Origin of the sequence: Tsuneonella sp. CC-YZS046 (genome assembly GCF_035581365.1) — a bacterium.
Classification (GTDB): domain Bacteria; phylum Pseudomonadota; class Alphaproteobacteria; order Sphingomonadales; family Sphingomonadaceae; genus JAWKXU01.
Genome location: NZ_CP141590.1, coordinates 620,666 through 736,008, shown reverse-complemented (window position 1 = coordinate 736,008; position 115,343 = coordinate 620,666). Strand labels below are relative to the sequence as shown.

The 115,343-nt window shown below is 60.9% G+C and carries 105 protein-coding genes, 1 tRNA gene and 1 pseudogene (2 of these 107 running past the window's edge); 32 read left to right on the top strand and 75 right to left on the bottom strand.

The window, feature by feature from the left end; all coding sequences use genetic code 11:
- From U8326_RS03670 to U8326_RS03655, 4 genes are all read right to left on the bottom strand, one after another.
- On the bottom strand, window positions 1–903 hold the 5' portion of the coding sequence (locus tag U8326_RS03670; RefSeq protein ID WP_324742425.1) for an aldehyde dehydrogenase. The gene continues 582 nt to the left of window position 1, outside the view; only the first 903 of its 1,485 coding nucleotides appear in the window; its start codon is at window positions 901–903; its stop codon lies beyond the left edge, outside the window.
- A 107-nt stretch (window positions 904–1,010) separates the two neighbouring features.
- Complete coding sequence (locus tag U8326_RS03665) at window positions 1,011–1,154, bottom strand: DUF2474 domain-containing protein (protein ID WP_324742423.1); 144 nt, start codon at window positions 1,152–1,154, stop codon at window positions 1,011–1,013.
- Between the two features lie 3 nt (window positions 1,155–1,157).
- Window positions 1,158–2,156 (bottom strand): cytochrome d ubiquinol oxidase subunit II, encoded by a 999-nt coding sequence (gene cydB / locus U8326_RS03660; RefSeq protein WP_324742421.1) that lies wholly within the window; start codon window positions 2,154–2,156, stop codon window positions 1,158–1,160.
- Window positions 2,153–3,595, bottom strand: a complete 1,443-nt coding sequence (locus tag U8326_RS03655; protein WP_324742420.1) for a cytochrome ubiquinol oxidase subunit I — start codon at window positions 3,593–3,595, stop codon at window positions 2,153–2,155. The genes cydB and U8326_RS03655 overlap by 4 nt, the downstream gene beginning before the upstream one ends.
- 199 nt (window positions 3,596–3,794) lie before the next feature.
- Here U8326_RS03655 and leuS point away from each other — a divergent pair, with 199 nt between their 5' ends.
- A complete protein-coding gene (leuS, locus tag U8326_RS03650) occupies window positions 3,795–6,275 on the top strand; it encodes a leucine--tRNA ligase (RefSeq protein ID WP_324742419.1) in 2,481 nt (826 codons plus the stop codon).
- 4 nt (window positions 6,276–6,279) lie between these two features.
- Here leuS and U8326_RS03645 read toward each other — a convergent pair whose 3' ends face one another.
- Window positions 6,280–7,683: a helix-turn-helix domain-containing protein gene (locus U8326_RS03645; RefSeq protein WP_324742418.1), complete on the bottom strand. Its 1,404-nt coding sequence runs from the start codon at window positions 7,681–7,683 to the stop codon at window positions 6,280–6,282.
- 152 nt (window positions 7,684–7,835) lie between these two features.
- Here U8326_RS03645 and U8326_RS03640 point away from each other — a divergent pair, with 152 nt between their 5' ends.
- Both U8326_RS03640 and U8326_RS03635 read left to right on the top strand, forming a co-directional pair.
- Window positions 7,836–9,428, top strand: a complete 1,593-nt coding sequence (locus tag U8326_RS03640) for an isocitrate lyase (protein WP_324742417.1) — start codon at window positions 7,836–7,838, stop codon at window positions 9,426–9,428.
- Window positions 9,429–9,458: 30 nt separating this feature from the next.
- Window positions 9,459–9,611 carry a hypothetical protein gene (locus tag U8326_RS03635; protein ID WP_324742416.1) on the top strand — a complete coding sequence of 51 codons (153 nt, stop codon included), beginning with the start codon at window positions 9,459–9,461 and terminating at the stop codon, window positions 9,609–9,611.
- 140 nt (window positions 9,612–9,751) lie between these two features.
- Here the strand turns inward: U8326_RS03635 and U8326_RS03630 are convergent, their stop codons facing one another.
- Genes U8326_RS03630 through U8326_RS03620 form a run of 3 tightly spaced genes read right to left on the bottom strand, consistent with a single transcriptional unit; the run spans window position 9,752 to window position 11,674 of the window.
- On the bottom strand, window positions 9,752–10,297 hold the full coding sequence (locus U8326_RS03630; RefSeq protein WP_324742415.1) for a glutathione peroxidase: 546 nt from the start codon (window positions 10,295–10,297) through the stop codon (window positions 9,752–9,754).
- A gap of 10 nt (window positions 10,298–10,307) precedes the next feature.
- On the bottom strand, window positions 10,308–10,967 hold the full coding sequence (locus U8326_RS03625; protein WP_324742414.1) for a CoA transferase subunit B: 660 nt from the start codon (window positions 10,965–10,967) through the stop codon (window positions 10,308–10,310).
- Window positions 10,967–11,674, bottom strand: coding sequence for a CoA transferase subunit A (locus tag U8326_RS03620; RefSeq protein WP_324742413.1), 708 nt, complete (start codon window positions 11,672–11,674; stop codon window positions 10,967–10,969). Before U8326_RS03620 ends, U8326_RS03625 begins: the two co-directional genes overlap by 1 nt.
- 271 nt (window positions 11,675–11,945) lie before the next feature.
- Here U8326_RS03620 and U8326_RS03615 point away from each other — a divergent pair, with 271 nt between their 5' ends.
- Entirely contained in the window at window positions 11,946–13,088 is a 1,143-nt protein-coding gene (locus U8326_RS03615; RefSeq protein WP_324742412.1) for an acyl-CoA dehydrogenase family protein, read from the top strand.
- A 40-nt stretch (window positions 13,089–13,128) separates the two neighbouring features.
- On the opposite strand, the gene U8326_RS03610 is transcribed toward U8326_RS03615, so the two are convergent.
- The 7 genes from U8326_RS03610 to U8326_RS03580 all read right to left on the bottom strand — a co-directional run bounded on the left by U8326_RS03610 (window position 13,129) and on the right by U8326_RS03580 (window position 19,320).
- Window positions 13,129–13,308 carry a rubredoxin gene (locus U8326_RS03610; RefSeq protein ID WP_324742410.1) on the bottom strand — a complete coding sequence of 60 codons (180 nt, stop codon included), beginning with the start codon at window positions 13,306–13,308 and terminating at the stop codon, window positions 13,129–13,131.
- A complete protein-coding gene (locus U8326_RS03605) occupies window positions 13,301–14,542 on the bottom strand; it encodes a cytochrome P450 (RefSeq protein ID WP_324742408.1) in 1,242 nt (413 codons plus the stop codon). The genes U8326_RS03610 and U8326_RS03605 overlap by 8 nt, the downstream gene beginning before the upstream one ends.
- Window positions 14,543–14,659: 117 nt before the next feature.
- Entirely contained in the window at window positions 14,660–15,874 is a 1,215-nt protein-coding gene (locus U8326_RS03600; protein ID WP_324742407.1) for a cytochrome P450, read from the bottom strand.
- A gap of 39 nt (window positions 15,875–15,913) precedes the next feature.
- Window positions 15,914–16,573 carry a class II aldolase/adducin family protein gene (locus U8326_RS03595; RefSeq protein ID WP_324742406.1) on the bottom strand — a complete coding sequence of 220 codons (660 nt, stop codon included), beginning with the start codon at window positions 16,571–16,573 and terminating at the stop codon, window positions 15,914–15,916.
- A complete protein-coding gene (dmpG, locus tag U8326_RS03590) occupies window positions 16,566–17,597 on the bottom strand; it encodes a 4-hydroxy-2-oxovalerate aldolase (RefSeq protein WP_324742405.1) in 1,032 nt (343 codons plus the stop codon). The genes U8326_RS03595 and dmpG overlap by 8 nt, the downstream gene beginning before the upstream one ends.
- The gene (locus U8326_RS03585; RefSeq protein WP_324742404.1) at window positions 17,594–18,535 is read right to left on the bottom strand and encodes an acetaldehyde dehydrogenase (acetylating); all 942 of its coding nucleotides are present in this window, start codon (window positions 18,533–18,535) and stop codon (window positions 17,594–17,596) included. Before U8326_RS03585 ends, dmpG begins: the two co-directional genes overlap by 4 nt.
- On the bottom strand, window positions 18,532–19,320 hold the full coding sequence (locus U8326_RS03580; RefSeq protein WP_324742403.1) for a 2-keto-4-pentenoate hydratase: 789 nt from the start codon (window positions 19,318–19,320) through the stop codon (window positions 18,532–18,534). The genes U8326_RS03585 and U8326_RS03580 overlap by 4 nt, the downstream gene beginning before the upstream one ends.
- Window positions 19,321–19,510: 190 nt before the next feature.
- On the opposite strand from U8326_RS03580, the gene U8326_RS03575 reads away from it, so the two are divergent.
- Genes U8326_RS03575 through U8326_RS03550 form a run of 6 tightly spaced genes read left to right on the top strand, consistent with a single transcriptional unit; the run spans window position 19,511 to window position 25,464 of the window.
- Window positions 19,511–20,773 carry an aromatic ring-hydroxylating oxygenase subunit alpha gene (locus U8326_RS03575; RefSeq protein ID WP_324742402.1) on the top strand — a complete coding sequence of 421 codons (1,263 nt, stop codon included), beginning with the start codon at window positions 19,511–19,513 and terminating at the stop codon, window positions 20,771–20,773.
- Window positions 20,770–21,285, top strand: a complete 516-nt coding sequence (locus tag U8326_RS03570; RefSeq protein ID WP_324742401.1) for an aromatic-ring-hydroxylating dioxygenase subunit beta — start codon at window positions 20,770–20,772, stop codon at window positions 21,283–21,285. Before U8326_RS03575 ends, U8326_RS03570 begins: the two co-directional genes overlap by 4 nt.
- Window positions 21,286–21,299: 14 nt before the next feature.
- Window positions 21,300–22,214: a VOC family protein gene (locus U8326_RS03565; RefSeq protein ID WP_324742400.1), complete on the top strand. Its 915-nt coding sequence runs from the start codon at window positions 21,300–21,302 to the stop codon at window positions 22,212–22,214.
- 28 nt (window positions 22,215–22,242) lie between these two features.
- Window positions 22,243–22,962 carry an SDR family NAD(P)-dependent oxidoreductase gene (locus U8326_RS03560; protein ID WP_324742399.1) on the top strand — a complete coding sequence of 240 codons (720 nt, stop codon included), beginning with the start codon at window positions 22,243–22,245 and terminating at the stop codon, window positions 22,960–22,962.
- A gap of 33 nt (window positions 22,963–22,995) precedes the next feature.
- A complete protein-coding gene (locus tag U8326_RS03555; RefSeq protein WP_324742398.1) occupies window positions 22,996–23,832 on the top strand; it encodes an alpha/beta hydrolase in 837 nt (278 codons plus the stop codon).
- 12 nt (window positions 23,833–23,844) lie between these two features.
- Entirely contained in the window at window positions 23,845–25,464 is a 1,620-nt protein-coding gene (locus tag U8326_RS03550) for a long-chain fatty acid--CoA ligase (protein WP_324742397.1), read from the top strand.
- 29 nt (window positions 25,465–25,493) lie between these two features.
- Here U8326_RS03550 and U8326_RS03545 read toward each other — a convergent pair whose 3' ends face one another.
- The 7 genes from U8326_RS03545 to U8326_RS03515 all read right to left on the bottom strand — a co-directional run bounded on the left by U8326_RS03545 (window position 25,494) and on the right by U8326_RS03515 (window position 34,180).
- Window positions 25,494–26,510: a phosphotransferase family protein gene (locus tag U8326_RS03545; RefSeq protein WP_324742396.1), complete on the bottom strand. Its 1,017-nt coding sequence runs from the start codon at window positions 26,508–26,510 to the stop codon at window positions 25,494–25,496.
- Window positions 26,507–27,424 carry a DUF7064 domain-containing protein gene (locus U8326_RS03540; protein WP_324742395.1) on the bottom strand — a complete coding sequence of 306 codons (918 nt, stop codon included), beginning with the start codon at window positions 27,422–27,424 and terminating at the stop codon, window positions 26,507–26,509. Before U8326_RS03540 ends, U8326_RS03545 begins: the two co-directional genes overlap by 4 nt.
- A gap of 66 nt (window positions 27,425–27,490) precedes the next feature.
- Entirely contained in the window at window positions 27,491–28,228 is a 738-nt protein-coding gene (locus U8326_RS03535; RefSeq protein ID WP_324742394.1) for a FadR/GntR family transcriptional regulator, read from the bottom strand.
- A 46-nt stretch (window positions 28,229–28,274) separates the two neighbouring features.
- Window positions 28,275–29,432 (bottom strand): hypothetical protein, encoded by a 1,158-nt coding sequence (locus U8326_RS03530; RefSeq protein ID WP_324742392.1) that lies wholly within the window; start codon window positions 29,430–29,432, stop codon window positions 28,275–28,277.
- On the bottom strand, window positions 29,429–31,075 hold the full coding sequence (locus tag U8326_RS03525) for an AMP-binding protein (protein WP_324742391.1): 1,647 nt from the start codon (window positions 31,073–31,075) through the stop codon (window positions 29,429–29,431). Before U8326_RS03525 ends, U8326_RS03530 begins: the two co-directional genes overlap by 4 nt.
- The gene (locus tag U8326_RS03520; RefSeq protein ID WP_324742389.1) at window positions 31,068–31,874 is read right to left on the bottom strand and encodes an enoyl-CoA hydratase/isomerase family protein; all 807 of its coding nucleotides are present in this window, start codon (window positions 31,872–31,874) and stop codon (window positions 31,068–31,070) included. The genes U8326_RS03525 and U8326_RS03520 overlap by 8 nt, the downstream gene beginning before the upstream one ends.
- Before the next feature lie 50 nt (window positions 31,875–31,924).
- On the bottom strand, window positions 31,925–34,180 hold the full coding sequence (locus U8326_RS03515) for a TonB-dependent receptor (protein WP_324742388.1): 2,256 nt from the start codon (window positions 34,178–34,180) through the stop codon (window positions 31,925–31,927).
- A gap of 378 nt (window positions 34,181–34,558) precedes the next feature.
- Between U8326_RS03515 and U8326_RS03510 the strand changes: the two genes are divergently transcribed.
- Window positions 34,559–35,215 carry a TetR/AcrR family transcriptional regulator gene (locus U8326_RS03510; protein ID WP_324742387.1) on the top strand — a complete coding sequence of 219 codons (657 nt, stop codon included), beginning with the start codon at window positions 34,559–34,561 and terminating at the stop codon, window positions 35,213–35,215.
- A 112-nt stretch (window positions 35,216–35,327) separates the two neighbouring features.
- Here U8326_RS03510 and U8326_RS03505 read toward each other — a convergent pair whose 3' ends face one another.
- The gene (locus tag U8326_RS03505; protein WP_324742386.1) at window positions 35,328–36,023 is read right to left on the bottom strand and encodes a MerR family transcriptional regulator; all 696 of its coding nucleotides are present in this window, start codon (window positions 36,021–36,023) and stop codon (window positions 35,328–35,330) included.
- Window positions 36,024–36,149: 126 nt separating this feature from the next.
- On the opposite strand from U8326_RS03505, the gene U8326_RS03500 reads away from it, so the two are divergent.
- Window positions 36,150–37,271, top strand: coding sequence for an alkane 1-monooxygenase (locus tag U8326_RS03500; RefSeq protein ID WP_324742384.1), 1,122 nt, complete (start codon window positions 36,150–36,152; stop codon window positions 37,269–37,271).
- A 248-nt stretch (window positions 37,272–37,519) separates the two neighbouring features.
- Here U8326_RS03500 and U8326_RS03495 read toward each other — a convergent pair whose 3' ends face one another.
- The 8 genes and pseudogenes from U8326_RS03495 to U8326_RS03460 form a co-directional block, all read right to left on the bottom strand.
- A complete protein-coding gene (locus U8326_RS03495) occupies window positions 37,520–38,959 on the bottom strand; it encodes an aldehyde dehydrogenase (RefSeq protein ID WP_324742383.1) in 1,440 nt (479 codons plus the stop codon).
- 24 nt (window positions 38,960–38,983) lie between these two features.
- Window positions 38,984–39,991, bottom strand: a complete 1,008-nt coding sequence (locus U8326_RS03490; RefSeq protein ID WP_324742382.1) for a 2Fe-2S iron-sulfur cluster binding domain-containing protein — start codon at window positions 39,989–39,991, stop codon at window positions 38,984–38,986.
- A 450-nt stretch (window positions 39,992–40,441) separates the two neighbouring features.
- A complete protein-coding gene (locus tag U8326_RS03485; RefSeq protein WP_324741103.1) occupies window positions 40,442–40,576 on the bottom strand; it encodes a hypothetical protein in 135 nt (44 codons plus the stop codon).
- Window positions 40,573–41,073 carry a type II toxin-antitoxin system VapC family toxin gene (locus U8326_RS03480; RefSeq protein WP_324741101.1) on the bottom strand — a complete coding sequence of 167 codons (501 nt, stop codon included), beginning with the start codon at window positions 41,071–41,073 and terminating at the stop codon, window positions 40,573–40,575. Before U8326_RS03480 ends, U8326_RS03485 begins: the two co-directional genes overlap by 4 nt.
- A complete protein-coding gene (locus tag U8326_RS03475; protein WP_324741099.1) occupies window positions 41,066–41,920 on the bottom strand; it encodes a hypothetical protein in 855 nt (284 codons plus the stop codon). Before U8326_RS03475 ends, U8326_RS03480 begins: the two co-directional genes overlap by 8 nt.
- A gap of 117 nt (window positions 41,921–42,037) precedes the next feature.
- The gene (locus U8326_RS03470) at window positions 42,038–43,018 is read right to left on the bottom strand and encodes an IS1595 family transposase (protein WP_324741097.1); all 981 of its coding nucleotides are present in this window, start codon (window positions 43,016–43,018) and stop codon (window positions 42,038–42,040) included.
- A gap of 231 nt (window positions 43,019–43,249) precedes the next feature.
- A pseudogene (locus U8326_RS03465) lies at window positions 43,250–44,454 on the bottom strand (thiolase family protein).
- On the bottom strand, window positions 44,447–45,385 hold the full coding sequence (locus U8326_RS03460) for an alpha/beta fold hydrolase (protein ID WP_416385525.1): 939 nt from the start codon (window positions 45,383–45,385) through the stop codon (window positions 44,447–44,449). The pseudogene U8326_RS03465 and the gene U8326_RS03460 overlap by 8 nt, the downstream one beginning before the upstream one ends.
- A gap of 234 nt (window positions 45,386–45,619) precedes the next feature.
- Here U8326_RS03460 and U8326_RS03455 point away from each other — a divergent pair, with 234 nt between their 5' ends.
- On the top strand, window positions 45,620–46,621 hold the full coding sequence (locus U8326_RS03455) for a LysR family transcriptional regulator (RefSeq protein ID WP_324742380.1): 1,002 nt from the start codon (window positions 45,620–45,622) through the stop codon (window positions 46,619–46,621).
- Window positions 46,622–46,651: 30 nt separating this feature from the next.
- Here the strand turns inward: U8326_RS03455 and U8326_RS03450 are convergent, their stop codons facing one another.
- The 9 genes from U8326_RS03450 to U8326_RS03410 all read right to left on the bottom strand — a co-directional run bounded on the left by U8326_RS03450 (window position 46,652) and on the right by U8326_RS03410 (window position 57,640).
- Window positions 46,652–47,701, bottom strand: coding sequence for an alcohol dehydrogenase (locus U8326_RS03450; protein ID WP_324742379.1), 1,050 nt, complete (start codon window positions 47,699–47,701; stop codon window positions 46,652–46,654).
- A gap of 1 nt (window position 47,702) precedes the next feature.
- Entirely contained in the window at window positions 47,703–48,656 is a 954-nt protein-coding gene (locus U8326_RS03445) for an alpha/beta hydrolase (RefSeq protein ID WP_324742377.1), read from the bottom strand.
- Entirely contained in the window at window positions 48,649–50,298 is a 1,650-nt protein-coding gene (locus U8326_RS03440; RefSeq protein ID WP_324742375.1) for an NAD(P)/FAD-dependent oxidoreductase, read from the bottom strand. Before U8326_RS03440 ends, U8326_RS03445 begins: the two co-directional genes overlap by 8 nt.
- A gap of 10 nt (window positions 50,299–50,308) precedes the next feature.
- On the bottom strand, window positions 50,309–51,787 hold the full coding sequence (locus tag U8326_RS03435) for an aldehyde dehydrogenase family protein (RefSeq protein WP_324742373.1): 1,479 nt from the start codon (window positions 51,785–51,787) through the stop codon (window positions 50,309–50,311).
- Between the two features lie 81 nt (window positions 51,788–51,868).
- Window positions 51,869–53,053, bottom strand: a complete 1,185-nt coding sequence (locus U8326_RS03430; RefSeq protein ID WP_324742371.1) for an LLM class flavin-dependent oxidoreductase — start codon at window positions 53,051–53,053, stop codon at window positions 51,869–51,871.
- 108 nt (window positions 53,054–53,161) lie between these two features.
- The gene (locus U8326_RS03425; RefSeq protein ID WP_324742369.1) at window positions 53,162–54,349 is read right to left on the bottom strand and encodes a CoA transferase; all 1,188 of its coding nucleotides are present in this window, start codon (window positions 54,347–54,349) and stop codon (window positions 53,162–53,164) included.
- 203 nt (window positions 54,350–54,552) lie between these two features.
- A complete protein-coding gene (locus tag U8326_RS03420; RefSeq protein ID WP_324742368.1) occupies window positions 54,553–55,554 on the bottom strand; it encodes an inorganic phosphate transporter in 1,002 nt (333 codons plus the stop codon).
- A gap of 13 nt (window positions 55,555–55,567) precedes the next feature.
- Complete coding sequence (locus U8326_RS03415; protein WP_324742367.1) at window positions 55,568–56,698, bottom strand: DUF47 family protein; 1,131 nt, start codon at window positions 56,696–56,698, stop codon at window positions 55,568–55,570.
- Between the two features lie 159 nt (window positions 56,699–56,857).
- On the bottom strand, window positions 56,858–57,640 hold the full coding sequence (locus tag U8326_RS03410; protein WP_324742366.1) for a hypothetical protein: 783 nt from the start codon (window positions 57,638–57,640) through the stop codon (window positions 56,858–56,860).
- A gap of 252 nt (window positions 57,641–57,892) precedes the next feature.
- Here U8326_RS03410 and U8326_RS03405 point away from each other — a divergent pair, with 252 nt between their 5' ends.
- Window positions 57,893–58,357 carry an MgtC/SapB family protein gene (locus U8326_RS03405; RefSeq protein ID WP_324742365.1) on the top strand — a complete coding sequence of 155 codons (465 nt, stop codon included), beginning with the start codon at window positions 57,893–57,895 and terminating at the stop codon, window positions 58,355–58,357.
- Window positions 58,358–58,439: 82 nt separating this feature from the next.
- Here the strand turns inward: U8326_RS03405 and U8326_RS03400 are convergent, their stop codons facing one another.
- Complete coding sequence (locus tag U8326_RS03400) at window positions 58,440–59,432, bottom strand: LysR family transcriptional regulator (RefSeq protein WP_324742364.1); 993 nt, start codon at window positions 59,430–59,432, stop codon at window positions 58,440–58,442.
- Window positions 59,433–59,662: 230 nt separating this feature from the next.
- Between U8326_RS03400 and U8326_RS03395 the strand changes: the two genes are divergently transcribed.
- Window positions 59,663–60,343 (top strand): glutathione binding-like protein, encoded by a 681-nt coding sequence (locus U8326_RS03395; RefSeq protein ID WP_324742363.1) that lies wholly within the window; start codon window positions 59,663–59,665, stop codon window positions 60,341–60,343.
- Between the two features lie 5 nt (window positions 60,344–60,348).
- Window positions 60,349–61,143 (top strand): hypothetical protein, encoded by a 795-nt coding sequence (locus U8326_RS03390; RefSeq protein WP_324742362.1) that lies wholly within the window; start codon window positions 60,349–60,351, stop codon window positions 61,141–61,143.
- A gap of 152 nt (window positions 61,144–61,295) precedes the next feature.
- Here U8326_RS03390 and U8326_RS03385 read toward each other — a convergent pair whose 3' ends face one another.
- From U8326_RS03385 to U8326_RS03375, 3 genes are all read right to left on the bottom strand, one after another.
- Entirely contained in the window at window positions 61,296–63,734 is a 2,439-nt protein-coding gene (locus U8326_RS03385; protein ID WP_324742361.1) for a TonB-dependent receptor, read from the bottom strand.
- A 173-nt stretch (window positions 63,735–63,907) separates the two neighbouring features.
- The gene (locus tag U8326_RS03380; RefSeq protein ID WP_324742359.1) at window positions 63,908–64,816 is read right to left on the bottom strand and encodes a VOC family protein; all 909 of its coding nucleotides are present in this window, start codon (window positions 64,814–64,816) and stop codon (window positions 63,908–63,910) included.
- A gap of 132 nt (window positions 64,817–64,948) precedes the next feature.
- Complete coding sequence (locus U8326_RS03375; protein ID WP_324742358.1) at window positions 64,949–65,482, bottom strand: VOC family protein; 534 nt, start codon at window positions 65,480–65,482, stop codon at window positions 64,949–64,951.
- A 163-nt stretch (window positions 65,483–65,645) separates the two neighbouring features.
- Between U8326_RS03375 and U8326_RS03370 the strand changes: the two genes are divergently transcribed.
- Window positions 65,646–66,185 carry a VOC family protein gene (locus tag U8326_RS03370; protein WP_324742357.1) on the top strand — a complete coding sequence of 180 codons (540 nt, stop codon included), beginning with the start codon at window positions 65,646–65,648 and terminating at the stop codon, window positions 66,183–66,185.
- A 26-nt stretch (window positions 66,186–66,211) separates the two neighbouring features.
- Here U8326_RS03370 and U8326_RS03365 read toward each other — a convergent pair whose 3' ends face one another.
- From U8326_RS03365 to U8326_RS03350, 4 genes are all read right to left on the bottom strand, one after another.
- On the bottom strand, window positions 66,212–67,189 hold the full coding sequence (locus U8326_RS03365; protein ID WP_324743510.1) for a Gfo/Idh/MocA family oxidoreductase: 978 nt from the start codon (window positions 67,187–67,189) through the stop codon (window positions 66,212–66,214).
- 83 nt (window positions 67,190–67,272) lie between these two features.
- Window positions 67,273–67,875, bottom strand: a complete 603-nt coding sequence (locus U8326_RS03360) for a TetR/AcrR family transcriptional regulator (protein ID WP_324742356.1) — start codon at window positions 67,873–67,875, stop codon at window positions 67,273–67,275.
- A 259-nt stretch (window positions 67,876–68,134) separates the two neighbouring features.
- Complete coding sequence (locus tag U8326_RS03355; RefSeq protein WP_324742355.1) at window positions 68,135–69,916, bottom strand: DEAD/DEAH box helicase; 1,782 nt, start codon at window positions 69,914–69,916, stop codon at window positions 68,135–68,137.
- A 215-nt stretch (window positions 69,917–70,131) separates the two neighbouring features.
- The gene (locus U8326_RS03350; protein ID WP_324742354.1) at window positions 70,132–70,917 is read right to left on the bottom strand and encodes a TetR/AcrR family transcriptional regulator; all 786 of its coding nucleotides are present in this window, start codon (window positions 70,915–70,917) and stop codon (window positions 70,132–70,134) included.
- An 82-nt stretch (window positions 70,918–70,999) separates the two neighbouring features.
- Here U8326_RS03350 and U8326_RS03345 point away from each other — a divergent pair, with 82 nt between their 5' ends.
- The 6 genes from U8326_RS03345 (at window position 71,000) to U8326_RS03320 (ending at window position 79,364) form a co-directional block, all read left to right on the top strand.
- Window positions 71,000–72,652 (top strand): bifunctional 3-(3-hydroxy-phenyl)propionate/3-hydroxycinnamic acid hydroxylase, encoded by a 1,653-nt coding sequence (locus tag U8326_RS03345; RefSeq protein WP_324742353.1) that lies wholly within the window; start codon window positions 71,000–71,002, stop codon window positions 72,650–72,652.
- Window positions 72,643–73,566: a VOC family protein gene (locus U8326_RS03340; RefSeq protein ID WP_324742352.1), complete on the top strand. Its 924-nt coding sequence runs from the start codon at window positions 72,643–72,645 to the stop codon at window positions 73,564–73,566. The genes U8326_RS03345 and U8326_RS03340 overlap by 10 nt, the downstream gene beginning before the upstream one ends.
- Window positions 73,567–73,631: 65 nt before the next feature.
- A complete protein-coding gene (locus tag U8326_RS03335; protein WP_324742351.1) occupies window positions 73,632–75,557 on the top strand; it encodes a PQQ-binding-like beta-propeller repeat protein in 1,926 nt (641 codons plus the stop codon).
- Between the two features lie 32 nt (window positions 75,558–75,589).
- Window positions 75,590–76,048 carry a nuclear transport factor 2 family protein gene (locus tag U8326_RS03330; RefSeq protein ID WP_324742350.1) on the top strand — a complete coding sequence of 153 codons (459 nt, stop codon included), beginning with the start codon at window positions 75,590–75,592 and terminating at the stop codon, window positions 76,046–76,048.
- Window positions 76,049–76,139: 91 nt separating this feature from the next.
- Window positions 76,140–77,096 carry an SDR family NAD(P)-dependent oxidoreductase gene (locus U8326_RS03325; protein ID WP_324742349.1) on the top strand — a complete coding sequence of 319 codons (957 nt, stop codon included), beginning with the start codon at window positions 76,140–76,142 and terminating at the stop codon, window positions 77,094–77,096.
- 174 nt (window positions 77,097–77,270) lie between these two features.
- A complete protein-coding gene (locus U8326_RS03320; protein WP_324742346.1) occupies window positions 77,271–79,364 on the top strand; it encodes a bifunctional (p)ppGpp synthetase/guanosine-3',5'-bis(diphosphate) 3'-pyrophosphohydrolase in 2,094 nt (697 codons plus the stop codon).
- 11 nt (window positions 79,365–79,375) lie between these two features.
- Here U8326_RS03320 and U8326_RS03315 read toward each other — a convergent pair whose 3' ends face one another.
- Window positions 79,376–79,693 carry a DUF1905 domain-containing protein gene (locus U8326_RS03315; protein ID WP_324742345.1) on the bottom strand — a complete coding sequence of 106 codons (318 nt, stop codon included), beginning with the start codon at window positions 79,691–79,693 and terminating at the stop codon, window positions 79,376–79,378.
- 118 nt (window positions 79,694–79,811) lie between these two features.
- Between U8326_RS03315 and U8326_RS03310 the strand changes: the two genes are divergently transcribed.
- Window positions 79,812–79,902 (top strand) — tRNA-Ser (locus U8326_RS03310).
- Between the two features lie 151 nt (window positions 79,903–80,053).
- Window positions 80,054–81,373, top strand: coding sequence for a tyrosine-type recombinase/integrase (locus U8326_RS03305; RefSeq protein WP_324742344.1), 1,320 nt, complete (start codon window positions 80,054–80,056; stop codon window positions 81,371–81,373).
- On the opposite strand, the gene U8326_RS03300 is transcribed toward U8326_RS03305, so the two are convergent.
- The 5 genes from U8326_RS03300 to U8326_RS03280 form a co-directional block, all read right to left on the bottom strand.
- The gene (locus tag U8326_RS03300) at window positions 81,370–81,558 is read right to left on the bottom strand and encodes a helix-turn-helix transcriptional regulator (RefSeq protein WP_324742343.1); all 189 of its coding nucleotides are present in this window, start codon (window positions 81,556–81,558) and stop codon (window positions 81,370–81,372) included. The genes U8326_RS03305 and U8326_RS03300 overlap by 4 nt on opposite strands.
- 671 nt (window positions 81,559–82,229) lie before the next feature.
- On the bottom strand, window positions 82,230–82,829 hold the full coding sequence (locus tag U8326_RS03295; RefSeq protein WP_324742342.1) for a TetR/AcrR family transcriptional regulator: 600 nt from the start codon (window positions 82,827–82,829) through the stop codon (window positions 82,230–82,232).
- A gap of 161 nt (window positions 82,830–82,990) precedes the next feature.
- Window positions 82,991–84,151, bottom strand: coding sequence for a CoA transferase (locus U8326_RS03290; RefSeq protein ID WP_324742341.1), 1,161 nt, complete (start codon window positions 84,149–84,151; stop codon window positions 82,991–82,993).
- A complete protein-coding gene (locus U8326_RS03285; RefSeq protein ID WP_324742339.1) occupies window positions 84,148–84,921 on the bottom strand; it encodes an SDR family NAD(P)-dependent oxidoreductase in 774 nt (257 codons plus the stop codon). The genes U8326_RS03290 and U8326_RS03285 overlap by 4 nt, the downstream gene beginning before the upstream one ends.
- A 186-nt stretch (window positions 84,922–85,107) precedes the next feature.
- A complete protein-coding gene (locus U8326_RS03280; RefSeq protein ID WP_324742338.1) occupies window positions 85,108–86,556 on the bottom strand; it encodes an aldehyde dehydrogenase family protein in 1,449 nt (482 codons plus the stop codon).
- A gap of 121 nt (window positions 86,557–86,677) precedes the next feature.
- Between U8326_RS03280 and U8326_RS03275 the strand changes: the two genes are divergently transcribed.
- Both U8326_RS03275 and U8326_RS03270 read left to right on the top strand, forming a co-directional pair.
- A complete protein-coding gene (locus U8326_RS03275) occupies window positions 86,678–87,847 on the top strand; it encodes an acyl-CoA dehydrogenase family protein (protein WP_324742337.1) in 1,170 nt (389 codons plus the stop codon).
- 10 nt (window positions 87,848–87,857) lie between these two features.
- Window positions 87,858–88,640, top strand: a complete 783-nt coding sequence (locus U8326_RS03270; RefSeq protein ID WP_324742336.1) for an SDR family NAD(P)-dependent oxidoreductase — start codon at window positions 87,858–87,860, stop codon at window positions 88,638–88,640.
- Between the two features lie 28 nt (window positions 88,641–88,668).
- On the opposite strand, the gene U8326_RS03265 is transcribed toward U8326_RS03270, so the two are convergent.
- The 10 genes from U8326_RS03265 to U8326_RS03220 form a co-directional block, all read right to left on the bottom strand.
- Window positions 88,669–90,309: an NAD(P)/FAD-dependent oxidoreductase gene (locus U8326_RS03265; RefSeq protein WP_324742335.1), complete on the bottom strand. Its 1,641-nt coding sequence runs from the start codon at window positions 90,307–90,309 to the stop codon at window positions 88,669–88,671.
- A 152-nt stretch (window positions 90,310–90,461) separates the two neighbouring features.
- Window positions 90,462–92,861, bottom strand: coding sequence for a TonB-dependent receptor (locus U8326_RS03260; RefSeq protein ID WP_324742333.1), 2,400 nt, complete (start codon window positions 92,859–92,861; stop codon window positions 90,462–90,464).
- A 168-nt stretch (window positions 92,862–93,029) separates the two neighbouring features.
- Window positions 93,030–94,277 carry a cytochrome P450 gene (locus U8326_RS03255; RefSeq protein WP_324742331.1) on the bottom strand — a complete coding sequence of 416 codons (1,248 nt, stop codon included), beginning with the start codon at window positions 94,275–94,277 and terminating at the stop codon, window positions 93,030–93,032.
- A 55-nt stretch (window positions 94,278–94,332) separates the two neighbouring features.
- The gene (locus U8326_RS03250) at window positions 94,333–95,415 is read right to left on the bottom strand and encodes a zinc-binding dehydrogenase (RefSeq protein ID WP_324742329.1); all 1,083 of its coding nucleotides are present in this window, start codon (window positions 95,413–95,415) and stop codon (window positions 94,333–94,335) included.
- Between the two features lie 143 nt (window positions 95,416–95,558).
- Window positions 95,559–96,071: a nuclear transport factor 2 family protein gene (locus U8326_RS03245; RefSeq protein WP_324742328.1), complete on the bottom strand. Its 513-nt coding sequence runs from the start codon at window positions 96,069–96,071 to the stop codon at window positions 95,559–95,561.
- Between the two features lie 16 nt (window positions 96,072–96,087).
- A complete protein-coding gene (locus U8326_RS03240) occupies window positions 96,088–97,032 on the bottom strand; it encodes an SMP-30/gluconolactonase/LRE family protein (RefSeq protein ID WP_324742326.1) in 945 nt (314 codons plus the stop codon).
- Window positions 97,029–97,445, bottom strand: coding sequence for a Zn-ribbon domain-containing OB-fold protein (locus U8326_RS03235; protein WP_324742324.1), 417 nt, complete (start codon window positions 97,443–97,445; stop codon window positions 97,029–97,031). Before U8326_RS03235 ends, U8326_RS03240 begins: the two co-directional genes overlap by 4 nt.
- Window positions 97,445–98,620 carry a thiolase C-terminal domain-containing protein gene (locus tag U8326_RS03230; RefSeq protein WP_324742322.1) on the bottom strand — a complete coding sequence of 392 codons (1,176 nt, stop codon included), beginning with the start codon at window positions 98,618–98,620 and terminating at the stop codon, window positions 97,445–97,447. The genes U8326_RS03235 and U8326_RS03230 overlap by 1 nt, the downstream gene beginning before the upstream one ends.
- Window positions 98,620–100,218 (bottom strand): AMP-binding protein, encoded by a 1,599-nt coding sequence (locus tag U8326_RS03225; protein WP_324742321.1) that lies wholly within the window; start codon window positions 100,216–100,218, stop codon window positions 98,620–98,622. Before U8326_RS03225 ends, U8326_RS03230 begins: the two co-directional genes overlap by 1 nt.
- Window positions 100,219–100,278: 60 nt before the next feature.
- Window positions 100,279–101,370, bottom strand: coding sequence for an LLM class flavin-dependent oxidoreductase (locus U8326_RS03220; RefSeq protein ID WP_324742320.1), 1,092 nt, complete (start codon window positions 101,368–101,370; stop codon window positions 100,279–100,281).
- A gap of 547 nt (window positions 101,371–101,917) precedes the next feature.
- On the opposite strand from U8326_RS03220, the gene U8326_RS03215 reads away from it, so the two are divergent.
- From U8326_RS03215 to U8326_RS03205, 3 genes are all read left to right on the top strand, one after another.
- Window positions 101,918–102,415, top strand: a complete 498-nt coding sequence (locus U8326_RS03215) for a tyrosine-type recombinase/integrase (protein ID WP_324742319.1) — start codon at window positions 101,918–101,920, stop codon at window positions 102,413–102,415.
- A gap of 100 nt (window positions 102,416–102,515) precedes the next feature.
- Entirely contained in the window at window positions 102,516–103,046 is a 531-nt protein-coding gene (locus tag U8326_RS03210) for a hypothetical protein (RefSeq protein WP_324742317.1), read from the top strand.
- Between the two features lie 42 nt (window positions 103,047–103,088).
- Window positions 103,089–103,847 carry a glucose 1-dehydrogenase gene (locus U8326_RS03205; RefSeq protein ID WP_324742316.1) on the top strand — a complete coding sequence of 253 codons (759 nt, stop codon included), beginning with the start codon at window positions 103,089–103,091 and terminating at the stop codon, window positions 103,845–103,847.
- A gap of 117 nt (window positions 103,848–103,964) precedes the next feature.
- On the opposite strand, the gene U8326_RS03200 is transcribed toward U8326_RS03205, so the two are convergent.
- Window positions 103,965–104,930: a LysR family transcriptional regulator gene (locus U8326_RS03200; protein WP_324742314.1), complete on the bottom strand. Its 966-nt coding sequence runs from the start codon at window positions 104,928–104,930 to the stop codon at window positions 103,965–103,967.
- Between the two features lie 166 nt (window positions 104,931–105,096).
- Between U8326_RS03200 and U8326_RS03195 the strand changes: the two genes are divergently transcribed.
- Window positions 105,097–106,257: an acyl-CoA dehydrogenase family protein gene (locus U8326_RS03195; RefSeq protein ID WP_324742312.1), complete on the top strand. Its 1,161-nt coding sequence runs from the start codon at window positions 105,097–105,099 to the stop codon at window positions 106,255–106,257.
- Window positions 106,258–106,269: 12 nt separating this feature from the next.
- Here the strand turns inward: U8326_RS03195 and U8326_RS03190 are convergent, their stop codons facing one another.
- Genes U8326_RS03190 through ccoN form a run of 9 tightly spaced genes read right to left on the bottom strand, consistent with a single transcriptional unit; the run spans window position 106,270 to window position 114,193 of the window.
- The gene (locus U8326_RS03190) at window positions 106,270–106,515 is read right to left on the bottom strand and encodes a hypothetical protein (RefSeq protein ID WP_324742311.1); all 246 of its coding nucleotides are present in this window, start codon (window positions 106,513–106,515) and stop codon (window positions 106,270–106,272) included.
- The gene (gene ccoS, locus U8326_RS03185) at window positions 106,512–106,661 is read right to left on the bottom strand and encodes a cbb3-type cytochrome oxidase assembly protein CcoS (protein WP_324742309.1); all 150 of its coding nucleotides are present in this window, start codon (window positions 106,659–106,661) and stop codon (window positions 106,512–106,514) included. The genes U8326_RS03190 and ccoS overlap by 4 nt, the downstream gene beginning before the upstream one ends.
- The gene (locus U8326_RS03180) at window positions 106,658–108,778 is read right to left on the bottom strand and encodes a heavy metal translocating P-type ATPase (protein WP_324742307.1); all 2,121 of its coding nucleotides are present in this window, start codon (window positions 108,776–108,778) and stop codon (window positions 106,658–106,660) included. Before U8326_RS03180 ends, ccoS begins: the two co-directional genes overlap by 4 nt.
- A complete protein-coding gene (locus tag U8326_RS03175; RefSeq protein ID WP_324742305.1) occupies window positions 108,775–109,224 on the bottom strand; it encodes a FixH family protein in 450 nt (149 codons plus the stop codon). The genes U8326_RS03180 and U8326_RS03175 overlap by 4 nt, the downstream gene beginning before the upstream one ends.
- Window positions 109,221–110,690 carry a cytochrome c oxidase accessory protein CcoG gene (ccoG, locus tag U8326_RS03170; RefSeq protein ID WP_324742303.1) on the bottom strand — a complete coding sequence of 490 codons (1,470 nt, stop codon included), beginning with the start codon at window positions 110,688–110,690 and terminating at the stop codon, window positions 109,221–109,223. Before ccoG ends, U8326_RS03175 begins: the two co-directional genes overlap by 4 nt.
- On the bottom strand, window positions 110,677–111,618 hold the full coding sequence (gene ccoP / locus U8326_RS03165; protein ID WP_324742301.1) for a cytochrome-c oxidase, cbb3-type subunit III: 942 nt from the start codon (window positions 111,616–111,618) through the stop codon (window positions 110,677–110,679). Before ccoP ends, ccoG begins: the two co-directional genes overlap by 14 nt.
- Window positions 111,608–111,781 carry a cbb3-type cytochrome c oxidase subunit 3 gene (locus tag U8326_RS03160; protein ID WP_324742300.1) on the bottom strand — a complete coding sequence of 58 codons (174 nt, stop codon included), beginning with the start codon at window positions 111,779–111,781 and terminating at the stop codon, window positions 111,608–111,610. The genes ccoP and U8326_RS03160 overlap by 11 nt, the downstream gene beginning before the upstream one ends.
- Entirely contained in the window at window positions 111,778–112,524 is a 747-nt protein-coding gene (ccoO, locus tag U8326_RS03155) for a cytochrome-c oxidase, cbb3-type subunit II (protein ID WP_324742298.1), read from the bottom strand. The genes U8326_RS03160 and ccoO overlap by 4 nt, the downstream gene beginning before the upstream one ends.
- A gap of 13 nt (window positions 112,525–112,537) precedes the next feature.
- Window positions 112,538–114,193 carry a cytochrome-c oxidase, cbb3-type subunit I gene (gene ccoN / locus U8326_RS03150; RefSeq protein WP_324742296.1) on the bottom strand — a complete coding sequence of 552 codons (1,656 nt, stop codon included), beginning with the start codon at window positions 114,191–114,193 and terminating at the stop codon, window positions 112,538–112,540.
- 192 nt (window positions 114,194–114,385) lie between these two features.
- On the opposite strand from ccoN, the gene U8326_RS03145 reads away from it, so the two are divergent.
- Window positions 114,386–115,075 (top strand): OmpW/AlkL family protein, encoded by a 690-nt coding sequence (locus tag U8326_RS03145; RefSeq protein ID WP_324742294.1) that lies wholly within the window; start codon window positions 114,386–114,388, stop codon window positions 115,073–115,075.
- A 91-nt stretch (window positions 115,076–115,166) separates the two neighbouring features.
- Here U8326_RS03145 and hemF read toward each other — a convergent pair whose 3' ends face one another.
- Window positions 115,167–115,343, bottom strand: the 3' end of a protein-coding gene (gene hemF / locus U8326_RS03140; RefSeq protein ID WP_324743509.1) for an oxygen-dependent coproporphyrinogen oxidase. The gene runs 681 nt beyond the window's last position; 177 of the gene's 858 nt are visible here — the last part of the coding sequence; the start codon falls outside the window, past its right edge; its stop codon occupies window positions 115,167–115,169.

Below are 115,343 nucleotides of genomic sequence, written 5' to 3'. Positions count from 1 at the left end.
CGGCACGACCAGGCGGGTAAGCGCGGCGCAGACCTGCCCGGTCATGAAGGAGGCGTTCTGGGCCATCGCCTGGGCCACGGTTGCCGCGTCGATGTCCTCGAGCACGACCGCCGCCGACTTTCCGCCGAGTTCCAGGGTGCAACGCGCGATCCGCTCCCCGCAGATCGAGGCGACCCGCTTGCCCGCGGCGCTGGAGCCGGTGAAGGTGATCTTGTCCACGCCCGGATGCCGCACCAGCGCTTCCGATACTTCCCGGTCCGCCGTGATGACGTTCAGCACGCCCGGCGGCAGCCCGATCTTCTCCGCGATCTCGGCCACGGCATAGGCCGCGCTCGGCGCTTCGGGCGATGCCTTGAGCACCACGGTGCATCCGGCCAGCAACGCCGGGGCGATCTTCCATGCGATCAGGATCGGCGGGCCGTTCCAGGGGATGATCGCGCCCACCACGCCCACCGGCTCGCGCACCAGCAGCGCCACTTCCGCACTTTTGGCCGGATGGCGCTCCTCCCATTCGAAGGTGTCGGCAAGGCCGGCATAGAAGCGGTAGGTGTCGGCGACGCTGCCCATCATCAATTCGGCGAAAGGCGCGACGATGCCCATTTCGCTGGCCCAGGCGCGCGCCATGCCCGGCGCGCCGTCCTGAATGTGATCGGCGAACCTGGCGATATAGGATGCCCGCTCGGCATGGCTCATGCGCGGCCACGGCCCCTTGTCGAACGCATGACGGGCCGCGGCGACCGCCTTGTCCACATCGGCGGTCTGCGCTTCCGCGACCGAGACGAACAGCTCCTCCGTCGAAGGCGTTATCACGTCGAATTTGGTGCTGCCGCTGGGCTCGACCCATTCGCCGCCAATGTAGAAGCGGTCCGGATGGGCAATATGCCCGGGCGTCATGTCGTTCATCTCGGGGTCCTCTCGTCTGTTGATGCCGCATCCGGATCAGGATGCGCCGTACGATGATGCTTCAATACCGCCTTTCCGGGAGGAGAGCCATCCTGTCCCGCACCCGTTCAGCCGTGCAGGGCAAGCCGGATCAGCCACGCTACCGATCCCAATACTACGACCCCCGCCACCCAGTATAGCCCCAGCCAGCCAAGGCGCCTTGCCAGAGAGGCAGGCTTTTCCGGCAGGTCGAGGCGGGGCTCAAAGCGCATGAATCAATGATACCCCTCGCTCACCTTGCCGCGAAACACCCAATAGGCCCATCCGGTGTAGCCCAGGATCACCGGCATGATGATCGCCACGCCGACCAGCATGAATATCTGGCTCCTCTCCGGAGCAGCCGCATCCCAGATGGTGAGGGCTTCGGGCACGGCATAGGGCCACATAGATATTCCGAGGCCGATCATGCCCAGCAGGAATATCCCCAGCGCCGCGAGGAAGCCCCGCCCCGCGCGCCGCCTGGCCAGCGCATGGAACAATATCGCAAAGAGTATGGCGCACAGCAGCGGCACCTGGCTGGCAAATGCGATTTCCGGCCAGTCGAACCAGCGATCACGATATTGCACCGCGAGGAACGGCGTCGCCGCGCTGACCGCCAGCAGCAGCACCATGGTCGCGGCGGCCGCCCGCTTCGCCAGGCGATAGGCGTGGTCCTCGGCCGTTCCCTCGACCTTGATCGCCAGCCACAGCGCGCCGAGCAGCGCATAGCCCGCCGTCACGCCCAGCCCCGTGAGCAGTGTGTAAGGCGTCAGCCAGTCGAACCAGCTTCCGGCATAGGCGCGATCCCGGACCTCGATGCCCTGCAGGATCGCGCCCAGTATCATGCCCTGCGTCAGCGCAGCCAGCAGCGAGCCGCCCGAGAATGCCGCGTCCCACCATTTGCGATGCCCGGGATCGCGCCAGCGGAACTCGAAGGCCACCCCCCGGAATATCAGGCCCAGCAGCATCGCGATGACCAGAGGATAGGTGGCCGGCAATATCACTGCATAGGCAAGCGGGAATGCCGCGAACAAGCCGCCGCCGCCGAGCACCAGCCAGGTCTCGTTGCCGTCCCACACCGGGGCGATGGAATTCATGGCCTGATCGCGCTCTTCCCCCACCGCAAAGGACGGAAACAGAATGCCGATGCCGAGGTCGAAGCCATCCATCACGACATACATGAATACGGCGAAGGCGATGACGACGGCCCATACCATGGTCAGATCCAGGCTCATGATTCGCGCTCCCGCCCGGAAACTTCCGGCATGCCGCCACCCATCATTCCAGGCGGAAGGCCGGGAGTGATGCCCGCGCTGCGGATAGGAGGCTCCGCCGCGTCCAGCGCTCGCTCATCGGAATGCGGCCCTTCGCGCATCAGGCGCAGAATATACCAGATGCCCACGCCGAACACGATTGTGTAAACCGCGATGAAGGCCAGCAGGGATGCCCCCACCGCAGGCGCATTCAGCGGGCTGGCGCTTTCCGATGTCCGCAGCAATCCATAGACCGTCCAGGGCTGGCGGCCCACTTCCGTCACCACCCAGCCTGCGATCACGGCAACGAAGCCGGACGGGCCCATCACGATCGCGGCGCGATGCAGCAAGGGCCAGTCGTAGAGCTTGCCGCGCCAGCGCGCGAGCAGGCTCCACAAACCGAGCGCGAACATCGCCAGGCCCAGTCCGACCATGATCCGGAAGGCCCAGAACACAATGGCGACGGGGGGCTGGTTCGCGCGCGGCACCGTATCCAGCCCAGCCAGCGGGGCATTCGGATCGTGCTTGAGGATCAGGGACGAAGCCTTTGGAATAGCTACGGGAAACCTGATTTCCTGAGCATCCTGATCGGGAAGGCCGACGATGTAGAAAGGCGCGCCCTCGGGATGGCTTTGGAAGTGCCCTTCCATCGCCATCACCTTGGCCGGCTGGTGCTCCAGCGTATTGAGGCCGTGCAGGTCGCCCGCGAAGATCTGCACCGGGGCGACCAGCGCCGCCATCCACATCGCCATCGAAAACATCTTGCGCCCATGCGCATTGGCGCGATCCCGCAGCAGATGCCAGGCTCCCACCGCGCCCACCGCCAGCGCGGTGGTCAGATAGGCGGCGATCACCGTATGAACGAGGCGGTAGGGAAAGCTCGGATTGAAGATGATGGCCAGCCAGCTTTCGCCGGGGAGGAATTGCCCCTGCGGCCCGATCTCGTAACCCGTCGGCGTCTGCATCCAGCTGTTCACCGACAGAATCCAGAAAGCGGAAATGAAGGTGCCCACGGCGACCATCAGCGTGGCCGCGAAATGCAGCCCCCTGCCCACCTTGTTCATCCCGAACAGCATGACGCCGAGGAATCCGGCTTCCAGAAAGAAGGCGGTCAGCACCTCATAGGCCATCAGCGGGCCGATCACGCCCCCGGCCTTGTCGGAAAACACCGACCAGTTGGTGCCGAACTGATAGGACATCACGATGCCGGAGACGACGCCCATGGCGAAGGCGATCGCGAAGATCTTCAGCCAATAGCGGAACAGGTCCAGGTAAAGCGCCTTGCCGGTCTTGAGCCACAATCCCTCCAGCACGGCGAGATAGCTGGCGAGGCCTATGGAGAAGGCGGGAAAGATGAAGTGGAAGCTGACGGTGAATGCAAATTGCATCCGCGCCAGGAGGAGAGCGAGGTCGTCAGTCATGGCTTCCGGCCGGTCCCATTGCCCGCTTGCGAAATAGCCCGAACTGCCCTCGGCGATTGGGACGTCTTTCGAAATACCGATTTCCGCACCCTTCGCACAGCCACGCCGCCTATGCAATCGCGGCGCGGTGCAAAGCCCGGTTGCCCTGTCGGGACGATCCGCATAGAGGGCACTGCCTTGTCTTAGCCGGATGGAATTGATGTCAGACAGCGTGTTGTCGCAGCCCTACAGGTCCGCATTCGCGGAGATCGAGGAAACGGCGCGGTCCCACTGGGCCGCGGAGAATGTCGATCGCTGCGATCTCGACAGCGGAAATCCCAAGCGCCGCTATGTGCTGGGCATGTTCCCCTACCCGTCCGGCAATGCGCATATGGGCCATGTCCGGGTCTATACGATCTCCGACGTGATCGCGCGGCTTTCGCGCCTGCGCGGCTATAATGTGCTGCATCCGCTGGGCTGGGACGCATTCGGCCTGCCCGCCGAAAACGCCGCGATCCAGAACAATGTCGACCCCGCGCTGTGGACCGCGGAGAACATCCGCAAAATGAAGGACGAGCAGCTCAACCGGGTCGGCTTCTCCTTCGATCTCACCCATGAGATCAATTCCGCCTCGCCGGAATATTACAAATGGACCCAGTGGCTGTTCCAGGAGCTTTACGATCACGATCTGGTCTATCGCGCCGAAGGCTGGGTGAACTGGGACCCGGTCGACGAAACCGTGCTGGCGAACGAGCAGGTGATCGACGGGCGCGGCTGGCGCTCCGGCGCGGTGATCGAGCGCCGCCTGCTGCCGCAATGGTATATCCGCATCACCAAATACGCCCAGGCGCTGTGGGATGGGCTGGAAAGCTTGCGCGGCCACTGGTCGGACGAGGCGATCGCCGTCCAGAAGGGCTGGATCGGCCGCAGCGAGGGCGTGGAGATCGACTTCCCGGTGGAAGGCGGCGATGCCGCCATCACCGTCTACACCACCCGCGCCGATACGCTGTTCGGCGTGACCTCGGTCACGCTGGCGCCGGAGCATCCGCTGGCGCTGGAACTGGCCAGCCCGGAACAGAAGGACGCCGTGGCGAACTATGCCGAATGGGCGAGCGGGCGTGGCGAGGTGGAACGCGAAAGCGCGGAGCGCACCGGCGTCGCGCTGGGCCGGTCCTGCCGCAATCCGCTGACCGGCGAGATCGTGCCGATCTATGTCAGCGAATATGTGCTGGGTGGCTATGGTTCCGGGGCGATCATGAACGTGCCCGCGCATGACGCGCGCGACTTCTCCTTCGCGGTGTCGGAAGGCCTGCCGATCAAGCAGGTGATCCTGCCCAAGGCTGGCGTGGAACCGGCTGAACTGCCCGAAGCCTATACCGACCCCGGCTTCATGCATGATTCCGGCCCCTTCACCGGCCTGCGCAGCGAGGAAGCGAAGCAGAAGATCATAGACTACGTGGCGGAACAGGGCCTTGGCCGCCGCAAGGTCAACTTCCGCCTGCGCGACTGGCTGATCTCCCGCCAGCGCTTCTGGGGGGCACCGATCCCGATGATCCATTCGGAGGAGCATGGCTGGGCCAAGGCGCCGGAACTGCCCGTCCTGCTCCCCAGCAACCCGGATTTCAGCAAGGGCTCCGGCGCGGCGATGGCCAGCGCGCCCGGCTTCGTCGAAACCACCTGGCCCGGCACAGGCGAGCCGGCCCGGCGTGAAACCGACACGATGGACACTTTCATGTGTTCGTCCTGGTACGCTTGGCGCTTCCTCGACGCGAAAAATGCCAATGCGCCGTGGACCAAGGAACATGCGGATGAGTGGATGCCGATCGACTATTATGTCGGCGGGCTGGAGCATGCCTCGCAGCACCTGATCTATTTCCGCTTCATCAGCCGCTTCCTGCACGACATCGGCCGCACGCCGGAACCGGAGCCGGTCCGCAATTTCCTGGACAACGGCATGGTCCGCCTGGGCGGCTCCAAGATGTCGAAGTCCAAGGGCAATGTCGTGGTGCCGACCGAGACCATCGACAGATACGGCGCCGATGCGCTGCGGCTCTACATCCTGGCGGACACCCCGCTGCGCCGCGATATCGACTGGAACGACTCCGGGATCGAAGGCAAACAGCGTTTCCTCGCCCAGATCTGGGACCTGTGCGGCAAGCTGGCGGGCGATACCCCGCCCACTCTGCCGGAGATCGTCACGGGCCGCGAGCGCAAGGCGATGGGCGAGCTGGCCAGGCTGGCGCTGGAAGTGGCCGCCGACATCGAGGAACGGCGTGGCTTCCACAACGCCGTGGCGCGCCTGCACGGCTTCATAGGCGAGCTGCGCCCGCTGGTGAACGAGGCGGAGGCAGGGGAACTGCCGGTCATGCGCTATGTCATGGCCGAATTCGCCAAGGTGCTGGGCTCGTTCGCGCCGCATATGGCCGAATTGCTGTGGCGCAATGCCTTCGGCGGCGCGCGCAGCATCTTCTTCGAAAGCTGGCCCGAGCCGGATCCGGCCTTCTTGGTGAAGGACGAGATCACCTATTCGATCCAGGTGAACGGCAAGCTGCGCGGCACCATCGACATCGCCGCCGACGCCGGGGAAGCCGACGTGGTCGCCACGGCCCGCGCGGAGGACAAGGTCGCACCCTATCTCGAGGGCAAGACCGAGCGGCGCGTGATCTTCGTGCCCAAGCGGCTGGTGAATTTCGTGGTCTGACCGCCTAATCGCCGGCGAAGGCGAAGGGCAAGCCCGTGTCGCGGAAATCGTCCGGCCGCATCTCCCGCCCGATCGGCGGCGCGGCGCGCGCGATGCAGCGCGGGCGATGGCACAGATGGCACGCCACACCGATCGGGGTCGGTTCGTCTTCCTGCCGCCCGTCCGCATAGACCAGCAGCGGAGCATGTTCCGCCGCGCAGGCCAGAGCGACCGTGCGCCGCGCGACCGGGGCATTGTAAGCGCCCCCGCCCGCGGAGACGGTCCGGGCAACGGAAAAGAAGCGCTGGCCGTCCGGCAATTCCAGCCATTGCGTCACGATCCGGCCCGGCGTTTCGCAGGCGGTGTGGACATTCCACAGCGGGCAGGCTCCGCCATGGCGGGCGAAGGGAAACCCCGCCCCATCGAGCCGCTTGGACACATTGCCCGCGCGGTCGATCCGCAGGAAGAAGAACGGCACGCCTTCCTCGCCCGGCTTTTGCAGGGTGGTCAGCCGGTGAGCCACCTGCTCGAAGCTCGCGCCGAACTCACGCGACAGCGATTCTATGTCGTGGCGATATTGCCGGGCCGCCTTGGCGAAAGGGCGATAGGGCATCAGCAAGGCGGCCGCCCAGTAGTTCAGCAGCGCCCTGCGCGTGAGGCGGCGAGCATTGTCGCTGCCGAAGCGGCCTTCCGCCAATTGCCGGTCCACCACCCCGCGCGCTTCCAGCAGGGCGAGCTGCAAGGCCAGCTGGAACTTGCGCGCCGCATGATCCAGCAGGCGGCTGACGAACACCTGTTCCCGGTGGCTGTCGTGCCAGCGCAGCGAGCCGAGCATGATTTCCGGATCGACGAAACGCACCCGCAAGCCGTGCTTCTCCTTGAGCCGGGCCGCCAGCGCATCCAGCCCCGATGCCTCTTCCGCGACGGCCTGCGCATTCTCATCCAGGGCCGGGAAGCAATTGCGCCGGGCCGCCAGGAAATTGCGCGCCTCCGCCACTGGGTCGGACATGGCAGCGGCATCGCCCGGCCCGCTGGTCAGCTCGCGGTTCTGCGCCAGCGCCAGCTGCTCTTCCCCATAGGCGGTATGAAGCCGCAGCAGCGCTTCGGCGAAGCCGGGATAGCTGGTGGCGATGTCGGCGACATCCAGCGCGGGCAGGTCGATATCCGCGAAGATCGGCTCGCGCAGCACCGCCTGCAGCCGCCCTGCCAGCTCTTCCCCGCCATCGTCGGCCAGCGCAGCGATGTCGATGCGATAGGTCTTGGCGAGCTTGAGCAGCAGTTCCGCCGTGATCGGCCGCTGGTTGCGCTCCATCAGCGCGACATAGGACGGCGAGATTTCCAGATCGGCGGCCATGTTGGACTGGGTCAGCGCCAGGTCCCGGCGCAGGCGCTTGAGGCGCGGTCCCATATAGATTGCATTGCGGGCCATGGTTTTTCCGAATCCGTAACAGCGGTGACACTCTTTACAATATTACAGAATATTTTTGTAAAGTTTTACATATCGACACCGCGCCTGCTTTCGCAGTGCAAAAAACCCGGCCAAAGGCGCCCCATCGCCAATCCAATCATGGGAATCGATCAATGACCTATCAGGCTGAAATCGAACAGCTTGCTTCCAGCATCTCCGCCCAGGGCGCTCCCTGGAGCGGCATCGACGCAGAATCCATCACCCGGATGCGCTTGCAGAACCGCTTCAAGACCGGCGTGGACATCGCGCGCTACACCGCGAAGATCATGCGGGAAGACATGGCCGCCTATGATGCGGACCCGGCGAACTACACCCAGTCGCTCGGCTGCTGGCACGGCTTCGTCGCCCAGCAGAAGCTGATCTCGATCAAGAAGCATTTCGGCACCACCAAGCGCCGCTACATCTATCTGTCCGGCTGGATGGTCGCCGCGCTGCGCAGCGATTTCGGCCCCCTGCCCGACCAGTCGATGCACGAGAAGACCACCGTTCCCGCGCTGATCGAGGAAATCTACACCTTCCTCAAGCAGGCTGACGCCCGCGAGCTTGGCCTCCTGTTCCGCGAACTCGACGCAGCCCGTGAAGCTGGCGACGAAGTCAAGGCTAAGCAGGTCCAGCATCAGATCGACAATTACGAAACCCATGTCGTTCCGATCATCGCGGACATCGACGCCGGTTTCGGCAATGCCGAAGCGACCTACCTGCTCGCCAAGAAGATGATCGAAGCCGGCGCCTGCGCCCTGCAGATCGAAAACCAGGTTTCCGACGAAAAGCAGTGCGGCCACCAGGACGGCAAGGTCACCGTTCCGCATGAGGACTTCCTCGCGAAGATCCGCGCGCTGCGTTACGCCTTCATGGAAATGGGCGTCGAGGACGGCATCATCGTCGCCCGCACCGACTCGCTCGGCGCTGGCCTGACCAAGCAGATCGCCTTCACCCGCGAGCCGGGCGACATCGGCGACCAGTACAACAGCTTCCTCGATTGCGAGGAAGTCGAAGGCGCCGGCAACCCGGGCGATGTCCTCATCAACCGCGGCGGCAAGCTGCTGCGTCCCAAGCGCCTGCCTTCCAACCTCTTCCAGTTCCGCCCGGGCACCGGCGAAGACCGCTGCGTGCTGGACTGCATCACCTCGCTGCAGAACGGCGCGGACCTGCTGTGGATCGAAACCGAGAAGCCGCATATCGAACAGATCGCGGGCATGGTCGACCGCATTCGCGAAGTCATCCCGAATGCCAAGCTGGCCTACAACAACTCGCCGTCGTTCAACTGGACGCTCAACTTCCGCCAGCAGGTGTTCGATGCCTGGGAGAAGGAAGGCAAGGACGTGTCGGCCTATGACCGCGCCAAGCTGATGAGCGCCGAATACGACGAATCCGAGCTTTCGGCCGCCGCCGACGACAGAATCCGCACCTTCCAGAAGGACGCTGCGGCCCGCGCCGGCATCTTCCACCACCTGATCACCCTGCCGACCTATCACACTGCGGCGCTGTCGACCGACAACCTCGCCAAGGAATATTTCGGCGAACAGGGCATGCTCGGTTATGTTGCCGGCGTGCAGCGCAAGGAGATTCGCCAGGGCATCGCGTGCGTGAAGCACCAGAACATGTCCGGTTCCGATATCGGCGACGACCACAAGGAATACTTTGCTGGCGAAGCCGCTCTCAAGGCCGCCGGCAAGGACAACACGATGAACCAGTTCGCCGCCTGAGGCAGCGAATCGGCTCAAGGAGCAAGAGCAATGTCAGAACCGCAACGTTCCCGCGCAGTTTTTTCGAGCGAAGACTTCCGGCTTATCCGCAACGCCATCGCTTACTATGTGCGCGAGGTGCAGGACGATCCGGAAGCGTCGAAATACGCCAACCTCTACCACCGCCTCGGGCGGGTAGGCTGAGGACCGGCAACGCAAGGCATTGAAAGGGCGGGAGGCGTTCAAACGCTTCCCGCCATTCTCTTGAAGCCCGAAATGAAAAGGGGTGGGGCCATCGCGGACCCGCCCCTTGTTCTTGTGCGAAAGAGAAACGCCTGAGGCGCTTATTTCGCCAGTTCGGCTTCCAGCGCGCCGACCAGTTCCGGATCGTCCGGGGTCGTGGCGGGAGCGAAGCGGGCCGCAACCCTGCCGTCCCGGCCGATGATGAATTTCTCGAAATTCCACAGCACTTCAGGGTCTTCGGTCGGGGTCATGCCATATCCGCGCAGCTTCTCGCGGAAGCTCTCCGCCTCGCCCTTCTTTTCCGGCGCGGCGGAGGTAAGCGCGGCATAAAGCGGTTGCTTGTCCGGCCCGGTCACATCCGCCTTGGCGAACAGGGGGAAGGACACGCTGTAATTGACCGAGCAGAACTCCGCGATCTCCTCATGGGTGCCCGGCTCCTGCGCCCCGAAATCATTGGCGGGGAAGCCCAGCACCTCGAAACCGCGATCGCGATATTGCCGATACAGCTTTTCCAGCCCTTCATATTGGGGCGTCAGGCCGCATTTCGACGCGACATTGACCACCAGCAGGACCTTGCCGGCATGATTGGCCAGCCTGTCCTCACTGCCATCGATCCGCTTGAGCGGAATATCCGCAAGCTCGGCCATTGCCTTCTCCTCAGCTGACGTAATGGGCCGTGGTCTTCGCGGCCACTTCCTCGGCGGTAACGCCGGGGGCCAGCTCGATCAGCTTAAACGGGCTGTCGTGGTCGGGGCGCTGGAACACGCACAGGTCGGTCACGATCATGTCGACCACGTTCTTGCCGGTGAGCGGCAGGGTGCAGGCCGGGATGAACTTGGGATCGCCGTTCTTGCTGGTGTGCTCCATCACCACGATGATCTTCTTCACGCCGGCAACAAGATCCATCGCGCCGCCCATGCCCTTGATCATCTTGCCCGGGATCATCCAGTTGGCGATGTCGCCGTTCTCGGCCACTTCCATGGCGCCCAGCACGGTCAGGTCGATATGGCCGCCGCGGATCATCGCGAAGCTGGCGGCGCTGTCGAAATAGGCCGACTGCGGCAGCTCGCTGATGGTCTGCTTGCCGGCGTTGATGAGGTCGGGATCGACTTCATCGTCATAGGGGAACGGCCCGATGCCGAGCATCCCGTTCTCGGACTGGAGCGTAACCGTGATCCCGGCCGGAATATGATTCGCCACCAGGGTGGGAATGCCGATGCCGAGATTGACGTAGAAGCCGTCCTGCAATTCCTTGGCGGCGCGAGCGGCCATCTGGTCGCGGGTCCAGCCCTTGGCGATGGTTTCTTGCGTGCTCATCAGGCGGCCTCCCTTTCACGGACGGTACGAAATTCAATCTTCTTGTCATAGGGCGCGCCCAGGATCACGCGCTGGACATAGACGCCTGGCAGGTGGATGCTGTCCGGGTCGAGCGATCCGGTCGGGACGATCTCCTCCACTTCCACCACGCAGACCTTGCCGCAGGTGGCAGCGGGCACGTTGAAATTGCGGGCCGTCTTGCGGAACACGAGGTTGCCGGTTTCGTCGGCCTTCCAGGCCTTCACGATCGACAGGTCAGCAAAAATGCCGCGTTCCAGAATGTAATCCTGGCCATAGAAATTCTTCACTTCCTTGCCTTCGGCCACCTGCGTGCCGACGCCGGTCTTGGTGAAGAAGCCGGGGATGCCCGCGCCACCGGCGCGCATGCGCTCAGCCAGCGTGCCCTGGGGGCAGAATTCCACCTCCAGTTCGCCGGCAAGATACTGACGCTCGAATTCCTTGTTCTCGCCGACATAGGAAGAGATCATCTTCTTCACCTGCTTCGTGCGCAGCAGCTTGCCGATGCCTTCATTGTCGATACCGGCATTGTTGCTGGCGAAGGTGAGATCCTTCACGCCGCTGTCGCGAATGGCGTCGAGCAGCCTTTCGGGAATGCCGCACAGGCCGAAACCGCCCGCAGCGATAAGAATACCGTCGCGAAGAACCCCATCGAGGGCGGCGGCGGCGTTGGGATAGAGCTTCTTCATCAGGTCCCCATTTCCAGTACACACAAACGACAATCTCGACCCGGCGCATAGAGCCTTCGGGACCCGCTGTCATCATTGCAACCCTATCGCCAGGGACAGGGCCTGCCAAGCCGACTCCGCACGGGTTTTTTGGCTGGCTGCGGCAGGGTGACGTTCCCACGCCACGGACGAAGCCGAATAGAAATTGGCTTTGGTAAACCTGCTTACGTTTTTTGTTGTTTGCCCCACCTCACCTTGCCATAAGCGCCTGCATAAGGGAGCCTGACGGACTATGCTGCAGCGTGACGATTCCAGCCTGTATAATGAAGACCATCGCGCCTTCCGCGAGACTGTGCGCCAGTTCGCCGCGCGCGAACTGACCCCGCATATCGAAGAATATGAGGAAGCCGGCCAGCTCCCCCGCGAATTCTGGCTGAAGGCCGGCGAGGCGGGCCTGCTCTGCCCCAACATGCCGGAAGAATATGGCGGCCTGGGCCTGGACTTCACGTTCAACGCCATCGTCAATGAAGAGCTGACCTATGCCTCGCTGGCGGATTCCTTCACCCTGCATAACGACGTCACCCAGCCCTATCTGCTGCATTATGCCAGCGAGGAGCTAAAGCAGCGCTGGCTGCCGAAGATGGTGACGGGCGAGGCGATCACCGCCATCGCCATGACCGAACCGGGCGCCGGTTCCGATCTGCAGGGCGTGCGCACCACCGCCCGCCGCGATGGCGACGATTACATCATCAACGGTTCCAAGACCTACATCACCAACGGCCAGAACGCCGACATCGTCCTCACCGTCTGCAAGACGGAGCCGGAACTGGGGGCCAAGGGCACGTCGCTGATCCTGATCGAGGCGGATCGCGAAGGCTTCGCGCGCGGGCGCAATCTGGACAAGGTGGGCCAATGGATGGCCGACACGTCGGAGCTGTTCTTCAACGATGTGCGTGTGCCCGCCAGCAATGTGATCGGCGAAGTCAATCGCGGCTTCATCTATCTGGTCAGCGAACTGGCGCAGGAACGGCTGTCCATCGCCCTCAGCTCGCAGGCGGCCGCCCAGCGCGCCTATGACGAAGCCATCGGCTTCACCAAGGACCGCAACGCATTCGGCAAGAAGGTGTTCGATTTCCAGAACACCCGCTTCACCCTGGCCGATCTCAAGGCGAAGCTCCAGGTGGGCTGGTCGCATCTCGACTGGGCGATTGCCCGCCACATCAGGGGCGAACTGTCCATCGAGGAAGCGGCCTGCGCCAAATACTGGCACACCGAGATGCAATGGGAAGCCTGCGACGCGGCCCTGCAATTGCATGGCGGCGCGGGCTATATGAACGAATATCCCATCGCCCGCGTCTGGCGCGATGCGCGCATACGCCGGATTTATGGCGGCACGTCCGAAATCATGAAGGAACTGATTGGCCGTTCGCTCTGATAGGATGAGGAGGGGCCGGCCCGCGTAGCCAGCCCTTCCCTCATTCCCAGTCGATCATGTCGAAATCGCGCTTCTCGGAGCCGCATTCGGGGCAGATCCAGTCCTCGGATACGTCTTCCCAGCGCGTGCCCGCCGGAATGCCATCTTCGGGCCAGCCTTCCGCCTCGTCATAGACATAGCCGCAATTGAGGCATTTGTAGCGGCGGAACGGTTCAGCCATCGCCGCGGCTCACCGTGACCGGGAGATGCTCGAAGCCATTGGTGAAGCAGGACGGCAGCCGTTCCGGCTCGCCCACGATTTTCACCTCCATGTCCCGCCTGGCCATTTCCTCGACCAGCGTCGCGACCTGCAATTCCGCTAGGCGCGCGCCCAGGCAGCGATGGATGCCGTAGCCGAACGACAGATGCCGCCGGGAATTTTCCCGCGCCGGGTTCCAGCGATCCGCATCGGGAAACACGGCTTCGTCGCGATTGCCGGAATTATACCACAGCACGAGCTTGTCGCCCTTGCTGACCTGCTTCCCCTGAAATTCAACGTCGCGAGTCGCAGTGCGGCGCATATGCGCGATCGGCGTCTGCAGGCGGATCGTCTCGGTCGCCGCGCCCGACGCCAGCCTGGCGGGATCGGATTTCACTTGCGCCCAGGCATCGGGGAACTTGTTGATCTGATCGATCAGGCCGGACATCGAATTGCGGGTGGTGTCGTTGCCGCCCACCAGCAGCAGCGCGATCGCGCCGATGAAGCGCTGCTCGTCCATATCGCCATAGGAATCGGAATGCGCCATCATGGAAAGCAGGTCCGCCTTGGGCGGAGCGGCCCGGCGCTCCTCGTAGATTTCCCTGAAGCGCGCCGCCATTTCGAACACATGGCGCTCCCGCTCCGCATTCAGCACGGGATCGGGGCCAATGTCGATCTTGGCCGCCCAGTCCGACCATTCCGGCAGCTTGTCGCGCTCTTCCCATGGGAAATCGAACAGGGTGGCGATCATCGCGGTCGTCAGCGGGATCGAGACATTATGGACCCAGTCGAACGGCTCCCCGACCGGCAATCCATCGAGAATATCCTCGGTCCGCTGGCGCAACGCGCCGGTAAGCTTGGCGATCTCGGAAGGGGTGACGGCCGGGGCGACCGCCTTGCGCTTCTCGGCATGTTCCGGATCATCCATGGCAATGAACATGCGAAGCTGGACGCCCGTGTCCTGCATGTCGAAAATGACAATGCCACCATGTTCCCAGGACGAGGAGAATGTCGCCGGGTCCGACTCCACGGCGACGATGTCGTCATAACGGGTGATCGACCAATACGGGCCGAAGAAACTTTCAGGGCAATAGCTTACCGGATCTTCCGCCCTGAGCCGCGTGAAAAGCGGCCGCCATGCATTGGCCTGCCACAGTTCCGCGCGCGATACGTCGAGCGACTCAAGAGCCTCTCGATCAAGATCGATTGTGGTCATTTTTCAATCCTCTATCCCGATTATTGAATAAGCCTTCTTGTGCTTATCCCAATCGAGATACCAGATTTTGCGTTTATATGATACGTATTTTCATCGAGCACGCCCGCTCACAGCGGGTCAATCGAGCTTGCGAGCGATCTCCACCGGCATTCGCTCAAACCCGTTGATGAAGCAGGACGGCAGCCGTTCCGGCTCGCCCACGATCCTCACTTCCATGTTCCGCCTGGCCATTTCCTCGACCAGCCTGGCGACCTGCAATTCCGCCAGACGCGCGCCCAGGCAGCGATGGACGCCATGGCCGAACGACAGGTGCCGACGGGAGTTCTCCCGCGCCGGGTCCCAGCGATCCGCATCGGGAAACACCGCTTCGTCGCGATTGCCGGAATTATACCACAGCACCACCTTGTCGCCCTTGCGGATCGACTTGCCGTGCAGTTCGACATCGCGCGTAGCAGTGCGGCGCATATGCGAAAGGGGAGTCTGCAGGCGGATCGTCTCGGTCGCGGCGCCGGAAACCAGTCTGGCCGGGTCGGCCTTGACCCGCGCCCACGCCTCGGGGAACAGGTCGATCTGCTCGATCAGGCCGGACATGGAATGGCGGGTCGTGTCGTTGCCGCCCACCAGCAGCAGGGCGATGGCTCCCATGAATGCCTTGCGATCCAGCACTCCAAAGGCGTCCGAATGCGCCATTATGGAAAGCAGGTCGTCCCCCGCAGATGCGGCGCCCCGCACCCGATAAAGCTCGCCGAAGCGGGCAGCCATCGCCAGCATCTGCCGCTCGCGCTCCAGGTTCAGTTGGGTGTCGTCACTGATTTCGAACCTCGCGACCCAGTCCGACCATAGCGAAAGTTTGTCCCGTTCCTCCCATGGGAAGTCGAACAAGGTCGCGATCATCGCCGTCGTCAATGGAATCGAGACGCTGCGAACCCAATCCAGCCGCTGCCCTACGGGAAGCCTGTCGAGCAGCTCGCCAGTGCGTTGCCGCAGCGATCCCGCCATGCCTTTCACGCCGGATGGAGTGAACGCGGGGGAAACAACCTTTCTTTTTCGCGCATGTTCCGGGCCGTCCATGGCTATGAACATGCCCAGTTGCACACCCTCCGCCCGGGTGTCTGAAATCACGATGCCGCCATTTTCAGACGCCGAGGAGAAGCGCTCCGGATCATTTTCTATGTCGATCACGTCATTGTGGCGCACGATCGACCAGTAAGGGCCATAAGCGCTTCGCGGACAATGGCTGACAGGGTTTTCCGCGCGCAGTTTCGCAAAGATCGGCCGCCAGGCATTGGCCGCCCAAAGGTCGGGTAGGGAAACATCCGGCGATTCGCGCATACGGGACCTTTCACTCCCCGGCAGGCTTATGCCTGCTTTCTAGCGCGTCAGCCAATCCCACATGCGTTCCGCGACCTGACCGGCCCAGACCTGCCGCGCGGCAGTCTCCCCGGCATCGAGCAGGCCGCTTTCGGGCGCGAAGCCCATCGCCCGCACATCCCGCTCGACGCGCGCGGCATCTTCCAGGAACCAGGCCAGCGTCGTGGCCTTCGGCATCGTCTCGGCGGCGACAACCGCGCCGTTGCCGCGCATCACGATAGCCGGCGCATCGCCCAGCATTTCCACCAATGCATCCGCCGCCGCATCGTCGCGCAGCAGGCGCGGATCGGGCCATAGCGGCAATCGGTCGAAATAGGCGCCAATGCCGTGGCGCGGGCGTGGAACGACGCCCTGGGTCGATAGCGCCATCAGCGCGGGCGGCATGATCCGGCAAACCGCGCCGATCTCCGCCCGGCGCGCATAGATCCGCTGATGAATGCGAACTTCGCCCAGCACGCCTTCCGGCAGTTGCCCGTCCACCGGGCAGACAGTCCCCGGCAAGTCTCCGACAAGTTCCAGCGGGCGCGCGGCACACACCAGAAAACTGCCCGCATCCAGCCGCAGGCTGACATGGCCAAAGGCATGGACCAACCCTGCCCGGCCCAATCCACGGGCCGCCTGCTGGACAATGGCCTGCTGCTCCGCTGTCGGCTCAGCCATTTTCCGAACGGCTCTTCACGAGATCCAGCGCCACGTCGACGATCATGTCCTCCTGCCCGCCGACCATGCGGCGGCGTCCCAGCTCCACGAGGATCTCGCGCGTGTCGATGCCATGTTCCGCGCTGGCCTTCTCGGCATGGCGCAGGAAGCTGGAATAGACGCCCGCATAACCCAGAGTCAGCGTTTCGCGATCGACCTGAACCGGGCGGTCCTGCAACGGACGGACCAGTTCTTCCGCTGCGTCCATCAAGGCGAACAGGTCGCAGCCGTGATCCCAGCCATGCACATCGGCGGCGGCAATGAACACCTCCAGCGGCGCATTGCCGGCGCCCGCACCCATGCCCGCAAGGCTGGCGTCCACCCGGATCGCTCCGTTCTGGACGGCAACGATGGAATTGGCGACGCCCAGCGACAGATTGTGGTGGGCATGAACGCCGCGCTGCGTCTCGGGCTTGAGAACCCGGTCATAGGCCCGCACCCGCGCACCATACTGATCCATCGTCATGGCGCCGCCGCTATCGGTCACATAAACGCAGTGGGCGCCATACCTTTCCATCAGCAGCGCCTGCTGGGCCAGCGCATCCGGCGCAGTCATGTGGCTCATCATCAGGAAGCCCGACACATCCATGCCCAGCCCCCGGGCATATTCGATATGCTGCCTGGAGACATCCGCCTCCGTGCAATGGGTCGCCACCCGCACCGAACGCACGCCGAGATCGTAGGCCCGCTTGAGATCGTGGATTGTGCCGATCCCCGGGATCAGCAAAGTGGTCAGAACGGACTTTTCCAGAACCTCGGCAACGGCGGCAATCCAGTCCCAATCGGTATGCGCCCCGAAGCCATAGTTGAAGCTGCCGCCGGACAGACCGTCGCCATGCGCCACTTCGATCGCATCCACTCCGGCCCGGTCGAGCGCCCGGGCAATCGCCCGGACATGGTCCAGCCCATATTGATGGCGGATGGCGTGCATTCCATCGCGCAGAGTGACGTCCTGGATATAGAGCTTGCCTTTGGGGTCGGTCATGCCGCGGCTCCTGCATGAATGCGCTGCGCGATCCGCTCGGCGGTCGCCAGCGCGGCCGAGGTCATGATGTCGAGATTGCCGGCATAGGGCGGCAGGTAATGGCCCGCGCCCTCCACCTCGAGGAACACCGTCACTTTCAGGCCCGTATATTCGCCGCCCATCTCGGGGATTCTCAGCGGCTTGTTGGAACCGATATGCTCGAACTGCACAGCCTGCTTGAGCCGATAGCCCGGCACATATTTGCGAACTTCCTCGACCATCTCCTCGACGGATCTAGCAATCGCATCGCGGTCGCCGTCATCGCACAGGCAATAGACGGTATCGCGCATGATTAAGGGCGGTTCGGCAGGGTTGAGGATGATGATCGCCTTGCCCCGCTCCGCTCCGCCCACTTCCACGATTGCCTGACTGGTGGTTTCGGTAAATTCGTCGATATTGGCGCGCGTGCCGGGGCCGGCCGATTTCGACGAGATCGAGGCGACGATTTCCCCGTAACGGACCTTCGCCACCCGATCTATCGCATGGACGATGGGAATCGTCGCCTGCCCGCCGCAAGTCACCATGTTGACATTGGGCGCGTCGAGATGCGCGTCCCCATTGACCGGGGGAATCGTATAGGGGCCGATAGCCGCCGGAGTGAGATCGATCACGCGCTTGCCGGCCGCGATCAAAGCCTCGCTATGGCGCTTGTGCGCCCCGGCGGAGGTGGCGTCGAACACGATCTGTATGTCCGCGAATTCCGGCATGGCCAGCAAGCCGTCCAGCCCTTCGGCCGTGATCGGCACTCCCATCCGCTCGGCCCGTTTCAAGCCGTCCGATTCGGGGTCGATGCCGACGAAGGCGCCCATTTCGAGCACCTTGGACAAGCGCATGATCTTTATCATCAGGTCGGTGCCGATATTGCCGGAACCGATGATTGCTACCTTGGTCTTGATCATTTCTGCTCGCCATATGAGAAGGAAACTTCGCCGATGCCGCCCACCACCGCGCGAATATGGTCGCCCGGCTGGAGCGCGACCATGGGGCCAAGCGCTCCTGTCAGAATGATGTCGCCCACGCGCAGGCGGTCGCCCTGCCCCTGGAGAGTATTGGCCAGCCAGGTCGCCGCCGCAAGCGGATGGCCCAGGCAAGCGGCGCCCGCGCCGATCGAGGCGATCTCACCGTTCCGTTCCAGCACCATGCCGCAACTGTAGAGATCCGCGCCGTCGAGCGCCAAGGCATCGTCGCTCAGGACGAAGGCGGCGGACGAGCCGTTGTCCGACACCGTATCGGCGAAACTTATCTTCCAGTCCGCGATACGGCTATCGACGATTTCGATCGCGGCGCGCACCTCGCCAACGCAGGCGGCCAGGTCATCCTGACTGATCGCGCTTCCTTCCGGCAGGTCAGCCTTGAGGACCAGGGCGATTTCGGCCTCGGCCTTGGGCTGGAGAAATCTGCCGGCATCCGCGACACCGCCATTGGCGACACGCATATCCTCGAACAGGATGCCGAAATCCGGCTGGGAGACGCCCAGTTGCTGCTGCACGGCCTTTGCCGTCAGGCCCACCTTGCGGCCTACGATCCTGCGGCCGCTTTCCTGCCAATGCCGCGTATTGATGGCCTGGATCGCATAGGCGCCCTCGCCATCCGCCGGCTCGATCAGATCGCGGAGAGGCGCAACCTGGCCGGTGCGATATGCCTCGCGCAGCCTGATTGCGGCAATTTCCCAATTTTCGCTCATTAACGTTCTCTCCCGCCAGAAAACGGCGTTTTTGCTTCAAACCAGGACCACAAGGGTCCAGACTGCCTCAACGAATCTGACTTGACAGCAGCCGGTGCATTTTACATACCAAGCGCTCGGTATCTTTCAATGGCCATCTTGTCGGGCACCAAACGTTGCCGGCAATAATGATCGTTCAAGAGGATGTGTGATGGGCTTCGAAACGCGGATTATCAATGATGTCGACAAGTCGCAATTTCTTGTGCCTCGTCGCGCTTTCACGGACCCGGCGATTTTCGAGAAGGAATATCAGGCGATTTTCAATCGCTGCTGGCTCTATCTCGGCCATGCTTCCGAACTGCCGGAACCGGGCAATTTCGTAACCCGCACGGTCGCACGCCGGCCCATCCTGTTCACACGTGACCGGGCAGGCGAATTCCATGCGCTGTTCAATTCATGTCCGCATCGCGGTGCGATGGTTTGCCGTGAGCGCCACGGCAAATCGCCCGCCTTCATGTGCATGTATCACGGCTGGACCTTCGGCGCGGATGGCCACCTGATGACGCTGCCCGGCGCCTCCGGCTATGCCAAGGGGTTCAAGCAGGACCCGCAGAAGCAGATGACCCATGTCCCACGCCTGGCGCGTCGGGGCGACTTCTTCTTCATCAGCTTCGCCCAGGATGGCGAGGATCTGGACACTTATCTGGCGGACGCGGGCGATTATATCGACCTTGTCTCCCAGCACAGCGCCTCGGGCATGACGGTGGTGGGCGGCACCCAGGAATATGCCATTCGCGGGAACTGGAAGCTGCTCGCCGAAAACAGCTTCGACGGGTATCACGCCGCCTGCACTCATTCGACCTATCTCGAATATCTCAAGAACGCCAATGGCGCGCTGGGCGCGACCCCGCTGGAAGGCACGGGCATCGATCTCAAGAAAGGCCATGCGGTGATCGAATATGGCGCGCCATGGGGCCGCCCTATCGCAAGCTGGGTTCCGCTCTGGGGCGAAGAAGGCAAGGTGGAGATCGACAGGATCTACGGCGAACTGGTCGCGCGCCTGGGCGAGGCCCGCGCGGAACGCCTTGCGCGCAAGAATCGGAACATGGTGATTTTTCCCAATCTCGTCATCAACGACATCATGGCGATTACGGTGCGCACTTTCTTCCCCACCGCGGCGAATTACATGGAGGTGAATGCCTGGGCGCTTGCTCCCAAGGAGGAAAGCGAATGGCTGCGCAAATACCGTCTGTTCAATTTCACCGAATTCCTCGGCCCCGGCGGCTTCGCCACGCCTGACGATGTCGAGGCGATCGAGAAATGCCAGATCGGCTACGCGGTCGGAGATACCGGCCTCTACAACGATATTTCCAAGGGCATGGCACGCGACGGCGCCCCATCCTACGACGACGAAATGCAGATGCGCGCTTTCTGGATCGAGTGGGAACGCCGCTTGACGGAGTATGAAGGATGAGCCTGACGATGGAACGCACGATCGACGAGGCCACCTTGCTGCGATTGCAGGTCGAGAACCTTCTTATCCGCGAAGCCGACCTGCTGGACAGCTGGAAGCTGGACGAATGGCTCACTCTCTACACCGAGGACGCGCATTATTACGTGCCGCCCAGCGATGTGGACGGCGACACCGCCAGCCCCGATACCTCGCTGTTCTATGTGATCGATGACCGCAACCGCATGGAAGAGCGAGTCATTCGCCTAAAAAGCCAGGGGGCGCACAGCGAATGGCCGCGCTCCAAGGTCCGCCACATGGTCGGCAATGTCATCGCGCACAGGGATGACGGCATCATCCGCGCCAAGGCAAGTTTCATGGCTTCGCGCGCGAAGGACATAACCCACGACATCTTCGTAGGCCATTATCTCTACGAGATAGTCGAACGCGATGGCGAACTGAAGATCCAGAAGAAAACCTGCGTTCTGGATATGGAAGCCCTGCGCCCACACGCGCGCATCAGCATCATTCTGTGAATGGGGAATTTTCTATGACCCAGACCACCCAGCACCCGATCCGCTATTCCCGTCTGGGCTATGCCCGGCTTCAGGTCACGGATCTGGCGGCGTCCATCCACTTCTATGAAGATCTGGTCGGCCTCAAGCGCGATAGCGGGCCTGACGGCGAAGTCTGGCTGCGCTGCAGCGACAAGCCCTACGACCTGATCCTCACCGAAGGGCCGGAAGCCGGCCTGGCGGCCGTAGGCTTCGAACTGGAAAGCCGCGCCGAACTGGACAAGGCCTTCACGCATATCGAAACGCTCGGCTATGCGCCGAAATGGTCGCAGCCGGACGAGTGCGCCACGCGCAAGGTCGAAGCCGGCTTCACCTTCGTCAATCCGGACACGAACCTGCTGGTCGATTTCTATGTGGGCCAGGAAATCGCGCCGGACGCTTTCGAGCCGACCGTCGCCAGGATCGCCCGGCTGGGCCATGTCGTGCTGAATGTCGCGGATTACTCGAAGGCGCATAAATTCTGGATCGAGGATCTGGGCTTTGCCATCTCCGATCATGTCCCCGGCCGCATCGCCTTCATTCGCGCATGGCCCAATTCGCTTCATCACACCTTCGCATTGCTGCAGGGCGAAAGGGACAATCTCAATCATATCAACTTCATGGTCACCGATATCGACGATGTCGGCCGGGCAATGAACCGGATGAAGAAAGCCGATGTCCCGATCGTGTTCGGTCCGGGGCGGCATCTGCCCTCGACCAGCATCTTCATCTATTATCTCGACCCCGACCAGATGACGGTGGAATACAGTTTCGGCATGGAGGAGATCGAGGAAGTGGGTGGGCGTGAGCCTCGCATTCTCGAACCCAAGCCGGAAGTGCTCGACACCTGGGGCAGCCTGCCCGACCCGCGCTTCGGCAAGACCGGAAAGATCCTTGCACACCATGGCTGAGGGCGCGTTGCGGGGAAAAATAGCGGTCGTGACGGGCGCCGGACGGGGCATCGGCAAGGCCATCGGCAAGCGGCTTCACGATGAAGGCGCGCGGATCGTGCTGACCGATCTGCACGAAGAAAACGCCCGTGCCGCGGCTGATGACATCGGCGCGGCCGACGCCATCGCCTTCGGCGGCAATCTCGCAAGCGAGGAAGTCGCAGGCAGGCTGATCGCGCAGACTGTGGAGCGCTTCGGGCGGATCGATATTCTGGTGAACAATGCGGGCGGCGGTATTCTGCGGCCGTTTCTCGACCATACGCCGGAAACCCTGGTGGAAACGGTCGACCGCAACCTCTGGACAGCCATCTGGTGCAGCTGGCATGCCCTTCCCCACATGAAGGCCGCAGGATGGGGCCGCATCATCAATCTCGGGGCGGACAGCGTTCGCAATGGCCTCGTCGATCATGCGGCCTATAATGCGGCCAAGGGCGGCATGCATGGGATGACCACGGGCCTGGCGCGCGAATTCGCGCGCGACGGCATCACCGTCAACACCGTGGCGCCCTGCGTGGTCGATACACCGCAGGTAGAGGATATCCGCGCCGTGAACCCCGAAATGATCGAGAAAGTCTATTCGATCATTCCAATGGGCCGGGGCGCGAAGATGGAGGAAGTCGCCTCGATGGTGGCCTATCTCGCCAGGGACGAAGCCGCTTTCGTCACGGGTCAGGTCATCAGCGTCAACGGCGGCACCACGATGTTGTAAGTAGATTTCGAACAAGAAAGATTTGGAGAGACCGTGAGCGACAATCCCGAAATCGGCCAGAACGTCGATGTGAATGGCATCGGCACCAACTATATCACCGCAGGCAGCGGAACCCCGCTGATCCTTATCCACGGCTCCGGCCCGGGGGTGACAGCCTATGCGAACTGGCGGGGCGTTATCCCTGATTTCTCTCAGCATTTCCATTGTTACGCACCGGACACCCTGGGCTTCGGCTACACCGATTTTCCCGATGACATCGACGGTTTCTCGATGGATCGCTGGGTCGCTCACCTGATCGGCTTCATGGATGCCCTGGGTATCGCCAAGGCCCATTTCATCGGCAATTCCTATGGCGGGGCGTTGACCCTGGCGCTTGCAACACGACACCCGGACCGTGTCGGCGGGATCGTGCTGATGGGCTCGGCCGGCCGCGCGGAATTCCAGATGACCCAAGGCCTGCAGGAAGTCTGGGGCTATGAGCCGAGCATCGACAACATGCGCGAACTGATGCGGACATTCGCCCACGACCCCAGCCTGGTGAAGGAGGAAATCGTCCGCTCCCGCTACGAGGCCAGCATCCGGCCGGGCGCGCATGAGAAATATTCCAGCCTGTTTCCGGGGCCGCGCCAGCGCTGGCTGACGGAGCTGTCCACCAGCGATGACAAGCTGAGTGCGATGCCGCACCCGACGCTGATCGTTCATGGACGCGAAGACGTGATCGTCCCGGTCGAACGCTCGATCCGTTTCAATGAAGTCATTCCCAATAGCGAGTTGCATGTTTTCGGAAATTGCGGACACTGGACGCAGATCGAAATGCGCGAGCGCTTCGTGGAACTGGTCATCCCGTTCCTCAAGCGCATCGCGCTGTAAGGGAGAGTGGGAATGCTGCCGGGACTGATGCAGGATCGCCCCCTGGCGATCATCGATATACTCCGCTTTGCCGCGACGGCGCACGGCACGCGGGAAATCGTGTCGAAGAATGTGGACGAGCCGATCTGGCGCAGCGACTATGCCGGCACCATGCGGCGCGTGGCGCAAGCGGCGCATATGCTCGCAGGCCTGGGCTTGAAGGCGGGCGACCGGATCAGCACCCTCTCGTGGAATACGCACCGCCATTTCGAACTGTTCTATGCCGCGCCGGGCATGGGGCTTGTGGTCCATACCGCCAATCCCCGCCTGCCGGACGACCATCTGATCTACACCATCAACCATGCGGGCAGCCGGGTCCTGCTGCTCGACCGGAACATGGTGCCGATCTACGAGCGTATCCGCGACGAACTCAGCACTGTCGAAAAGGTGATACTGCTGACCGACAGCGAGCGCACGCTCGACGGCTACGAGGGCTATGAGGATCTGATAGCCGGGCAACCGGAAAGCTACAAATGGCCGGTATTCGATGAAAACACCGCCGCGTTCCTGTGCTACACTTCGGGAACGACCGGCGACCCGAAGGGCGTTCTCTACACCCACCGTTCGGTAGTTCTCCACGGCTTCGCGGCCGGCCTCAGCGGTGCGTTAGGCTTTTCCGCTTTCGACGTGGTGATGCCGTGCCAGTCGCTCTACCACGCAACCGCCTGGGGCCTGCCCTTCGCCGGGCCGATCAATGGCGTGAAATTCGTCTTCCCCTGCGACAAGTTCGATGGCGCAAGCCTGCAGAAGCTGATCGAGGATGAAGGCGTCACCTTCTCCGGCGGGGTGCCGACGATCTGGACCATGTATCTGGATCATCTGGAGCGCACCGGCGGTTCGCCGGGCACCTTGCAGCGCGTCATCATCGGCGGATCGGCCGTTCCGCGCGACATGGCGGTCGCCTTCGACAAGCTTGGCGTCACCGTCCAGCAAATCTGGGGCATGACCGAAACCTGCCCATTGGGGGTGGTCGCCACCTCCACCCCTGCCCTTGCGGAGCGGGGGCGCGACGCCGAGCTGGAACAGATCTGGACTCGTCAGGGCCGGATGATGTTCGGCATCGAGATGAAGATCGTCGATGAGGAAGGCAACGAACTGCCTCATGATGGCGAGGCTTCCGGGGCGCTGATGGTTCGCGGCCCATGGGTGCTGGAACGCTATTACCGGACCGACAAGAGCGCCTGCGACGCCGATGGCTGGTTCGATACCGGCGATATTTCAACCATCGACGAACTGGGCTTCATGCGGATCACCGACCGCAAGAAGGACGTGATCAAATCCGGCGGGGAATGGATCAGCTCGATCGACCTGGAAAACACCGCGGCAGGCTGCCCGGGGGTAAAGGTGGCCGCGGTCGCCGGCGTCTATCATCCAAAGTGGGAAGAACGGCCGATCATGCTGATCGAGGCGCATGACGGAGTGGAGCTTTCCGAAGACAGCGTGCGCGCCTATCTCGAAGCCCGGATCGCCAAATGGTGGATGCCGGATCGGATCTTCTTCGAACCCGTCCCGATGACGGCCACCGGCAAGATCGACAAGAAGGTGATCCGGGACCGGCATGGCAACGCGCTGAACGATCTGGAAACGAGCTGACCCCCGGCGTTTTGCCCGGGATTATACCCTCAGGCCGGCAGCCCCGCATGATGAGCCGCTTCCGCCAGAAAGCGGGCGACATGGCTGTCATCGTCGAAATAGGGATCGTCGCCCTTGCGCCGCGAATAGGCATAAAGGGCGGCCAGCTTCCAGTTCACCATCGCCAGGAACCAGCCAAGATTGCTGAGATCGGCTCCGGTATCCTCGCGATACCGGCCGGCCAGTTCCGAAGTATCCGGAAAGCCTTCGGCAAGGCAGGCCGTCGCCAGATCCTGCACCGGGGTGCGTGACCGCCCTTCGCGGGGGAGCGAAGCCACCACATAGGCGAAATCCATCAGCGGATCGCCGATGGTCGCCAATTCCCAATCCAGCACCGCCGCGATACGCGGAGTTTCGCCCGGCGCCCAGATCACATTGCCGATCCGGCAATCATTATGGATCAGCGCGGCGCCGCTCTCGACCGGGCAATAGGCCTCAAGCCAAGCGTGGATTGGCGCGAATTCGGGGAAGAGGCTGCCTTCCGCGTCCCGGACCAGAGACGAAAGCCGCGCAAGATGGCGCGCGTTGAATCCCTCAGGGCGCCCAAGCGTTTCAAGGCCTACTCCGCGCCAGTCGACGGAATGGAGGCGAGAAATGACATCGACCTGCTCGAATCCCATCGCTCGGGCCTGCTCGGGCCGTGCGAAGCGCTGAGGCATTTGCGTGGTGACGACATCGCCGTCCACCAGGCTCATCACGTAAAACGGAACGTCCAGCAATTCGCCAGCGTCGACCACCACATGCACTTCCGGCACCGGCACTCCGCTGCCCGCAAGCGCCGACAGAATCCGCGCTTCGCGCTTCACGTCATTGGAGCCGGGGGGAAATGGCGGCGGAGGCGGACGGCGTAGAACCAGGGGACTGGATGCCCCCTCGATCCGGTATGTCAGGTTGGAGTGGCCATCCCCAATGGGAACCGGCCGCAAATTCCCGTCACCCGCCAGGCCAAGCTCGCCAAGAATGCGGGCCAGGCCGGTAAGCGTTTCGTCATCCCATTGCCAGCTCATCCAGTCGAACCTGTCTCGATAAGATGATCCAGATAGGATTGATGCCATTGCGTCTCGAACTGGCCAAGCCCCGCCACGCCATCGATTGTTGCGGAGCAGGCCGCTTCCTGAATAACCGTGCCGATCTTGTCGCCAGTCGGCAATTTGATCAGTCCGAAGCGTTCCAGCACCAGTGCGGTTTCCTTCCCTTCCGCATCGACCAGCACCGCATCCAGCCTGCGCTGGCTCATGTCGGGATCGTATCTGGCGCTCTGGCGAATGGTCGCAACCGGAATCGTCCGCCCATCGCGATGCACGAAGCCGGCGCAGCCCATCTCGCCCCGCGCGATCCAGATCCAGCCGTTCAAGGTAATCGAGCCATCGGGCGTATAGGCGCAGAACCATTTCCAGTGCTGGGGCATTCCCCAGTTGCGGTTGCCCCAACTGTGATCGCGATGGCCGGGCTGGTCGAACTCCAGCCGCTTGCCCTTGGCCTCGATCCAACCCTTGATCCGCCCGCCCTGCTCGAACCTGTTGCGCGCCATCCACTGCGGCAGGCCATCCGGATTGGCATGATAGCTGAAGGGCGCATGGCTGCCGGTGAAGGTGAAGTCGAACTTCATCCGCTCCCCGTCATAGGCGAGCCGCGCAGGCGCACCCAGCCCCGTGTTCTGCAAGGACAGGCTGCCCAGCTGAAAATCGTCGAAATCCATGCCCTGCGGGATTTCGCCCTCCGTGCGGTCGAAGCCCAGGGGCTTGCCTTCGCCCCAGAGGATGACGTTGAAGCCGGCTTTCCCCTTGGCTGTCACATACAGATAGGCCTGGAAGCCCAGCTGCTCCTCGCCGAACATGGTTTGCCAGAACAGCGAATCCCGCATCTTGCCCGATTCATCGGGCGAATGACGCAGATAATCCTTTTCTTCGAAATGGCTCATGAGCCTCTCCTGGGGGAATGGTGGCTGGCCTGTAGCAGGAGCGGCCGAATGGTCCAACCATTCAAATCAGATTGCCGGTCCTTCGAGATCGGCCCTTTCCAGCACATAGCGGGTAGTCACCGACAAATGGCTGGCAAACGCCTCCTTGGCGGAATCGGCATCGCGGTTCCGCAGATGCGCGACAATTACGCGGCGTGGAGAGACGAGATCTATCACGGTCGGCAAGCCAAGCCTGTTGAGCACTTCGGCCATGATTGCGGAAACCGTATCGATCACCAGCTCGAGAACGGGATTATGGGACGATTTTCCCAGAAGGCGATTGAAGCGCATGACAGGTTCGGTCGTCACCGAAGGATCGCCGGTCGCAATGGCTGCCGCCATTTCCTCGATATTCGCATCGAGCCGGGCGAAATCCTCTTCGGTCGCGCGTTCCACCGCCAGGTCGATCGCCAGCAGCAGCAAGCTGCGCCGAACCACCATGATGTCGGCCAGCGGCATTCGCCCGAGAATAATCATGTCATGCAGGGAACGGGCGATGCCATCCGCGCTTCGTTCACGGACGAAAGCGCCGCCCGACGTTCCCTTGGCGAAGCGCAGCACCCCCGACGTTTCCAGTGCCCGCAAACCTTCGCGAACGGCGGAGCGGCTTGCCGAATATTTGCTCGAAAGCTCCCGCTCGCTCGGCAATCTGTCGCCGGGCGCCAGTTCCCCGGCTTTTATGTCTGCAAGAACCGCATCGCGAACCTTCTCGAAAACGCGCTCTTTCTGGGCGGCGGGGCGTTTCTTGAGGGAAGTGGAGTTCATGGAAACTCGACTTACCTTCTCTGCCAGAGCCGAACAAGTGTCGGCATCAAAACGCGTCCAGAGACTCCCAGTCATCTACGGCTGCCGCAAGCCTTGCGGTAAACGCCAGGGCCGTCTTGGGCGGCTGCATGTCCGGCATTTCGGGAACCGGAGCGACCGTCATGGTCCAGAAGGCCAGCGCGGTCATGATCGCCTGGCGGCAAATGGCCTTCGCATCTTCAAGCGAAATATCCTGGCCGCCCTGCCTCTTCAGCTCCGCGAGATAATGGGCAAGCAGTTCATCCTGAGAGGCGCGGCGTTCATCCACCGAAAGCCCGGCCACAAGGCAATAGGCCAGATCCCGCCCCCAATGTCCCCGATGGACCACCCCCCAATCGCCCAGCCCGAGCGTGCCGTCCTCAAGCCGATACCAATTGTGCAGATGAACATCGCCATGGCCAAGGCCGCGCGGCAACCTCGCCTGGGTTTCAAGCGAGGCCAGCGTTGCCGGCCAGATCCTGTCGCGATTATCCCACAGGCGCGGCGGGACAAGCGCGCGGGCATGGGCATGTTCCAGCCCTTCCCGGCAAGCCCGCTCGAGATTGACGATCATCAGCCCGCGAAACCGCTCCTCCCAGGTCGGCAGGGCGGCGAAACGTTCGGCAAGATCCGGCGCGCCTGCCCATCGTCCGTGCAGTTTGGCCAGAAGCGACAATTGCTCGCGCATCAATTCCGGCGATCCGTCGCGCTCCAGGTCCAGGAACCTGCCCTTCCCGCGCAAATCTTCCAGCACGATGATCGAGTTGAAGCTCCGCGGGTCGTAATCGGCATGAAACGCGAAGGGCACTTCGAAATCCACATGCGGCCGCACATGCTTGTAGAAGCCGACTTCGCAGCGAATGGCTCCGGAATGGGCCAACATCAGCCGGTTGCGCAGACCGCTCGTCGCCTTGCAAAATACGGACGCCGGCAACCCCGCCTGCTGCCCGGCCGCGTTATACTCCAGTTCGATACGGCGCCGATTGTTGGTGCCTTCGTCAGGCTCGTCCAGTTCATGCGCGACCACTTGCGCGCCCGGCACATCGCGGCAAACGATCCCGGTCAGCCACTCATCCGTGATGCACTCGTAATTCGCCGGAATATCGGCAGCCGTAACCGCAGGCCTGGCCTCGGCCTGTTCCTTCGCGAACAGTTCGCGAATTTGCGGTTCGAGCGGGAGCGTCACAGTCTTTCCAGATTCATTTCGCGGCGCAGAGCGACCTTGTCGAGCTTTCCGGTCGGCGTCTTGGGCAGGCTGTCCACCCATTCGATCCGCTCCGGCAGCCACCACTTCGCGACATGGCTTTGCATGTGCCGGCGCAACTCGTCATCGCCGGGGCGATCGGGCGCATCCGGCTCGCCTACGCAAATCAACAGCGGCCTTTCCTGCCACCGGGGGTCCGGGATGGCGATCACCGCCGCTTCCCTTACGCCGGGATGGCTCGAAGCCGCCGCCTCGAGCTGAGGGGAGCTTATCCATTCCCCGCCGGACTTGATCGCATCCTTTGCGCGATCCACGATCTCGATCGTCGCATCCGGATGGATCACGCCGATGTCGCCCGTATCCAGCCATTCCCGCACGGGGCCTTCTTCATCCATGTAGCGCCCGCAGACGGTAGCGCCGCGAACCTGGAGCAAACCCCGGCTACTGCCGTCATGCGGCAATGGATTGCCCTGTTCATCGACAAGCCGGAATTTCGCCTGGAACGCCACCCGCCCCTGCCTGCTCACGGCGAGCTGCCGCTGAGTCGAAGCATCGAGAGCCGCCGAGCCGCGCGGCGGAGCGCCACGGGCCGCGCCCGGAACTTCGGTCATGCCAAAGCTCTGTCGCGAGGTAATGCCCTTTTCGGCCAAGGCGTCCGCCACGGCAGGCGGCAGCGGCGTTCCCGCCACAAGGGCGGTGCGCAGGCTGGTATGTTCGATGCCGCGCCGGTTCATCTCGCCGATGACATCGAGCCAGATCGTCGGCACCGCACCGGCCAGAGTGACCTCTTCCGAAAGGATCAGATCGAGCACCGCCGCCGCATCCAGCCGCCGCCCCGGCAGCACCAGCTTCTGGCCATTCAAGGGCGCCGTGAACGGCATCATCCAGGCATTGGCGTGATACATCGCCGCGATCGGCAGCACCGTCTCCGCTTCGCCGCCGATGCTGGTAGCATACATGTCCGCCATGGACATGTTCATCGCGGAAAGGGTTATCGAACGATGGGAATAGATCACCCCCTTCGGCCGCCCGGTCGTGCCGGAGGTGAAGCAGATCGTGGCGGCACGATCTTCCTCGAAGCCGGGCCAGCGAATGTCCGCCGCCGCATCTCCCAGAAATTCGCCGATTGTGACGATCCCCGGCAGCGCCTCGGCCCCGTCAGGCAGCGTGTCTCCGAAGAACACCCACCGCTTGATGACCGGGGCAAGCGGCGCAAGTTCCAGCGCCAGCGCGACATTTCCCGCATCGAGGAAGCACAGATCGTCGCCGACTTTCTCCGCCATGTAAGCGAGATCATCCGCGGTCAGACGGGGATTCAACGTGTGCAGAGGGATACCCAGGCCGAGCACACCGTAGAATAACCCGAGGTGATCGAGCGTATTCCAGGCCAGAGACGCAATCCGGGCATTCTCGTCATAGTCATGCGCGATGAGCGCGTTCGCGATGCGCGCGCTCCTGGCCCGGATGAGGCTCCAGTTCTCTCGCTGCAGACTGTCGTCGAGCCTGCGGCCGACCACTTCGACATGCCCGTGATAGTCGGCGGCGTAATCGATCAGTTCGGACAGCAGCATGGGAACATTCATCATGCCCCCTGCCAATGCGCCCCGGCGAGGTATGTCACTCATCCCGATAATCCGGCTTGCGCTTTTCGAGAAAGGCCGAGACCGCTTCCCTGTGGTCGGCAGTGCCCAGCAGCAGGGTCTGCTGAATATCCTCCATGGCGAGAGCCGCAGCCAACCCATTGCAATCGACCAATTGATTGAGGGATTCCTTGGTCAGCCGAAGGCCCATCGGCGATGCGGCCAGCATTCGCCCTGCCCATTCCTCGCCCACCCGGTCGAGTTCGTCCGGATCGGCAATTTCCGCCACCAGCCCGAGTTGACAGGCGCGCTCCGCCTGAATGAAATCGCCGGTGAACATCAGCGCGGCCGCCGCCGACCAGCCGATCAGCCGTGGCAGCATATAGCCCGAACCCATATCCGGGCCGCCCAGGCCGACCTTCAGATTGGCCACGTTCATCCGCGTATCGGGCGTCGCGAGGCGGACATCGGCCGCCAGCGCGATCGAGAAGCCGCCGCCGCAGACCGGCCCTTTCAGCAGGGCGATGATCGGCTGGGGGCAATCGCGCATCGCGGCCACGATGCCGGACGCGATCTTCTGAATCCGCACCTGCTTCTGCGCCCGGCCGGGGCCATCGGGAACCATGGCATCGGAATTCAGATCGGCCCCGGCGCAGAATGCGCGCCCCTCGCCGCGCAGCAATACCACCCTGACATCATGCCGGCCGCGCAGCGCAGTGAAGCAGGCCGCCAATTCCTCCATCAGGCCGGGATTCAGGGCATTGAGGCGATCCGGCCGGTCCAGAGTGACGATGCCGATCTCTCCGCGCTGCTCGAAGCGTAGAAACTGATATGTGATGACCATGCTCCCGAATAAAATTCCGGCCGGGCGGCAACCGCCCGGCCGGGCATCGATCAATATTTGTAGCCGATGGTTATGCCATAGGTTTGCGGCTCGCCATACAGGTTGATGACCTGCCCCGGCAGGGCCAGGATCGTCCTGCGGTAGAGCTTGTCGGTGATGTTCCGCCCCCACACCGAAGCATAGAAGCCGCCCATGTTGTAGGTGATCCGCGCATTCAGCAGGCCATACCCGTCCTCCACGGTCAGCGGGATGGTCGTCCCGTAGGCAAGCTGGCCTTCGCCCGGCTCATGATAGAACTTGCTGATGTAGGAATAGTCGGCCCGGAAGGTGACATCGCTCTCATCCCCGATCGGCAGGACATACTCGCCGCTCAGATTGAGCGAATGCTTGGGAGCGCGCACCATGCGGGTGCCGCCAAAATCGGCGCCGCTGGGGAAGGCGGCAGTCGGCGGGCCAAGATACCTGTCATACTTCGCATCGGTGTAGGCATAGGCCGCGTTGAAGGTCAGGCCCTTGACCGGCTCCAGGCTGACTTCGAGTTCCGCGCCCTTGATCTCGCTGGTGCCGGCATTGGTGATGAGGCTCGGCGTCGAACCGTCCGGCAGCTGGACAACCGTCGAAACCTGCAGGTTCTTGTAATCGTAGTAGAATGCAGCGGCGTTGACGCGCGCCAACCCGCCGCCCCAGACGGATTTGACGCCTACTTCATAGGCGTCGATCTCTTCCGGCTGGAAAATCAGGCCGGCCTGGGTCGCGGTGAGCGGGGTGTATTGATAGCCGCCCGATTTGAAGCCCTGGCTATAGGTCGCGTAGAGATTGAGGTCGCGATTGGGCCGGTAGGAAAGCGTGATCTTCGGATCGAAGCTGGTGAACTTGACCTTGGGATTGTCGACCAGGAAATTGGCCGGAACCAGCGGCAGGGCGTCGGTAGTCGTCCCGCCCAGCTGCGCGCGCTTCCTGTCTTCGGTGTAGCGCCCGCCCAGGGTCAGATCCAGGGTAGGCGTGATGTGGAAGGTCGCTTGCCCGAACACCGCGGTGCTGGTGGTCTTGTAATTGCCGAAGGTAACGTCGACCCCGCCTTCGCCGACTATGCTGTCCGGCCCGAAATCGAAGGTGTCGGAATGGAAGCTCTTGTCGTGGTAGTAATAGACGCCGACGATCCAGTCGACCAGCCCGCCCAGCGACAACGATCCGTTCGGATCGGACACGAGACGGAATTCCTGGGTGAACTGCTTCGACCGCTCCGCCGTGATCTGGCGGATGACATCGTTGCTGGTGTTGTCGAAATCGCGATCGTCTGTGTATTTCATCTTGCGATAGGACGTCACCGAAACGAAGGAAGCCCCGCCCAGATCGATGTCGACCTTGCCGGTGAAAGAATCGATATTCCGGTCGAAGGCCGGGTCGGTGGTGTAATACTGCTTGTAGGGGTTATCGCTCAGGGTCTGCTGGCCGTCATTGGCGTTGCCGAGCAGCGTATTGGTCGGATCGAGCACATTGCCGATGCTCTCGCCCTGGAACGAGCGCCCCTTGTCGCGCATGATCTCGCCGATCAGGTCGATCTTGACGTTGTCGGACGGATTGATCTCGAAACGCAGGCGGCCGCCCCAATTGTCCAGGCCCTGCGGGCGATTGCCCGTAGTAAGGTTCGTGACATAGCCATCCCGCTTGGAATGCCAGAGCGCCGCGCGCGCCTTCAACACATCCCCCGCGATCGGGCCGGATATAGCGCCGAACACGTCGATATAATCGTAATTGCCGTAAGTGCCCTCGAACTCCGCCGACAGCTCGTCGGTGGGCGCCTTGGTGAGGACGTTGATCGCGCCGCCGATGGTGTTGCGGCCATACAAGGTGCCCTGCGGCCCTTTCAGCACTTCGACGCGCTCAATATCCTTGAGCGCGCCCAGCACCGCGCCGGTGCGGCCGAGATAGCTTTCATCGACGAACACGCCGACCGAGGATTCGCTGCCCGGGTCGAACTGGCGGGTGCCGATGCCGCGAATATAGAGCTGCGGCCGGCTGGCGCCGAAGCCGCCCGCATAGAAGCCGGGAACGCGCGGGGCCACATTGGTGATGTCGAGCACGCCCGACTTGGCCAGGGCATCGGCATCGAGCGCGCTGATGGTTGCCGGAATATCCTGCAAGCGCTCCGCCCGCCTCTGCGCGGTGACGACGATTTCTCCGGCACCGAATGTTTCGGCCGCCGGGTCCGGCGCTGAATTGCTGGCCGCCTGCGCCATCGCAGCGGCGGGAATAGCTACGGAAGCGCACAACAGGCCCCGCACAAAGGTTCTGGTAAAGCTCATGACCTTCTCCCTGATATGCATCCTCATGATCGGGATTGCATTGGTAGGACCAATGCGGCACGAGCAGTATTTGTCAAGCACGGGGCGAAGGCCGCAAACCCCGCAAAACCTCGGAATACGAATTTTTACCCTTTATAATCATCGTATTGAGAGGACAGTTGCAGGATTGCAACATGCGGACGCAAATTGCGTGGCAGGCCGGCCTCCACGATCCGCCGCCATGGGTGCCCAGCCTCCCATGCAGGCGGCCGCCCGGACCGCCGTGCCGGCCCTTGAACCTTTTCATTTGCAGGACTTGTCGCAAGTGCGACACATGATTAGTTCCACATTCCATGCAATCGAACTGGTTCCGGCGCATATCTGGCTAGATGGAAACGAATGACCCGAGCAAAACCGGAACAGGATCTGCCCAGCAAGGCTAACCGGCAGCGCCGTTCGCAAGCCGAACGCAGCGAAGCCATGCGCACCAGGCTGGCCGCCGCCGCCTATCAGACCGTGGCCAAGGGCGGCCTGAACGCCTTGCGGCTTCGCTCCGTCGCCGAAACAGCGGGCGTATCGCAGGGCGCGCTGCTGCATCATTTCCCTGACAAGAATGCGGTGGTCCTCGCCGCCATCGAAACGGCGCTGGAACTCGCCCGGGAAGACAGCAACGAATATCTCTCCACCTCGCAGAACGGCCGCGAAGCGCTGCTGCGCGCCATGCTGGCGGAGTTCCGGGCCTTTTTCTTCAGCGATCGCTTCTGGGTGGCGATCGGGATCACCATCGAAACCGTGAAGGACGAGACGTTCTTCTCTTCCGTGCGAAGCCGCGTCGCGGTGCTGCGCAAGCCGGTTTACGATGCGTGGGAAGAACGGCTTATCCAGGGCGGGTGGACGCCCAAGCAGGCTGCGCGGGACGTGCGGGGAGGCGCGGCGATCATATCCGGCCTCGCCATTCGCCGCTTCTGGGCCGATGTCGACAATGTCGCGGACGAGATCATCGAGGAATGGGTGGCCGATCGGCTGGAGCGCCAGCTTTCTTCCGGATCAGATTGACCCGCTCATCCTGAGGAGCCGACAAGCGAAGTCGAAGCGGCGTCTCGAGGGATGGTCCCAGGAAGGATGGCCCAAGACGGGGCCTGCGCCAGGTTCAGGCTCGGTAGGGGACTTAGCCCTCCCTGGTGCGTTGGCCGATGTTTTTCAGGAATGCCTTGAGCCGGATCAGCCCGAAGAAATCGAGCATGGTCGGTAGCGCGAACTCGAGCATGTTCGCCGCCTCGACCTCGTCGATACGGCCCTCCACCCGCTCCAGGAACAGCCGGGCCTCGTTGCCCGCGACGATTTCCGCAGCCTCGATATAATAGCCCAGAATATCCGGCGGAAAGCCGTTATTCTCGTCGAATCCGGCCTCCCTCATGCGGCCCCAGATCGTCACCAGGCCAGCGTCCGTAATGCTCATCACGCACCCTTCGGGAGTTTGCGTGAGGTCGATCACGCCAATGCGCGCCAGCGCCTCCGCGTCGATCCGGGCGTAGGGATTTTCCTCAAGCATCGTCTCAAGGGAAATCTGGCGGTTTTCCACTCCGACGCGCAGCGCCACCAGTTCTTCCAGATGCGGAAAGGCCGAAGCGCCAAGCGGGCTGGACGATCCCGTTCCATCGAGCAGGGACTTGATCTGCTCCAGCGTCATGCCCGACTGCCGGTGCAGTTTGCGAACTGCGAGAATCGCGCGAACGTGATCCTCGCCATAGTCGGCGACATTCCGGGCAGGGCGTTCAGGTTCAGGCAAGAGGCCTTTGCGAAAATAAACCCGTATGGTTTCGCGGTTGACCCCCGTCCTGGTTTCCAGGTCGCGCATTTTCATGGATCAGCCCCATAGGGATGCCAGATGGATTTGTCTCTACCGCAGTGATATTTTGGATTGCGTTACATGACAATTTTGCGTATACAAAAAACGTGAAATTGATCGCGAAATGCGATGGAGAGGAATATGGACTACGCACGTTATTATCTCGGCCCGCTGCTGCAACTGGGCGTTATCGCCAGTTTTGTGGTGGGCGGCTCCTGGGTCTGGCTCGGCATCGCGAGCCTTCCCATTCTCGGCCTGATCGATTCGGTTTTGCCGAATGACTTCGCTATCCGGAAGGTCCGGAACAAGAGCCTGGCGGATATTCCCGTGTGGATGAGTTCGCTGCTCGGCCCCGTGCTCTATCTTGCCGCCGCTTACTGGGTCGTCACCAATCCCGGAGCGCCGGCCCATCAATATGTCGGCGTCATTCTCTCGCTCGCCTGGCTCAGCGTCGTTCCGCTGGTTCCGGCGACGCACGAACTCTACCATCAGCGCGGCAAGATCCGCCGTTTCGTGGGGCAGTACTGCCAGGTCTGCTATCTCGATGCGACCCGCGAAATCGCGCATGTCGTGGGCCATCACATCCATGTCGCGACCGACAAGGATGGCGACACAGCTCCGCGCGGGGAATCGCTCTACAGCTTCACGCCCAAGGCGGTCGTGCACAGCACGAAGGAAGCCTGGCTGACCGAAGCGGACAATCTCGAAAAGATGGGCAAGGCACGCTGGGGCCTCGGTCATCGCCTGTGGAAGGCGATCCTGGCCCAGGTGATCTTCCAGTCCATCATCTTCATGATCGGCGGCTGGACGGCCGTGGCCGTGGCCTTTGCCGGCATGATCGGCGCCCGCTTCTGGATCGAGAGCTTCAACTACTTCCAGCATTATGGCCTGATCCGCACGCATGACGGCGCTATCAATCGCCGCCATGTCTGGAACCACCTCAAGCCGCTTTCACGCATCTTCGGCTTCGAGATCACCAATCATGCCGATCATCACACCAACAGCTTCGCCGCCTATCACGAGCTGAAGCCGGACACGAAGTGGATACCGATGCCCAGCGTGTTCGTGTGCTTCTTCTCGGCCCTGATCCCGCCGGTGTGGCACAATATGGTGATCAAGCCGGCCTTGCAGCGCTGGGACAACGAACTTGCGACGCCCGAGGAATTGGCGCTGGCCAAGGAGCAGAACCGCCGCGCCGGCTGGCCGGACTGGTTCCAGAACAACGATAATGATGTATCGGGCCAGTCTGCGGCCGCAGCCTGAACTCGCACCTTTTCATCGCATGAAATGAAGCGCGGCTGGCAATTCCGGCCGCGCTTTTTTTATGTCCCGAGCGCAGCCGCCGCTACAGGCGCTTGCCCTGCCCGACGATAGCGCTGGCTATTCGGCATGAAGCCTGCCAGCGCTCACAGTCTCACACAGGGCCTCTCACACAGGATCGCGGCCCTCCAAAGCAAAGGCGCGGCTGCCACCGGGCAACCGCGCCTGCTTGCGACCCATGGAACTGAAAATCAGCCCATCACATAGATCGATTTCAGCTTCTGATAGGCGCCTACGGCTTCCGGGCCGAATTCCCGGCCGATGCCGCTGGCCTTGACCCCGCCGAACGGCGCGCCGAGCGACGGCATATAGCCGTTCACGCCGACCGTGCCGCTGTCCACCTTGTCGGCAATCGACTTGGCGTGTTCGCTGTCCGCGCTCCAGACCGAGCCGCCCAGGCCATATTCACTGTCATTGGCGATGCGAACCGCCTCGCTCTCGCCATCATAGGGAATAACGGAAAGGACCGGCCCGAATATCTCTTCCTGGGCAATGCGGGCGGAATTGTCGACGTCAGCGAACACGGTCGGCTCGATGAAGAAACCGCTGTTCTGGTCCGCCGGACGGCCGCCCCCGGCCACCAGGCGCGCTTCGTCCTTGCCGATCTCGATATAGGATTGCACCCGGTCGCGATGCGCACTGGACGCCATCGGGCCGACATGCGTTTCCGGATCGAGCGCATTGCCCACGTTCAGCGATTTCGCGAAATCGGCCAGCGCGCCCACCACCTCGTCATAGCGCTTCTTCGGCGCCAGCACGCGCGTGCCGTTATAGCAGGTCTGCCCATTGTTGAGCATGCAGGCCATCGGCACGCCCTGGAGGAAGGAACCGATATCCACGTCTTCGAGCAGGATCGCGGCGGACTTGCCGCCAAGTTCCAGCGTCACCGGGCGGAGCAGTTCGCCACAGGCGGCCGCGATCTTCCGGCCGGCCGCGGTGGAACCCGTGAACGCCACCTTGTCCACACCCGGATGGTTGACCAGATAGGCGCCCGCTTCACGCTCGGCCGTGACCCAGTTGAGCACGCCCGCCGGCACGCCCGCCTCCAGCGCGGCTTCCGCCAGGATATAGCTGTCGAGAACCGTGCCGGGCGACGGCTTGATAACGACGGTGCAGCCGGCGGCCATGGCCGGCGCGATCTTGTTGAGGGCAAGAGTGACCGGGAAGTTCCAGGGAACGATCGCCGCGGCCACGCCGACCGGCGCGCGCCTCACCAGCGTTTCCTTGCCCATCTGGGAGGGGCGGACATCGGGCTGGCCGATGGTTTTCGCCAGTTCCGCGTAATACTGGATCACGCCGACACCGAACTGCCCTTCGAGCTGGCTGCTGAGGGCGATGGGCATGCCGTTCTGAACGCTCACCGCTTCGGCGAGATCGGCACCACGCGCCGCGACCGCAGCCATGAAGCGCTCCATCACCGCCGCGCGTTCAGCAGGTTCCGCGGTCGCCCAGCCGGAATTGTCGAAAGCGTCGCGCGCCGCCGCGACCGCGGCGTCGATGTCCGCCTCGACCGCTTCAGGCACCGTGCCGATTTCTTCCTCGGTCGATGCGTTGACGAGCGTGAAGGTCCGGCTGGTGGACGGCTTCACCCACTCATTGCCGATAAAGAAACTGTCTCTGCTGGTAATCATCGATTTCTCCTCTCCGGACGGGTCTCAGTTTCCACCCGTGCTGGCATCAGTGAACTTGTCGTAATGAATGTCGTCGATCGGCACGCCCTGCGATGTGAGAGCCGCGACACCCGCATCGATCATGACGGGCGGCCCGCACATATAGGCCTGCAGCCCATCAACGCCCCCAAGCTCGGCGATGGCGGCGGGAATTTCCGCAGTGACCATGCCGAACCTCCGGCCCGGCGCTTCGGTTTGGGAAAGCACGGGCCAGAACTCGAATTTGCCCTTCCAGCGCCGGCCGATTTCCGCGATCTCATCGAGATAATAGAGATCGCGTTCCTCACGGCCACCGAAGAGAAGTATCGCATCGCGCTGGACAGACCGGGACACGGCGTCTTCAAGCAGGCTCATCAGGGGCGACAGGCCGCTGCCCCCGCCGACCAGCAGGATCGGGCCATCACCGTCATGCAGCCAGAAATGGCCATGCGGCGCTTCGATCTCGAAAGCGGCATCGTCCAGTTCGCCCTTGAACAGGGCTTCGGTGAATGCGCCGCCGGGCACCTTGCGGATGAAGGTGGACAGACGGGTGCGCCCTCCCTCCCCCGGTTCGGTGCTGAAAGAATAGGAACGCGGGCCGGGGCCACCGGGCCACCGGACATTCATGTACTGGCCTGCCTTGTACGATACTGAACGTTCCACTTCCCAGCTGACCAGCTTGATGTCGTGAGTCAGATCGCGCGTTTCCACGATGCGCCCGGAAACCGTTTCCGCATGAGACGCAGCCGCCTCGAGATCGACCGCGATCTCGATATCGGATTGCGGAACCGCCTGGCATGAAAGGATATAGCCGGCGGTCAGTTCCTCGCGACTCAAGGTGTAACCGAACGGGGTGATCGCATCGACCTTGCCGGACAGCAGTTTCGAGCGGCAGCTTCCGCAAGTGCCGACGGTGCAATCGTGAGGAAACTCAAAGCCCTGCGCAAGTGCGGCCTCCAGAACTGTCTGGTTCTTGCCCACTTCGAAATCGATCTCCGTTCCGGAGATTCGCACACGTTTATTAGGCTTCTTAGCGAACAAGTTCTTGAACAAGCTTCACGTCCTCTTCACCAACTCCAACCGGATACCCATCCAAGATACTGATATCCGCTGGCTTTTTTCCGCTCAAATACCATCACGCAGACCGGAATCACGCCGGAACGGTTTGCGTATGCCATTCACGCAAAACCTTTGAACCTTTAGTGAATGATATACAAGGAAAGGATGTCACCCAAAGGTCGCGGCTGGAACTCTTTGGCGATTATAGCGTTTACAAACCACGCAGCGTTGTGACCGCGGCGACGACCAAAACCAAAGCCGCCATGGCAATCAGACCCAGAACCACATTGCCCAATGTGCGGGATGTGCGACGTGAAAATCTGAAAAATCGTGGGTCATCCGCGACGGCGATCAGGAAGGCGGCAGATAGCAGTGTGCCGACAAGCCCACTTGCCATAGGCCAAGTCATTCCGGCTTTTTGACCGGCTTCTGCTTCACCAGCTTCTTCATCCGCTCGTCAAAGTGCTTCTCGTCGTCGTCGCACTCCAGGTCGCGCGCCGCTTCCTTGAACTTGTCGAGCTGGGGTTTCCGGTCGTTCAATTTCCCTCTCCTTCTCGGTTGAAGAGGTTTTCTCCGTCAATCATGGACGGCTTACAGATTTCCAATGGAAGCCCGTCTGCACGGTTGCAAACAATACCGAGCAGATCGCTAGAATCCCAAGTGTGGAGTTGATCGACGTTCCACTGAATCGCAGTCGCAAGATGGATGCCGTCGCTTGGCTTGCTCAATTTGGATTGGGACCGAAGCAGTGTCTTCGCGAGCCGAGCAATGACCAAATCGACTTGTGCAATGTAGACCCAATCTTGATTAAACAGGTCGTCGATTTTGTCGTCATTCTCCGGGGATAGGCCAGTTTTTCCACCCTCGCATTTTACCTTGTAGACTTCGGCAATGCAGAAAGCGCTTGTCCAGATCTCAATCTCACCGTGCTTGGCCTTCTCCCAAACAACTTCGAGTTCTTGCGCCTTGTCCGTTTCCCCGTTCAAGAGACCGAGCCACGCGCAGGCGTCCCAATACACCTTTTTGCGGTCAGTCATCGGAATACCCCCACAACTTATCGAGATGCTCGACTGGGGATTTTCCGCTTAACAGGTCGATTTCGCGTAGCTCTTTCAAATTTACATCTCGCGGCGACACATCTTCCATGTCTACCGCACTGACCCGCGAAATTTGGCCATCCCGGTCGTAATATATTCGACCCTTAACGCGGATACGCTTGTTCGTCCAAGCGTCAGCCCAACTATGCGCGGGCCCCACCTTAGCGGCCAGGTCGTCACTCAAGACGCAAGGAACAAGCGACCCGCTCAATCTATCCTTGATGTAGAGCGCAGGTTTGCCGTGGTAGGTGTCGGTTCGGCCGACATGGGCGTCAATCACCCCAAATTCAGAATGGCTCTTATCTTCAGTTTCAGCAGCGGCCTCGGCGCGTTCAAGAGACTTCAAACTAGCCCTGGCCGAACGTTCAACCAAGATGGTTTGGGGGGCGTCTTCCTCAAGAACAATTGCCGTCTTCCCAACCCCATTGAGGTTGCGACGCAGAAATTGCTTAGCGACGGAGGACTTCTGGCGAAGCCATGGCGACACTGAGCCCCCCTCCCGGAGCGCAGCCATATCGCGCGAGAATCGCTGCTTACCGCGATGAACTAGCGGGCCTGCTACGACTTCGGGGTCATCAGTGTATGCGACAGCAGTCACGGTGGCGGGAGAATTCTTGGATAGGTGTTCTAGCCGCCAGCGAATCTTCTCGCCTCCCGGCTCTTGCGAAATCGCAGCAGTCAGTAGCTCAAACGCATCCTTGAACTGGTCGAGCGTGTCGAACACCGTGAGAGGTCCATCCTCTCCGATGTTGGATTCTACCTGAATCGTGACACGTTCGGTGGTCATGCAGCACTCCGGTTATCAGAAGGGTAGCATGGCCAAAAAGCGTTGTGAATCGACTAATTTTTGGCGGTTTTCCGTGGTTTTCGCGATTTAGTCCGCCACCGGCTGCGATACCTCTTCTCAAGCTTCGATGCGGACACCTTCTGCGCTGTTAGTTGCTGTATAGGTCAACCGCTTGCCGACAATCCCGGTCAGCGCCGCAGTGGCGCGGTCGCTGTCGTTGCAGCCAAGGGCTTCCCGGTTGCTGTAGCGGAAGTCGAACTCCGCAAGGTAGCGATGCAGGTGCTGCTCGCCACAGTGCTGGTAGATGCCGCGCATGCCGCGCTTGAAGATTGAGAAGTAGCCTTCGACCGTGTTGGTATGGATTTCGGGCTGGCCCTTGCGGACATACTCGAAACCGGCATGCAGGACGCGGTTGTGCTCGGCAAACTCCTTGCCGACATTCCAGTAGAGCCGGGCTTCGTCCGTCATCAGGCGCGCTTCCTTGGCGATGTTGGCGCGCAGGATCGGGTGAATGTCCTTGGCGGTCAGGTTGGGGTCGGTGAACGAACGAACCTTGCCGGTCTCACGATCCACCAGCGCCAGCACCTTCATCTTGTGGCCGCCACCCTTCTTGACCGGCTTGCCCTTCTGGTGGCCGATGTAGGTTTCATCGACTTCGACCATGGTACCGTTGCCGCCGAACGGGGCAAGATCGCCAGAGCGCATGGCTTCACGAATACGGTGGGCGAGGAACCACGCCGCCTTGTAGCTGATTTCCAGAACGCGGTGGAGCTGGTGGGCGCTGATGCCCTTCTTGCTCGACATGATAAGGTGAACGGCCTGGAGCATGATATGCAGGGGCAGGCGGGCATGTTCGAACACAGTGCCCACCTTCACGGTGAACTGCTTGCGGCACTCGCCACACTTCTTGAGGCCGTAGCGGACATTGCCAGCGCGCTCGCCCTTACGGGTGTTATGAACAACGCCTTCCAGCTTGTAGACCCGACCGCCGACTACACCGCAATGCGGGCAGACGACGCCATTGGCCCAGACGATGCTTTCCAGATATTCGAAGGCGGCGGCTTCGTCGTGAAAGCGGGGATGAGAGAGAACGGACATGGAATTGCTCCTTGCCCATTTCTCTACCGGAATCGTGTGGGTTTGTAAACGCTATAATCGCCAACTCTTTTGCAAATCGCAGCCGAGCTTACCGCCTCGCCTGTCTGGGGCAAAGGAAAAGCGGCGGATGCGCGGTCCGCGACAGGAATCGCAAGATTTGCGATAAATCCGCAAATGACCTGCGAACCCGTCCCCATGGCGAGCAGCGCAGGCCAGGATTGAAGCGCTGCTCTAGCCCGGAATCTCCAGCAAAGCGGCGGACCCCATGCCCCCCGCCACGCACATCGACACCACGGCGTAGCGCACGCCGCGCCGCTTCGCTTCGATCAAGGCATGTCCGGTGATGCGGCTTCCGGTCATGCCGAAGGGGTGCCCCAGCGCGATGCCACCGCCGTTGACATTGAATTTGTCGGGGTCGATGCCAAGCTTGTCGCGGCAATAGATCACCTGGCTGGCGAATGCCTCGTTGATTTCCCAAAGGCCGATATCGTCGATGGAAAGTCCGGCGCGGTCCAGCAGCTTCGGGATGGCGAAGACCGGCCCGATCCCCATTTCCTCGGGCGCGCAGCCGGCAGACTGAAAACCCCGGAAAATCCCGAGAATCGGCAACCCTTCACGCTCCGCCGTCTCGCGATCCATCAGCACCTGGGCGGAAGCGCCGTCGGAAAGCTGGCTGGCATTCCCGGCGGTGACATTACGCCCCTCCTTGATGAGGGCGCCGTCCTTCCACACCGGCTTGAGCTTGGCCAAGCCTTCGAGCGTCGTATCCGGGCGGATGCCCTCGTCCTGCGCGAGCGTCACTTCCTCCGCGCCGGATACGGTGCCATCCTTTTCGAGGATGTTCTTGCGGACGGTGATCGGCACGATCTCGTCCGCGAACCTGCCCGCGCCCGTAGCGGCGGCGGCGCGCTGATGGCTTTGCAGCGCATATTCGTCCTGCGCTTCCCGGCTGATGCCATAGCGTTCCGCGACCACTTCGGCGGTTTCGATCATCGCCATATAGGCATGGGGAACATGGTCGATAACGACCTGCGGCTGGGAACGGAAATTCGGCGCATGATTGTTGCGGGTCAGGGACACCGATTCCCCCCGCCCGCGACCGCCACATCCATGTCCCCGGCGATGATCCCGCGCGCGGCGAAGGCAATGGCGGTCAGGCCCGAGGCGCATTTGCGGTCAAGCGACGTGCCGGGCACCGAGAGAGGAAGCCCCGCGGCGAAAACGGTGGTGCGGCCCAGATTGTTGCCCTGCGTGCCCCACTGCACCGCCACGCCCATCGCCACATCCTCGATACGCGCGGGATCGATGCCTGCGCGCTCGACCGCGGCATTGACGACATGGGCGGTCAGCTGGGGAGCATCCGTATCGTTGAAGGCGCCGCGCTGGGCGCGGCCGATGGCGGTGCGGGCGGTGGATACGATGGCGGCTTCACGCATGATCTGGGCTTTCAAAACGGGATTTCAGAAACTCGCGCGTTTCGCGCAGGAAATCCTCTCGGCATTGATGATGGAGCCAGTGGCTGGCTCCGGCGAAGGTTACTACACGATGGTCGCGCAAGCGCGCCAGACGCTTCTCGGAGGGAATGGGAATCCAGCTTGCGTCCCCATAGGCCAGCAGCACAGGGCACGAGATGGCATCCAGGATGTCGTCCAGATCATGACCTTTCGCATCCTCGGGGGCACGGGGGCGAACGGCCGGATCGAATTTCCAGCGGACGGAGCCGTCGGGATTGGTGACGATGGCGTGCCGGGCGAGATGCATGATCGTTTGATGGTCCAGCAGCGGTTGTTCCTGCTGCATTCGCTCCGTCGCCGCAGCAAGGGAGGAATAGCTGCGCGGCAGTCTCGCCCGGCGCTTGCGTTCCTCATCGATCCATCCCCTCAGCCTCACGGGGAAAGGCGTGGGGTGGATCTGGTCATCCCGCACGATGGGAAGCTCGATGCATTCGATCCCGCAAAAGGCGCCGATCCGCTCCGGAAAAGCAGCCGCGAGGCGCAGGCCGAGAACCCCGCCGAGCGAGTGGCACACCAGGGCGAGCCGCTCCAGCCCCAGCGCGTCCATGATATCGGCCAGATCGATGATATAGTTCGCGATCCCGTAGGAGCCGGCGCCTGCCCAATCGCTATCGCCATGGCCGCGCAGGTCGGGCGCGAACACATGATAATCGGCGGCTAGTTCATTCGCAATCCAGTCCCAGCTTCGCGCGTGATCGCGCAATCCGTGGATCAGCATGACCGCAGGCCTGGCCGGATCTCCCCATTCGAGAACGTTCAGCCGGCGCCCATCACTCAGAATCGAGTGGGATCGGGGATTTGCGTATGCAATCTGCCCGGCATCAGCCGTTTCAATGGATGAGTCCCCCGGCAAGTTCATGGTTTTCTCAAGCTCCCGCACCAAACCGATATTGTTTCGGAAAAACAGGATTACAAGCGCCAATGACTTTCCCTGCGCCGCCAATATCGCACCCTATCTCAGCGCAACCCATCAAAAAACGCGGTCCCGTCCCTCAAACGCATGATCGCGACGGGACCAAAAACTTGACTCGCTGATGCGCGTGCCGAAGAACCCGCCAATCCCCGAAGTCGTCCAGAAGGAAGCACGATGGACATCAAGCACCTGCGGTATTTCGTTGCGATGGCCGAGGCAGGCAGCCTGATGAAGGCATCGGAACGCCTGCATGTCGCGCAGCCCGCATTGAGCGTTCACCTGTCCAATCTGGAGCTGGAACTCGGGGTAAAGCTGTTCGAGAGAAGCCACAGGGGCATCACTCTCACCGATCAGGGCCAATTGCTCTATGAGCGGGCCATCACCCTGCTGCGCTACCACAGCGAAGCAATTCTGGGGCTGAAGAGAAACAAGGCCAAGCCGGCCGGCACCGTTTCCATAGGGATGCCCTCCACCATGCCGGCCCTCTTCGCGCCCCCGCTATACAAGGCGATGCGCGAAGCCCTGCCGGACGTCAGCCTCTATATTCTCGATGCCAGCAGCCCCGCCGTTTACGAATGGCTGCAGAACGGCAAGATCGATTTCGCCATCCTTTTCAACATCCCCGAAGACATCGGACTTTCGCTTTCGCCTTTGTTTATCGAGGATTATTGGCTTTTCGGACAATTCGACGAAGAAGAAGACGACGTCGACATACCGTTCTACGACGTTTTCGATTTCCCGCTGGCCCTGCCCTGCCGGTCGACCGCCTGGAGAAAGATCCTGGAAGAACATGCCGACCATCTCGGCAAGTCGCTTTCCGTCAACTTCGAAAGCGAATCCTACATGGGGCTGCGTTCCCTGGCGATGTCAGGCGAATGCTACACCATCCTGCCCCGCTCCAGCATCATCCAGGACCATCTCAATGGTTTCGTGCAGGCCCGCCGCATCATTGAGCCTGAAATCAGGGGCATCCTTTCGCTTGCCAATCTGCAGAGCAAGGACCTGACCGACGCCCAAAAGGCCACCCGAGAGGTTTTGACCGCCACTATCCGGCAAGTGGCAAACGAATTGGGCCTCGGCTCGAAAGGCTCCCCCTCGCGCAAGGTGTGCCCTGGCTCCCTGTTCGGAGGGGACAGGCGGGTACCCCGCCCCGCTCACAGGCCGATCTCTCCCTGAAGACCGGCCTGCCGCCGGTTTCTGGGCCGACTACCAGGTAAGAACGGCGCGGCCCGTCACCTTGCCTTCCTTGAGGTCGATCAATGTCTGATTGGCCTCGTCCGCCGGGCAGCATTGCAAGGGCGTGGGCGCCAGCTTGCCGGAATTGGCAAGCTCCAGCACATCGTGCAGATCCTGCGGAGTTCCGACCAGATTGCCGTAGACGGTCAACCCCATGAAGATCATGGTCGCCAGCGAGAGCGTCAGCTCGCCGCCAGCCACCCCGACCAGCACCAGCTTGCCGCCCTTGTCGAGACAGTCGAGCGCGGCCCGTGCCGTATGATCGTTGTTCACCATGTCGATCGCCGCCGGAACCTTGCCGACCGCTTCGATGACCTTTTCCGCCAGATTGCCCGCCGAACCGTCGATAATGGTGGTGGCGCCCTTCTCCTTCGCCACCTGCAGCTTGGCGGGATCGATATCGACCGTCACGATATTGCGATGATCCATCGCCTTCAGCATCTCGACCGCCATGAGGCCCAGCCCCCCGGCGCCGATCAGCAGGATCGGGCTGTCAGGATCGATCGGCATCACCTTCTTGAGCGAGGAATAGATGGTCAGGCCGGAACAGGCATAGGTCGCGGCCAGGGCAGGATCGACATTCCCGGGATCGGCCAGGTAGCGCGAATGCGGCACCACGACATGGCTCGCGAAGCCGCCATTGCGGATCACCCCGATGCCCTTCGGCGTGCGGCACCAATTGTCCAGCCCGTTGTTGCAGTAATAGCAATTCCCGCAGCCAAGCCAGGGGTAGACCACGCGCATGTCGCCGATCTTCACCCCTTCGGCATCCGGGCCAAGGGCAACCACGCGGCCGGCGATCTCATGGCCCGGCGCCCGGGGCAGTTGCACCCCGCGATCGGCAAGTTTCATCACCTTGCCGCCGCCCATATTGTATTCGCCCTTCCAGAAATGGAGATCGGAATGGCAGACGCCGCAATAGGCGGTTTCGATGACGACTTCCGTTCCAGTCGGCTCCGGCGTCTCGAGTTCGAACTTCTCCAGCGGCGCCTTCGCCTCTGTAACCATCCACGCCTTCATGTCATTCTCCGTCGATCTTGGCGGCAAAGGCGCGCGTGAGCGCAGCCATGGCCGCTTGCTCGTAAGCTTGGGTCGCTTCGCAGGGGATCAGCGCGAAGCCGTGATATGCGCCGGGATAGACGTGCATCTCCAGCGCGATCCCCCCGTCGACCAGCCTGCGTGCAAGATCCAGGTTCTCGCCAGCGAACAGGTCGATCGCGCCGGTCGTCATGAAGATGGGCGGCAGGCCGGACACATCCTCGACCCGCCCAGGAACCGCAAACGGGGGCGGATCGGACCGATCCACCTTGGCGAGATAGCTGTCCCACCCGAACTGGTTGTTATCGTGAGTCCAGACATAGACGCCATTATGAGGATGAGGTTCCGTGCGGTCATCCAGCATCGGGAACACCAGCAGCAGGAAGCAGGGCGCGCTGGCCGGATCTTCCCTGAGCTTGAGCGTGGCCGCATAGGCAAGGCCGCCGCCCGCGCTCACCCCTCTCAAGGCGATGCGATCGGCATCGATCGCCAAGGCCGCGGCTTGCTCCCTCAACCATCGGTAGGAGAGCAGCACGTCATCCAGCGGTTCCGGATAGGGATACTCCGGCGCCAGCCGGTAATCCGGGATCAGCGCCGCGCAACCCAGCGCGATCACGGCCTTGCGGACAATATCATGATCCCGGTTGGCCGATCCCGCGACATATCCGCCGCCATGGACATGCAGCAGAACCGGGAGAGGCCTGTCCGAGGAAACGGCGCTGGGCCGGCAGAACAGGCAGCGCAGCTGCGTTCCATCCGGTCGGTCAATGAATATCTCGCTGGTGACGGCTTCGCCATCATCGCCAAGCGAAGGCGGCTCGCCATCCAGCACTCCACGGATTTCTGCCAGGCGGCCCGCAATATCGGACAGGTCCGGCAGCAGCTCGATGAACCTGCGCAGATCGGGCGCGACCTTGGCGAGCGCTCCGTCAGCCATCGGCCATCTCGCGCTTGGGCTGGCTGGCCTGCGCTTCCCCACCGATCAGGAAGCCTTCATAGCCCTGATCCGCGACATCGCGGCACTTGGCCTGATAGGTGTTCACGCCGCCCAGATAAGGCATGAACTTCTGCGGCTTCCCTTCGACATTGGCGCCACGATACCAACTTGCCGCCTTGTTCACCAAGGTGCCTCTGGCAAGCTGATCGACATGATCCATCCAGGCTTCCTGAGCCTCGGCGTCAGCCTCGATGGCCGGGAAGCCACGCTCCCGAAGATAATCGAGGCATTCCGCGATCCAGTCCATATCGTGCTCGACGGACAGGACCATGTTGCTGAAGACGGACGGGCTGCCCGGGCCGGTCACCACGAACATGTTGGGGAAGCCGGCGATGCCGAGGCCCAGATAGGTCTGCGGACCATGGGACCATTGCTCGCGCAGCGATTTGCCTGCGGTCGTCCGGATGTCGATGGCCAGCAGGGCGCCGGTCATCGCGTCATATCCGGTGGCGAGGATCAGCACATCCACCGGGTAGAAGCCCTGCTCGGTGCGAATGCCGTCCTTCTCGATCTGCTGCAGCTTCTCGCTGCGCAAATCTATCAGCGACACATTGTCTCGGTTGTAGGTTTCGTAATAATCGGTGCCCACGCAAACCCGCTTGGCCCCCACGGGATATTCATAGGGCATCAGCTTCCTTGCGGTTTCCGGGTCCTTCACCGCCTCGGCGATCTTGCCGCGCAGAAATTCGCTGACCAGTTCATTAGTCTCTTCATTCCGCAGCAGATCGCTGAAACCATAGAGCACGTTCGGGCCGCCCTTCAGCCAGCGGCGCTCCAGGTCGGCCTTGCGATCTTCCGGACGCACGGCGGCGGCGGGCAGCAGGCCATATTCATGCAGAACCCCGGCGCGGGTATTGCGCGCCATGTCCCGCAATTCACGATAGTTCTCGCGCCAGTATTCTATCCGCGCATCGTTCCATTCCTGGTTGCGGGCTGGAACGCAGAACGCAGGCGTGCGCTGCACGACGGTGAGGTGCTTCGCTTCCTGGGCCAGCAGCGGGATCATCTGGATGCCGGTAGAGCCAGTGCCGATCACGGCGACGTTCTTGTCCGACAGGTCCAGCTTTTCCTTCGGCCATTGCACCGAATGGATCAGCTGCCCGCCGAAATTCTCGATCCCCGGAATATTGGGCTTGTTCGGAACCGACAGGCAGCCCGTCGCCATCACGACATAGCGCGCCTGCAACCTGTCCCCATTTTCGGTTTCGAGGGTCCAGCGATTGGCGGCGTTATCGAAAGTGGCCGCCTTCACGCGCGTATTGAAGCGAATGTCCTTGCGCAGGTTGAGGCGATCCGCGGCGAAGCTGATGTAGCCCTGGATTTCGTTCTGCTTGGCGTAGCGCTCGCTCCAGCGCCATTCCTTCTGCAGTTCCTCGGAAAATGCATAGGCATATTCCAGGCTGTCGACATCGCAGCGCAAGCCGGGATAGCGGTTCCAATACCAGCAGCCGCCGACATCGTCGCCGGCTTCCACCGCCAGGACGTTGAAGCCCGCCTCCCGCATCCGGTACAATCCATAGACGCCGGCAAAGCCGGTGCCGATGATGATCACATCAAACGTGCGTTCGTCATTGTTGCTCATGTTCGGTCTCTCAGGCCAGATTCATCCAGACGGTCTTGGCTGCGAGGAACTCGTCCACTGCATAAGGCCCGCCCTTCACGCCATAACCGCTCTGCCTGGTACCGATGAATGTGACGGCAGGGTCGGTGACGCCATAGCAGTTGGTCCAGACCATGCCGGTGCGGATTGCGTGCGCGACGCGATGGACGCGGCCGACATCCCGGCTCCACACCCCACCGCCGAGGCCGTAGATGGTGTCATTGGCAAGCGCGAGCGCCTCTTCCTCGGTATCGAACGGGATCGCCGCCAGCACCGGGCCGAAGATTTCCTCCCGCGCGATGCGCATGTCGTTCGTCACCCCGGCATAGACCGTGGGCGGGACGAAGAAACCGCCGCCGATGTCGAGTGGCTCGCCACCCGTGACAAGGCGCGCGCCGTCTTCCCGAGCCACCTGGAAGTAGCTCGTTACCCGATCGAGCTGCGCCTGAGACGCCAGCGGGCCGAGCTGGCTTTCCTCGCTTAGCGCCGGGCCGACTTTCAGCTTGCGCCCGACCTCGGCCACGCGCTCCACGAAATCGTCATAGATGCTGCGCTCCACGAACAGGCGGGTGCCCGCGAAGCAGACCTGCCCGGTATTGGTGAAGCAGGCCATGGCCGCGCCGGTGGCCGCCGCGTCGAGGTCGGCGTCCGCAAACACGATGTCCGGAGACTTGCCGCCCAGTTCGACCGCGACGCGCTTCATGTTCGAGGCGGATGCCTCGATGATCTTGCGTCCGGTGACGGTGGAGCCGGTGAAGTTGATCTTGTTCACGTCCATGTGGCCGGCCAGCGCCGCGCCCGCCGTCGGCCCCGGGCCAGGCACCACATTGATGACGCCCGCAGGCACGCCCGCCTCATGCAGGATCTCGGCCATCATCAGCGTGGAGAGGGGCGCTTCCTCCGCCGGCTTGAGCACCAGCGTGCAGCCGGTCGCCAGAGTCGGGCAGATGCTCCACAACTGGGTGATCATCGGCCCGTTCCAGGGGATGATCGCGCCCACGACGCCCACGGGCGCCTTGTGCGAATAGGCCATGAAATTGCCGGGCACGGAATTGCTGAAGATGTCCCCCCGCGTGTTCATGGCCTGCGACGCGTAATAGCGGAAGGTCTGCTGAATCCAGCGCCGGAACAGGCCGGTGCGAGCCAGCGGGGCACCCATGTCGATCGTTTCCAGCCGGGCGAGATCCTCGAAGCGCCGGTCGATTGCCTCGGCCGCCTTCAACATCAGCGCCTGCCGGTCGAACGGGGTCCATTTCGACCATTCGCCCTCGAATGCGGCCCGTGCCGCAGCGACCGCGCGGTCTATGTCTTCGGGACCGCCGCGCGACACCTTGATCGCGGCCAACCCGCGTGAAGGGTCGATGCAATCGAAAGTCTCGCCCGAACTTGCATCTACCCACTCACCTCCGATGAAGAGCTTTTTCACGTCGCCGGTAAGGAAAGGATGAGCGTAGTCGAATGGTGCGTTCATTTCATATCTCTCCCAGGCAGATGCCGGTATGTTGCAGTTGCAAAGGCGCGAACCGGGGAATGCCCCCGGCCCGCAGGTATTTCAGCTATTGGCCTTGAAGTGCGCGACCAGGTCGGGGGACAGCTTGTCCATCCCCTTCTCCCTGGCATATTCTTCCATTTTGGAGCGCACGGCAGCGGTCAGCTCGCCCTTGAAATGGGCATTGTTCTCCCGCAGCCAGGTTTCCGAACGGATGCGGGATTCATTCAGCTTGTTGATCTTCGGGATCGCGAAGCGGGCGATCAGCTCGTAGGAGCGCTTGGTCTGCTCCCAGTCCGCCCAGTGATTGTCCAGGTTGAGGAAGCAGCCGAACCCGCCCGATTGCTCCGACAGCCGGTTCATCTGCGCCACGAAATCGTCCGGTGTGCCGATCACCCCGAACCCGGTTTCGATCATATAGTCCACCGGGTCCTGGCCCGGGGGTGGCGCGAGCGGAATAGCCGCAACCTGCGACATATATTCGATCCACCGTTCCAGCCCGTAGCGGACGTTCTCGCGGGCCTTCTCGCGTGTTTCGGCAACATGAACGGGTCCGACCAGGCGCCAGCCGTTTCGATCCATCTGGTTGCCATGTTCCGCCGCGGTTTCCTCGGCGATCGCCCAGTTGGACGCCAGCGCATTGAACCCGCCAGCCGAAGTCGCGCCGATCGACAGCATCGACAGGCCGAACTTGCCCGCCGCACGCGCCCCGGTCGGCGAGACCTGGCTGGCAGCGGCGATTTCAACGCCGTCGTCATTATAGGGATCGAGCTGGAGCCTGGCTTCCTGCAAGTTGAACCAGTCGGTCTTGGCGGTCACGATCTCATTGTTCAGCAGCCGGACGATCGGCTCGATCGCCTGCTCCATCCGGTCCCGCGCCTCGGCCGTGGGAATACCCATCATATAGGCGTCCGACGGCAGCGAGCCGGGCCCCATGCCGAGAATGGTGCGGCCCTTGGTGATATGGTCGAGCTGCCGGATACGGTCGGCCACCGTGAAGGGATTGTGATAGGGCAGTGAAACCACGCCGGTGCCGAGCTTGATCCGGCTGGTGCGCTGCGAAACCGCGGCAATGAATATTTCCGGGCTGCCGTTGATTTCCCAGCCACTGGAATGATGCTCGCCGATCCAGGCTTCATCGAAGCCCAGCTTCTCCATCCACACCACCCGGTCCATATCCTCTTCGAGGCCCAGCGAGGGGTGCTCGTCGGTCGGGGTATGCGGCGCGATGAATGCACCAAATCTCATGCGCTTCTGCGCCATTCCTTCGTCCTCTCGGTCTCAAAACCAAAACTGGCGTGAGCGATATGGCCTGCCGCTCATGTTCAAACTGAGCAAGCCACACCGCCCGGTCACTTACCTTCCAGCCGCTCTCGCGATCTGATCCTCTTCCAATCCAGTCAATTGCCCCAGAATCTCGGCGGTCGAAGCTCCGAGTTCCTCGCTGGGTTCGGGATTGCGCAAAGGCGCGCCTTCCAGCCGGAGCGGGGTCTGCTGCACCACGATCCGGCCATATTGAGGATGGTCGACATGCAGCAAGGACCCGCGCGCGAACATGTTCTCGTCTTCCATCACCTCCGCCAGAGTCCTTACCGGCGCACAGGCGATACGCGCCCCCATCAGCCGCTCGAACACTTCCTGCGTAGGGAGCTGCGAACTCCACGCGCCGACCATTTCATCGACCTCGTCCATCCGCGCCACACGTTCCTTGAGGGTGGAATAGCGCGGATCGGCACCCAGTTCCCCCTTGCCCATCAGTTCGGACAAGCGGACCCAGTGTTCGTCCCGGGCGCAGATCATCGCGATATGCCCGTCAGCGGTAGGATAGACATTATAGGGGCATTCCGCGAGCCCGCCATGGCGGTTCGCAGTGCGCGCGAACTGCGCCTCGTCGCCCTTGGCCCAGGCAAGGCCCAGGTTGGAGCTGAGCGAAGCATAGATCGAATCCTGCATCGTCACTTCCACGCGGCGGGCCACGCCGGTGCGCTCCCGCTCGTAAAGCGCGGTTGTGATCGCTCCATAGAGATGGATGCCTGCGAAGAAATCCGCGATGGCCGGGCCGCATTTGACCGGCGGACGATCCGGAAAACCCGTCACAAACATGGCGCCGGACATCGCCTGCATCGTCAGGTCCATCGCCGGATAGGATTTATATGGCCCATCCCGGCCATAACCGGAGCTGGCGGCGTAGATCAGGCGCGGGTTGCGCTGCTGAAGCACGTCCGCCCCCAGGCCGAGCCGGTCCATCACGCCGGGCGAGAAATTCTCGACCAGCACATCCGCGCCATCGGCAAGCTCCAGCAACGCCTGCTTGCCTTCCTCGCTCTTGAGATCCAGCGTGATCGAACGCTTGGCACCGTTGAGCATGGCAAAGGGCAAGCCCGCGCCGCCCACGACCGCCCGCTTGCGCAGCGGCTCACCCGCTGGCGGCTCGACCTTGATCACTTCCGCTCCCGCCAGCGCCATCAGATAGGTCGCATAGGGGCCATTGTATATCTGGCTCAGGTCAATAACCCGAAGACCCGTCATAGGGGCCGATGACATGTCATATCCTCAAACTGTTATCTGTCTTGCCCGCCATCGGTGCATCGGGATGCACAAGCCGGACATCAGGGCGAATCCGCAAGGATAAAAGCCCTGAGCATTCCTATCGGCCTAGAGCATGATCTGTCACGCGGCAAAAATAAGATCGAAGTCTAACGCCCATATGTTTTGCCTATGGGCTTCCCCCCCGCAGGCCCGGCGGCTCAAAACAGGCGGGTCAGCAAATAGAACAGGGCGCCCACCACAGCGCTGGCCGGAATGGTGATGAACCAGGCGACGATCACGCGGCTGGCCACGCTCCAGCGCACCGCGCTGGCCCGCCTCGCGGCCCCTGTGCCTACCACGCCGCCGGTGATCGCATGGGTCGTGGAGATCGGGATTCCCATCGCGCTGGCGCTGAACACGACCACCGATCCGGCAGCCGATGCGCAGAAACCCGAATGATGGTTGAGCTTGGTCAGCCTGCTGCCCATCGTCTTGATGATCTTCCAGCCGCCGGCCAGCGTGCCCATGGCAATCGCCATATAGCATGAGATCACCACCCAGTGAGGCACATGGAACTCGCCGCCCATATGGCCCGTGGAATAGAGCAGCACGGCGATTATCCCCATGGTCTTCTGCGCATCGTTGCCGCCATGGCTAATCGAATAGGCGGCCGATGAAATCAGGTGCAGTCCCTTGAAGCTCTTGTTCACCCGCCGCGATTGTATGCCGTGGAAAAGCCAGCTGGTCAGCAGCATCAGCAGCATGGCGATGGCGAAGCCGATCAGAGGGGAAAGGAAGATCGCCGCCACGGTCTTGAGCGTGCCGGAAACCTCGACCGCGGCCGGGCCGGCATGGGTGACGCCGGCCCCGAGAAGCCCGCCGATCAGCGCGTGGCTCGACGACGAGGGAATCCCCTTGAGCCAGGTCAGGACATTCCAGAACATCGCGCCGATCAAGGCGCCAAAGACGACGGCGGGCGTCACCACATCCTTGTCGACGATCCCCTTGCCCACCGTTTCCGCGACGTGAAGCCCGACAACCCAGTAAGCGGCGAAATTGCCGAAAGCCGCAAAGGCAACGGCAGCCAGCGGGGATAGCAGGCGGGTCGAAACGACGGTGGCGATCGCATTCGCCGCATCATGCAGGCCGTTGAGAAAGTCGAACGCCAGGGCCAGCCCGATCAGCCCGACCAGCAGCGGCAAGGAGATGCTGTGATCCATGTTCTTGCCGGGGTCAGGAATGATCGATCACGAGGCCGTCGATCTCGTTCGCGACATCCTCGAACCGGTCGACCACACGTTCCAGCCGTTTGAACAATTCCTGGCGAGTAATGAATTGCAGGGGGTCCCTGCCGCCGATTTCCTTGAATATCCGCCTGAGGCCCGCCGCATGGATTTCATCCGCGTGACCTTCCATCCGCACGAGCCGCTCGGTCAGCTCATGCAGGCGCACTCCATTGTCGGCAATCCTCCGCAGCAGCGGGATCGCTTCGGCCGTCAGCCGCGCCGCATCGACGATTATGCCAGCCATATCCCGCATTTCCGGCTCGAATTCCGAGATTTCGTAAAGATCGACCGCGCCTGCGGTCTGCTGCATCTCGTCGATGGCATCGTCCATCGCCGCGATCAAATCGGTGATCGCGCCGCGATCGAACGGAGTCAGGAAAGTGCGGCGCACGGTCTGCAGGACTTCCCGTGTGATGTTGTCGGCGTCATGCTCGCGCTCCTCGATCTCGCGAATATGCGCGAACTTGCCCGGCCCGCCCTGCAGCAGCCGGGCAAGGGCATCCGCTCCAGCCACCAGGGTGGCGGCCTGCTGCTCGAACAGTTCGAAGAAATTGCCTTGCTGGGGCAGTAGTTTCTGGAACCATCCGAACATAGCATTCACCCCTGTCTTGTCCGCGACCGCGGTTATGAATTTCCTGCCCTGCGCCGCCGCCCGGAATTCCTTTGCCCCGAAACTCCGGATCAAGGCCCGCAGGTCTTCCTCGTCCACAGCCCGCGCCGCATCCGCGAGCGTGAACCAGCGCCGCTCACGTTCGTGCTGCTCGTTCCAGCTTTCGAGTTCCTCGGTGACGGCGAACGGGAATACGAGCACATCCGTCCAGACCGACGCGCCGGAACTCCGCCGCTTGCGAAAACGATAGGAACCGATCGGCGTGGGGCAGGCAGCGCCCAGAACGCCCGCTTCCTCCTCCGCCTCCCTTCCCGCGCTGGCATGGGGCGAAAGCCCTGCGATGGGCTTGCCCTTGGGCACGACCCATCGCCCCTTTCCACGGGACGTAATGAGGAGAATGCGGATCGTAGCATCGACGGCGGGAGAGTCGGCGCGGTAGGGCAGCACAGCGATTTGCCGCTTGGCCATTACCTTATCCCTCCACCCGCTAACGGCGCCGCGGCTAAACGAACTTGGCCCCACAGACAACGGCGCCACGCCCTCAAGCCGGCGTTTGATGGAAATTGGATGTGGAAATGTCAAATTTCAGTCATAAATCAGACGCGCCGCGACACCCAAGCAGCGCGATTACTGTCGCTTCAGATCGTAATCGATACGGATCCGCACCCATTCGCCAACCATGGTCCGCCCGCCGACCCTTGGCGGACGCACGCGGAACTGCCAGGCAGCCGCCAGCACGGCGCGCGCGATGCCCGAATCTTCGGGATATTCGCCGACAGCCACGCAATCCTCGACACGGAAATTGGGCACGGTACGGCACATAATCATGCCCCAACCCGGTCCACGGGACGTAGAAAGATACCCGCGCAGCTCATCATCGTAAGGCTCGCGATACCATGCGGCGGCATAGAGCGGCTCACCGTTCGGACCCGATCCACCGACCCGTGGCGTGTCGCCCGGGCTGCCGGTGTCGGGCGGCCCCATCTTGGGCTGGCTGGCGGCAGCCGGCGCGGGTGGAGCCGGCATCGTAGCTATGTTGGCGGCGGCCATCTGATCGCGCGGGATCTGGATCATCGGGGCGGCTGGCGGCGTCGGTTGCCGTTCCACGGGTTCCGGCTGCACCTGTTCGGGAGTGGGCTTGTGTTCAGCCGGGCGCTCCGCCCGTTTCGGATCGGGCGCCTTGCTCTCCTCAGGCGCCTTGGAATCTTCCCGATCGGGCGCTCGTTCGAAGGTCGTCAAATTGACTTCCCTCTTTTTGTCCTGCGTGATCGAGGAACCAAGGGTCAGCAGCACAAGCACCAGCCCCGCTTCGAGCAGCAGGGCGACGAAAAGACCCGTCGTCCGCCGTCCAAGCCCCGCGCGCATCCGCTCGGGCAGGAAAGCGAGAAAAGCGCGGCCTGGCTGGGACAAGAAACCTCGACTTCAACCGCTGCGGGATACGCAAGGACCCCGGAGCGCAGCAGAGGGGCGGGATAGGGTGTCGCCCGCTTCAAGACAAGCCCAATGCGGGCAGCGGAGCGGGAAAGCGCAATTCGGGGAATCCGTGTCATCCTTCGGCGAGCCGGGCTTTTGCCATGTTGCTCCTTGCCACGCCGCAGCTATGGCTTCAGGCTGGAATGCGAAAGGCGGCATGGCGATCCAGGCGGCCTGCGAGAGGGACGCATGACGCTAGCAGAATTTTTCCAGGCAAATGGCTTCAATCCTCTGCCGCATTTCGTCGCGCTGCTCACAGCCTATCTCTTTGCCTTGCCGATCGGCTGGAATCGCGAAAGGGCCGAGCGGAGCGCCGGCTTGCGGACCTTTCCCCTCGTCGCCGTCGCCAGTTGCGGGATCGTGGAAGCCGCCGAAGGCCTCACCGTCGGCCACCCGGAGGCCATGGCCCGGATAGTCGAAGGCATCATAACCGGCATGGGCTTCATCGGCGGCGGCGCGATCCTGCGAACGAAAGCCAGCGTATCCGGCACGGCGACAGCGGCAAGCCTCTGGGCGACGGGAGCGATGGGGATGGCTGTCGGCCTTGGCAGCTACGACGTGGCCTTGATGATATGCATCGTGACTGTGGCCACATTCGGCCTGCTCTCGCCGCTCAAGCATCACATCGACGAGCAGCCTGCGACGGAGGATTAAGCGCCTTCGCGCATCTTGGCGTCAAGCGTCCTCGATCGAGCTTCAACGCCCCACTTCTGAACCGCCGGAGCCGGCAACAGCCCTACCGGCCGAGTTTCGAGAACCGTGGCGGAAGCGTCGGCATGGTGCGCATGACCGGAATTTTGAAGGAACCATCCAGGCTGGGCGCCTTCCCTTCCCGGCCGCCCAATATCCCGATGATCTCATCCTTGACCGCTTGCTGGGTCGCATTCAGCCGTGCCGATGAAAGATGCACCAGGGATACAGCGCCGCACAGCTCCGGATTGACGAGCCTCTGATATTCCAAGGGAATTCCGGATAATTGGCCGGACAATTGAGCAGAGGCATAGGAAAGCGGCAGGACACACCTCGCTCGCCCCGTCGCCAGGATGGATAGCAGGACGGCGACGGATTCCGTTTCAAGCAGGGGATCGAACTTCTTGCCGAAGCGCTCGGCCATTTCATCCAGCACCTTGCGCCAGGTCGTGGCGTGGGAACTGGAAACCAGCGGCAAATCGAAGATCGATGCAAAATCCACGTCCTCGCCCGGCAAGGCATGATCCGCATGGCTGACCAGGCAGAACTCCTCGCGATAAAGCGGGGTCACATCCAGATTGGAATCCTCCGAAACGCTAAACAGGATCGCGAGATCGAGCCGCCCGTCCAGCAGCCATTCGTAGATGCTGCCGGCTCCGGCATCCGTGATATAGACTCGCACTTCCGGAAAGCTGTCGGCCAGCCTGCCATACAGCTCTCCCGCGATGACCGCCGAGGTCGTGGAAGGCATGCCGATCGCAACCCGGCCCCTGGGCGTGTCCGCAAAGCCGCTGACGGCATCGCGCATTTCACGATATTGGCGCAACAGGTTCCGGGCTTTCTCGTAGAACGCTTTCCCCGCCGGGGTAAGCTCCACGCCCTTCCGGTTGCGATCCATCAGCCTGACCCCCAGGTCGGCTTCCAGATTGGCCAGGTGAACGCTGAGAGAAGATTGAGCGATATGGAGATGCTCGCTCGCCTTCAAGAGGCTGGTATTGTCCGCAATCGCGACGAAATACCTCAGGTGACGTATATCCATCTCGCCTCTTCTATTTATATCAATGGCTTATATTTAGCTTCCCGAGTGATTTCTCATCACTCGTCCAGAAACCAGCGCCATCCGGCTTTCTGCCCCGCAGATAGCACCTATCTGAATAAACTATAAGGCAAGCCTTCCGATCATCCATATGCTCGAGCCAATGGATTAGGCGCTTCCCCGGAAACGCGTCTTTCCGCAGAATGCTGAAAAGGCCGGCCTGGGCTGAGGATATGATCAATATCTATTATGGCGCGACGCCCAATGTCTACAAGGTGACTGTCGCGGTCGAGGAAATGGGGTTCGAGAGCACCCGGATAGCTGTCGACATATTCAACGGCGATCAATTCAAGCCGGAATTTCTGAAGATCAGTCCCAACAACCGGATACCTGCAATCGTGGACACCGATCCGGCGGGAGGCGGAGAACCGGTCAGCGTTGCTGAATCCGGGGCCATCCTCATCTATCTGGCCGAAAAGTCGGGGCGCTTTCTGGCGCCGGGCGGGCAGGAGCGGGCTCTCACCCTGCAATGGATCATGTGGCAGATGTCGGCCCAGGGGCCGACTTTGGGCCAGTTCGGGCATTTCCGCAATTATGCGCCGGAGAAGCTGCCCTATGCGATCGAGCGCTTCGGAAAGGAGGCGCGCAGGCTGTATGCCCTGCTCGACAAGCAATTGGCGGATCGTGCATTTCTCGCCGGGGAATATTCGATCGCCGACATGATCAATTGGCCATGGCTTCTCTTTCGCGATCATCATGGGCTGGATCTCGACGAATTTCCGCATCTGGCGCGCTGGTTCCACGCCATCGAGGCACGACCGGCGGTGCAGGCGGCAATGCGGGATGCGACGATCCCTCCACCCCCGACTTTCACGGACGAACAGCGCAAGCTCCTGTTCGACCAAAGGGAATGACCGGAATGCTGGAGTATGTTTCCATTCCGGACGCGGTCGGCCTGCCTGGCCTGCGGGTGGTGCTTTCCCCCGGCTTTCCCGGCCCCTGGAGCGTGGCCGCCAAGATGATCCTGGACCTCAAGGGCATTCGATACACGCCCGTCGCGCAGTCCATTGCCTGCGAGGACAAGGTCCTGCGAGAATGGACCGGCCAGGAATCCGCCCCGGTAGCGGTGCTGGACAGCGAACGGAGCCGCTCGCGCTGGGACGAGATCCTGCTGCTTGCCGAGCGGCTGCAGCCGCAGCCTTCCCTTATCCCCGAGGACGAGAGACTGCGGTGGGAGATGTTCGGCCTCTCCAGCGCGATCTGCGGCGAGGACGGGCTGGGCTGGAACTTCCGGCTATACAAGATGGCGGCCTGGGAAGATGCCCTGGCCGGCAAATCCCCGGAGCCGGTTTTCCTCAGCCGGGAACAGGTCGACGTGATGCAGTTCCGCTACGGCGATCCGTCCCGCAGCGCGGCCGGCGCGAAATCCCGGATGATCGCCATTCTGGAACTTCTCGCGGAACAACTTCATGAAAACCGCAGGAAAGGCAGCCCCTATCTGATCGGCGACCGTCTGACGGCAGCCGACATCTACTGGACCAGCTTTTCCAATCTCGTGGCGCCGATGCGGCATGAACATTGCCCGATGCCGGACGCCTATCGGGCCATGGGCGAAGCGATGGGCGCGGATCTTGGCGACACGATCGACCGGATACTGATCGAGCATCGCGATGCTGTGCTCGACCGGCACCTGGCGCTGCCCTTGCGGTTCTGACGAAGAAAGAGCGGCGGCAAGCCGGGCAAAACTCCAGCGGGCCGCAATTATAAACGGGCGCGAAGGTTTGTGCCAATCGCGCCCGTTATATTGGTTATCGGGTTGATGGGGAAAGCGTGGTTTCCGCATCAACCCGGATCGTTGTTGGATCGTCAGAAGTCGAAGGTAGCGGTGACGCCATAGGTGGCGGGCCTGCCGACACCTCTGGAGATATTGTCCTGGGCGACGGTGACGTTGAGCCAGTAGTATTTGTTGGTGCAGTTGTCGCACCAGACATACAGGCTCCACCTGTCGTCCGGACCGTTGATGCCCGCCCGCCCGCTCAGCAATCCGTAGGAGCCGATGGTGAAGGGAGCATCATAGCCGGGAAGGAACCGGTTCTGCGGCCCGCCGGCTGGCAGCGCCGGAATTTCCGTGATCGAACCGCCGAGGGTGGCGTCGGTCTTGCCGACCCAGCGCCAGTTGGCGCCGATGAACGGGCTGATCCGGCCTGCATCGAAGGTATATTCGCCGCCCAGCATGTAAGACCACTTGGGGGTCAGCGGCAGCTTCTGCCCGTTCATGTCCAGCGGCCCGACGGCCGTGTATTCGTTCGGGTCGATCCTGGTGATCTCCGAATCCAGATAGGTGGCCGACGCGGAAAGGCTCAGCCCGCGCACCGGGGCGGCGTTGATTTCGATTTCCGCGCCCTTGACCTTGGACTTGGGGATGTTGCGCAACTGCGGCAAGGCGCCCCATACCGCATCGTTGATCGAGCCCTGGACCTGCTTGTCGCGATAGTCGTAGATGAACCCGGCCGCATTGATCGTCAGGCGGCGGTCCAGCAGTTCCGACTTGAGGCCGATTTCATAGGCCAGCACCGATTCCTGCGTGACCGGCTGCAGCCCGACGTAGCTGGCCGGGGAGCCGGTCGGGAAGCTGCCCGTCTTGTAGCCCTTGGAGACGTTGCCGTAGAGCAGCAACTCGTCGGTCGCACGATAATCGAGGCCGACCCGCCACGAGACATTGTCTTCCTTCAAGGTGTCGCGGAACTGTTCCCCGGGGATCAGGGCGTAATTGTGCGTGAAGCAATCGCCGGGCTGGATATAGGGGAACAGATCGGGATTGATCCTGCTGCCGTCGGGATTGAGGTTGCCGTTGAACAGGTCACCCAGATAGTTGAAGACATTGGCGATGTTGCCGTCCCCGGCGTCGGTCCCGCACGCCCTGTTCTTGATGGTCGACTTGGTGTAGCGGATGCCGCCCTTGGCGGTCAGCCGGGGAATGATTTCGGCTTCCAGATTGGCGAATGCCGCGATGTTCTCGATCGAATCGTGCTTCTTGATGCCGTTCTGGAAGATGCCGGAATTGATGGCGCTGGTATTGTTGGCGTAGGATTGCAGCTGGTCTTCGGCGATCTTGCTGTTCTCGTAATTGACGCCGACCACCCAGTGCAATGCGTTATTGCCGGTATTCTCCAGCCGCAGTTCCTGCGAGAAGCTGTCGATCCGGCCATCCATCCTGGTCTGGTCTTCGTTCTGGATCGCCGAGCCGCTGCGCGACGCGCCCATCTCCTGGCGGAACCGGACATAGGACGACAGCGAGGTCAGCAGCAGATTGTCGGTCGGGCTGAATTCCAGCCGCAGCGAACCCTGGATCTGGTCGCGGTCCGCGAACAGCCGGGTCGGGGTGGACTGCATGATGAAGTCATTGTCCGACGGTCCCACCGGGCCGCCCCAGTCGGCATAGCGCGGGTTGGTGGGGATGAGCGGCTGATCCAGCACCGGAGCGCCAAGCGGCGTCGTCAGATATTGCGTATAGGCATACTTCGTGCCGGCCAGCGCCAGCGCCTGAGGCTCGGACTTGTCCTTCCAGCCCGCCACCGTGAGGGTCGCCTTGAAGGTGTCGTCCGGTTCCCATTCGAGAATGCCGCGGCCGGCGAAGTATTCTTCCCGCCCGTTGCGGTCCCACGGCCGGGTATAGCTCTTCTGCCAGGGGTCCATCACATGCGCCTGTCCGGCAAAGCGCGCCCGCACCGTATCCGACAGCGGCCCGCTGACATGGCCGGTGAACTCGAACAGGTTGAACCGGCCGTAGGTCGCCGAAACCCCCGCCTCGAAGCTGTCGGTCGGCTTGTTGGCGATCAGGTTGATCGCGCCGCCGGTCGAGTTCTGGCCGAACAGCGTGCCCTGCGGGCCCTTCAGCACCTCGATCCGCTGCAGGTCGAAGGTCTGATTGGAGGCGGTGATCGGAAACGCCAGCGGCGCTTCGTCGAGATAGAAGCTGACCGCCGGATAGGCGCCCAGCGCGCTCGAGTTGAACCCGATCCCGCGCAGCGAGAAAACCGGCACGTTGTAGTCCGACCGCGCAAAGGTCAGGCTCGGAACCGCAATCGCCAGGTCTTCCCCGCCCTGAATGCGCTGCTTCTCCAGCGCATCACCAGACAGCACGCTCAGCGTCTGACCAACATCCATCAGGCTCTGCTCGCGCTTCTGCGCCGTCACAATAATCTCGTTCAACCCACCAGTCTCCTGCCCATGGGCAGCGGCGGCCCATCCCATCGCCATGGCGGACGTTCCCAGGCCCAGGATCATCTTTTTCCCAAGTGACATTCTCTTTCCTCCCGTCTGCTATCTATTTTGAGGTTACCGAAACAAATTCAGATCACGTTATAAAATTTTGAAGGCCGGTTTGCGACTGCAATCGGGAATATTTCAACCATTTCCCCTGATCTGGCGCATTGTTGCCACACCGCCGCGCGCATCATGCGAATGTCCGTTTGCGTTCATGTGAAGAAGGGCTGGGTGTATTCGAAGCCGACGAAGCGATCCATTTCCTCGGGGATGGCCGCCAATTCCAGCTCACGCTCCGCATCGACGATATAGCCGGCCACGATTCCCTCGGCCCGCATCATGGCCGGTGAGGCGTATCCAGCCTGTTCCAGCCGCGCGAACATCGCTTCGATCTCTTCCGTGGAGCGCGAGATGATCGCGACGTTCATGATGCCCTGATCCGCTATGCAGAAATCCGCCGGCCGCTTTCGCCCGACCGGATCTTCATATTGGACGATCTCCAGGCTCCGGTCCCCGATCGTGACCGCAAACCCCTTGCGCCTCGCCCCGGCCAGGCCCCACAGCGCTTCGTCGGCCGCATCCCTCACCTCTTCAAGCGGCCGGACGGGAAGGCCAAGCGTATCGCGATAATAGGCGCGCGCGGCTTCCAGGTCGGAGACGGAGCTGGTGGCGGACCGAAAGGCCGGACCGGCGCGGCCGCGATCTTCCACCACTTCGACAATCACGCCCACTTGCGGATCGCGGAACGCCATCCGCCTGCCGCCCGGCCCTTCCGCCGACCCGAGCAGCGGGACGCCGCGCCTTTCCAGGGCATTGCCGCTGCGTTGGAGATCGGGCACCGCGATGCTGAAACGCACCCAGCCGCAGTCGCAGGGCCTCCAATCCGCAGGCATCGGCCGCTGCCCCGGGCTGGTGTGATGGAAGAACTCGAGCTGAAAGAAATCCTGATCCCCGATCATCCACCACATCAACGCGGTGTCCTCTGCCGACAGGCCGTGAACCTTGATGGTTTCCCCCCAGAGACCCTGCCCGCCGGCATTTCTGAATCCGAACGCTTCCGAATAAAGGCGCAAAGATGCGGGAATATCGGACGAATTCATCCCGATTTGCGCGATCTGCATGCCTCTCCCCACATTTTTATAATGCGTTATGGCATGGCTATAGCCGCGCAGGCTTGCGTGCAAGGCCAAAATTCGTAATGTTTTCGGGTTCAGCGGCGGCAATCCACAGCCGCGGCACCGCGGCCCGCAGCGTCAGCCGAACGCGAAATCGCGCAAGATGTCCGTTCCATCGAAGCCTGCCGGCGCATCCCGGACCATTGTAAAGAAGCCGCGCACGAGTTCGCTCGGCGCATATAGCTCGATCATATGGCCATAGAGATCCAGCGTATCGACCATGAACACCTCGACGCCCGCTGTCAGGGTCCCGTGGAATGCGATGGGAAAGCCGTTTTCCTCGAACCGCGCCGCCACCGTCGGAGGGTCCGCCACCAGGATCGCCTTGTGATGCATCCCGGCCTTGCCGCCGGTCCGATCCAGCACATCGGTAAGAACCGAAGGCTGATCGTCTTCCGGCTGCATGAACTCGATCATCACGTCGCCCCACTGACCGAAGGCGGAGCTGTGATTGAAAGGGACGTCCCGGCCGCGATATCTGGAGGAGCTGAGCGGAATATTGCTGGCGACGAAAAACGGGCCTGTGCCGAACAGCCTTGCGTGTTGCAGGCAGGCTTCGCGAATATCGGGCACCACATAGGCGATTTGCGCCACAGCTTCATTCGTAATCATCGCTCTCTCCCGGATCGTGCGGATTGTTTGGGACGGCCTGCCAAACCTTGTTTCGATCTGCCGGGCCGGTTTGATTTTTGGAACACGTTATCGCATTCATGACGCCGAGAAATGAAACTGTCATCCGCCATCTTGCGGCGGATTTCACGATAAGGAACCGAGGATGTCCCTGCTGCGCCACCCTTTCCGCCAGATTGCCTATGCGGTTCCCGATCCCGTCGAAGCGGCCTTGAGGCATTCCGCCCTGTATGGCTCCGGCCCGTTCTTCCATGCCCGGCACGTCCCGGTGCGCGACTTCGTGTATCGCGGACAACCGGGAAGTTTCGATCATTCCACCGTCTTCGGCCAATGGGGCGACGTGATGGTCGAGTTCTTCATCCAACATAATGACGCACCCTCGCATGGGCATGACATGTTTCCATTCGGCAGTGGCCAGGTCGGGATGCATCACGTCGCGCTCATCGTGCCGGACATGGGCCGCGCGCTCGCGGAATTCGCGGAAGCCGGGTTTGAACTCGCTTCGACCTTCCATGTCGGCGGCGACAGCGGTTTCGACGTGGCCATGATCGATACCCGCCCCGCCAACGGCCATATGATCGAGCTTTACGGCGATGTGGCGCCCGTCCAGGCGGCCTATGCGCTCGCGCTCGATGCCGCCGCAAGCGATCAGGAACGCGCCCGGATCACCGAAATCAGCTTCTGACGAAGACATGCCGGGCACCCGCCTCGTCAGCGGACCCGCATCCCGGCCGCACGATAGATGGCATCCACCACTTTCATATTGGCGACACCATCGCCCGCTGGGGTCCGGATCGGCGCCCCGTTGCGGATGACGTCCGCGATTTCCTTCCATTCGAACACGAATGTGGGAGTCATGTCGAAACTTTCGGTGGTTTCCACGCCGTCTACCGTCAATGTCCAGCCATGACCGAAATGGGGGACCAGCGGATTGGTGGTTTCGAGCCTGCCCCGGCTGCCTTCCACCACGAGCCGGATGTCCCACGGATCGGTTCGCAGGGAAGTCTCCACCGTTGCGACGCACCCGCCCGGAAACTGAAGCGTCGCCACCATCGATCTGTCGATGTCCGCGCTCAGCAGATCCGGCGTCGCGCTTGTGACGACCGGTTCCTCGCCGGTCACGATCCGGCACAGGCTGATGCAGTAACAGCCCGGGTCCATGGTCGCCCCGCCCGCCAGATCGTAGCTGAACCGGATGTCATCCGGCTCGAAGAAATCGCTGGAGAGATGCACCCTGGCGAGGATTCGTTCGATCCTGCCGAGCGCGCCGCTTCGCACGAGTTCGATGAGCCGATGGGCCAGCGGGTGGTAAAGATAGTGAACCGCCTCGATCAGCGGCAGGCCCGTCTCCTCGGCGACGGCGCGAAGATGCTCGGCTTCCTCCGCATTCGAGGCCAGCGGCTTCTCGCACACCACGGCCTTGCCCGCACGCAAGGCGGCGATCGACCATTGCGCATGCAGCGCATTCGGCAGGGGAACGTAAACGACCTCGACTTCCGGGTCCCGCAGCAAATCCTCATAGCTGCCGTATCGGGGAAATCCGTATTGCCTGGCGGTGGCCGCCGCTTTCTCGATATTGCGCGAAGCGATGTTCACCACTTCGATTTCGGGCAGCATCTCCCGATGATCCATCAGGCCCCAGCCGATGATCTTCGCGCAGCCCAGGATGCCTACCCGCACCGGATTCATGCCCAATCCGCTCTCCGCTTCTTATGAATTATAGATGCCGGAGAATATCCGCCCGGCCGCGTCGCCCGCAAAGTTAGTGCGCGTTATAAGTTTGTCAAACCGCTAGGCCGCCTTGCCGGATCGATGTCCGGCAGCAGCGGGTCGATCAGCCTGCCATGCGTCGCGATTTCACTTTTTAGGCGGGTGGAATATTGATCCAGCCCGAGCGCGAGCAATCGCATGGCGACACCCATGCGGATCTGCGCCTTGAATTGCGCACTGTCCAACTCGTCATGCACCCAGAAGTCGATGGTTCCGGCAAAGAATATCTGGAGATCGCGCGCCAGCGCCTGCGGCACGAATGAATCCCGGAAGCCGCCGCATTCCGACAGCGACTGGACCACCGCCCACCAATAACGGAATGCACGATCCATGAAGAGCGGCCGATTGACCGGATCGGGCACGCCAAGCAGGAACCGAAGGAGCGGCCGGTAGAAATGGGGATCGGCCGTGTAGATGGTGACGGCGGCATCCGACGCCTGAAAAACATGCTCGATCGGATCGCCGCGCTCAAGCGTGGAAAGCCTTGCGACATCGACCCGGTCCATGCACTGGTTCAGAAGCGCGTAGAGCACAGTCGCCTTCGAACCGATCAGATTATAGGTGGTGGCCAGGCTGAAACCGGCGCGCAAGGCCAATTCACGCATGGAAAAATCCGTCGAGTTCGTTTCGCGAACAAGCGTTTCGGCAGCATGCAGTATTGTCCGTCGGCGCCCCTCCTTCTTCTGCTCCCTCAACATCCGCCTCCAGCCCCTTGTGAAAAGCGATTGGCCATCGAGGCCAAAAGCTCACTTCCAGGGGATGTAAACGGCAAGGTTGAGGTTCGCAAATCTCATCCGCATGGCTCCGCGCAAAAGTAGGACCATTCGCCCGCCGCGCACCCCGGCCTCTTCGGCGGGTGCTGTATCAGCGCGCCGCGCGGGGCTGGCCCTTGCGGTGCCGATGCGCCCCCGCCTTGCCGGGCCGGCTCTTGCGCGGCCCGCCGTCATCGCGAGGCTGCGCCCTGTTCGCGCCGCCGCGCTGCTTGCGCGCATGGCCACGGGCTGCTTCACGCGGGCTTTCGGGCGCAGGCTCGATGCGGATGCCGCTCTCGTCTTCGGCCCCCTCCTTCGCGGAGCGCTGCAAGGCCGAGCGGAACCTGGCCTCCACTGCCCGGGGCACCTGGAAGAATGTCTCGTTCGCCGCGATTCGGATCGCGCCGATCTCGTTTCGGGTGATGTGGCCACGGCGGCAGAGCAAGGGCAGAATCCAGCGCGGATCGGCATTCTGCCTGCGGCCGATGTCCATGCGAAACCACACGACATCCTCGAACCCGCTGCGATGGCGGGACTTGTCCTGCCCCTGCTCCCCGCCCCGTGGGGAAAGATCGATCAGTTCCTCCGGCTCCGGCAGGGATTTGCGATGGGCGCGAACCAGCGCGACGGCGATAGACCGCGCATCCTTCTGCTCCAGCAGGCGTTCCGCCAGAAGCTGATCCTCTTCGTTCGCCTCGACGGGATCGAGCCCGGAATCAAGCCCGGAAGCAAGCAATGTGGCGATCAAGCGCTCGCGATCCCGTTCGCGGATGAGCGCCGCGCTCGGCACCTCCACCCATTCCGCGGCAATACGCGCCCGGCGCAGCATCTCCTCCACGCGGCGGCGGCGAGGGAACGGCACGATCAGCACCGCCGTGCCCTTGCGTCCGGCCCGGCCGGTGCGCCCGGAGCGATGCTGGAGCGTTTCTGCATCGCGCGGCACCTCGACATGGATGACGAGGCTGAGCGATGCGACATCGATGCCGCGGGCCGCCACATCGGTCGCAACGCAGACCCGGGCGCGCCCGTCGCGCAGCGCCTGCAAGGCGTGGTTGCGTTCGTTCTGGCTATGCTCGCCCGAGAGGGCCACCGCTGCAAAGCCCCGCTCGACCAGCGCCGAGTGGAGATGGCGAACATTGTCGCGGGTGGCGCAGAACAGCATGGCGGTTTCCGCCTCGTGGAAGCGGAGCAGGTTGATCACCGCATGTTCGATATCCGCGGGGGAGACGGCCACCGTCTGATAGGAGATGTCGCCATGCCCCCGATCGTCGTCGATCGTGGAAATGCGCAGCGCATCGCGCTGATACCGGCGGGCCAGCGCGACAATCGGTTTGGGCATGGTCGCGGAAAACATGAAGGTGCGGCGCTCCGCCGGCGTCGCGTCCAGGATTTCCTCGAGATCCTCACGAAACCCCATGTCCAGCATTTCGTCGGCTTCATCCAGCACGACGAAGCGCAGGCCTGAAAGGTCGAGCGCGCCGCGTTCCAGATGGTCGCGCAAACGCCCCGGCGTGCCGACGACGATATGGGTGCCATGCATCAGAGTGCGCCGTTCCTTGCCTGGGTCCATACCGCCGACGCAGGTGGTGATGCGCGCGCCGGCCTTGCCGTAGAGCCACGCAAGTTCCCGGCTGACCTGCAGCGCCAGTTCACGGGTCGGCGCGATCACCAGCGCCATTGGAACGCCTGCCGGAGGCAGTTCGTCGGCCAGCAGGTTCCTCGACATGGCCATCCCGAACGCCACGGTCTTGCCGGAGCCGGTCCGCGCCGAAACGATCAGGTCGCGGTCAAGGGCTTCCGGCTCCAATACGGCGGCCTGAACCGGGGTCGGCTCGGCGTAGCCTCGCTCGGCCAGGGAAGCGGAAATCTGCGGGGGAAGATGATCGAATGACATAAGGCTCGAAAGGTTGCGCGGACTCTCCCCCGGCAAGAGGAGAATCGACAGGGAGGAATGCTGGCTTGCGGATGCGTGCTTCCCGAGGGAAGCGCCTGGAAGCGTTTTACCGGCAGGGGCGCCCTAGCCGTTTGCACCTGCCGCTGCCACTGTTCATTTCGGAAGAGCGTTTCAATGCCGCGCGCAACGGCAGGCGAAACCCGCTGGCCGGGTTGTCAGCCTTGCCACCAGGGCAGGCTGGACGGCCCCTGCTCCACGATGCGGGTAAAGGCCCGTTCGACCACTTTCGCCGCCTTGACCTTGCTTGCCCCGAACGCGCAGAGGACAAATCGTGCCATCGACTGGATATAGTCGAAGGACTTCTCCCTGCTGATCAGCCGCAGAATGGCCTCCGCCTTGGCGCCCATCAGCATGTCGCTGGCGCAGACGATGTCGTCCACCGAATAATCGCCGGTTTCGATGCCCAGCGCGATGTCCTGGCGGATCTTGCTGGTGAAGAGATCCTCTTCGCGAAGCAGGCCGATGCGCGCGATGAACGCGCCCCAATGCGGGTCCATGTGGGCGCGAATGAGGAAGAGCTGGAAGCCGGTGGCGGTGCGCATCATCGGATCGGTCAGCACATCGTAGATTTCGGCGATCCCCGCCGTCATCTCATCCGCGAGCTGCGATCCCAGTTCGCTGATGGCCTGATCGAGGGAATTGAAATATTTGTAGAATGTGCCCCGCGAGACATCGGCATGTTGCACGACGTCGTCGATAACCGCCGGAGCGCGCGCGGACTCCCCCGAGCAGACGGCCATGACCGATTCGAGCAGGCGGCGGCGCATCCGTTCGCGTCGCTCCCTGGCAACGCGAACGCGATGATCTTCGCTTTCGGACTGGCTTGCCGTCGGGATAGTCTCTGGGTCCGCCGAAATCGTTCCTCTCCGTGCATCGAGAACCGTATTCTCACCGAATTTCACCTCGCCGCCAAGCCGCCCGATCCAATCACATAATATCATTTTCGTCATTATGACATTGACGTCGATTATCGCGCTTGGCACTCTCCCCATCGCCGCGCAAAAAAGACGGGATTCGGGAGAGATGAAGCACGAACGAACGTTCGATGTGATTCAGGTCGGCTACGGACCCGTGAGCGAGGCGCTGGCGATCATGCTGGGCCGGCAAGGCCGCTCTGTCGCCGTCTGCGAGCGCTGGACCGAACGCTATCCGCTCCCGCGCGCGGTGTGCATCGATCATGAGCTGTTTCGCGTCCTGGCCGCCAACGGCCTCGGGCCGGTCCTGCCGTCGGTCACGCACCCCGGGCCGCTCTATCAATGGTTCAGCCCGCAATGGGAGGAATTGCTCGTCATAGACTGGTCCGCGCCATCCATATCGGGCGGACCGGAGGTGAATTTCGTTCACCAGCCGACGCTGGAGGAAGCGATGCACCAGGCTGTGCGCGAGCAAGCCGGTGTGGAGCTTTTTCTCGGCTGGGAAGTGACCGGCGTTCGGCAGGATGCCGGGATGGCGCATGTCGATATGATCCATGCCGCCACGGGCGAGACCCGGACATTGTCGGCGCGTTTCGTGATCGGCTGCGACGGAGCCAATTCGATCGTCCGCCACACGATAGGCGATGATCGCGAGGACCGCGGCTTCGAAGCCGATTGGCTGGTGATCGACGTGCTCCTGAAAGAAGGCGCCACGATCGAGAAGCTGGGTATTCCGGCCGCCGGCCAATATTGCAATCCGGCCCGGCCCACCACGATCGTCCCCGCCGGCGTGCGCGATGGGCGCATATTCAGGCGCTGGGAATTTATGCGCCTGCCCGGCGAAAGGGTGGAAGACCTGGAGAACGAGCAGACGGTCTGGTCCTTGCTGGAGCCCTGGGCCGGCCCGGAAGATGTGGAGCTGGTAAGGCACAAGGTCTATAATTTCCGCTCGCTTCTCGCCCGCCAATGGCAGGATTTCCGTCTGATGATCGCGGGGGATGCCGCCCATGTGATGCCTCCCTTCATGGGTCAGGGCATGTGCTCGGGAATGCGGGACGCCTGGAACCTGACCTGGAAGCTGGGAATGATCCTGGACGGCAAGGCCAGCCTGCGCCTCCTCCAGAGCTATCAGGAAGAACGCTTGCCCCATGTCAGCCAGATCACCGATATCTCGATCTATCTGGGCAAGATCATCTGCGTGCCGGACCCGGCCGAGGCGGCGGAGCGCGACCGGGCCTTCCTCACCGGCCAGGCGCCCCCGCCACCGCCCTTCCCGCATCTCGTCGCAGGCCTGCTCCATCGCCCCGAGTCCGGCGAGGATAAGGCGGCGGGGCTGCTTTCGCCGCATGTCGATGTGGAGATCGGGGGACGGACGCTCCGGCTGGACGAGATCATCAGCCCCGGGCGCAATTTCACAATCATCGCCCGGCATGAGGACCCTGCCGCCCTGCTCGATGCCCCGACCCGCAAGGGGCTGGAATGGATCGGCGTGGATTACGTCGCGCTGGGTTCTGCAGTGAAGGACTGTGATGGAAGGCTGGAGCAGTTTCTCACAGATCTTGGAGTGACCGCGATTATCGTGCGCCCCGATTTCTACGTTTACGGCAGCGCGCAATCCGCAAGCGATCTGCAATCCCTTGCTTCCGATCTCCTGCGCGATCTCGCGGCCCACGGTGTCGCAGTCGCGGATATCGAAGGCGGCTGCGCGGCCCCTCCCCTATTGGAGCAAGCACACCCGGCAGAGACGATGACATGGCAGTAAAAGGCGCTCTTTCCTTTACGCTGGAGGTTCCGGATCTCGCGGCCGGCGTGCAATTCTACACCGATGCCGGCCTGGAAGCCTGGGTCACAGACAACGTCGCGCATTTCCGGTGCGAAGGGGCGAGCCGCCCGTGCATCAGCCTGATCGGCGGCAAGGAACGCAAGCGGCTGCACCACATTTCCCTTCGCGCCGACGGACTGGATGAAATAGGAGCGCGGGTCGAAGGTTCGGGAGGAACGATAGTCGTCCCGGCCAGCGGCGCTCAGGCAGGCGGCCTGTGGGTTCGGGACCCCCATGGAATGCTGATCCACCTCGTCGACGTTCCCGACGATCCTCCGCGCGAACCTTCGCAGCCATTCGAGATAAACGCGCCGGGCCGCCTCGTCCGCCGGGGCAGGTCCGCCATGCAGCCGGGCAGCGCATATCAACCGGTCAGGCCGACGAGGCTAGGGCATGTGCTGGTATTCACACCGGACGTGATGCGCAGCGTCGCATTCATGACCGAGGTTCTGGGAATGGGCCTGGCCGATCAGGCGCAGGATGTGATCGCATTCTGCTGCGCGAAGCGGAACAGCGATCATCATGTGGTCGCCTTCGCGAAATCTCCCGGCATCGGCTTTCATCACGGCAGCTTCGAAGTGCATGGACCCGACGAGGTGGGACGCGGCGGACGAGCATTGATGGAAAAATCCGCGCGGGGCGAATGGGGCTTCGGACGGCACACCATCGGTTCGAATTTCTTCCATTACATACAGGACCCCTGGGGCTCCTGGTTCGAATATTACTCGGACATGGATTACATCGAGGACTACGCGCTGTGGCAGCCGACCAATTACGGGATGGAGGACAGCCTGGCCAATTGGGGGCCTGCGGTGCCGGAGGATTTCGTCACCAATTACGAATGCCCGGCGTGACGCGGGATGCAGGGTCACAAAGACAAGATATTGATCGGATGAGAGGGGGATGGATGATGGGTAGGATGGTGTGCCTTTTCGCGGGCATCGGATTGTTGGGACTGGCCGCATCGGCCGGCAGCGCGGTCCAGCCCCGCACCAATGAAGATGGCACGGCCATCGCCGGCAAGGACGAGGGCACTCCGGACCAGCAATTCGCGATGCCGGTTGAAGGCGATACGGACTGGCCGAGCTACAACCGGCAGCTGGATGGCAATCGCTTCAGCGAGCTTGCCGAGATCGACACCGAAAACGCCGGCAAGCTGACAGAAGTCTGCCGCGTGCGCATGGGCGGCGCCGGACCCTTCAATTCCGGTCCGGTGCTGGTCAACGGCGGCCTCTACTACACCACCAGCCGGGGCACGGTCGCGGTCAATCCCCAGAACTGCGACGTGATCTGGAAGTCGCTCTACAGCCCCGAGGAAGAGGAAGTCTTCGTCCATAATCGCGGAGTGGCCTATACGGACGGCATGGTCATCCGCGGCACCGGCGACGCGCGGATGGTGGCCTACGACGCCAGGACCGGGCGGGAACTCTGGCGGGAGAAGATCGGCAACCCGGAGATCGGCGAATATGTATCCGCCGCACCGATTGCATGGGATGGCAAGGTCTATATCGGCCTGGCCGGCGGCGACTGGGGGATACCGGGCCGAATGCTGGCGCTCGACAGCAAGACGGGCAAGACAGTCTGGACCTTCAATCTCATTCCCCATCCAGGCGAGTATGGCAACGACACCTGGCCGGGTGAAACCTGGAAGAAGGGCGGCGGCGGCACGTGGTCGTCCTACACCCTCGACCCGGAGAAAGGGGAACTGTTCATCCCGGTCGCCAATCCGGCCCCCGATCTCAATCCCTGGGTCCGCAAGGGCGACAATCTCTATACCAATTCGGTCCTCGTGCTGGACGCGAAGACCGGCAAGAGGTTGTGGCATTACCAGACCCGCCCGAACGACAATCACGACTATGGCGTCACGCCCCCCGCCTTGCTGATCAGGAACGGAAAAGGCCGCCCGGTGGTGATCCAGGGATCGAAGGACGGCTATGTCTATGCGATCGACCGCAACAGCCACAAATTGCTCTACCGAACCCCGGTCACCACGATCCTCAATCACGATGCCGATCCGACCGCGGAAGGGCTGAAAGCCTGCCCCGGCATGACCGGCGGCGTCGAATACAATGGTCCCGCCTATGATCCCGCACGCAGGATCGCCACCTTCGGCGCTGTGGACTGGTGCTCCATCCTGTTCTTCGAAGATCCGCCCAAATATGAAGCAGGCCAGATCTACATGGGCGGCTCGTTCAAGCAGGACGGCCTGGGTTCAGGCTGGATCACCGCGCTCAACGTGGATTCCGGCACCGTAAAATGGAAGCATCACGCGCCCGCGCCAGTGGTGGCAGGCCTGACCTCGACCGCGGGCGGCGTCACCTTCGCGGGCGACCTGGCCGGCACCCTGTTCGTCTTCCAGACCGAGGATGGCAAGCTGCTCCATTCCATCGAGACGGGCGGCGCCATCGCCGGCGGAATCATCACCTATCGTTCGGGAGGCCGGCAATATCTGGCTGTTCCATCCGGCAATATCTCGCGCTCGACCTGGCCGCAGGCCGCGCCGGGGACGCCATCGGTGATTATCTATGCCCTCGGCGACGATGCGGCCGCCGCCACAACCGATAGCCAGCAGAAGAACGTGGCCGCTTCGGCGGATAATGCCACCCGGAAAGCGGACGCGGCACGCGGACACGCCACCTATGCGGCAACCTGCGCGGGTTGCCATGGCGCGCAGGGAGAAGGTCTGGTCGGCCCTGCCCTCAAGAACATGGGAAGCAAATATAGCGAGGAAGCCATGATCGCCTTCCTTCTGAAGCCCACGGCTCCGATGCCGCCTGTCTATCCCGGCCTGCTCAACAAGCAGGAACTCGTCGATGTCGCGGCCTATACCCGCACCATAAAGTAGAAAATATCAATATTATTTCAAAGGATTATGAAATGCCTGCGAGTGTCGAGGAAAGATTGCGCCTGATCGAGGACAAGCTGGAACTGTATGACCTGATGCATGACTATCAAAGGCTTGCCGATGAAAGGCGATACAAGGACTGGGCCGAATGCTGGACCGACGATGCGGTCTTCGAGAACTCCTTCGGCTCGCTCCACGGCAAGCAGCAGATTTACGAAGCCTGCGATGGCCAGATGGCGGTATTCCAGGATCAGGAGCATGTGATCGGCAACACGCGCTTTCGCATATCCGGCGATGAGGCGACCGGAACCGGCATCGTGATCTTCATCGGCCTTCCCAAGGTCGAACAGCCCGGCGACTATGTCATGACCGGCGGACATTACGACTGGCGCTTCCGGCGCACCGATAAAGGCTGGAAACTGAGCTATTCCTTCTTGCGTTTTTTGTGGAGCCACAACGACCGCGATGGAATGTTCACAAAGCCGACTTGAGGCGCATGAATTTCACGAGTGTGTCCTGCCAGGACAGATTTTCTTAACAAGCTGCGCCTGAATGGGTGGCTTGCGCATGGAGTGGATCTGAATGGGGTTGATGGATTTTGATGGCCGGGTCGCGATCGTCACCGGCGCGGGCCGTGGAATGGGACGCAGCCATGCGCTGATGCTGGCCTCGCGCGGGGCAAGGATCGTGGTCAACGACATTCCGGGCCAGGACGGCGTCGATCCGGCGGAGGATGTGGTGTCGGAAATCCGCGCCAATGGAGGCACCGCTGTTGCCGACAGCCACAGTGTAGTCGGCCAAGGCAATGCCATTGTCCAAACGGCCATCGACGCTTTCGGCCAACTCGACATACTGGTCTGCAACGCCGGCGTCATGAGCAGCACCAGCCTGGCGGAGGCCGATCCGGCGGACTGGCGCATGGTGTTCGACATCCATTTCCAGGGCACGGTCGACGTTTGCCGGGCGGCGTGGCCGCACCTAGTTGCCTCGGGCACCGGGCGGATCGTCACGACATCGTCCAGCGGCATGCTAGGGAACGGCGGGCTGACCAGCTATGGCTCGGCCAAGGGAGCCATCTTCAGCTTCACGCGAAGCCTGGCGATCGAAGGGCAGTCGTTCGGGATCACCGCCAATTGCATCCTACCTTCCGCATGGACGCGCATCACCGGAACGATCGACGATCCCGCTATTGCCGCGACCCTGCAGAAGCATTTTCAGCCGGAGCATGTTTCCGCACTGGTCGCATGGCTTTGCCATCAGGACACCGGGGTCTCGAACGAAGCATTCCAGGTCAGCGGTGGCCGTGCCGGACGGCTGGTCATGGCCGCCTATCCGACCGTGCGCATGGCTGGCAGCACGCCCGAGATGTGGGCGGAAAACCAAGCCTCCCTGCTGGCTGACGGCCCGCTCTCCCCCTTGCGCTCCACCGCCGAAATGTTCGGCCAGGAGCTGGCCGATGCGGACCCCGAGATCCGCCATGCGATGAACAGCGCAACCGGCGGGCTGGGCCTCAAGCCAACCACCGGCAAGGAAGGTTGAGATCGGCCCTCGCCCGCCCGGTTCCTGATCTTCCCGTCTTCCGGCAAGCAATATCTGCAACCTCTTCATCGCTTGAAATCGCGCCGTCCCGCATCGAGCTTCATGCCGATCCCGTTGAATGCGCAGCAATTGCCCATTGCATTGCAGCACCGAATGCTCACATGATTTGAGGCGATGCTACGCCAGTATGAACTTGTTGAACGGGTCAAGGGTTACGACCCTGAAGCGGATGAGGCACTGCTCAACCGCGCCTATGTCTATTCCGTGCAGAAGCACGGCACCCAGAAGCGCGCCAGCGGCGATCCCTACTTCAGCCATCCGATAGAAGTGGCCGGTCTGATGACCGACCTGAAGCTGGACCAGCAGACGATCGTCACCGCCCTGCTTCACGATACGGTCGAAGATACGCTCGCAACCATAGAAGATATCGAGAAGAATTTCGGCAATGAGGTCGCCCGCCTGGTCGACGGAGTGACCAAGCTTTCGAAGATCGAGACTCTGACCGAGAATGAGCGGGCGGCGGAAAACCTGCGCAAGTTCTTTCTGGCGATGAGCGAGGATCTGCGTGTCCTGCTGGTCAAGCTGGCGGACCGCCTGCACAACATGCGCACGCTGCATTTCATCCGCAGCGAAGACAAGCGCCGCAGGATCGCCCGCGAAACGATGGACATCTACGCCCCGCTGGCGGAGCGCGTGGGCATGTATGAATATATGCGGGAAATGCAGCTTCTCGCCTTCGAGCAGCTGGAGCCCGAAGCCTATGCCACCATCACCGGCCGCCTGGCCCAGATCCGCAGCCAGGAAGGCGGCCAGGTGGATGCGATCGCCCTGGCAATCAAGCAGGCACTGGCCGAGGCTGGCCTCAAGGTCGAAGTGTCGGGGCGCGAGAAGCATCCCTATTCGATCTGGCGCAAGATGGCCGAACGCCATGTCAGTTTCGAGCAGATCACCGATATCATGGCCTTCCGCGTCATCACCAACAATGACGAGGATTGCTACCGCGCGCTGGGGGTGCTGCATACCACCTGGCAGATGATCCCCGGCCGTTTCAAGGACTACATCTCCACCCCCAAGAGCAATGGCTATCGCTCGCTCCACACCGCGTTGATCTACGAGAACTCGATGCGGATGGAGGTGCAGATCCGCACGCGCGAAATGCACAGGCTCAATGAATTCGGCCTCGCGGCGCACTGGGCCTACAAGCAGGGCGGCACCAAGCCGGATGGCGAGGTCGGCTGGCTGCGCGACCTCATCGAGATCGTCGATGCCAGCCATGACGCCGAAGAACTGCTCGAGCACACCAAGCTGGCGATCTATCAGGATCGGATCTTCGCCTTCACCCCCAAAGGCGCGCTGTTCCAGCTGCCCAAGGGGGCGACCCCGGTCGATTTCGCCTTCGCGGTGCATACCGATCTCGGCGCCAAGGCGGTCGGGGCGAAGATCAACGGCCGGCACATGCCGCTGCGCACGCCGCTCAACAATGGCGATGTGGTCGAGATCATCAAGAGCGACAATTCCGGGCCTCAGCTGTCCTGGCTTGGCTTCGTCGTGACCGGCAAGGCGCGCGCCGCGATCCGCCGCGCCGTGCGCCAGAAGGAACGGTCGGAAGTCGCGGCGATCGGCCGCAAGCTGTTCGAGGAGATTTGCGAGCGTCTGCCGAGCAAGATCGGCAAGAAAGCCATCGACGCCGCGGTCGAGCGGCTGAAGCTGGAGCGCGAGGAAGACCTGATGGTCGCCATCGGCAGCGCGAAGCTCGACGATCGCGAGGTGATGGAAGCCCTGGTGCCGGGCAGCACGTCCGCATTGCCGGACCCCGATTCATGGCCGCGGCAGGAACGCGCGATCTCGATCAAGGGGCTGACGGCAGGCATGGCCTTCCAGCTTGCGGAATGCTGCCATCCCGTGCCTGGCGACCGGATCGTGGGCCTGCGCCGCCCCGGCAAGGGGGTGGAAGTCCACGCGATCGACTGCCTGACCCTGGCCAACGGGGTGGATGCCGACTGGCTCGACCTGTCGTGGGGCGAACGCTCGCAAGGCGCGGTGGGCCGGCTGCGCGCCGTGCTCTACCATCGGCCGGGCACGCTGGCGGAAATGGCCACGATATTCGCCCAGAACCACGCCAATGTGGTCAATCTCGTGCTCGCCCAGCATGACGATCCGTTCCACACTTACGATGTCGATCTGGAAGTGAAGGACCTCGTCCACCTGACTCGAATCCTCAGCGCATTGCGGGCGAGCGACGCCGTGGCCGAAGCGGACCGGATCTAGGATTTCCGCTCCTACTCCAGTTCCAGCGAAAACTGGACCATGTCCCCCTCGGCAATGTCCTCGGCGCGGCGGATCGCGGCCTTGACCGGCAGCCACCATTCGCCTTCGCGGGCCGGGAAAACGGAGGTCCGCCAGCTGCTTGCGCCGATCCGGGCCGTCACCTTCACGGAGCCGAATCCCCGCGCCCGGCCGGTTTCAAGCCGCCGCATCAGGGCGTGGGCGGCGATCGCCTCCGCTTCCGCGCCGCGCATGGTGACGAAGAACCATGTGCCATTGTGCGGCCCGTTCCAGCGCCAGAGCGGAGAGGCGACGTGTAGGATTTCGTGCATTTCGGGGTTTCCTGCCGAACCGGATGGCGGAGCGTATGTATTTCCTCAACTTGCCATCTATCGATGACTTGCGAAAGCCATTCGGCGCGGCTAGGGGCGCTGTTCCCGTCAGGTATGCGGAGCGGTGGCCGAGTGGTCGAAGGCGCACGCCTGGAAAGTGTGTATACGGTAACCCCGTATCGAGGGTTCGAATCCCTCCCGCTCCGCCATCCACTACTCTTCAAGGGTTCTATCAGTCGAGAAATTCCCGGAATAGCGTGGGTTTTCGGGGGTGGCTTGTCCTGATTGGTCTTCATATATTCCCATCCAGCCAGTCCGTGCTATGGTATCATCTATGGTGCGGTGTCTGGAAAATATGGTATGTCGCGACTGACCGATGCACAGCTGCGAGGCGCAAAAGCAAAAGAGAAAGCCTACAAGCTCTCTGACGGGGAACAGCTCTATCTGCATGTGAGTCCCGCAGGCGGACGACATTGGCGCATGAACTACCAGTTCGGCCGCAATGCCAATGGCAAGCCGCTCCAGAAGACCCTGACGATCGGCAGCTATCCCGCCATCTCCCTGCGCGATGCCAGGGATGCCCGCGACAAGGCCAAGCAGCTGCTGGCCAAAGGCAGGGAGCCAAGGCCTTGCGATCTCTTCGGTAACGGTGCGGATGCGGCCGATACGCGCAAACGCTTCGAGACCGTCGCTGGAGAGTGGCTCGTTGCCCAGACCCCGCGCTGGTCGCAGGTCCATGCCGCGGATGTGAAGGGCAGTCTTGAAAACGAGGTCTATCCTGCCTTCGGCTCGCTTGCGATGGCCGACATCGAGGCGCCCATGGTGCTGCGGCTGCTGCAGGGGGTGGCAAACCGCGGTGCCATCGAGACAGCACATCGGCTGCGTCAGAGGATCAGTGCCATATTCGGCTATGGCCTGGCCTTGGGATATGTATCGGCTGATCCTGCAGCCAGCCTCGGCAGGCTGCTGCCGCCCAAGCCAAGAGCAAAATCGCAACCTGCGATCACCGAGCTTGGCAAGCTGCGCCAGCTGCTGGTGGATTGCGAGGCCGAGCGGTGCCGTGCCCCTACCAAGCTGGCATTGCGTTTTCTTGCACTAACAGCGGTCAGACCCGGCGAACTGCATGGCGCGCGCTGGGAAGAGTTCCATGAGCTTGATGGCAAGGAGCCGCTCTGGCGCATTCCGGCAGCGCGCATGAAAGGCGATCTGGACCGCAAGGCTGAAGAAGGGGGCGATCATCTGGTTCCCCTCGCCCCTCAGGCAGTTGCGATCCTGCGGGTGATGGAACCCCTCACCGGGCATCTGCCGCTGGTGTTTCCCTCTGATCGACACAGCCACCGGCCGATGAGCGAGAACACGCTGCGGGCGCTTCTGATCCGGGCCGGCTATTATCAGCGCCATGTTCCGCATGGGTTCCGCTCAGCCTTCTCGACCATCATGAATGAGCGGGTAAAGCTACAGGGGCAGATCGATGACCGGGCGGTCATCGATCTCATGCTGGCGCATGTTCCGCAGAACAAGGTGGAGCGGGCTTACAACCGTGCTGCCTATATGCCGCGTCGGCGGGAGCTTGCCTGTGAATGGGCAGGCCTGCTGTTGGCCGATATGTGGCCACCCGAGATCCATCTGGGACAGCCGATCCGTTGGGCGACTACCGGTCCCGGCCGGCCTGGCGACTAGCCGACCTGCTGGACAATCCAGCGTTCGATTGCCTGTTCGGACCAGCGCGAGCATTTGAGGCCGAGCTTGATTGGAGCGGGCATTTCCTGACGCTTCACCAGCGCATAGATGTACGAGCGGGAGAGCGAAGTGCGCTCCATCACTTCCCTGATCGCAATGAGCCTGTCGTTTGGAACCGGGCGCACTTGTGCATCCTGGCGATCGGCTTGCCGGATCCCATATCCGGATGTGTCTGCTTGGTTGTCCATGGAGCGAACATGGTCGCGGTCCATCCTGGGCGCCATCCGACAGATTTGTGGTTCTCAGTACCACAAACCATTGACAGAGAGCTGGCCGCAAATAAATTCAACGCTGCCACAGCTATGCACAACTCATTATCTGGGCGCTGTTGGCCGTCAGCCCCTTCCGTCAAAGCTCCTGCAGAGCAGGTGGTGAAGGATATCCGCCTGCAAACGCGTCGACAGCAGTTCTCTGCCAAGGACATCCGGATTGTTGCTCGAGTGTCTGCGCGGCGGTGACAACCTCGCCGATCTTTGCCGCAAGGGAAGGGATCGCCCGGAACCTGTGTTAAATTTGGTCGAAGGAGTTCATGAGGTCAGGAGCGCCGTCTGGCGGGCAACACTGCCTCTGCCGAACGACCGGCGAGGTGCAGAACCTGCACTGCACGGCTAGTGTCAATCAAGTTGCCCCCGCGAACAGATCTACAACCCTGCACGCGAACTAGTCGAAGGCTTACCCCCAGATTCTGTAAACGCCGCTGAAGACGATACAGCAGGAAGTTCGCGGGATCGCTCGTCTCTAACGCCAACCTCGGCCAAAGAAATAAGAAATAAAATTTTGACTTTGTCAGCCGGAATCACTCGCCGCTTCCATCAATCTTATAATTGAGAAGACGCAGCGCGTAATCCGCAATTTCTGAGGCAATTTCATCTGCGGGGATCGCACCGGGTTTATACCAACGATGAACCCATCGAGCCATACTAAAAATAGAAAGTGTCGCTATTCGTGGCCTCGCAACATCGAATACGCCTTTCACAATTCCATCTTCAATTAGTCTCGTAAAACTGTCGTCAAGCTGACGTTCTTCCGCACGTATTTCTAAACGCTTTTCCTCTGGAAGATTTTTTTCCTCTTGCATATAAATAGAGCAAAGATCCTGCACATCAATATTAAGCTTTACGAGGTATGTGACAATATCTCTTATCTTATGCTCAGGACTATCGTCAGATCGTATGATATCTTTTATTCCAGACGAAGATATCTGGGCCACTCTATCATATATCTCAATTAGCAAATCGCTTTTATTATCAAAATATGAATAAAGAAAAGGCTTTGATACATCAAGCTTTTCGCAGAGCTTGTCCATCGTGGTTTGATGAAAACCAAACTCCGAAATCATTTCCACAGCTTCTTCGAGAATCTGATTTTTCTTAAATTCTCTTATTTTCTGCTTCATCTTCTGGTCTCTAGTAAACGGTGCAGCACCAACGTGCAATTACCGCATGTGCCTCACATTCCTGGTTGCCGTCGATTTGCTGTTATGCAAGTTTATCCGGTTTGTCCATCGACGCCATCTCCGAAACGCCACGATGAGCGCAGCGGCAGCAGCAATTGAAATCAGGGCCACATGTTGCGCAGCCCGTTGATCGTTTCAGGGTCGTAGCGGGGCCGATCGGGCGGGCGACAATTGAAACTGGCAGGCGTTGCACTTAATTTTATCGGGCTGGCAATGCCGCGATAGAGACCATCATCGACAATCATGCGACGATGCGCGCTGTGTTCGTGAGTCAGGGCTTGCGATACAGTAAGTACCGGAGCGCAGGGCACTCCAGCTTTCATCAAGCGCTGAACAAGTTCCTTTCCGGCGCAGGTTGCCAGTACGCCTCCAATCTCCTTGCGAAGCTGATCGCGATGCACGTTCCTATCTCCGTTAGTACGATAGTCCGGGTCCGTGCTCAACTCGGCCCTGCCAACGATCTCACAGAACTTTGCGAATTGCCCGTCGGTTCCGATCGCGAGAAAAACGGGTTCGGTTGCCGTTGCGAAGCAATCATAAGGCGTGATGTTGGGGTGAGCATTACCACTGCGTAGCGGTTCGATCTCAGCTGTTAGATAATTGGCGGAATGCGGATGAAGAAGCGACAAGGCGCAATCATACAGGGTCATATCAACAAGTTGTCCGCGCCCGCTCTTGGAACGTTCAATCAGCGCAAGCAGAATACCGATTGCTGAATTAAGGCCCGTCACAAGGTCGACGATTGGCACCCCCATGCGAAGCGGTGGCCCGTCACCCTCGCCGTTGACGCTCATAAGGCCGGACATCGCCTGTACCGCAGCGTCATAACCGGGCATCCCGCCCAACGGGCCATCATCGCCAAATCCAGTGATCTTGCAATATACTAGGCTGGGGAAACGCTCCGTCAACGCAGCGTAGTCCATCCCCCAGCGCGCCATTGTGCCTGCCTTGAAATTCTCGATAACGACGTCGGCGTGGGCGATGATATCAAGCAAGGCACCACGCTGGTCAGCGTGGCTCAGGTCAAGAGCAATACTGCGTTTGTTGCGGTTGACGCCGTGGAAATAGGCGGCGGTATCGCCGATAAATGGCGGCCCCCAGTTGCGCGTTTCATCTCCGGCAAGAGATTCCACTTTCAAGATGTCAGCACCATGATCGCCAAGAATTTGCGTGCAGAACGGGCCTGCGAGCACACGCGAAAGGTCGATGACCCGAAAGCCGTCCAGCGCACCTTTCACCGGTCTGTTGCTGCTTTCCGTCACGCGGAGAGGCCACCATCGGCCATTAGGATGTTTCCAGTGATGAAACTCGCTTTTTCCGATGCCAGGAAGATCACGGCTTCTGCGATCTCCGATGACTTGCCAAGCCGCGCCAAAGGCACACGCTCGTATGTCGCCTTCATGAACTTGTCGTCAATACTGCCGTTTTCCTTAAGCGATTCGAACAGACCGGCATCGCCAACAAGCCCCACGCCAACGGAATTTGCGCGCACGCCATAACGTCCTTCCTCTACAGCGATACCCTTCACTATCGCATGCACGGCAGCTTTGGGAGCGATGGAAAGAATGTCCTTCTTTGTGTATTTCTGGATCGCTGGCGTTGCTAGCGCAACGAGTGCACCACGTTCTTCCCTCAGGATCGGGAGCACGCTTGAAACCAGATTGTAGAAGCCATCCACATCCTGCTTCATCGTGCGATGAAACAAATCTGGCTCGATGTTTACGATGTATCGAAAATGCAATTGAGGGCCCGCTGCATAGATCAGGGTGCTGGGGTCGCCGAACTTTGCGCGCACCGTCTCGACACCGGCTTTTACCGATTCAAGGTCAGCGAGATCCATCCGGATGGCCATTGCTCGTACTCCGGCCGATTCAAGTTCGCTTGCTAGATCTTTCGCCGCAATGTCGTTCCGAAAATAGGTGAAGGCAATGTCTACGCCCGCCTTGGCCAGCAACCGACAGATGCTCGCGCCCAGCCCCCCGCTGCCGCCGGCTACGAGTGCTATGCCATTACGAAAATCGCTCCTGTTCACAATCAGTATACCCCTTGCCTGCCCTTCATTTTCCCAGCACTACCGATGGTGGAAGCCGGCAAACGCCATACAGCTGCCGCCAGTCCCGAAACTGTCGGGCCGGAATCGTGAGAAGATTGAAATCGCTCCAAAGCCGCTTCGGACCGCTCCCTCCGCACGCAGCGAAAGCCAGCCAATGTCCCCGCATCAACAACGTAGATAACTAGTTTTCGTGGTCGTATAGAATTCGATGGCGCTTCTTCCCTGCTCACGCGGCCCCAGAGAAGATGCCTTGCGCCCACCGAAAGGTACGTGAAAGTCGGCCCCAGCGGTAGGCAGATTCACCGCCACGATCCCGGCGGCCACGTTTCGCCGGAAATGCATCGCGCACGCGAGATTCCTAGTACAAATTCCGGCGGAAAGACCGAACTGCGTATCGTTTGCTACCTGCAAGGCCTCATCGTAATCAGCAACGCGAGTGACTGCAGCAACCGGTCCGAAAATTTCCTCCTGGCAAATTCGCATGCCATTGCTTGCCGAACTGAACAGGGCGGGCTGCATAAAGTAGCCTCTGGTTGTGCCTTCGATCCTGCTTCCACCGAAAGCGAGCGTTGCTCCCTCCCCCTGTCCAATATCGATATAGCGAAGATTCTGTTCTAACTGCCCCTCACTTACAACGGGGCCTATATCGGTCGCCGGATCGAGTGCATGTCCGATCTTGATCGCCTTCATTCTCTCGATCAATGCCTGAACAAAATAATCGTGAATCGCGTCTTCGACGATTAGGCGTGAGGCCGCGGTACATCGCTGCCCTGTGGCAAAAAAAGCGCTATCGATGGCGCAATCAAGTGCCAGATCCATATCCGCGTCGGCCAGCACGACTAAGGGGTTCTTCCCCCCCATTTCCATCTGCAACTTGGTGCCATGTTCGGCACAGTTCGTGGCGATAGTTCTGCCGGTCGTGGTGGATCCGGTAAAACTGATCCCATCGATGTCCGGGCTCCTGGCCATTGCCGATCCGATGACCTTTCCCGAACCCATTACAAGGTTGAGGACACCTTGGGGAACACCGGCCCGACAGATGATGTCAACCAAGTGCCAGGCCGTTGCCGAAACCAATTCGGCCGGCTTGAAGACGATGCAATTACCGTAAGCCAGCGCCGGCGCGATCTTCCAGGCCGGTATCGCAATCGGAATGTTCCACGGCGTGATAAGCCCGATGACCCCAAGCGCCTCACGCGTGATGTCCACTTCCACACCTGGCCTCACACTAGCCAATTTCTCACCCTGTATGCGCAAGCATTCGCCTGCAAAGAATTCGAAAATCTGAGCTGCGCGCACCACTTCTGCGGTCGCTTCCCGCAAAGTCTTACCCTGCTCACAGGATACCAACCGACCCAGTTCCACTTCCCGCTCCCGCAATTCAGAAGCTACACGCATAAGAATGTCGTGTCGTAATAGGATCGAAGAGTGCGACCACTCGGCAAACGCAGTTTTGGCGGCTGCAATGCTTTCCATCACCTGATCCGCCGAACCGGAAACGCATTGCGCCACGATTTCATCGAGATTGGATGGATTGGTGCTAGCGAAAATCGAGTCACCCTCGCGCCAATCTCCGTCGATGAGATTCTTCAAGACAATCATGGTGATCAACATTTCTCCCAATCGCGCCATCGCTCACACACATCAGCATTTGTATGCTTTATATATTTCTATTATACTGTCTAGTATGAAAACCACTCATATAGACGACGCGAATTCCAGGGAGAAAGGAACATTGGAAAAGTTGCCAACAGAGGAAGACCTGAACGCCATTCGGGAAGGCGTGCGCGCGGCCTGCGCGCCCTTCGACGACGAATACTGGCTCGCCCGCGACGACGACGGCAAGTTCCCCCGCGAATTTCACCGCGCCATGGCCGAAGGCGGCTGGCTGGGCATCACCATGCCGGAGGAATATGGCGGGTCCGGCCTTGGCGTGACCGAAGCGATGACGATGATGAACGAGGTCGCGGCCTCGGGCGGCGGCTTCGCGGCGGCGTCCACCATCCACATCAACCTGTTCGGCCCGCACCCCATCGTGGTCAAGGGCACGGACGAGCAGAAGGCGCGCTGGGTGCCCCGGCTGGTGGCCGGCGAGGACCAGGTGTGCTTCGGCTTCACCGAACCCGACGCAGGCCTCAACACCACCCGGATCAAGACCTTCGCCGAGAAGGTGCCAGGCGGCTATCGGGTGAACGGGCAGAAGGTGTGGACCTCCACCGCGCAGGTCGCAAACAAGATCATGCTGCTGACGCGCACCACAAAGTTCGAGGATTGCAAGAAGCCGACCGACGGCATCACCATCTTCTACACCGATCTCGACCGTTCCAAGATCGATGTTCACCTGATCCCCAAGATGGGCCGCAAGGCGGTGGATTCGAACGCGATCTTCATCGAGGACCTGTTCATTCCCGAAGAGGACCGCATCGGCGAGGAAGGCAAGGGCTTCGGCTATATCCTGCACAGCCTCAACCCGGAACGCATCCTGATCGCCTGCGAAGCCATCGGCATCGGCCGCGATGCGCTGCGCCGCGCGGTGCAATACGCCAAGGAGCGGGTGGTGTTCGATCGCCAGATCGGCCAGAATCAGGGCATCCAGCATCCGCTCGCGGAAAAGTGGATGTATCTGGAAAGCGCCTGGCTGATGGTGGAAAAGGCCGCGCGTCTTTACGACAGCGGCCTGCCCTGCGGCGCGGAAGCCAATGCGGCCAAGTTCCTTTCGGCCCGGGCCTGCTTCGATGCGGCCTATCAGGCGGTCGCGACCCATGGCGGCTTCGGCTATGCCAAGGAATATCATGTCGAGCGGCTGTTCCGCGAAAGCGTGCTGACCCGCCTCGCCCCCATCACCGAACAACTGATCCTGAGCTTCATCGCCGAAAAGGTGCTGGAACTCCCAAGAAGCTATTGAGGTAATCCGCATGGGAAGACTGAGGGGAAAGGTTGCTTTGGTCACTGGGGCCGCAGGCGGCATTGGCCAGGCTACGGCTAGCGCCATGATAGCCGAAGGCGCGAGTGTGTACCTGGCGGACATCGATGAAGCCGGGGCGAAAGCCAGCGCTGATGAAATCGGCGGAACGGCGCTAAAACTCGACGTTACACAGGAACAATCGTGGACCTCGCTATCCAAGCTGATCGATAACGACAAGGGGAAGCTTGACGTATTCGTAAACGCCGCGGGAGCCGTCATCATCAGCCCCATCGATAAGCTCTCAATGGGCCAGATCCGGTGTCAGCTCTCCGTCAATTTGGAGGCTCCTTTGCTGGGATGCCGCGCCTTGCAGCCATTGCTTGCCAAGGGAGGAAGCGATGGACTTCCCTCTCCGGTCGTCCTGATCGCATCCGTCGCTGGGCTAGTCGGACTTTCCGACGAGGTTGCCTATAGTGCCGCGAAGGCTGCCGTCGGTCATCTTCCCAAATCCTTGGCTGTAGAGTGGGCGCAGCATGGGCACGCAATTCGCATCAATGCCATCTACCCGGGATGCATACGCACACCGATGCTCGAAGAAGCGGTCAACGGCTTTGTACGCGAAGGCGTCATGGACGAGACTAGTGCATGGAAAACTATGGCCAACCTTGCCCTACTCCAGCAGATCGGCGACGTTAATGATATCGCCGCCGGTGTTATCTACCTCGCATCGGACGAAGCGAAATTCGTAACCAGCACTAGCCTAGTTATCGACGGCGGCTGGACTGCTGCTTAATCCCCAGTTTGGTGGAAGTTGGAGAGCGTTAGTGAAGATCGAAACCGGCGTAGCCAGCGCTCTCCACTTCTTCGCACTTCTGTTTATACGCGATGTTCCCGCCTGCCCATAGCAAGAATTTTCGCGGTCTCTCCTCGATATTCGAGTTGTCGCCGTTGAACCAAGACCTAACATCGGTGAACAGCGTTTGATTAGCCACTTCATAGACAAGTTCGGTCCACTCCCTTTGCGCTTTCTCGGTCGGTTCGACATATCTGATATCGTTGGTGTGAAGGTACTCAATCATGTCGGTCAACCAGTTGATCTGAGACTCCGCGCAACGCGGGATATTGCAGAATGTGGCCCCGTTATGTGCCCCCAGGATTGTAAAGAAATTGGGAAAACCGTTAACCTGCAAACCGAGATAGGTTTCTGGACCATCCCGCCAGACTTCCTTCAGGCTGACCCCGTCACGACCAACAATGTCCATCCGGAGGATACTGCCGGTAACTGCATCGAAGCCGGTGGCACAGATCAGAATGTCGATATCGTAAAACTTATCTGTGGTCTGGATTCCGCTCTCGGAGACAAACTGGATCGGAGTTTCCTTGATGTCCACCAGCGTTACGTTCGGTTGGTTATAAACCTCGAAATAGCCGTCCTCCATCGGCAACCTTTTTAGACCGAACCCATGGTTCTTAGGAATCAGCTTTTCGGCGACCTTGGGATCGTTGACACGTTCGCGAATTTTGTCCGCCACGAAATCCGACATCAGCCGATTGGCCTCCTTGTCACGCAACACGTCCCTGTAATTGCCGATCCAGATAGCATAGCCTGGCTGGGCATAGAGCTTCTCCCAGAATGCCTTACGCTCTTCGGGTGAAACCTGCAGAGCGGACTCACGGACGTTGCGATACATGTGACCTGTATGACTCGCGTTGCAGCGTTCGAAAATGTCGCGATAATTCGCCTTGATTCTATTCATCTCCGCAAGATCGATCTTTGAATTCAGCAGCGGGACAGCCCAGTTTGGGTTGCGCTGGAACACCAGTAGTTGACCAGCCTCCTTTGCCACTTCCTGGATGACTTGGATGCCAGTTGCGCCAGTTCCGATCACCGCAACGCGCTTGCCCTCGAAATTGACCTTCTTTCCACCTTCCCCCTCGTCTGCATGGGGCCAATAATAGGTATGGTAGCTCTCGCCTGCAAACCGGTTTAACCCCTCAATAGAAGGCCAAGTCGGCGCGGAAAGAGGCCCAACTGCGGAGAGAAGAAAGCGGCAAGTTACGCTCTCTCCATCCTCAAACATTACATGCCAGGTATTGGCCTCTTCGTCGAATTGTGTTTTAGTTACCCGAGTTCCGAAGCGAAAGCTTTTGCGAATGTCCATCTTATCAGCCGCAGCCCTAAAATATCGCAAGATCTCGGGCTGCGAGGCAAAATGTTCGCTCCAGTTCCACTCTTCCAGAAGCTCATCGATAAAAGAATAGCTGTAGGTGTAGCTCTCTGAATCGAAACGACAGCCCGGGTAGCGGTTGAAATTCCATGTTCCGCCGATATCCTCAGCAGCTTCAATACCAAGTACGTTCAGACCAATTTCGCGTAACTTGTAAAGTTGGTACATGCCAGAAAGTCCAGCACCGATTACCACGGCATCGTACTGTGGTTTAACTTCGTGCGAAATGGCCATTTCTTCCTACTCTATGTAATTTAATTATACTATCTGGTGCTGTCTATTAAAAGATCAATAAATAACATACATACACCAGCAGAATGGATTCATTCAATTCTCGCCTGGTCGATAGCTCACCGCCGTCAACCAGGGGAGAAACTGAGCCAAACCTAAAATTCAGCTTTCACTTCAAATCCGTACATGCGCGGAGCACCAGGTATTGCGGCATTCGAGCCCGTCACCTGCCCGAGCGCGATCCCGCCGACATAGTATTTTTCCTTGGTCAGATTGTTGACGTAAAGTGCGGCACTAACCTTCGACCCCAATATTCCATTCCATTCACCGCGTAGGTTGACGAGCTGATAACCGTCGATCTTCGTCCCTGGCAAAACCGTGTTATGCAGGTTGCTGTAATAGAAATGGCTCTGCGCATAGACTTCCCCGCGCAACGCAATTTCTCCGACCTCACCGATCTCAGTTCCCGCACGTGCATAGGCCGAACCAGTATATTTCGGCGAATCGGCATATGGTCCGAAAAAGAAGTTCTGGCCTCCAACAAGCGCCCGATTGTCGGCGAAGCGCGCATCAGTATAGGCAAAAGCGCCGCCAACATTAAGCCATTCGGCGAGACCCAAGTTGGTATCCACCTCAAGACCTGTCACCCTTGCCTTGTTTGCATTACCAGCCATCGCAGTACTGTTGAAATAGATCGTGCGCTGCACATTCTTGATATACTGGTCATACACCGCGATATTCAAACGTGTGGGGATCGACCCAAGCCTGCCTGCGAATTTCGCACCGATTTCGAAATCATAGGTGGTCTCTGGTTTGAAGAAATCAGGATCGGGAAAACGTGCGCCAGACGTGCCGTTGAAACCGCCGGTTCGCCAACTGCCCCGGTGGTTGAAATAGAGCAGCAGATCGTCGGTCACCTTGTAATCCAAACCGATCAGCCAGCTCGGTTTTGAATCCTTGACTACTCCTTCATTGAGCGCACCAAGCAGCTTGGGATCGGCAACGCTGCCGGGGTTGAACCGGATGCGAACGTTCTCCCAAGTATAACGGAACCCACCAGTAAGATTGAGCCGGTCAGTGATCGCATATGTCAGCTGGGCATAAAGGGCCTTGGATTTGTCCTTCGTCGTGCTGTCATACGATCCCAAATATGGCGCACCCAAATCCGGCAAAATCTGGACAGGAATGTAGGAGTACGTTTTCTCTTCGGAGATAAACCCGCCGACAATAAAGCTAAGCGCACCAAGGTTTCCGGAAACCTGAAGCTCATTAGAGAATTGCTTGGTTCCAAAGATGTAACCATCTCCACTAAACGTTTCACCCCATTTCTTCTGAGCAGGTCCGCCGAGGGCCCCAAAAAACTCATATGGTCCACCATCTACATCTAGTAAATCTTCAGACATCAATTTGTTATAACCGAATATATTCTTTATAATAATCCCAGAGTCAAACTCAAAAGACGTAGTATTCGCCAAAAAAGTTTGGTTCGCTCGGTGTTTCTGACTACGATTTATCGAAACATCATAAAATCCGCCTGCTAAACCAGCAGCTCTCTTCTGAAGATAATCTTCAATCCCGTTGTAAAGCGCATTTACCCGAGGATCGGTCGAACTCCCCAAACCGGGGCCGAGGGCATCAGCGCCATGAAGATCGCGAAAAGTGGTAACCAAAGGTTTCGTCAGCCCGTCAGAAGTGTCTACATAGCTATCCGGTGCACCATTTACGCCATTGGCATTTTGCAGACTAAGCGAACCGTTGGTGCCACCATAATGACCGCGCTGAAAAACAGTCACGTTCTTAAAACCAGAATCGACAGGTTTGATCAGCAGGCTGATCCTGCCAACTTGGGAGTCGACTGAATTGAGGTCACTACCGTCGATCAGGTTCTTCTGGTAACCATCGCGCGTCTGCGAGCGGCCTGCAAAACGTACGGCCACGCCTGACGTGATGGGCAGGTTAAGCGCACCCTCAACTTCTACATTGCTGTAATTGCCAAAACCACCCTTCAAATACCCGCTGAATTCCTCATCCGGCGCCTTGGACGAATAAAGCACAGCGCCGCCGGTCGCATTGCGACCAAACAAGGTACCCTGGGGACCCTTGAGCACCTGAATGGATTCGAGATCAAACAGGGCCGTTCCAGAGGTACCGCCTGTTGGAACTTCGTTGAGATAGGCCGTAACCGCCGGAGACGAGAAGGAAAACCCGTCAATAGATTGGCCGCGGATCGCATAGTTGATCTGGTTGGAGGAGACCGCCGAACGGACCGTCAAGCCTGGCGTCGCCGATTGGAGGTCGAACTCAGTCGTGATCCGTCGCTCCTCGAGCGCTTGCGACCCAAACGCTGTGACTGCTACCGGGACGTCCTGAAGCTTCTCATCCGACCGGCGAGCGGTTACAATAATCTCGCCAGAGCTGATGCTCGGCTGTTCCGCCGCCGGTGCGGACTGTGCCATTGCAGAGGTTCCGCCCATCATCAGAGCAAGCGGTGCCGCCCCCATCGATAGCCGCCCTAGCATACGTCCGCTAATTCCTCGCTGATTGAAATCTGACATAAATATCTCCCTCTCCCTGTGGGTTACCGCCCGATCTCGCCAAAATTCTGTGGGACTCATTTTATAAACTAATAATATAAATTTTATATATATTATATTATAGAATATACTCATTGGTATACAATAGGCCAAATTTTGAGGCTCCGGAGGATAGCACCTCGCGGCTCGTTATCCCCATTCCAACCAAACGTTTCTCGCCGAGGCTACGAAACCAGACTGAAACCGAGGCTGCTTTCCATCCTTAATTTGAAATTTGGGGATCCTCCTGAACCACTCTTCAAGCATTATCCCCAGTTCAATCCTAGCGAGGTTCATGCCCACGCATCGATGATGACCAGCCCCGAACGTAATGTGAGAAACGCGCTTGCGATGCAAATCCAGCTCAAGAGGATTACTGTTCAATTCTTCATCAAAATTGTGCAGTGCTATTGGCGCCAGAATGAGATCGCCCTGCTTGAATGACACCCCGCTGTATTCCATGTCACTGACAATTTTCCTACTTTCAGCAAGGATAGGAAAGCGACGGAGCAATTCTTCTGTTCCTCGTCGAATATTTGTAGCATCCGCTGCAAAGTATGATGCTTTTTCCGGATTGCGCGCAAGATACAGCATCATAAAATTGAGAAAATTGACCACTGTATCCAATCCGCCGAGCAACAAGAGCGAAGTGAGACCTCGAGCATTGTCATCGTCAAGTTGCTTTCCATCGACTTCACTGTTTACCATGACAGTTATGAGATCATCGCCTTCCTGCCCGCGTCGTTCGCGAATAATTGGATCCACATAGTTGTGCAGCGACCGAATGGCAGAATCGAGCGAAATACCCATTTCCTCAGGAGTATTGCCGGAAGGGCGCGTAATCTGCGACGTTATCTCCAGAAGCCGCGGAACATCCTCTAGGGGAAGTCCAGCCAACGCCATAAATACCCGCACCGGAAACACCTGGGCGAATTCGTTCGAAAAATTACAATAACCCCGATTCACAAAAACATCGATCAATTCGGCCGCGATCGCGCGAATTTCGGGCGCGAAATCACGGATACGAGACAACGTCAACGCCTTCTCCATGATCTTCCGATAAGCAGTATGATCGGGGGGGTCCATTTGTGCCGGAACAATAGTATACTTTTCGCCTGCCTCCTTGGGCAGCAGGATGATCTCACTGGAAAAGCGCGCGAAATCGCTGTATATCTCTTTGATCAAGCTTGCTTTGGTGGCAATCCAATGCCCACCGTTATGCGGCGTCCAGACTAAGCTCGGAACCCCAGAATCCTGAATCGCTTTCCAAGCCTCGTGATACCCGTCCTCAACTCCATCGAGTGCATACATATCGATAGGGAAGACCAGTTCCGCCGGGACATGGGGTGGAACAGTTGCAAGGCCATCGGCTGGACTACGAGGCACTTGTGCATTCATGGTCTCTCCTTACTCATTACTGAGATGCTGCGTTCTGCCAATAGGTTGCCCGTGATCATGAGATCGACATGTCGAAAATGACTTTCACTGCCTCACCACCCGTCACCGCGGCATAAGCGTCGGCTGCCTGATTCAAACCGAAACGGTGGGTGATCAGATTTGCCAACGGCACCTTGTCCGCCATGTCGACTGCGAGGTGGAGCGCCCGGTAGTAATGCTTGGCGCGAGGCGCCATAGAGCCCCGGACACTGAAGTTCTTGAGCACAAGCTGACGTGGCTCGAACGAGACTTCGCCAGCCGCCCCCCAGAGTCCCGCAACACAGTATCGGCCTGCCTGCCCTCCGAGAGCAACACCCTCCGGAAAAGCAGAGAGATGGCCCGCCGCTTCCACGACTAGGTCGGGACCCGATGCCCCGCATGCATCCATCACTGCATTCTTCCGCTCTTCTGGCGTCAGCTCTTCAAGCGAGAGCGTATCCGTTGCACCGATCAGCCTGGCGCGTTCGAGCCGTATCTTGTTGTTATCGATTACGATGATACGGCGAGCACCTGAGACATTTGCAACCAATGTCGCGGCGAGCCCGACAGGCCCCGCCCCCTGTACCACGACTGTCTCGCCGAACTTTATGCCACCTGCAACATCGATACTGCCCACAGCAGTAGGAAGCGCACAACCCAGTGCTATGATCGCGTCGAGCGATGCGCCTTCAGGAACCTTGAAGAAAGGCATTCCCCGCGGGAGCCAACCATAGTCAGCGTGCGAACACCAGCTTGGCTTATCTGCTTCGGCAAAGTGAGCAGCTTTCTCACAAGGACTGCTTTCCAAGATGGTGCAAGTATAGCACTGGTTGCAGGCAACCATCGGAGACCAGTAAACGCGATCACCGACCTTGATCGGCTCTCCCGCATGGTCGCGATCCATTCCCGCGCCCAGCTTTTCAATGCGACCGATGCCTTCATGCCCGAGAATAATCGGCAAGGGATATTCATAAGCAAGGCGATGAATCATGTGCAGGTCAGTTCCGCAAACACCGCCCAGTTCGATCCTCACGAGCGCACCGCCGGCTTCGGGCTCGAAGATCGGCACCTCGCGCGTCTCGACAACACCTTCAGACACCAGAACTGCCGCTTTAGCCATAAAAGACCTCTCCGTTCGCACCTTCCCGCAAACATGTGCCTCGGGCGCCTTTTTGTATCAGTGACCATCAATTATCTTACCATCATTGTCAATAATATACTTCTCAGTATATCGAAAGACTCGCTTTTATGTAGGCAGGATTCTCAAGTTTGGCGAAGATCTGAAACGACCGGCTCTGTACCTGGCCAGCGTACGTTCAACCTGTCCGTCAGCGAACTGGAGATGGAATCCCAAGGGCCAACATGAATACTCAGCAATTCGCGACGGGCGAACCGCCACGCACCTTCTTCACGGACATATTTATCGTGATAGCGAAAGGCACCGAACACCGTAGTGCCCCCATAAGATAGTTCGATGTGGGCCCCCACTGTCCCCACCGCCCGATTGTCACTTTCCGGGTCGAAAGAGACAAGCGCGAAATTTGGTGTATGGACCGTCTGACCGACGCCTTCCCGAAATGCGCGCACAAAGACCATAATGTTGGCCCTGCCTTCAGAAACCGGGAAACCCGTTCCTGCGAAAATGGCATTAGCGGCAAAGCAGCGTTTCAGCGTTTCGAAATCGTTGTCATCCGAAGCGATGAAATAGCGCACGATCAGATCCTCGATTTCCTGGCGATCCTCGATTCGTCCGATACGCTTTGCTAGATCGTTCACGCCGAGCCTCCTTTACCTACCGCGCGAAATTGAGACGCAAGCCTCTGCGCGGCGCGCGCACAGTTGCGAGTTTCCCGCTCGATGAGAGAGTGATGTACATTTGTCTGTTATCCGGCCCGCCAAAACAGATGTTCGTGGTCAACTCGTCCGGCATCGCGATCTGCCGTTCGAGTTGCCCGTCAGGCGCAATAACGCTGATGCCGCCGTACGGGATATCGGCCACGTATACGTAGCCATCCGCGTCGACTGCCAGCGAGTCGAACATGGCATATTCTGGGCTCGTCCAGTGCAGTTCACCCTTTCGCCACGGAGGCCGGTTCGCGTAGTTCGCAACGCGCCCCGGAGCCTCTAGGTCGAAAGCCCAGACTCTACCGGTCAGCGATTCCGAAACATACAGCTTGCGTTCGTCAGGGGATAATCCGATCCCGTTTGGTCCTTCCAGCGGGAATATCTGTTGTGAGATGAGAGACCCGTCAGGCAACGCATAGTAAACTGCGCCCAGGTCTCGGACGCGTCTCCCGCGATGATGCAAACCCAAGTCCGTGAACCAGAATCCGCCTTCCTTATCGAAAACGATGTCATTGGGAGCAGTCAGCGGATTCGAGGCGCAATGATCGTAAAGACGCTCCACGTCGCCGCTCGCCAGATCCACCGCTTCGATCCACCCTCCGGAATGGTCGTCAGGTGGAAATCCCGGCAGCAAACGCCCATTACGCTCATGGAACTGAACACCGCCGTTATTGCAAACGTAGCAGCGACCATCGGGGCCGAGAGCGGCTCCATTCGGGCCGCCGCCCAAGTCGGCCACGACGGCAACCTCGCCCTTTTCACTAACCCGCGTCAGTGTTCCACCTGCGATTTCGACAACTAGGAATGAACCATCGTCAAGCGCTATCGGTCCTTCCGGAAATCGCAATCCGCCGGCTACGTCGACTAGTTCCGAAGTTGGATCAGTCTTCATGTGTCGACTGCCGCAAAACGAGGCAAGTACATATCGCCGTCCACCTTCTCCCAGACCAGCTTTACAGATTGGCCGATCGCGACCGAACCGTCGCTCACGATGTTCGTGACCAGTTTGACTTCGTCAAAACCATCGAATTTCACGAGCGCAACGACATAGGGTATAGAGTCGGCAATCCGATTGTCCGCGGGATGATGGATGATAGTGTAGGTAAAGATCGTTCCTTCATCTGGCGCCGATGCCCAATATGACTGGGTAGAATGGCACGCGGGACATACAGGTGAAGGGGGATGTCGCGCCGTTTCACAATCTACGCAGCGTTGAAATCGCAGCTCTTGCTTTCGGCAAAAGTCCCAAAAGGGTTCGTCTTCGAAATTCGGTTCGGGCGCGAAGCTTTCGGGAAGATAAGCCATCAGGCCGCTGCCAAGATAAGACCGCTAGTAGGCGATACGCCAAGCCCACCAGTTACAAGACAGGTTTCGGCACCTTCGACCTGACTAGTCGACTGGCCACGAAGCTGACGAACACCTTCGAGCACATGTGTCATTCCGTGAATGTAAGCCTCCGACAGATTTCCTCCCGCCGTATTGATAGGCAAGGAGCCTGTGCCCCATCGAATATTGCCATCGCCGACGAAATCTCCCCCGGATCCGCGTGGACAGAACCCGTAGTCTTCCAGCGCCATGATCACCATGCCCGAGAAATGGTCATATACCTGTGCAACATCGATGTCTTCAGGGCCCATGCTTGCCTCTTCGTAAAGTGCTTTCGCCACCGCCACACTGTTTGATGTTGCATAATCCGCGTCCGGCATATTCTGGCTACCAAGCGGGCCACTACCCCAGCCGGGACCGCTGCCCTGGGCCGCAGCAAGAACGCGAACCGGTTTTTGCCGTAGGTCGAGCGCCCTTTCCAGCGTCGTCAACACGACTGCGCAGGCACCGTCACTTTCCAGGCAACAGTCATAGAGGCGTAGCGGATCCGCGATCATTCGCGATGCGAAGTAAGTCTGCTCATCAAGTTCACGCCCGTACATAACCGCATTCGGATTGCGATTGGCGTTTGCCCTTCCCGACAACGCGATTTCGGCCAAATGCTCCGGCTTCGTGCCGTAGAGGTGCATATGGCGTCGCACCATGAGGGCCAGCATTTGGCCGGGTGCCAGCAATCCGAACGGAGCGGTGAAATTGTTGTGTGCGCGTGCTGAATTGGCCTTGCCGAAACGCCGAGTCTGCCCTTGGCAAAGTCCTCGATACGCGACCACTGTATGGGCTTGCCCCGATCGCAATGCGGCGACTGCCAGCGCGATCGAGGCGGATGATCCGCCGCCGCCGCCGCCCCAGACCATGCCGGTAAAACGCATGACAGGAATACCCAGGGCAACCTGCATAAGATTGGCTTCGTTTGCATCATTGGAAAATGAGGTGAAGCCGTCGATTTCCTCAGGATTCAGGCCAGCATCGTTGGCTGCAGTGATGATCGCCTCACAAGCCAGTTGAAACTGGCTCTTGTCGGTAATCCCACCCCATTTCGTGAAACGGGTCTGCCCGATGCCCACGATCGCAATGTCATATCGACTGTTGGTCATCAATTGGCAGCTTTCATGACGGAGCGGCTCTCCCGATCCTTGCAGTCGCCGATCACCCCTTGTTCGCGGATATCGACCTTGCGTATTTTCTGGTTGGGCGTCTTGGGCAATTCGTCGCGAAATTCGATGTATCGCGGAACCCAGAAGCGAGGCATGTTCTCGTCAAAGAAATCCCATAGCTCATCATGCGTCGGTTTTTCATCCGGTTGCGGAACAATTACCGCTTTCAGATCATCCTCACCGAACGGGCTCGGTACCGCCACGACAGCGCTTTCCAGAACCTTGGGATGGCGATTGATGACACTTTCTACTTCATAAGACGAAATATTTTCACCCCGCCGTCGCATCGCATCCTTCTTGCGGTCAACGAAATACATGTAACCATCTTCGTCAAGCTTTCCCCGATCTCCGGTATGAAACCACAAGTTTCGGAAGGCCTCGACAGTTTCAGCTGGCATATTGTAGTATTCAGTCATCATCACGAACGGGTGCTTGGGACGAACCGTGATTTCCCCTGCTACGCCCGGAGCGCACTCGTGATCGAATTCGTCCACGATGCGTACCTCAAATGTTTCATTGTTTACTCTCCCGCAAGAGCCGCGCCGCGGTTCTTCATCGAAAGGTGTCAGCGTCACGCAGCCGGTTTCCGTTTGCCCATAAGCGTTCAGGAGTTGACAGCCGTTGAAACGCTTTTCGAATTCGTCATTCTGTTGCGTAACGATAAAGCGCTTGAGCGGAGACCTGCAATCGTCCTCGCGTGGCTGTTGCTTCAGGAGGATCGGCGGAAGCGTGAACACGCCCAGAGCAACAGTCGCGCCAAACGCATGGATATCGGGCCAGAACTGCGAAGCCGAGAACTTCTCGACCAGCATGTATTCCGACCCAGTGATCAGCGCGGGCAGTATCCCCATCCAGGTCGCCAACGAATGGAACAGGGGCATACCACTGTTGTAAATTTTTTCTCCCTCTTTCAGGCTCATCGCACGCGAAGTATCGAGCGCAAAAGTTACGGCATGGCCATTGGGTGCCACCGCGCCTTTTGAAAGGCCGGTTGTACCCGATGTAAAGGCGATGGCATGCGGATCATGGTTGAGAACCGCGATATCGGGATCGGCATCGGGGAACTGATCGAACAGATCGAAGTCGACACAGCGGAATCCATCGATCTCCTCTTCGGACTTCTCTCCAACCCTGATCAGGATTTCGAGGCCGGGCAATCGATCCTTGACATGCTGGACCCTGCCGAGGAACTCGTCGCCGATCACGACGGCCGAAACATCGGCCCTGCCAAGCTGATGCGCCAGGATGTCACCGGCATAATCAGTATTTATCGGAACATAAGCCACATTTGCCTTGGCACAACCAAGCCAGGCAAACACCCACTCCGGCGAATTGCGGAGGAAGATCGCTACCTTGCTGCCTGCTGCGACACCCAGATGCGCGAGCAATGCAGCGAACTGGTTGGCTTTTCTGTCCAGATCGTTGAATGACCAGACCTCCCCCTTGAAGTGGAGAAATGGTCTGTCACCGAACCTCTCGGCTGCGGAACGTACAAGGTTCGTCACCGTTCGCTCAGAAAGCGGCAATGAATAAGTCAATCGAGCAGCCTCCCTTTTTGTCTAAAAAGTTCGAATGCCAAGTGCATCCGCTGCTATCAGTCAGACCAGTTCCACCTCTTCGATCGGCGACCATGATTTAAGTTCGGGCACGACTGTTTTCGAAAGCAGGTCGGCACTCTTCTCAACCATGTCATAAGGCATGCCACCGAAGCTGCAGATACTGATCCACTCGTAATCGCCGATGATTGAACGCCGACCTTCAAGCTTGTCGAGGATCGCCTGCGGAGTACCCCAGGCCTGGTGCGAGATGTAGTCCTCGACCGCCCCCTCAAGGCCAAGATCATTGAGGAATTTCGCCGATTCCCCATAAGCTTCATATCCTTTCAGCTCCTTGTGGTAGTCGGAAAGGAATTCGTAGTGTTGCAGGATCGAGATATATTTTGCCGAAAGGTACTTACGCACCACTTCCTCGGCATATCCCATATCCTCGCTGCAGAAACAGTCATCGACCAGAAGCGGCGGCGGCGCGGCACGATTATGCCGCGCTACGAATTCCTTCCGGAAAATCTCAATGTTCGGCAGGAGCTTTTCCATCTCGAACTGGACGAAGCTCATCATGCGTGTGTCATGTTCCGCAATTGCCTGCGCGGACGTGGGCGACATGGCAACGCAATAGGTACGATCCTTCATGTCCCGCTCCAACCTCGGCCGGATTTCCGTCCGGACCTGCGGGAAATGAGGCCCCTTACCTTCAATATAACCTGTGTCGAAAGCTTCGAGAAGCATGCGCGCCATCTCGTCGAATCGGTCACGCGATTCTTCAATCGGTACGCCGAATGTCTCAAACTCGCGACGCGCCAGTCCTCGACCAAATCCCAGAATGTAACGGCCACCAGAGAGAGCATCGAGCAATGCCACCCGCTCAGCAAGCCGGATTGGCTGATTCCACCAAGGAAGAATAAGTGCCGCGCTACCAAGTTTGATGGTACTGGTTCGGCCAGCAAGGTACGAAAGTATTTGAAGATTATCTACAGATATTGAATAGTCTTCAAAGTGGTGTTCCGGGCACCAAATTGCATCATAGCCCCATTTTTCTGCCATTTCCGCAATACGCATTTCTTCTCGGAACATCTGCGCGTCCGAAAGAGTTTCGTGCTGGCTTGCCAGCATCAACATGTATCCAACACGCATAATTCTCTCCCGTGGTTACGAGGGGTTACGGCATCTTAAACGGAGCGACGACGCCACCTCGAAGCTCAGCGTTATCGTCATCTTACTGATAATGTCAATATACTACTAATCAGTATATTTATCTGTTGGCCTAGGTGATCTCCAGTTTGATGGTCACGACGAACCAACCAACACTGACTGCGGACGGACGCGCGCGGCTCGATTGTGGCGGTGAGCGACAGCGCGGGCAATGCGCTGATCGTGGACATCCTATAACGAATACGCCATTCCGTGTGCTTGGGAATTACGATCATTGGGGTGACTGGTGTGGTGCCCAAACTGGGGCAGCTGCTGAAATTCGAGACCTTCTCCCATCAGAAGCGGTCCATTGCGCCCTCCGCCAGCGCATCGGGCGCTCGTGCATATAAATGCGGCAACAAGCGCCGACAAGCACGAACCCGCTCCGCGGGAGTGTCGCGTGGTGTGATGTAGCGTGATATTCATCGGTTTTGGGCGGGGAGAAGCCGCCGTCTGACCATGCAAGTCCCTTCAACGAGAGGAACTTGCCATGGCTACCAACCCGTCCGCTCCGATCAGTCCGCTGCGCCAGCGGATGCTGCACGATATGATGATGCGCGGCCTGTCGCCACGAACGCAGCACCAGTATGTCCGCAACGTCCAGCGCTTTGCGGCCTTCCTCGACCGCCCGCCGGACACCGCGACGGCCGAAGATCTGAGAAGCTTCCAAGTCCACCAGCACGAGAGCGGCGTCAACGCGGGCACGATCAACAGCACGGTTTCGGCGCTGCGGTTCTTCTACACGGTGACACTGAGGCGGCGGGACCTGGCGCGCGGCCTTGTCGCAACGAGACGTCCGCACACGGTGCGCGAGGTGCTGAGCGTCGAGGAGGCCGCCCGGCTGCTCGAGGCCGCACCAGGGATCAAGTACAAGGCGGCGCTCGGCGTCGCCTATGGCGCAGGCCTGCGCGTCTCGGAGGTCGCGCACCTCAAGGTCGATGATATCGATGCGCGGCCATTACGCGCGGAACCAGCCCCCGCATCATGATTGGGGGCAAGTGCCATCAAGACACTGTCATCGCCTATGCGCACGCCATCTCCTACTTGCTGATGGAAGAATTGCGCCTCGTTTTGGAGGAGGTCATCTAATGGAACTGAGACCCGAACTGATCCTCACAACGGTGATAAAGTCGTTAGGCGACAATGTCATACCGGCGATAGATCCTGATAATGCTCCGGCGCGCCAGCAGGCGCAGTTGAGCATCGCTCTTCTTGAAATCCTGAAAAGCCGGTTACCGCTCATGTATCGTTACGACCGGCATGATCTCAAAAGCTTTGTCGAGCTGGGGGAAACTCTTGCCTCCAGCGGTTCGAATAAAGAAGCGACCAGGAATATCGAGCGCCTATGCAGCGAGGCGCGTGAATTGCTGGGCAGAGCGCGAGCCGACCCGGGTGAAATGCTTGAGCGATCGAAGGATCTGCGTCGAGCGATCAGCGTCTATGTCGATGATGTGCGCGAAACGGGTGACGAGCACACCGCGCTGAAAGTGGACCGGATCGTAGTGGCATCCGCCGAGGAGCTTACCCTGCGTGAACGCGCATGGATGTTGCCGTTCGGCTTCGAAGCCGATCCCGCCGTCGTTCCCGATCTCGAAACACTGCTCGATCCGGTGCGCTGACCAATCGAGCTTGGAACCATCTGAAAAAGAGAGGGGTTTGCCGTGAAGAGTATTGAAGGAAAATCGCTGATCGTGACCGGCGGCAGCAATGGAATTGGAGAGGCCGCCGCCCTTCTGTTTGCCGAAAACGGCGCGAAGGTAACAGTTGCGGATGTCAATTCGGCCGAAGGGCAGGATACAGTCGAGGAGATCGTCAAGCGAGGCGGAACCGCGCAATTCATAAGGACCGATATTTCCGATCCCAATGATGTGCAGGCGATGGTCGCCGCCGCAGTGTCGGCATATGGGAAGATCGACGGAGCCTTCAACAACGCCGGGGTGCCCAATGTCGGCAAGAGGCTTCACGAAGTTACGTTCGAGGAATGGCAGCGTTACCATGCCATCAATCTTGCCGGCACTTTTCTCTGCATAAAATACGAAGTCGAGCAGATGCTGAAAACGGGCGGCGGCGCGATCGTGAATACCGCTTCCGTGGCCGGTCTCGTGAATGTTCCGCTGACAGGCGAATACACGGCATCCAAGCACGGTGTATCGGGCCTCACCAAGGCGGCCGCCTCCGACTATGGACATGATAATATCCGTGTGAATGCAATTGCTCCGGGAGCCGTGCGCACCGCGATGTTCGCGAAATCCTGCGCGGACAATCCGGAGTTGGAAGAGTATTGCAAATCCGTTCATCCGATCGGCAGGTTTGGAGAACCGATCGAGGAAGCCGAAGCCGCCATGTGGCTGCTGTCCGATGCGGCTTCATTTGTCACAGGCATCGTCATGCCGGTGGATGGCGGATACACTGCGGTCTAGAACAATCCGATTGTCTGCGCGAGTTTATGGAGCAGTGCGGTACCTCCGAAAATACCAACCTGGCAATGCGATTCCGGGGCAGGCCTTACCGCATGACGCTTCGGATATCTGACACCCTCAGGCGGGCAACCCGCCTGAGGGAAGCCAGGGATTGTCAGCTTCACGGACGATCTCCGCGATCTGCTCTCTCAGCCATAGATGCATGGGATCGTTGCGATGGATCGCGGACCAGAATGCGCACACATCGAGTTCGGGAAACGGAATGGGCGGTTCGAAAATGTCGATGGGAATATGGCCGGCAAACCACTCCGCAACATGGCGCTGCACTAATGCGATCGCATCCGATCGCGCGACCAGCAAAGGCAGCAGGGTAAATTGCGACACGCGCAACTGTTCGGGTTGATCACGCCCCGGAAGCGCGCCATGGAGGTAGCTGTTGTCGTCGAAGCGGCAGGCAATCGAGGGAAGATCGTTCAGCCTTTCCAGGGACAATTCTCCCTGCAGCCGGGGGTGATCGCGCCGCGCAATGCAGACCCACTCCTCGCGATAGAGTTTGATCCACTCAAGCCCGTCTTCATTGAAAATCGAGCCTGGGATGACGCTCCGGGGAATGATGATGAAATCGACTTTCCCTTCGTCCAGATCGCGCCGGGTGACATATTGAATACTGATGAACTGGATTGTCGTGCGCGGAGCCAGAGCCGCCAGCCGCCCGATAAGCTGCTCTCCCAACGCCAAAACGATGGTGTCGCCCGTGGCGATGACAAACTGACGCTCTTCCGCCGCAGGATCGAACGACGAGGGTTTGAGAAGGTCTTCCAGGCCACCTAGCAGTTCCTCGATGCGCGGGGCGAGCGCAACCGCCAGGGCCGTGGGAACCATCTTGCGCCCCACCCTGACCAGCAGTTCATCGTCGAATTGAATGCGCAACCGCCCAAGCGCTTCGCTCACGCCCGATTGGGTCAGGTTGAGTTTCTCGGCGGCCCGGGTCACGTTCCTCTGGCGCAGCAATTCGCGCAGGATCGGCAGCAGGTTGAGATTCATCGTCCTGAGCGATCTGCCGAGGTCCCTGGGGTTCGTCATATCCTGGTTCCTCCCTCTGCCTCGCCCCCAGTATCAGCACACGCGATGATATTCATCAGATTAATCCATTTTATTGATGACTTCGATCCAGACTAAAGCTGCCGTGACCGCCGCCACAGGCCGAAACTGGGGCCTCAAAACTGTGCGCGCAGAGAGGAAGAATGGAATGAGCCTTTCAGAAACGCTGATCGCGCGGGCGCGAGACATCGCCCCGATGGCCGAGAAGGAAGCCTGCAACACCGATCGCAACCGCAAACTGAGCGACGCAGTGATCGACGCCTGTTGCGACGCGGGGCTGATGGAGATCCTCGTCCCCAAGATGTATGGCGGGCACGAACTCGATTATGCCACCATGGCGGCCGTGGTCTACGAATTCGGCCGTTATTGCACCTCCACGGCCTGGGTTCTTTCCTTCTACATCGGCCACAATTACATACACGCCCTGTGGCCCAAGCAGTTTCAGGATGAGGTTTTTGCCGACCGGCCTTTCAGCCTGACGCCTGGCACGATTGCCCCCAATTTCCGCCTGAATCCGGTCGATGGCGGTTATATCGCCAGCGGCCTGAGCCAGTGGAACTCCGGCAGCTCGCGCAGCGACTGGTTCCTCAACAGCGGTCTTGTCATGGTTGACGGCAAGCCGCAGGGCGCCATGGCGTTCATGGTTCCCGCATCCGACGTGGAGATCATCGACAACTGGGACATGGCCGGCATGCGCGGCACCGCCAGCGGTGACGCCAGGCTGAACGACGTGTTCGTCCCGCGGCATCGCGCGGTCGAGGTGGCCGACCTGCTGAACGGCCAGTCGCCGGGGGCAAAGATACACGATAACCGCATCTACTCGCTTCCAATCCTGCCCTTCGTGCTGGGCGAGACATTGCCGGTGATGGCGGGCGCCTACCGAGGGGCGGCGGATGCCTTCAAGCAGCTGACGATGGATCGCTATTCCACCTTCACCTCCGCCAAGGTTCAGGACAAGCAGACAGCGCAGATACGAATTGGCCACGGACAGGCTGGGGCGGCCATCGCGGAAACGCTGCTGCAGGATTATGCCCGGTTTCTGGATACGGTCGATCCAGCCGAGATCCGGCCCATCGAGAAGCGGGCCGAAATCCGCGCGCGCATGGGCATGATAGCGGATTATGTCTACAGGGGGATCAACGAATTGATGCTGGGGGCTGGTGGCGGCGCTTACCGGAACACCTCGCCCCTGCAACGTTTTCTGCGGGATATGAACGTGTTACGCGTCCACGGCTTCCTCGATGTGGAAACGGCTGCCGAAAATCTCGGTCGCGTCCAACTGGGCCTTGAGCCGAACTGCCCCTTGTAGACGGCGCCGTTACTAAACCGGGTCCGCGTTCGTCCCCGCGCGCTTGCGCGAGGACCCGCCATGGCAGGCCTTGCCGCAGCACAGCTCCTCGTCGCTGCCGGGCAATCGCTGCGGCGCCAGCGGAATCTCCACCGCAGAACCCACCGCTCCGCCGCACAGCGCGACGGGAATCCCCGGTCGATACAGCACGAGCGCGGGGTTCAAGGCAGCAGGCACCAGCGCAGCAAGAGCCAGCAGGGTGGCGCCACCAGCCGTCATTCGGGTGGTTCCTCATCTATCAGGATACGATGGGCCGCGCCGTCCAGATCATCGAACTGACCGGAACGCAAGGACCACAGAAAGGCACCGAGACCGGCCAGACCGAGCGAAAGCGCGACCGGGATCAGAAAGGCCAGTCCGTTCATCGGGCAGCCCTGCCCAGGCGCAGCGAGTTGGCGATCACGACCAGCGAGCTCAGCGACATAGAAAGCGCGGCGATCATCGGCGTGACGAACCCGGCCATGGCCAAGGGCACGGCCAGCACGTTGTAGCCTATCGCCAGGGCGAAGTTCTGCTTCACCACCCGCATGGTGGCCTGTGCGGTGCGCACCGCACGGGGCAGGGCCAGCAGCGAATCCTGCACGAACACCAGGTCGGAAGCCTGCAAGCCCACGTCGCTTGCCGAACCCGGAGCGATCGAGGCATTCGCCCTGGCCAGGGCTGGGCCGTCATTCAGCCCGTCGCCCACCATCAGCACATTGTGCCCCGCGTTCTGCAAGCGCTCGATGGCGTCCTGCTTGTCCTGCGGGGAAGCGCCCGCCTGCGCGAACAAGCCGGTTTCGCGGGCTGCCGCGGCGACCGAGGCGGGATTGTCCCCCGAAAGGATCGTGGTTTCCAGCCCGAGCCGAGCGAGTTGCGCCAGCGCCTCCCCGGTGTCGGGCCGCAGCCGGTCGGCAAAGGGGATCAGCCAGATCGGCCGCCCTTCAATATCGAGAGCCACCGCGATGCCGTTCGCGCTTTCCGGGCGGCGCAGGGCCACCGCATGGCCCTGCCATTGGGCGAACACGCCCGACCCGGCCCGCTCCGTGACCTGCGTCAGTTCCGCCGCGTGATGGCCCGCCGCAGCCAGAGCGTTGGCAAGCGCGCCCGAAATCGGATGGCGGCTGTGCGAGGCCAACGCAAGCGCCACCGCCGCCGCATCTTCGGGCAGGCTGCTCAGCACATTCGCATCCGGCATGGGCTTGCCGAGGGTGAGCGTGCCGGTCTTGTCGAGCAAGGCGCGGTCCACTGCCGCCAGCCGTTCGAGCGCGGAGCCATCCTTGACCATGATTCCGGCCCGCATCAATGCCCCGCTGGCCACCACCTGAGCTACGGGGACGGCCAGCCCGAGGGCGCAAGGGCAGGTTATGATCAGCACCGCGACGGCGATCACCAGCGAGTGATACCACCCGGCCCCCGCAAGCATCCAACCCGCGAAGCTCAGGGCCGCCAGGGTGTGGACAGCCGGGGCATAGAGCCGCGACGCCCGGTCGGCAATGCGGACATATCGGGAGCGGTCCTGCGCGGCCGCTTCCATCAGGCGCGCGATCTCGGCAAGCGTCGTGTCCCGCCCCGCCGCGCTCACCCTGACATCGACCGGAGCGTCCAGGTTGAGCGTTCCCGCCAGCACCCGCTCCCCGACGCTTGCCGGAACCGGCGCGCTTTCCCCGGTAAGCAGGGATTGGTCGAAGCGGCTGGCGCCCGACAGGATATCTCCGTCCGCCGCCAGTCTTTCGCCGGCCGCCACCCGCATGATCGTGCCCGGCGCCAGATCTTCCGCCTTGCGCCATTCGAGCTTGCCATCGGCGCCCACGGCCATTGCCCCTGCCGCCGCATGGCGCAGCAGCGCATCCACGCCGGTGCGGGCGCGATCCCGCATCATCGCATCGAGCACGCGCCCGGCCAGCAGGAAGGTGAGCAGCATCAATGCGCCGTCGAACCAGGCGTCCCTGCCCCCCACTATCGTTTCATAGAGGCTGAGCGCGGCCGCGATCGAAACACCGATCGAAATCGGCACATCCATATTGGTGCGGCCACGCCGCAGCGCGCGCCAGGCCGAGCGGAAGAAAGGCATTCCGGCATAGCCGATGGCTGGCACGCCGATCAGCGCGGAAATCCAGTGGAACATGCTGCGGGTCGCGCCATCCGCGCCCGACCATACGCTGACCGACAGCAGCATCACGTTCATCGTCGCGAAACCGGCGACCGCGAGTGGAGCGAGCAAGGGCCTTACGGCCGAATCCGAACGGGCCAGCGAGCCTTTGCGCGGTTCCGCCTCGAAGCCGATCCGGCCCAGTTCAGCGACAAGATCGCGTGGCTTCAACGCCGGATCATGCCGGACAGTCACCTGCCGCGCGGAAAGATTTACCCGAGCCGACAGGATTCCCCGCGTCTGCCCCAGGCCTCGTTCGATCTTGCTGATGCAGCCCGCGCAATGCATGCCGGGGACGGCAAGCACCGTTTCCGCCGATTTCTCGTCAGCCACGAGGGACAGCGCGCTCATCTCAGCAGTTCCTCTTCATGGCGCCAGATTCGGCCCGCGTTCCGCACTTCGAGCCGCACCCGCCAGCGCCCGGGCGGCAGCATTTCGGCCGAAACGAACCGGCCGCCGCCATCCGGCACGAAGCGCAGCGTCCGGTCAGGCAGGCGGCCCAGGGGGTGACGCGCGATTGCCGTGACCGCAGCCGTAGCCGGAGCGTCGGTGAGCAGGATTGCCACCACGCCATCATCCCGCCAGTCGATAGAAACCTCGTGGCCCAGCGCCTCCTGCGCCCTTGCCTCTGCCAGCCAGCGGTTGAAATGCTGGCTCGCGACATAGGAATTCTCGACTACCACGCCGCCGAATGTCGAGCTGGCGAAGCGCGCCATGACGACATTGACGGTGATGACGACCGAGAAGAAGCTGACAAGGATCAGCGCCATGTGGCGCCCGGTGAAGCGATTGGTCATGGGGTGGCCTCCGGTGCATCGAAATGGGCTTCGCTGCTGTCCTCCTCGCGCTCTTCATCGAGCGTTCGCAGGTGGAAGGTGAAATCCCGCGCGGCTGCGCCGGGCGGAGCGATCACATAGGTCCGCAGATTTTCGACCGTGTCCGCGGCAAGGGTCCGGCGGATTTTCCGGGCGGCGGCCGAACGCGGCATCTCATCCGTCCACATGCTGGCGCCGGGAAGCCCCTCCATGGCGATTTCCATCACGCGCGGGCGGCTTTGCATATTGCGCAGCTTGATCGTGTAGCCGTTGCGCACCGACCCGTCGCTCATCATCATGAAGGGCGGGTTGCGATCCTGCGCGACCGATATGTCGATGCGGGCGCGCGTGCCGAGCGCGAACAGCAGGGCAAACCCGATCGCACCCCAGACGCCCAGATAGATGAGAGTTCGGGCATGCAGCAGCGCTTTCCAGACGGGCCGGGCAGGCTGCCCGGCGGCCTCGCGCTCGCAATCTTCCAGCGTGGCATAGTCGATCAGCCCGCGTGGACGGCCTATCTGCTTCATCACCCGGTCGCAGGCATCGATGCACAACGCGCAGGTTATGCAGCCGATCTGCGCCCCTTCGCGAATGTCGATGCCGGTGGGGCACACCGCCACGCACTGGTTGCAATCTATGCAGTCACCGAAAGCCAGGGGATTCTTCTCGGCCTGCTTCACGCTGCCGCGCGGTTCGCCGCGCCATTGCTTGTATGTGACGATCAGGGATTTTTCGTCCAGCATGGCGGTCTGGATACGTGGCCAGGGGCACATATAGACGCATACCTGCTCCCGCATGAAACCGCCCAGCCAGAAGGTGGTGAAAGTGAGCACCGCCACGGTGCCATAAGCGACGGCGGGCGCGTCCCCGGCGAAGAATGCGCGGAAAAGCGAGGGCGCGTCGGCGAAGTAGAGTATCCAGGCCCCGCCGGTGACAAAGCTGATCGCCAGATAGATTGCCCATTTGACGGTTCTGCGCGCGATCTTGGCCGGCCCCCATGGCGCCTTGTGGAGCCGCATCCGGGCATTGCGATCGCCATCGATGAACCTGTCGACATGCTGGAACAGATCCGTCCATACGGTCTGCGGGCAGGCATAGCCGCACCACGCGCGCCCAACCGCGCTGGTCACGATGAACAGCCCGATCCCGGCCATAATCAGCAGCCCGGCCACGAAATAGAATTCGTGCGGCCAGATCTCTATGCCGAACATATAGAACCGGCGATGGGCAAGATCGATCAGCACCGCCTGGTCGGGCGCATAGGCCCCGCGATCCCAGCGCAACCATGGGGTGACGTAGTAGATCGCCAGGGTGACGGCCATGACGAGCCATTTGAAGCGCCGGAACGGCCCGTCGATCCGCTTGTTGAAGACCGGCTCCCGCTTCGCGTAGAGCTGTTCCCGCGGCTTGGCCTTGCGCGCCGGAACGATGGTTTCAATCTGGCTCATTGGCTTGGCCCGCTGGCGCCGCAGCAGCATCAGCCGTCGCGGCGGCTGGTTCGACGAAGGCTTCGCCGCCGCCCAGCGAATGGACATAGGCGGCCAGCATCTTGATCGTCACCGGATCGAGCCGTTGCCCCCAGGCCGGCATCACGCCCTGGCGCGAATTGGTGAGGGTTTCGGTCAAGGTGGCGCGATCCCCGCCATACAGCCAGATCGCATCGGCAAGGTCGGGCGCGCCGAACTCGCGGCTGCCCTTGCCGTCAACGCCATGGCAACTCGCGCATTGCTCGGCGAAGATCGCCGCGCCTCGCCTCGATGACGCGCTGGGCTTTTCCAGGCGCGACAGGGTGCGGACATGGCTCACCACATCCTGGATCTGCGGCCCCGTCAGCAGGCCGTCGCGGCCGAAGGCGGGCATCAGGCTGAAGCGGGTCTGCTTGTCGCCCGGCTGGCGGATGCCGTGGGTAATCGTATATTCGATCGCCTTGAGGTCGCCGCCCCACAGCCAGTCGTCGTCGTTGAGATTGGGATAGCCCTTGAAGCCGGCCGCGCCGGAGCCATGGCATTGGACGCAATTGACCTTGAAGGCGGCCTGCCCGCCCGCGATGGCGGCACGCATATTTGCCCCGTTTTGCGGCAGGCGCTCGACAGGTATCTGCGAGAGAGCAGCCAGCAAGGGCGCTTTCCGGCTGTTTTCCGCCTGTATTTCCTTGGCCAGCTGCCCCCGGCTGGTCCAGCCCAGCACCCCTTCCGTGCCCTTCTCGACCAGCGGCCAGGCCGGATAGGCGACGCAATAGCCGACCGCGAAGACGATGGTGGCGTAGAATGTCCACAGCCACCAGCGCGGCAACGGATTGTTCAGTTCCTCGATGCCGTCCCATTCATGGCCGACGGTTTCGACGCCAGTGGGTTCATCGACGCGCTTATTCGCCATCGCTCTCGTCCTTGAAGATTATCCGTGCCGCTTCGTCGTTGCGCTGCTTCGCGCCGGGCCGGAACGGCCATGCGGCAAGCGCCACGAACACGATCATCATCGCCAGCAGCCCCCAGCTATCGGCCAGGTGGCGCAGCATGTCGTAGGTGGAGTGCTCGCTCATCGGCCCGTCTCCGTGGCCAGCTCTTCCTGAGCGGCGGCGCTTGAAACGTCGACCAAGGTGCCGAGCATCTGGAGATAGGCGACCAATGCATCCATCTCGGTGATGCGCGAGGGATCGCCGTCGAAATCCCGGATCTGCGCCTTGGGATAACGCTTGGCCAGATCGCCCGCGTCGGCCTCGGGATCGGCCTGGGCCTTCATATCGGCTTCGGCCTGCGCAATATCCTTTGCGCTGTAGGGCGCGCCGAGATGCTTGAGCGCGGTAAGCCGCGCGGCGGGATCGCCGATCTCCAGATCGTTGTCCGCCAGGAACGCATAGGGCGGCATGACGCTTTCCGGCACGACCGAGCGCGGGTCCTTGAGGTGCTGGACATGCCATTCGTCCGAATAGCGGCCCCCCACCCGCGCCAGATCAGGCCCGGTCCGCTTGGAGCCCCACTGGAACGGGCGATCATACATACTCTCCGCCGCCAGGCTGTAGTGGCCATAGCGTTCCACCTCGTCGCGGAACGGGCGGATCATCTGGCTGTGGCAGGTGTAGCAGCCTTCACGGACATAAATGTCGCGCCCCGCCTGCTCGAGCGGCGTATAGGGGCGCATGCCCTCCACCTTCTCGATGGTGTTGTCGATCCAGAACAGCGGCGCGATCTCCACGATGCCGCCAATCGCGACAGCGATGAACGCGCCCACGCCGAGCAGCGTGACATTGCGTTCCAGCTTCTTGTGACGTTCGGTGATGCTCATGATCTCGCCCCCCTCAATTCGCCGCTGCCGGAACGATCGGGCGGTCCGCCGCGGGATCGTAGGCGGCATCGGTCAGCGGCGCTTCCTGGCGCAATTTGCCGAGGATGGTGGCCCAGACATTGATCACCAGCAGAACCGCGCCCGCCAGGTAGAGCAGCCCCCCGAAGGCGCGCATCAGGAACATGGGATGGAGCGCCACCACGGTATCGGCGAAGCTGTTCACCAGATAGCCATCGGCCCCGTATTCGCGCCACATCAGGCCCTGGGTGATCCCGGACACCCACATCGACGCCGCGTAGAAGACGATGCCCAGCGTCGCGAGCCAGAAGTGCCAGTTGACCATGCGCAGGCTGTAGAGCCGCTCGCGCGCCCACAGCCGCGGAACCAGGAAGTAGACCGCCGCGAAGGTAATCATGCCGTTCCAGCCGAGCGCGCCGGAATGGACGTGCCCGATGGTCCAGTCGGTGTAGTGAGACAGGCTGTTGACCGACTTGATCGACATCATCGGCCCCTCGAAGGTGCTCATGCCGTAGAAGGCGAGGCTCATCACGAACATGCGCATGATCGGGTCGGTGCGGACCTTGTCCCATGCGCCGTTCAGCGTCATCAGGCCGTTGATCATGCCGCCCCAGCTGGGCATCCACAGCATGATCGAGAAGACCATGCCGAGGGTCTGCGCCCAGTCGGGCAGCGCGGTGTAGTGGAGATGGTGCGGGCCGGCCCAGATATAGAGGAAGATCAGCGCCCAGAAGTGAATGATAGACAGGCGATAGCTGTAGATCGGGCGCTCGGCCTGCTTGGGCACGAAGTAATACATCATCGCCAGGAAGCCGGCGGTCAGGAAGAAGCCGACCGCGTTATGCCCATACCACCACTGCACCAGCGCGCCCTGGACCCCGGCGAAGACCGGATAGCTCTTGGAGCCAAGCAGGCTGACAGGCAGGTCGAGATTGTTCACGACATGCAGCATCGCCACGGTGAGGATGAAGGACAGATAGAACCAGTTCGCCACGTAGATATGCGGCTCGCTGCGCTTCACAAGCGTGCCGACGAAGACCGCGAGATAGGCGACCCAGACGATGGTCAGCCACCAGTCCACATACCATTCGGGTTCGGCGTATTCCTTCGACTGGGTGACGCCCAGAAGATAGCCGGTGGCCGCGAGGACGATGAAGAGCTGGTATCCCCAGAACACGAACCTCGCCAGGCCGGGAAAGGCCAGCCGCGCCCTGCAGGTGCGCTGCACAACGTAGAAGGAGGTCGCGATCAGGGCATTGCCGCCAAAGGCGAAGATCACCGCCGAAGTATGCAGCGGCCGCAGCCGCCCGAAATTGAGGTAGGGTTCCAGATTGAGAAGCGGAAACGCGAGCTGGAGCGCGATGAACACCCCGGCCAGGAAGCCGGCCATTCCCCAGAATACGGTGGCGATGACGCCCCAGCGGATCGGATCGTCATCGTAGCGGCCCGGATCGGCGGGAGTTTGCAATATGCCTCGGGCAATCGCCCCGTAATCCACTCGGCTGATGCTGACCCAAAGCCCGATCAGGGCGGCGAGCGCAATCAAGGTCATGTGAATGGCGAATCCGCTGTCCTTGGCCGCGGCTGCCGCCATTACAGCGAGCAACAGCCCTGCGAACCACCATCCGGCGCGCGTTAGTACCGATTCCATTTTTCCAGAGCCTTCTCGTCGGGAGAGAGGCATTCGGCTTATGGCTTCTTCGGCGGCGCAACATTGACCCGTGTCAATTTTTGCGTTGCGGCACGTCAATGTCCCGGATCGAGGGGTTTGTCACAAGCCCCCCATGCGACGTGGCAGTCGAGGCCGCACGGGGTGGCCCCCCACGACGCGGGAACCAAACTTATGCGTAAGACTATCGCCCTGGCCGCCACAGCCGCTGCCGCCATTGCCTTTTCCCACCCGGCCATGGCTGACGAGAATGCCGGCTCCTGGCAGGTCAAGGTTTTGGGGACCGCCGTCTTGCCGGATGGCGAGCTGGACAAGGTGAAGTTCGCCGCTCCATCGGTGGCCGCCGCGCTTCCGGCCAATGTGGAAACCAAGGCGGATGACAATTTCGTCCCGACCGTGGCGATCGAATATTTCTTCACGCCCAACGTGTCGATCGAGACGATCTGCTGCGTCACCCAGCATGACGTGGACGGCAAGGGGGCACTTGCCGGAGCGCGGCTGGTTTCCAACGCCAAGATCATCCCCGCCACCTTCACGGCGAAATACCACTTCAATGCCGGCGGAATTAAGCCCTATGTCGGCGCCGGGCCGACCTACTTCATCTTCTTCGACGAGAAAGCCGGGGCCACCGCGCAGGCGCTGGGCGCCACCAAGGCCAAGGTCGACAATGCATTCGGCTTCGCGCTGCAGGCCGGGATAGATATTCCGGTGAATGACTCGGGCCTGGGAATAAGTCTCGATGCCAAGCGCTATTTCCTGTCTGTCGACGCCAAATGGCATGATGCCAACGGAGCAAAGGTCCTGGAGACCAAGCATAATCTCGATCCCTGGGTCCTGAGCGCCGGTCTGGCCTTCAGATTCTAGGCAACCCGGCAATAATGCACTGTCGGATCGCAAGCCCGATCCGGCAGTGCGCCACCGTTTGAAGGGGCGCCGCCTGGCGAAGGGAAGGCCTTCAGCTCCAGGTGGCTTCCGGCGGCAGGCTCATCAGGATCGCATCTATATTGCCGCCGGTCCTGAGGCCGAACAGAGTGCCCCGGTCATATACCAGGTTGAATTCGGCATAGCGCCCGCGCCATTCCAGCTGGCGCCGCTTGTCCGCCTCGCTCCATTCCATATTCATGCGCTTGCG

Coding starts and splice junctions, on each gene's coding strand:
- U8326_RS03210 (WP_324742317.1), top strand. CDS start 102,516: ATGGAACTGAGACCCGAACTGATCCTCACAACGGTGATAAAGTCGTTA.
- U8326_RS03625 (WP_324742414.1), bottom strand. CDS start 10,967: ATGAGCACGCAAGAAACCATCGCCAAGGGCTGGACCCGCGACCAGATG.
- U8326_RS03475 (WP_324741099.1), bottom strand. CDS start 41,920: ATGACCACCGAACGTGTCACGATTCAGGTAGAATCCAACATCGGAGAG.
- U8326_RS03350 (WP_324742354.1), bottom strand. CDS start 70,917: ATGATATTATGTGATTGGATCGGGCGGCTTGGCGGCGAGGTGAAATTC.
- U8326_RS03620 (WP_324742413.1), bottom strand. CDS start 11,674: ATGAAGAAGCTCTATCCCAACGCCGCCGCCGCCCTCGATGGGGTTCTT.
- U8326_RS03520 (WP_324742389.1), bottom strand. CDS start 31,874: ATGGTCATCACATATCAGTTTCTACGCTTCGAGCAGCGCGGAGAGATC.
- U8326_RS03430 (WP_324742371.1), bottom strand. CDS start 53,053: ATGAGATTTGGTGCATTCATCGCGCCGCATACCCCGACCGACGAGCAC.
- ccoG (WP_324742303.1), bottom strand. CDS start 110,690: ATGAGCCAGATTGAAACCATCGTTCCGGCGCGCAAGGCCAAGCCGCGG.
- U8326_RS03260 (WP_324742333.1), bottom strand. CDS start 92,861: ATGTCAGATTTCAATCAGCGAGGAATTAGCGGACGTATGCTAGGGCGG.
- U8326_RS03180 (WP_324742307.1), bottom strand. CDS start 108,778: ATGAGCGCGCTGTCCCTCGTGGCTGACGAGAAATCGGCGGAAACGGTG.
- U8326_RS03385 (WP_324742361.1), bottom strand. CDS start 63,734: ATGTCACTTGGGAAAAAGATGATCCTGGGCCTGGGAACGTCCGCCATG.
- U8326_RS03600 (WP_324742407.1), bottom strand. CDS start 15,874: ATGCGCGAATCGCCGGATGTTTCCCTACCCGACCTTTGGGCGGCCAAT.
- U8326_RS03515 (WP_324742388.1), bottom strand. CDS start 34,180: ATGAGCTTTACCAGAACCTTTGTGCGGGGCCTGTTGTGCGCTTCCGTA.
- U8326_RS03390 (WP_324742362.1), top strand. CDS start 60,349: ATGCTGGAGTATGTTTCCATTCCGGACGCGGTCGGCCTGCCTGGCCTG.
- U8326_RS03265 (WP_324742335.1), bottom strand. CDS start 90,309: ATGGCCATTTCGCACGAAGTTAAACCACAGTACGATGCCGTGGTAATC.
- U8326_RS03220 (WP_324742320.1), bottom strand. CDS start 101,370: ATGCGTGTTGGATACATGTTGATGCTGGCAAGCCAGCACGAAACTCTT.
- U8326_RS03610 (WP_324742410.1), bottom strand. CDS start 13,308: ATGGCTGAACCGTTCCGCCGCTACAAATGCCTCAATTGCGGCTATGTC.
- U8326_RS03195 (WP_324742312.1), top strand. CDS start 105,097: ATGAGCCTTTCAGAAACGCTGATCGCGCGGGCGCGAGACATCGCCCCG.
- U8326_RS03175 (WP_324742305.1), bottom strand. CDS start 109,224: ATGACCAATCGCTTCACCGGGCGCCACATGGCGCTGATCCTTGTCAGC.
- U8326_RS03190 (WP_324742311.1), bottom strand. CDS start 106,515: ATGACGGCTGGTGGCGCCACCCTGCTGGCTCTTGCTGCGCTGGTGCCT.
- U8326_RS03375 (WP_324742358.1), bottom strand. CDS start 65,482: ATGATTACGAATGAAGCTGTGGCGCAAATCGCCTATGTGGTGCCCGAT.
- U8326_RS03405 (WP_324742365.1), top strand. CDS start 57,893: ATGACGCTAGCAGAATTTTTCCAGGCAAATGGCTTCAATCCTCTGCCG.
- dmpG (WP_324742405.1), bottom strand. CDS start 17,597: ATGACCGACCCCAAAGGCAAGCTCTATATCCAGGACGTCACTCTGCGC.
- U8326_RS03365 (WP_324743510.1), bottom strand. CDS start 67,189: ATGAATCCGGTGCGGGTAGGCATCCTGGGCTGCGCGAAGATCATCGGC.
- U8326_RS03345 (WP_324742353.1), top strand. CDS start 71,000: ATGAAGCACGAACGAACGTTCGATGTGATTCAGGTCGGCTACGGACCC.
- U8326_RS03525 (WP_324742391.1), bottom strand. CDS start 31,075: ATGAGTGACATACCTCGCCGGGGCGCATTGGCAGGGGGCATGATGAAT.
- U8326_RS03360 (WP_324742356.1), bottom strand. CDS start 67,875: ATGCGTGAATTGGCCTTGCGCGCCGGTTTCAGCCTGGCCACCACCTAT.
- U8326_RS03240 (WP_324742326.1), bottom strand. CDS start 97,032: ATGAAGACTGATCCAACTTCGGAACTAGTCGACGTAGCCGGCGGATTG.
- U8326_RS03595 (WP_324742406.1), bottom strand. CDS start 16,573: ATGGCTGAGCCGACAGCGGAGCAGCAGGCCATTGTCCAGCAGGCGGCC.
- U8326_RS03315 (WP_324742345.1), bottom strand. CDS start 79,693: ATGCACGAAATCCTACACGTCGCCTCTCCGCTCTGGCGCTGGAACGGG.
- U8326_RS03235 (WP_324742324.1), bottom strand. CDS start 97,445: ATGGCTTATCTTCCCGAAAGCTTCGCGCCCGAACCGAATTTCGAAGAC.
- U8326_RS03425 (WP_324742369.1), bottom strand. CDS start 54,349: ATGTCATCGGCCCCTATGACGGGTCTTCGGGTTATTGACCTGAGCCAG.
- U8326_RS03450 (WP_324742379.1), bottom strand. CDS start 47,701: ATGAAGGCGTGGATGGTTACAGAGGCGAAGGCGCCGCTGGAGAAGTTC.
- U8326_RS03535 (WP_324742394.1), bottom strand. CDS start 28,228: ATGAACTCCACTTCCCTCAAGAAACGCCCCGCCGCCCAGAAAGAGCGC.
- U8326_RS03295 (WP_324742342.1), bottom strand. CDS start 82,829: ATGAAGCAGAAAATAAGAGAATTTAAGAAAAATCAGATTCTCGAAGAA.
- U8326_RS03510 (WP_324742387.1), top strand. CDS start 34,559: ATGACCCGAGCAAAACCGGAACAGGATCTGCCCAGCAAGGCTAACCGG.
- U8326_RS03250 (WP_324742329.1), bottom strand. CDS start 95,415: ATGGCTAAAGCGGCAGTTCTGGTGTCTGAAGGTGTTGTCGAGACGCGC.
- U8326_RS03280 (WP_324742338.1), bottom strand. CDS start 86,556: ATGTTGATCACCATGATTGTCTTGAAGAATCTCATCGACGGAGATTGG.
- U8326_RS03470 (WP_324741097.1), bottom strand. CDS start 43,018: ATGTCCGTTCTCTCTCATCCCCGCTTTCACGACGAAGCCGCCGCCTTC.
- U8326_RS03420 (WP_324742368.1), bottom strand. CDS start 55,554: ATGGATCACAGCATCTCCTTGCCGCTGCTGGTCGGGCTGATCGGGCTG.
- ccoO (WP_324742298.1), bottom strand. CDS start 112,524: ATGAGCATCACCGAACGTCACAAGAAGCTGGAACGCAATGTCACGCTG.
- U8326_RS03550 (WP_324742397.1), top strand. CDS start 23,845: ATGCTGCCGGGACTGATGCAGGATCGCCCCCTGGCGATCATCGATATA.
- U8326_RS03455 (WP_324742380.1), top strand. CDS start 45,620: ATGGACATCAAGCACCTGCGGTATTTCGTTGCGATGGCCGAGGCAGGC.
- U8326_RS03640 (WP_324742417.1), top strand. CDS start 7,836: ATGACCTATCAGGCTGAAATCGAACAGCTTGCTTCCAGCATCTCCGCC.
- U8326_RS03395 (WP_324742363.1), top strand. CDS start 59,663: ATGATCAATATCTATTATGGCGCGACGCCCAATGTCTACAAGGTGACT.
- U8326_RS03400 (WP_324742364.1), bottom strand. CDS start 59,432: ATGGATATACGTCACCTGAGGTATTTCGTCGCGATTGCGGACAATACC.
- U8326_RS03320 (WP_324742346.1), top strand. CDS start 77,271: ATGCTACGCCAGTATGAACTTGTTGAACGGGTCAAGGGTTACGACCCT.
- U8326_RS03215 (WP_324742319.1), top strand. CDS start 101,918: ATGGCTACCAACCCGTCCGCTCCGATCAGTCCGCTGCGCCAGCGGATG.
- U8326_RS03200 (WP_324742314.1), bottom strand. CDS start 104,930: ATGACGAACCCCAGGGACCTCGGCAGATCGCTCAGGACGATGAATCTC.
- U8326_RS03500 (WP_324742384.1), top strand. CDS start 36,150: ATGGACTACGCACGTTATTATCTCGGCCCGCTGCTGCAACTGGGCGTT.
- U8326_RS03270 (WP_324742336.1), top strand. CDS start 87,858: ATGGGAAGACTGAGGGGAAAGGTTGCTTTGGTCACTGGGGCCGCAGGC.
- U8326_RS03655 (WP_324742420.1), bottom strand. CDS start 3,595: ATGACTGACGACCTCGCTCTCCTCCTGGCGCGGATGCAATTTGCATTC.
- U8326_RS03440 (WP_324742375.1), bottom strand. CDS start 50,298: ATGAGCAACAATGACGAACGCACGTTTGATGTGATCATCATCGGCACC.
- U8326_RS03340 (WP_324742352.1), top strand. CDS start 72,643: ATGGCAGTAAAAGGCGCTCTTTCCTTTACGCTGGAGGTTCCGGATCTC.
- U8326_RS03230 (WP_324742322.1), bottom strand. CDS start 98,620: ATGACCAACAGTCGATATGACATTGCGATCGTGGGCATCGGGCAGACC.
- U8326_RS03445 (WP_324742377.1), bottom strand. CDS start 48,656: ATGGCTGACGGAGCGCTCGCCAAGGTCGCGCCCGATCTGCGCAGGTTC.
- U8326_RS03605 (WP_324742408.1), bottom strand. CDS start 14,542: ATGACCACAATCGATCTTGATCGAGAGGCTCTTGAGTCGCTCGACGTA.
- U8326_RS03415 (WP_324742367.1), bottom strand. CDS start 56,698: ATGGCCAAGCGGCAAATCGCTGTGCTGCCCTACCGCGCCGACTCTCCC.
- ccoP (WP_324742301.1), bottom strand. CDS start 111,618: ATGGCGAATAAGCGCGTCGATGAACCCACTGGCGTCGAAACCGTCGGC.
- U8326_RS03255 (WP_324742331.1), bottom strand. CDS start 94,277: ATGAATGCACAAGTGCCTCGTAGTCCAGCCGATGGCCTTGCAACTGTT.
- cydB (WP_324742421.1), bottom strand. CDS start 2,156: ATGAGCCTGGATCTGACCATGGTATGGGCCGTCGTCATCGCCTTCGCC.
- U8326_RS03480 (WP_324741101.1), bottom strand. CDS start 41,073: ATGACTGACCGCAAAAAGGTGTATTGGGACGCCTGCGCGTGGCTCGGT.
- U8326_RS03325 (WP_324742349.1), top strand. CDS start 76,140: ATGGGGTTGATGGATTTTGATGGCCGGGTCGCGATCGTCACCGGCGCG.
- ccoN (WP_324742296.1), bottom strand. CDS start 114,193: ATGGAATCGGTACTAACGCGCGCCGGATGGTGGTTCGCAGGGCTGTTG.
- U8326_RS03435 (WP_324742373.1), bottom strand. CDS start 51,787: ATGAACGCACCATTCGACTACGCTCATCCTTTCCTTACCGGCGACGTG.
- U8326_RS03545 (WP_324742396.1), bottom strand. CDS start 26,510: ATGAGCTGGCAATGGGATGACGAAACGCTTACCGGCCTGGCCCGCATT.
- U8326_RS03330 (WP_324742350.1), top strand. CDS start 75,590: ATGCCTGCGAGTGTCGAGGAAAGATTGCGCCTGATCGAGGACAAGCTG.
- U8326_RS03370 (WP_324742357.1), top strand. CDS start 65,646: ATGTCCCTGCTGCGCCACCCTTTCCGCCAGATTGCCTATGCGGTTCCC.
- U8326_RS03635 (WP_324742416.1), top strand. CDS start 9,459: ATGTCAGAACCGCAACGTTCCCGCGCAGTTTTTTCGAGCGAAGACTTC.
- U8326_RS03160 (WP_324742300.1), bottom strand. CDS start 111,781: ATGAGCGAGCACTCCACCTACGACATGCTGCGCCACCTGGCCGATAGC.
- U8326_RS03565 (WP_324742400.1), top strand. CDS start 21,300: ATGACCCAGACCACCCAGCACCCGATCCGCTATTCCCGTCTGGGCTAT.
- U8326_RS03495 (WP_324742383.1), bottom strand. CDS start 38,959: ATGATTACCAGCAGAGACAGTTTCTTTATCGGCAATGAGTGGGTGAAG.
- U8326_RS03335 (WP_324742351.1), top strand. CDS start 73,632: ATGGTGTGCCTTTTCGCGGGCATCGGATTGTTGGGACTGGCCGCATCG.
- U8326_RS03645 (WP_324742418.1), bottom strand. CDS start 7,683: ATGGCCCGCAATGCAATCTATATGGGACCGCGCCTCAAGCGCCTGCGC.
- U8326_RS03615 (WP_324742412.1), top strand. CDS start 11,946: ATGCTGCAGCGTGACGATTCCAGCCTGTATAATGAAGACCATCGCGCC.
- U8326_RS03570 (WP_324742401.1), top strand. CDS start 20,770: ATGAGCCTGACGATGGAACGCACGATCGACGAGGCCACCTTGCTGCGA.
- U8326_RS03540 (WP_324742395.1), bottom strand. CDS start 27,424: ATGAGCCATTTCGAAGAAAAGGATTATCTGCGTCATTCGCCCGATGAA.
- U8326_RS03355 (WP_324742355.1), bottom strand. CDS start 69,916: ATGTCATTCGATCATCTTCCCCCGCAGATTTCCGCTTCCCTGGCCGAG.
- U8326_RS03505 (WP_324742386.1), bottom strand. CDS start 36,023: ATGAAAATGCGCGACCTGGAAACCAGGACGGGGGTCAACCGCGAAACC.
- leuS (WP_324742419.1), top strand. CDS start 3,795: ATGTCAGACAGCGTGTTGTCGCAGCCCTACAGGTCCGCATTCGCGGAG.
- U8326_RS03630 (WP_324742415.1), bottom strand. CDS start 10,297: ATGGCCGAGCTTGCGGATATTCCGCTCAAGCGGATCGATGGCAGTGAG.
- U8326_RS03580 (WP_324742403.1), bottom strand. CDS start 19,320: ATGAGCGAAAATTGGGAAATTGCCGCAATCAGGCTGCGCGAGGCATAT.
- U8326_RS03145 (WP_324742294.1), top strand. CDS start 114,386: ATGCGTAAGACTATCGCCCTGGCCGCCACAGCCGCTGCCGCCATTGCC.
- U8326_RS03380 (WP_324742359.1), bottom strand. CDS start 64,816: ATGCAGATCGCGCAAATCGGGATGAATTCGTCCGATATTCCCGCATCT.
- U8326_RS03585 (WP_324742404.1), bottom strand. CDS start 18,535: ATGATCAAGACCAAGGTAGCAATCATCGGTTCCGGCAATATCGGCACC.
- U8326_RS03665 (WP_324742423.1), bottom strand. CDS start 1,154: ATGCGCTTTGAGCCCCGCCTCGACCTGCCGGAAAAGCCTGCCTCTCTG.
- ccoS (WP_324742309.1), bottom strand. CDS start 106,661: ATGAACGGACTGGCCTTTCTGATCCCGGTCGCGCTTTCGCTCGGTCTG.
- U8326_RS03575 (WP_324742402.1), top strand. CDS start 19,511: ATGGGCTTCGAAACGCGGATTATCAATGATGTCGACAAGTCGCAATTT.
- U8326_RS03305 (WP_324742344.1), top strand. CDS start 80,054: ATGTCGCGACTGACCGATGCACAGCTGCGAGGCGCAAAAGCAAAAGAG.